At 43.2% G+C, this 115,343-nt stretch carries 86 protein-coding genes and 4 pseudogenes (1 of these 90 cut by a window edge); 66 read left to right on the forward strand and 24 right to left on the reverse strand.

Annotation, left to right across the window (positions count from 1 at the left end; genetic code table 11):
- Positions 1-437, reverse strand: partial view of an endospore germination permease gene (locus MKX75_RS15205; protein ID WP_076333939.1) — the start only. Its footprint begins 652 nt before the window's first position; only the first 437 of its 1,089 coding nucleotides appear in the window; its start codon is at positions 435-437; its stop codon lies beyond the left edge, outside the window.
- Positions 430-1,956 (reverse strand): spore germination protein, encoded by a 1,527-nt coding sequence (locus MKX75_RS15210; protein WP_339165882.1) that lies wholly within the window; start codon positions 1,954-1,956, stop codon positions 430-432. Before MKX75_RS15210 ends, MKX75_RS15205 begins: the two co-directional genes overlap by 8 nt.
- Positions 1,957-2,062: 106 nt before the next feature.
- On the opposite strand from MKX75_RS15210, the gene MKX75_RS15215 reads away from it, so the two are divergent.
- On the forward strand, positions 2,063-4,288 hold the full coding sequence (locus MKX75_RS15215; RefSeq protein ID WP_339165883.1) for a stalk domain-containing protein: 2,226 nt from the start codon (positions 2,063-2,065) through the stop codon (positions 4,286-4,288).
- Between the two features lie 200 nt (positions 4,289-4,488).
- On the opposite strand, the gene MKX75_RS15220 is transcribed toward MKX75_RS15215, so the two are convergent.
- The 3 genes from MKX75_RS15220 to MKX75_RS15230 all read right to left on the reverse strand — a co-directional run bounded on the left by MKX75_RS15220 (position 4,489) and on the right by MKX75_RS15230 (position 7,355).
- Positions 4,489-4,965 (reverse strand): ferritin-like domain-containing protein, encoded by a 477-nt coding sequence (locus tag MKX75_RS15220; RefSeq protein ID WP_339165884.1) that lies wholly within the window; start codon positions 4,963-4,965, stop codon positions 4,489-4,491.
- 107 nt (positions 4,966-5,072) lie between these two features.
- A complete protein-coding gene (locus MKX75_RS15225; protein ID WP_339165885.1) occupies positions 5,073-5,471 on the reverse strand; it encodes a CBO0543 family protein in 399 nt (132 codons plus the stop codon).
- A gap of 525 nt (positions 5,472-5,996) precedes the next feature.
- Positions 5,997-7,355, reverse strand: coding sequence for an alkaline phosphatase (locus tag MKX75_RS15230; RefSeq protein WP_339165886.1), 1,359 nt, complete (start codon positions 7,353-7,355; stop codon positions 5,997-5,999).
- Positions 7,356-7,619: 264 nt separating this feature from the next.
- On the opposite strand from MKX75_RS15230, the gene MKX75_RS15235 reads away from it, so the two are divergent.
- From MKX75_RS15235 to MKX75_RS15275, 9 genes are all read left to right on the forward strand, one after another.
- Positions 7,620-9,434: a family 43 glycosylhydrolase gene (locus MKX75_RS15235; RefSeq protein ID WP_339165887.1), complete on the forward strand. Its 1,815-nt coding sequence runs from the start codon at positions 7,620-7,622 to the stop codon at positions 9,432-9,434.
- A 240-nt stretch (positions 9,435-9,674) separates the two neighbouring features.
- Positions 9,675-9,989 carry a metalloregulator ArsR/SmtB family transcription factor gene (locus tag MKX75_RS15240; protein WP_036615511.1) on the forward strand — a complete coding sequence of 105 codons (315 nt, stop codon included), beginning with the start codon at positions 9,675-9,677 and terminating at the stop codon, positions 9,987-9,989.
- Positions 9,986-12,454 (forward strand): FAD-dependent oxidoreductase, encoded by a 2,469-nt coding sequence (locus MKX75_RS15245; RefSeq protein ID WP_339165888.1) that lies wholly within the window; start codon positions 9,986-9,988, stop codon positions 12,452-12,454. Before MKX75_RS15240 ends, MKX75_RS15245 begins: the two co-directional genes overlap by 4 nt.
- A 255-nt stretch (positions 12,455-12,709) precedes the next feature.
- Entirely contained in the window at positions 12,710-13,528 is an 819-nt protein-coding gene (locus tag MKX75_RS15250) for a MerR family transcriptional regulator (protein WP_339165889.1), read from the forward strand.
- Positions 13,529-13,552: 24 nt separating this feature from the next.
- The gene (locus MKX75_RS15255; RefSeq protein ID WP_339165890.1) at positions 13,553-14,725 is read left to right on the forward strand and encodes an MFS transporter; all 1,173 of its coding nucleotides are present in this window, start codon (positions 13,553-13,555) and stop codon (positions 14,723-14,725) included.
- A gap of 175 nt (positions 14,726-14,900) precedes the next feature.
- Positions 14,901-15,485: a TetR/AcrR family transcriptional regulator gene (locus MKX75_RS15260; protein WP_339165891.1), complete on the forward strand. Its 585-nt coding sequence runs from the start codon at positions 14,901-14,903 to the stop codon at positions 15,483-15,485.
- 159 nt (positions 15,486-15,644) lie between these two features.
- Positions 15,645-16,514 carry an NAD(P)-dependent oxidoreductase gene (locus MKX75_RS15265; protein WP_339165892.1) on the forward strand — a complete coding sequence of 290 codons (870 nt, stop codon included), beginning with the start codon at positions 15,645-15,647 and terminating at the stop codon, positions 16,512-16,514.
- Positions 16,515-16,542: 28 nt separating this feature from the next.
- Positions 16,543-17,595: an LLM class flavin-dependent oxidoreductase gene (locus tag MKX75_RS15270; RefSeq protein ID WP_339165893.1), complete on the forward strand. Its 1,053-nt coding sequence runs from the start codon at positions 16,543-16,545 to the stop codon at positions 17,593-17,595.
- A gap of 57 nt (positions 17,596-17,652) precedes the next feature.
- Positions 17,653-18,606 carry an alpha/beta hydrolase gene (locus tag MKX75_RS15275; protein ID WP_339165894.1) on the forward strand — a complete coding sequence of 318 codons (954 nt, stop codon included), beginning with the start codon at positions 17,653-17,655 and terminating at the stop codon, positions 18,604-18,606.
- A 133-nt stretch (positions 18,607-18,739) separates the two neighbouring features.
- Here MKX75_RS15275 and MKX75_RS15280 read toward each other — a convergent pair whose 3' ends face one another.
- Positions 18,740-19,540, reverse strand: coding sequence for an AraC family transcriptional regulator (locus MKX75_RS15280; protein WP_339165895.1), 801 nt, complete (start codon positions 19,538-19,540; stop codon positions 18,740-18,742).
- Between the two features lie 168 nt (positions 19,541-19,708).
- Between MKX75_RS15280 and MKX75_RS15285 the strand changes: the two genes are divergently transcribed.
- From MKX75_RS15285 to MKX75_RS15300, 4 genes are all read left to right on the forward strand, one after another.
- Positions 19,709-21,988 (forward strand): glycoside hydrolase family 2 TIM barrel-domain containing protein, encoded by a 2,280-nt coding sequence (locus MKX75_RS15285; protein WP_339165896.1) that lies wholly within the window; start codon positions 19,709-19,711, stop codon positions 21,986-21,988.
- Between the two features lie 221 nt (positions 21,989-22,209).
- Positions 22,210-23,433 (forward strand): sensor histidine kinase, encoded by a 1,224-nt coding sequence (locus MKX75_RS15290; RefSeq protein ID WP_339165897.1) that lies wholly within the window; start codon positions 22,210-22,212, stop codon positions 23,431-23,433.
- Positions 23,430-24,077: a response regulator transcription factor gene (locus MKX75_RS15295; protein WP_339165898.1), complete on the forward strand. Its 648-nt coding sequence runs from the start codon at positions 23,430-23,432 to the stop codon at positions 24,075-24,077. The genes MKX75_RS15290 and MKX75_RS15295 overlap by 4 nt, the downstream gene beginning before the upstream one ends.
- A gap of 112 nt (positions 24,078-24,189) precedes the next feature.
- Positions 24,190-25,455 carry a choline esterase gene (locus MKX75_RS15300; protein ID WP_339165899.1) on the forward strand — a complete coding sequence of 422 codons (1,266 nt, stop codon included), beginning with the start codon at positions 24,190-24,192 and terminating at the stop codon, positions 25,453-25,455.
- A gap of 171 nt (positions 25,456-25,626) precedes the next feature.
- On the opposite strand, the gene MKX75_RS15305 is transcribed toward MKX75_RS15300, so the two are convergent.
- Positions 25,627-25,983, reverse strand: a complete 357-nt coding sequence (locus MKX75_RS15305) for a DUF3221 domain-containing protein (RefSeq protein ID WP_339165900.1) — start codon at positions 25,981-25,983, stop codon at positions 25,627-25,629.
- A gap of 172 nt (positions 25,984-26,155) precedes the next feature.
- Between MKX75_RS15305 and MKX75_RS15310 the strand changes: the two genes are divergently transcribed.
- The 3 genes from MKX75_RS15310 to MKX75_RS15320 all read left to right on the forward strand — a co-directional run bounded on the left by MKX75_RS15310 (position 26,156) and on the right by MKX75_RS15320 (position 28,706).
- Entirely contained in the window at positions 26,156-26,458 is a 303-nt protein-coding gene (locus MKX75_RS15310) for an immunity 53 family protein (RefSeq protein ID WP_339165901.1), read from the forward strand.
- Between the two features lie 41 nt (positions 26,459-26,499).
- Positions 26,500-27,231, forward strand: a complete 732-nt coding sequence (locus tag MKX75_RS15315) for a hypothetical protein (RefSeq protein WP_339165902.1) — start codon at positions 26,500-26,502, stop codon at positions 27,229-27,231.
- Positions 27,232-27,848: 617 nt separating this feature from the next.
- On the forward strand, positions 27,849-28,706 hold the full coding sequence (locus tag MKX75_RS15320) for an RES family NAD+ phosphorylase (protein WP_339165903.1): 858 nt from the start codon (positions 27,849-27,851) through the stop codon (positions 28,704-28,706).
- A 133-nt stretch (positions 28,707-28,839) separates the two neighbouring features.
- Here MKX75_RS15320 and MKX75_RS15325 read toward each other — a convergent pair.
- Positions 28,840-29,685: pseudogene (locus MKX75_RS15325) on the reverse strand (hypothetical protein); the annotation flags it as partial.
- A gap of 2 nt (positions 29,686-29,687) precedes the next feature.
- Here MKX75_RS15325 and MKX75_RS15330 point away from each other — a divergent pair.
- Positions 29,688-30,021, forward strand: a pseudogene (locus MKX75_RS15330) (substrate-binding domain-containing protein); the annotation flags it as partial.
- 212 nt (positions 30,022-30,233) lie between these two features.
- On the opposite strand, the gene MKX75_RS15335 reads toward MKX75_RS15330, so the two are convergent.
- Entirely contained in the window at positions 30,234-30,848 is a 615-nt protein-coding gene (locus tag MKX75_RS15335) for a TetR/AcrR family transcriptional regulator (protein WP_062834648.1), read from the reverse strand.
- A 176-nt stretch (positions 30,849-31,024) separates the two neighbouring features.
- On the opposite strand from MKX75_RS15335, the gene MKX75_RS15340 reads away from it, so the two are divergent.
- On the forward strand, positions 31,025-31,762 hold the full coding sequence (locus MKX75_RS15340) for an SDR family NAD(P)-dependent oxidoreductase (protein ID WP_076333918.1): 738 nt from the start codon (positions 31,025-31,027) through the stop codon (positions 31,760-31,762).
- A 126-nt stretch (positions 31,763-31,888) separates the two neighbouring features.
- Here MKX75_RS15340 and MKX75_RS15345 read toward each other — a convergent pair whose 3' ends face one another.
- Positions 31,889-32,761 carry an AraC family transcriptional regulator gene (locus MKX75_RS15345; RefSeq protein WP_339165904.1) on the reverse strand — a complete coding sequence of 291 codons (873 nt, stop codon included), beginning with the start codon at positions 32,759-32,761 and terminating at the stop codon, positions 31,889-31,891.
- A 206-nt stretch (positions 32,762-32,967) separates the two neighbouring features.
- Here MKX75_RS15345 and MKX75_RS15350 point away from each other — a divergent pair, with 206 nt between their 5' ends.
- The 8 genes from MKX75_RS15350 (at position 32,968) to MKX75_RS15385 (ending at position 49,896) form a co-directional block, all read left to right on the forward strand.
- Positions 32,968-39,351: a GDSL-type esterase/lipase family protein gene (locus MKX75_RS15350; protein WP_339165905.1), complete on the forward strand. Its 6,384-nt coding sequence runs from the start codon at positions 32,968-32,970 to the stop codon at positions 39,349-39,351.
- 236 nt (positions 39,352-39,587) lie between these two features.
- Positions 39,588-41,300, forward strand: a complete 1,713-nt coding sequence (locus MKX75_RS15355; RefSeq protein ID WP_339165906.1) for a histidine kinase — start codon at positions 39,588-39,590, stop codon at positions 41,298-41,300.
- Positions 41,297-42,700, forward strand: a complete 1,404-nt coding sequence (locus tag MKX75_RS15360) for a response regulator (RefSeq protein WP_339165907.1) — start codon at positions 41,297-41,299, stop codon at positions 42,698-42,700. The genes MKX75_RS15355 and MKX75_RS15360 overlap by 4 nt, the downstream gene beginning before the upstream one ends.
- 252 nt (positions 42,701-42,952) lie before the next feature.
- Positions 42,953-44,689 carry a sugar ABC transporter substrate-binding protein gene (locus tag MKX75_RS15365; protein WP_339165908.1) on the forward strand — a complete coding sequence of 579 codons (1,737 nt, stop codon included), beginning with the start codon at positions 42,953-42,955 and terminating at the stop codon, positions 44,687-44,689.
- Positions 44,690-44,751: 62 nt separating this feature from the next.
- Positions 44,752-45,666, forward strand: a complete 915-nt coding sequence (locus MKX75_RS15370) for an ABC transporter permease subunit (protein WP_062834655.1) — start codon at positions 44,752-44,754, stop codon at positions 45,664-45,666.
- Between the two features lie 13 nt (positions 45,667-45,679).
- Positions 45,680-46,573 (forward strand): carbohydrate ABC transporter permease, encoded by an 894-nt coding sequence (locus tag MKX75_RS15375; RefSeq protein WP_076333912.1) that lies wholly within the window; start codon positions 45,680-45,682, stop codon positions 46,571-46,573.
- Positions 46,574-46,588: 15 nt separating this feature from the next.
- Entirely contained in the window at positions 46,589-48,169 is a 1,581-nt protein-coding gene (locus tag MKX75_RS15380) for an alpha-glucosidase (protein ID WP_339170485.1), read from the forward strand.
- A gap of 59 nt (positions 48,170-48,228) precedes the next feature.
- Positions 48,229-49,896: an alpha-glucosidase gene (locus tag MKX75_RS15385; RefSeq protein WP_339165909.1), complete on the forward strand. Its 1,668-nt coding sequence runs from the start codon at positions 48,229-48,231 to the stop codon at positions 49,894-49,896.
- Between the two features lie 106 nt (positions 49,897-50,002).
- Here the strand turns inward: MKX75_RS15385 and MKX75_RS15390 are convergent, their stop codons facing one another.
- Together MKX75_RS15390 and MKX75_RS15395 are read right to left on the reverse strand one after the other, a co-directional pair.
- Positions 50,003-50,284 carry a GNAT family N-acetyltransferase gene (locus MKX75_RS15390; RefSeq protein WP_339165910.1) on the reverse strand — a complete coding sequence of 94 codons (282 nt, stop codon included), beginning with the start codon at positions 50,282-50,284 and terminating at the stop codon, positions 50,003-50,005.
- A complete protein-coding gene (locus MKX75_RS15395) occupies positions 50,277-50,528 on the reverse strand; it encodes a (4Fe-4S)-binding protein (RefSeq protein ID WP_339165911.1) in 252 nt (83 codons plus the stop codon). The genes MKX75_RS15390 and MKX75_RS15395 overlap by 8 nt, the downstream gene beginning before the upstream one ends.
- A gap of 419 nt (positions 50,529-50,947) precedes the next feature.
- Here MKX75_RS15395 and MKX75_RS15400 point away from each other — a divergent pair, with 419 nt between their 5' ends.
- The 7 genes from MKX75_RS15400 (at position 50,948) to MKX75_RS15430 (ending at position 62,763) form a co-directional block, all read left to right on the forward strand.
- A complete protein-coding gene (locus tag MKX75_RS15400; protein ID WP_339165912.1) occupies positions 50,948-55,339 on the forward strand; it encodes a LuxR C-terminal-related transcriptional regulator in 4,392 nt (1,463 codons plus the stop codon).
- A 161-nt stretch (positions 55,340-55,500) separates the two neighbouring features.
- Positions 55,501-58,215, forward strand: coding sequence for an S-layer homology domain-containing protein (locus MKX75_RS15405; protein WP_339165913.1), 2,715 nt, complete (start codon positions 55,501-55,503; stop codon positions 58,213-58,215).
- 482 nt (positions 58,216-58,697) lie between these two features.
- On the forward strand, positions 58,698-58,874 hold the full coding sequence (locus MKX75_RS15410) for a DUF6440 family protein (protein WP_175623822.1): 177 nt from the start codon (positions 58,698-58,700) through the stop codon (positions 58,872-58,874).
- 18 nt (positions 58,875-58,892) lie between these two features.
- Positions 58,893-59,267 carry a GntR family transcriptional regulator gene (locus tag MKX75_RS15415; RefSeq protein WP_062834670.1) on the forward strand — a complete coding sequence of 125 codons (375 nt, stop codon included), beginning with the start codon at positions 58,893-58,895 and terminating at the stop codon, positions 59,265-59,267.
- Between the two features lie 5 nt (positions 59,268-59,272).
- Positions 59,273-60,133, forward strand: coding sequence for an ABC transporter ATP-binding protein (locus MKX75_RS15420; protein WP_339165914.1), 861 nt, complete (start codon positions 59,273-59,275; stop codon positions 60,131-60,133).
- Positions 60,130-60,756 carry an ABC-2 transporter permease gene (locus tag MKX75_RS15425; RefSeq protein ID WP_339165915.1) on the forward strand — a complete coding sequence of 209 codons (627 nt, stop codon included), beginning with the start codon at positions 60,130-60,132 and terminating at the stop codon, positions 60,754-60,756. Before MKX75_RS15420 ends, MKX75_RS15425 begins: the two co-directional genes overlap by 4 nt.
- A 267-nt stretch (positions 60,757-61,023) precedes the next feature.
- Positions 61,024-62,763, forward strand: a complete 1,740-nt coding sequence (locus MKX75_RS15430; RefSeq protein WP_339165916.1) for an ATP-binding cassette domain-containing protein — start codon at positions 61,024-61,026, stop codon at positions 62,761-62,763.
- A gap of 136 nt (positions 62,764-62,899) precedes the next feature.
- On the opposite strand, the gene MKX75_RS15435 is transcribed toward MKX75_RS15430, so the two are convergent.
- A complete protein-coding gene (locus tag MKX75_RS15435) occupies positions 62,900-63,664 on the reverse strand; it encodes an SDR family NAD(P)-dependent oxidoreductase (RefSeq protein ID WP_062834674.1) in 765 nt (254 codons plus the stop codon).
- A 132-nt stretch (positions 63,665-63,796) separates the two neighbouring features.
- Between MKX75_RS15435 and MKX75_RS15440 the strand changes: the two genes are divergently transcribed.
- A complete protein-coding gene (locus tag MKX75_RS15440; protein ID WP_145148105.1) occupies positions 63,797-64,369 on the forward strand; it encodes a TetR/AcrR family transcriptional regulator in 573 nt (190 codons plus the stop codon).
- Positions 64,370-64,631: 262 nt separating this feature from the next.
- On the opposite strand, the gene MKX75_RS15445 is transcribed toward MKX75_RS15440, so the two are convergent.
- Positions 64,632-65,006: a transporter gene (locus MKX75_RS15445; RefSeq protein ID WP_076333902.1), complete on the reverse strand. Its 375-nt coding sequence runs from the start codon at positions 65,004-65,006 to the stop codon at positions 64,632-64,634.
- 184 nt (positions 65,007-65,190) lie between these two features.
- Here MKX75_RS15445 and MKX75_RS15450 point away from each other — a divergent pair, with 184 nt between their 5' ends.
- The 4 genes from MKX75_RS15450 to MKX75_RS15465 all read left to right on the forward strand — a co-directional run bounded on the left by MKX75_RS15450 (position 65,191) and on the right by MKX75_RS15465 (position 68,734).
- Positions 65,191-65,328: a hypothetical protein gene (locus MKX75_RS15450; protein ID WP_083679730.1), complete on the forward strand. Its 138-nt coding sequence runs from the start codon at positions 65,191-65,193 to the stop codon at positions 65,326-65,328.
- Positions 65,329-65,716: 388 nt separating this feature from the next.
- Positions 65,717-65,866 carry a hypothetical protein gene (locus MKX75_RS15455; protein WP_167350828.1) on the forward strand — a complete coding sequence of 50 codons (150 nt, stop codon included), beginning with the start codon at positions 65,717-65,719 and terminating at the stop codon, positions 65,864-65,866.
- 442 nt (positions 65,867-66,308) lie between these two features.
- Positions 66,309-67,424, forward strand: coding sequence for a stalk domain-containing protein (locus tag MKX75_RS15460; protein WP_339165917.1), 1,116 nt, complete (start codon positions 66,309-66,311; stop codon positions 67,422-67,424).
- Between the two features lie 374 nt (positions 67,425-67,798).
- Complete coding sequence (locus tag MKX75_RS15465) at positions 67,799-68,734, forward strand: NADP-dependent oxidoreductase (RefSeq protein WP_339165918.1); 936 nt, start codon at positions 67,799-67,801, stop codon at positions 68,732-68,734.
- Positions 68,735-68,931: 197 nt separating this feature from the next.
- Here MKX75_RS15465 and MKX75_RS15470 read toward each other — a convergent pair whose 3' ends face one another.
- The 3 genes from MKX75_RS15470 to MKX75_RS15480 all read right to left on the reverse strand — a co-directional run bounded on the left by MKX75_RS15470 (position 68,932) and on the right by MKX75_RS15480 (position 72,086).
- On the reverse strand, positions 68,932-70,488 hold the full coding sequence (locus tag MKX75_RS15470) for a BCCT family transporter (RefSeq protein WP_076333899.1): 1,557 nt from the start codon (positions 70,486-70,488) through the stop codon (positions 68,932-68,934).
- Between the two features lie 400 nt (positions 70,489-70,888).
- Positions 70,889-71,314 (reverse strand): MarR family transcriptional regulator, encoded by a 426-nt coding sequence (locus MKX75_RS15475; RefSeq protein WP_062834682.1) that lies wholly within the window; start codon positions 71,312-71,314, stop codon positions 70,889-70,891.
- A gap of 133 nt (positions 71,315-71,447) precedes the next feature.
- Complete coding sequence (locus MKX75_RS15480; protein ID WP_339165919.1) at positions 71,448-72,086, reverse strand: nitroreductase family protein; 639 nt, start codon at positions 72,084-72,086, stop codon at positions 71,448-71,450.
- A gap of 402 nt (positions 72,087-72,488) precedes the next feature.
- Between MKX75_RS15480 and MKX75_RS15485 the strand changes: the two genes are divergently transcribed.
- Positions 72,489-73,289, forward strand: a complete 801-nt coding sequence (locus tag MKX75_RS15485) for a Cof-type HAD-IIB family hydrolase (RefSeq protein ID WP_339165920.1) — start codon at positions 72,489-72,491, stop codon at positions 73,287-73,289.
- An 83-nt stretch (positions 73,290-73,372) separates the two neighbouring features.
- Here MKX75_RS15485 and MKX75_RS15490 read toward each other — a convergent pair whose 3' ends face one another.
- The gene (locus MKX75_RS15490) at positions 73,373-74,263 is read right to left on the reverse strand and encodes an AraC family transcriptional regulator (RefSeq protein ID WP_062834685.1); all 891 of its coding nucleotides are present in this window, start codon (positions 74,261-74,263) and stop codon (positions 73,373-73,375) included.
- 135 nt (positions 74,264-74,398) lie between these two features.
- Between MKX75_RS15490 and MKX75_RS15495 the strand changes: the two genes are divergently transcribed.
- Together MKX75_RS15495 and MKX75_RS15500 are read left to right on the forward strand one after the other, a co-directional pair.
- Complete coding sequence (locus MKX75_RS15495; protein ID WP_339165921.1) at positions 74,399-75,769, forward strand: MATE family efflux transporter; 1,371 nt, start codon at positions 74,399-74,401, stop codon at positions 75,767-75,769.
- 64 nt (positions 75,770-75,833) lie between these two features.
- Positions 75,834-76,463, forward strand: coding sequence for a sugar O-acetyltransferase (locus MKX75_RS15500; RefSeq protein WP_339165922.1), 630 nt, complete (start codon positions 75,834-75,836; stop codon positions 76,461-76,463).
- 399 nt (positions 76,464-76,862) lie between these two features.
- Here the strand turns inward: MKX75_RS15500 and MKX75_RS15505 are convergent, their stop codons facing one another.
- On the reverse strand, positions 76,863-77,120 hold the full coding sequence (locus MKX75_RS15505) for a GlsB/YeaQ/YmgE family stress response membrane protein (protein ID WP_024630063.1): 258 nt from the start codon (positions 77,118-77,120) through the stop codon (positions 76,863-76,865).
- Positions 77,121-77,208: 88 nt separating this feature from the next.
- Here MKX75_RS15505 and MKX75_RS15510 point away from each other — a divergent pair, with 88 nt between their 5' ends.
- From MKX75_RS15510 to MKX75_RS15545, 8 genes are all read left to right on the forward strand, one after another.
- Entirely contained in the window at positions 77,209-77,985 is a 777-nt protein-coding gene (locus MKX75_RS15510; protein ID WP_339165923.1) for a response regulator transcription factor, read from the forward strand.
- A gap of 41 nt (positions 77,986-78,026) precedes the next feature.
- Complete coding sequence (locus MKX75_RS15515; RefSeq protein ID WP_339165924.1) at positions 78,027-79,409, forward strand: HAMP domain-containing sensor histidine kinase; 1,383 nt, start codon at positions 78,027-78,029, stop codon at positions 79,407-79,409.
- 125 nt (positions 79,410-79,534) lie between these two features.
- On the forward strand, positions 79,535-80,233 hold the full coding sequence (locus MKX75_RS15520) for a hypothetical protein (RefSeq protein WP_339165925.1): 699 nt from the start codon (positions 79,535-79,537) through the stop codon (positions 80,231-80,233).
- A gap of 230 nt (positions 80,234-80,463) precedes the next feature.
- Positions 80,464-81,447 carry a phosphotransferase gene (locus tag MKX75_RS15525; protein WP_339165926.1) on the forward strand — a complete coding sequence of 328 codons (984 nt, stop codon included), beginning with the start codon at positions 80,464-80,466 and terminating at the stop codon, positions 81,445-81,447.
- An 88-nt stretch (positions 81,448-81,535) separates the two neighbouring features.
- Positions 81,536-81,781 (forward strand): hypothetical protein, encoded by a 246-nt coding sequence (locus tag MKX75_RS15530; RefSeq protein ID WP_091021024.1) that lies wholly within the window; start codon positions 81,536-81,538, stop codon positions 81,779-81,781.
- A 290-nt stretch (positions 81,782-82,071) separates the two neighbouring features.
- Positions 82,072-82,635, forward strand: coding sequence for a GNAT family N-acetyltransferase (locus MKX75_RS15535; RefSeq protein WP_076333895.1), 564 nt, complete (start codon positions 82,072-82,074; stop codon positions 82,633-82,635).
- A gap of 124 nt (positions 82,636-82,759) precedes the next feature.
- Positions 82,760-83,335 carry a TetR/AcrR family transcriptional regulator gene (locus MKX75_RS15540; protein WP_076333894.1) on the forward strand — a complete coding sequence of 192 codons (576 nt, stop codon included), beginning with the start codon at positions 82,760-82,762 and terminating at the stop codon, positions 83,333-83,335.
- A gap of 205 nt (positions 83,336-83,540) precedes the next feature.
- Positions 83,541-84,581 carry an NADH:flavin oxidoreductase gene (locus tag MKX75_RS15545; RefSeq protein ID WP_186333623.1) on the forward strand — a complete coding sequence of 347 codons (1,041 nt, stop codon included), beginning with the start codon at positions 83,541-83,543 and terminating at the stop codon, positions 84,579-84,581.
- A gap of 319 nt (positions 84,582-84,900) precedes the next feature.
- Here MKX75_RS15545 and MKX75_RS15550 read toward each other — a convergent pair whose 3' ends face one another.
- On the reverse strand, positions 84,901-85,920 hold the full coding sequence (locus tag MKX75_RS15550; protein WP_339165927.1) for an alpha/beta fold hydrolase: 1,020 nt from the start codon (positions 85,918-85,920) through the stop codon (positions 84,901-84,903).
- A 144-nt stretch (positions 85,921-86,064) separates the two neighbouring features.
- Here MKX75_RS15550 and MKX75_RS15555 point away from each other — a divergent pair, with 144 nt between their 5' ends.
- The 5 genes from MKX75_RS15555 (at position 86,065) to MKX75_RS15575 (ending at position 91,044) form a co-directional block, all read left to right on the forward strand.
- Positions 86,065-86,973 carry a LysR family transcriptional regulator gene (locus MKX75_RS15555; protein ID WP_339165928.1) on the forward strand — a complete coding sequence of 303 codons (909 nt, stop codon included), beginning with the start codon at positions 86,065-86,067 and terminating at the stop codon, positions 86,971-86,973.
- Positions 86,974-86,980: 7 nt separating this feature from the next.
- Entirely contained in the window at positions 86,981-87,442 is a 462-nt protein-coding gene (locus MKX75_RS15560; RefSeq protein ID WP_339165929.1) for a class I SAM-dependent methyltransferase, read from the forward strand.
- Positions 87,436-87,756, forward strand: a complete 321-nt coding sequence (locus MKX75_RS15565; RefSeq protein WP_339165930.1) for a hypothetical protein — start codon at positions 87,436-87,438, stop codon at positions 87,754-87,756. Before MKX75_RS15560 ends, MKX75_RS15565 begins: the two co-directional genes overlap by 7 nt.
- 273 nt (positions 87,757-88,029) lie before the next feature.
- Entirely contained in the window at positions 88,030-89,961 is a 1,932-nt protein-coding gene (locus MKX75_RS15570; protein WP_339165931.1) for a fructose-1,6-bisphosphatase, read from the forward strand.
- A 192-nt stretch (positions 89,962-90,153) separates the two neighbouring features.
- Entirely contained in the window at positions 90,154-91,044 is an 891-nt protein-coding gene (locus MKX75_RS15575; protein WP_339165932.1) for a chromosome condensation regulator, read from the forward strand.
- A 148-nt stretch (positions 91,045-91,192) separates the two neighbouring features.
- On the opposite strand, the gene MKX75_RS15580 is transcribed toward MKX75_RS15575, so the two are convergent.
- Complete coding sequence (locus MKX75_RS15580; protein ID WP_339165933.1) at positions 91,193-92,275, reverse strand: GntR family transcriptional regulator; 1,083 nt, start codon at positions 92,273-92,275, stop codon at positions 91,193-91,195.
- Between the two features lie 244 nt (positions 92,276-92,519).
- On the opposite strand from MKX75_RS15580, the gene MKX75_RS15585 reads away from it, so the two are divergent.
- The 6 genes from MKX75_RS15585 (at position 92,520) to MKX75_RS15610 (ending at position 106,712) form a co-directional block, all read left to right on the forward strand.
- A complete protein-coding gene (locus MKX75_RS15585; protein WP_062834704.1) occupies positions 92,520-93,857 on the forward strand; it encodes an extracellular solute-binding protein in 1,338 nt (445 codons plus the stop codon).
- Positions 93,858-93,941: 84 nt separating this feature from the next.
- On the forward strand, positions 93,942-94,838 hold the full coding sequence (locus MKX75_RS15590; RefSeq protein ID WP_339165934.1) for a sugar ABC transporter permease: 897 nt from the start codon (positions 93,942-93,944) through the stop codon (positions 94,836-94,838).
- Position 94,839: 1 nt separating this feature from the next.
- Positions 94,840-95,688 (forward strand): carbohydrate ABC transporter permease, encoded by an 849-nt coding sequence (locus MKX75_RS15595; protein ID WP_076333887.1) that lies wholly within the window; start codon positions 94,840-94,842, stop codon positions 95,686-95,688.
- A gap of 28 nt (positions 95,689-95,716) precedes the next feature.
- Positions 95,717-96,700 (forward strand): family 43 glycosylhydrolase, encoded by a 984-nt coding sequence (locus MKX75_RS15600; RefSeq protein ID WP_076333886.1) that lies wholly within the window; start codon positions 95,717-95,719, stop codon positions 96,698-96,700.
- A gap of 372 nt (positions 96,701-97,072) precedes the next feature.
- Positions 97,073-99,058 carry a beta-L-arabinofuranosidase domain-containing protein gene (locus MKX75_RS15605; RefSeq protein WP_339165935.1) on the forward strand — a complete coding sequence of 662 codons (1,986 nt, stop codon included), beginning with the start codon at positions 97,073-97,075 and terminating at the stop codon, positions 99,056-99,058.
- A 337-nt stretch (positions 99,059-99,395) separates the two neighbouring features.
- Entirely contained in the window at positions 99,396-106,712 is a 7,317-nt protein-coding gene (locus MKX75_RS15610; protein WP_339165936.1) for a DUF5695 domain-containing protein, read from the forward strand.
- Between the two features lie 149 nt (positions 106,713-106,861).
- Here the strand turns inward: MKX75_RS15610 and MKX75_RS15615 are convergent, their stop codons facing one another.
- Entirely contained in the window at positions 106,862-108,070 is a 1,209-nt protein-coding gene (locus MKX75_RS15615; protein ID WP_339165937.1) for a sugar efflux transporter, read from the reverse strand.
- Between the two features lie 530 nt (positions 108,071-108,600).
- On the opposite strand from MKX75_RS15615, the gene MKX75_RS15620 reads away from it, so the two are divergent.
- Both MKX75_RS15620 and MKX75_RS15625 read left to right on the forward strand, forming a co-directional pair.
- Positions 108,601-109,437, forward strand: a complete 837-nt coding sequence (locus tag MKX75_RS15620) for an alpha/beta hydrolase (protein ID WP_339165938.1) — start codon at positions 108,601-108,603, stop codon at positions 109,435-109,437.
- A gap of 319 nt (positions 109,438-109,756) precedes the next feature.
- Positions 109,757-109,972: pseudogene (locus MKX75_RS15625) on the forward strand (MFS transporter); the annotation flags it as partial.
- 176 nt (positions 109,973-110,148) lie between these two features.
- Here MKX75_RS15625 and MKX75_RS15630 read toward each other — a convergent pair.
- The gene (locus MKX75_RS15630) at positions 110,149-111,033 is read right to left on the reverse strand and encodes an NmrA family NAD(P)-binding protein (protein ID WP_339165939.1); all 885 of its coding nucleotides are present in this window, start codon (positions 111,031-111,033) and stop codon (positions 110,149-110,151) included.
- A 144-nt stretch (positions 111,034-111,177) separates the two neighbouring features.
- On the opposite strand from MKX75_RS15630, the gene MKX75_RS15635 reads away from it, so the two are divergent.
- The 3 genes from MKX75_RS15635 to MKX75_RS15645 all read left to right on the forward strand — a co-directional run bounded on the left by MKX75_RS15635 (position 111,178) and on the right by MKX75_RS15645 (position 113,113).
- Positions 111,178-111,501 carry a helix-turn-helix domain-containing protein gene (locus MKX75_RS15635; protein WP_076333880.1) on the forward strand — a complete coding sequence of 108 codons (324 nt, stop codon included), beginning with the start codon at positions 111,178-111,180 and terminating at the stop codon, positions 111,499-111,501.
- A 28-nt stretch (positions 111,502-111,529) separates the two neighbouring features.
- The gene (locus tag MKX75_RS15640) at positions 111,530-111,745 is read left to right on the forward strand and encodes an ATP-binding cassette domain-containing protein (RefSeq protein ID WP_076333879.1); all 216 of its coding nucleotides are present in this window, start codon (positions 111,530-111,532) and stop codon (positions 111,743-111,745) included.
- Between the two features lie 192 nt (positions 111,746-111,937).
- The gene (locus tag MKX75_RS15645) at positions 111,938-113,113 is read left to right on the forward strand and encodes a serine hydrolase domain-containing protein (RefSeq protein ID WP_076333878.1); all 1,176 of its coding nucleotides are present in this window, start codon (positions 111,938-111,940) and stop codon (positions 113,111-113,113) included.
- Positions 113,114-113,473: 360 nt separating this feature from the next.
- On the opposite strand, the pseudogene MKX75_RS15650 reads toward MKX75_RS15645, so the two are convergent.
- Positions 113,474-114,636, reverse strand: a pseudogene (locus tag MKX75_RS15650) (IS3 family transposase).
- Positions 114,637-115,343 lie beyond the last annotated feature (707 nt).

A 115,343-nucleotide genomic window follows, 5' to 3' on the forward strand; every position in this document is an offset into this window, starting at 1 on the left:
ACAAGCACCCGGGCAATAATTCGCAATTTTTGACGAACCAAATAGATGCTGCTGAACAAAAAGAGGGCTAAAATAGCCCAGCGTGGAGTATCCTGCAGCATCCAGCGGTTAATTACACCGTAGGCGTTTACCAGGACAGAAGTGCCCATCAACAGGAAATATCCGACATAGGCAATAATCAGTATCTTCCCAATCCATTTACCCGTGATCAGCGTTACAATTTGATATATTGATGAACTCGGGAATCTTCGCATCAAAAGCCAGCACAGCAGGATGATAAGTTGAATCAGGAATCCTCCTAGAAAAACAGAGATCCACCCGCCGCCCTTGGACAGAAGGTGTATCCGGTAAGGGAGGGACAAAATATCTACACCGATTTCAAATTTCATAATGAGTAAGAACAATTGTCCCCGAGTGATTGTCGTTTCCTTATTCACGTTTTTTCCAACTCCTCGAGAACTTCTGCTGATTCAGCCGCTGCGGCCGGGCATCATGAGGACGCTCGCGAAGCGCCCAGATAGGAAATCGAATCCATACATCCTTCATGTCCTTTAATCGGAAAGGGGCGACTGGAGCAAAATAAGGCGATCCGAAGTTCTCCAGCTTACAGAGGTGAATGGTTAGAATCACCAGACCAAATGCGATGCCTATATATCCAAAAAGCGCCGCTCCAATCATCATCGGAAAGCGGAGAATACGCACTGCTGAACTCATCTCATGCGAAGGTACCAAGAACGACGAGATGGCGGTCAGTGATACCACAATAATCATCGTATAGGATACAAGCCCAGCACGAACGATCGCATCTCCGATAACCAAACCGCCGACGATGCCGATCGTCTGGCCCACGCGGCTGGGAAGTCGGACCCCGGCTTCTCTTAATACTTCAAAGATCAGTTCAAGCAACATGGCCTCTACCAGGGCAGGAAAGGGGATACTTTGCAGTGATTTCTTAATTGTATGTGCCAGCTCCAACGGTAAAATCGCGGAGTGAAAGGAGATGGTTGCAATATAAACGGCAGGTAATGTAAATGCAATGACGAAGCTCATCATACGAATTAAGCGTAAAAAAGAACTGACGATCCAGCGACCATGATAATCATCCGGACTTTGGTAAAATGCAAAAAACGTAACTGGCGCAATAAGAGCTGACGGGCTGCCTTCGGCAAGTATGGCAACGCGTCCCTCCATCAGATTGGCAATAACCCGGTCAGGTCGTTCTGTACTAAGCTGCTGAGGGAACAGAGAAAAGGGATTATCCTCAATAAACTCTTCAATAAACCCTGGAGCCAGCACCATATCAGAAGATATGGATGAGATTCGCTCTTTTACCTCTTCTACCAACGCTGGATTGGTCACATCCTGGAGGTATACAACTGCAATTTTGGTATGTGTCTTCTCGCCAACGTTAAAATATCGAACGATTAAGGACGGACTGATAATTTGTCTACGGATTAGATTCAAATTAACGGAAAGTTGCTCTATGAATCCATTGTGCGGTCCTCGAATAACACCTTCGTTTTCTGGTTCGGTTGTGTTGCGGACATACATTTTCTCGGTTGAAAGAATGTAAAACTCCGGGTTCCCGTCAAGTATGTAAAGACATTTCCCTTGAATGAGTGAGTCTATTCCGTTTTGCAGATCAGTATCTTTTTGACTTTCTAAAGTGGTGAACGATGGATAGATTTCCGAATGAGTCTGATCCTTTAGAGCTGTTATGACATGTGTTTGAATGATTTCCTGATCTACAAGTGAATCGATATAGAGAAGCACACTCTGCACACCATTGAATAAGAGCGAATGTTGTTTCAAATCGTCAGTATGATAAAGGGACTGCTCCACATAAGAAATATTCATTTTTAATTCAGAGCATGCATGATTGGTTGGGGCCATTGATCCACCTCGTTTCAAAATGCGACTTGGATTATTTTGTGCAAAATCAAGACGATTATTCAATAATTCACAATTCAATTAGAAACTTTTTCCTAAATCTAGCGTCTAATACTATGACTTTTTGAGGGGATACAAATTACTAGAGAGCAGAAGGAGCCAAAGACAAAGCATGAATATGAAGAAGAAATTGTCCATTTTTACCGCTTTAGCCGTTTTCCAAGCATTTGCAGTCGGTTCCGTGAGTGCGCAGTCAGTACCGCAAAGTGACACAGCGTCCGTAAACACGGCCAACGTAGAATCCGTTGAGGTGATAAAAGAAGTGCAACCGATTGCAGAGCGTGAAGTGAAGACGGAGAGCACTAACGCATCGATCGATACTCCAACCTCTGATGAAACGAAAACTGACGTGGAGAAACCCGCAGATTCTACCACTCAGGAAGGAAGCACGGAGGAGGTTGAAACACCAGCTACGCCTGCTCAAGTAGAGCAACCACCCGTTGATGGGAAGTCTCCAGTAGGTTCAGGTGGAAATCTGACGTTGTACATGAACAGCAACAAAATGGAGCAGGATGGAAAAACGTATCTTGCTGGCCAACCAATGGCTGTAAAAAACGGTGTATCCTATGTTGCAATTCGTGCGCTGGTTGACCGTGTGGGATATGGGGTTAAATACGATAACAAAACCAAGGAAACCATCATTATTAGTGGTGACGATGAACTCCGATTCAAGACCAACAGCAAAGACTACACTGTAAATGGAGAGACCAGAACGATGAAAGGCCCTGCTTATCAGCAAAAAAATACGTTCATGGTGCCGTTAACTTCCATTACTCAAGCTCTGAACATCACTTATAAAGTAAATCAGTCGGCGAAGACGGTTGTGTTGAATCTAAATACCAAACCTGTTGCGAGCTTTACCATTTCCCAAAAGGAAATCTTTGCGGGCGATAAAGTGGACTATGTGACTTCTTCCAGTTCTCCAAATGCACTGGATATCGTTGACGAACGCTGGACAGGTCGTCAAGAATCATTTGATCAAGCAGGTACATATACCATTTCATATGAGGTTCAGGATTCCAATGGCCAATGGAGCGATCCCTATTCCATGACGATTGAAGTTTTGACTCCTAATCTTCCTCCTGTAGCCATGTTCGCCACGGATAAAGAAGAATATAAAATGGGCGAAAAAATAACATATACAGACCAAAGCACTGATGATGAAGATAATATTGTTAAAGCAGTATGGGAGAACAATTCACTTGCTTTCTTTGAACCAGGTCCAAAAACGGTGACACTTACGGTTACTGACAATCACGGTGCTACGAACACGTACTCCAAAGTCATCACCATAACGAATGAGACCTTATATTCATTTACCGATTTCAATCTGCTCTTCACGCCAGTAGGACAGAAATTTACCTTTAACGGTGGCGAAGTGACTACGATGGAGAAAGTGCCTTATACGTACATGGATGAGCCTAGTTTGCTGATCCGCAGCAACAGCCCGGAAACCGTGAATACGGAAGGCATCGTATATAAAGAATCATCTTCGGGGCAGACCCGTTTCATGATTCACCACGTCAACAATACAGGCAAAAGAGTGAAAATGTATGTAATTGCAACCAATAACAACCCAAATCCGGCTGTATTCGAACAACAAAATATGGGCTTTGCAGGACCTACACCATACGCTACCGTAGCTGGGAAATTGTCTATTGATAAGTGGTTCAAGTCAATTCAGACTGGAGCGGATCAAAAGAAAGAATACCTTCAACCTGGCGAAAGTAAACTGATCTTGACTGAACTTAATAAAATTCCGATGAAAGAAGGACAAGTCATCTCCCTCTATTCGGACGCTTATAGTGATTACTCACTAGACTACAACGTTATCCTGGTCGAGGAAAACAAAGATCCGTTTGAGACTCTGCCACTGCTACCTGTGCTTGATCGTGACGGAGTGCACAACCGTGGTACGTATCCAAATGCAACACGTAACATAACGTACGATCAGCAAGTGGGAACAAAACCAGCGCGTCTGCCACTTGGTGACAATTCAAGCGATCCCAATCTGGTTGGAACAGATCCTATGGCTTACACAGACGCATCCAATGCGGGCAATTTCGGCGTATTGTACAAAATCACGCTGACCAATGTCGCTCCGCGTACGCTAATCTCCTTTAACCCTCGTGGAGGGAAGTACTCCGGAGTAGCTCTGGTGAACAATCAGTTGGTATCGATTGCCGAAGGCAACGTTGCGGTTACCAATTCAAGTGAGCAAAGCGTTCTGTACCGCACAGGATCATTTGGAGAGAGTGTAACGATTCTGTTCTCTGCTGCGCCAGGAAGTAACTTGCCGGTCAATCTGCTCTTTACACCACTCCCATCGGAGAAGTAAATGTATATGAGGTTTTATAACTAAATCAAAGGCAATCGAACAGGAATGATTCGGTTGCCTTTTTTTGCGTTGGAAGAAATCAGACTGTAGTTGGGAATGAATCATCTTTGTTTAGGAGAGGTTATTTTCCAATAACATTCCCACTTGCTTTCCCATAACTTGAGGTGAATAGGGCATGTGCATTTGATAGCAAGCGTATATTAAGAGAGACTCGGCAAATTGTAGGTAATCAGATTGTTATATTTATCCGCATGTTTCTGTTCGTCCAGGATGATTCCCCACACTGTGTCTTTATATATGCCATAAGGGAGGCCAAACCATATTTTTCTATACTTTTCCACAGCCGCCAATTCACCCTGAAAAGCCTTTTGCAATCCGGCAAGGTAAGAGGGGACCGTCTCAACTGGCTCAATGCTTACACCCGAAATCTCCTGGCCTGTCAGATCCTTGTACATTTGGCGGAACATTTGATTATGTCCGCGTTCATCATTACGGATGCTCGTGATGATGGCAGCCTGATTAGCATCGGGTGATAACTGAATCAGTGAATCATAGAACATCTCATCATTTTTTTCTCCTTGAACAGCCGTTTTGATTAATTCAAGTGCTTCGGCTGATGATGTTGCCCATACCGGAGTAAAAGTGTACCTGTAACCATACGGATATGTCACATACATTACGAATCCCTCCAAGACAAATATGAGTTAACATATGCACGTATGCCTATCAGCGTTAACCCATATACTCTGTCCCGTCTTATTAATCGAAAGCTTCAATGGAACTTTTACTTGGTACACCTCAATATCTTACTGTAACCATAAGCAAGAACAAATGGCAGGAGGTATGACAAAAAGGTCCAAAAAATATTCCATCCATTAAAATAAATGACATGCCCCATCATTTTGGCAACCCATTCTAATAATGTGAGAGACAAGGCTGCAACGAGAATCGCCACCCATGGCTTGGCATCTTTAACTATGATGACATACATCATCAAACATCCGGCAATTGGATAGATCCCCAGGTCCATAGGGAGAGCGGCAAAGGACTGGTTGCGAGTGTTGGGAAGTATATTCCAGAAATAATTAAATCCCACATTGTTGATGCAAGACGCAATAGCCACGCCGAGTGGATAATAGATAACAAGGATCTTCAAGTTCCGTCGTAAAATCCATACTGCCAATAGTATAGGGACGACCATACCCAAGAGTATATTCCCTAGCATGCATTTCCCTCCAAAGCTTGTTGTTTCTATTTTTCATGCTCCATTAATCGCTCCGCTGTTTGATCTCCAGAAGACGATCCATTTGCTCTGAGAGCGCATTTAATTTTTTATCATAATGCTTGTACGTATAGAATCCAATGACGGCTTTGATTGCAAAAAAGAGCACCGCAGCAATGATAATGAGAATATAATTGTGGGCAAGCTGCCTTAACCAATCGTTAACTGCATTTATCGGATTTCTCTCCCTTCAATGCAAGTGGTTTTGTATAAGGTAACCAACTCCATGGGATATAATGCATATTAGCCAAATTCGGAATAGGCATTTGCTTTACTCGAAGTGAATGAACAAGTTTCGGTCATGAAAAAAGCCAAATATAGAACGGCTACGGTTAAGGATGTTCATAAGGATTTTATGAAAAAAATCCCTTCTCTTCGGATGAAAAAAGAGAAGGGATGATCCTAAACTATTGAATTATCATCGAATTACTGGTGCTTGCTGAGAATATCAAATATGATCTTGGCATTATCTGTGTTGTCGATCAAACCGGCGAAGCGATGACTTGCCGGACCGTAGGCATAGACCGGAACATCTTCACCTGTATGTCCACCTGTTGTCCAGCCCGTAAACGAACGGTTATCAATAATCGCTTCAATGGCATTATCAATCTTCGTTACATCCGCAGTTTGGGCTGCTTCTTTCACCGATTGAATCTCTTCCGCCTTTAAATCCAGTTTCAGATAACTTTTTAGCGTTTCCTCAACCGAAGCACCTTTTGCAATTTGTGCTGCCATGAAGTCTGGCGTGCGAAGTGCAGCTTTGATAGGGTCTACGAAGAAGTTGTATTCCCCGTCTTTACCAAGGGTAAGTCCGCCCGTGGAGTGGTCGGCAGTAGCTACGACAAGTGTTTCGCCGTCTTTTTTGGCAAAATCAATAGCTGCCTGAAATGCTGCTGCGAAATCTTCCATTTCACTCATCGCGCCAACGATATCATTATCATGTCCTGCCCAGTCGATCTGGCTGCCTTCGACCATTAAAAAGAATCCTTTGTCGTTAGAACTGAGACGATCAATCGCTGTATTGGTCATCTCAGCCAATGATGGAGTTGCAGCAGTACGATCAATCAACTTGTCCAGACCTCCGTCCGCAAACAGTCCAAGAACTTGTTGATTCTTATCAGCAAGGAGAGAGGAACGATCCGTCACATAACTGAATCCGGCCTTCTGAAACTCCTTCGTCAAGTCACGACCGTCGCGTACAAAATTGGATTTCCCTCCACCCAGAAGTACATCCACCTTATGCTTGCCATTAATCAGCTCATCATAATAATCGTCCGCAATTGCATCCATGTTTTTTCGACTGATATCATGGGCACCAAATGCAGCTGGTGTTGCATGAGTGATCTCCGATGTAGCCACGAGTCCGGTGGACTTGCCGTTTTCTTTAGCCTGCTCAAGTACGGTTTTGACTTCCTTCTGCTCAGGGTCAACCGCAATGGCCGCATTGTAGGTTTTCACACCTGCCGACATGGCTGTTGCTGCCGAAGCGGAATCCGTCACATTTTGTTTATCATCATCCGGATAGGTCATTTGTGCCCCAACCAGATAAGGGTCAAATACGGTTTTGTCCATGCCCTTGGTTGAAGGATCATCTTTCATATAACGGTAGGCGGAAGTATAAGAGGTCCCCATGCCATCCCCAATGAGGAAGATGATGTTCTTGATTTGTTTTTTCTCCACACTTACAGCTTGAACTGCATTTGCTTGTCCGGCAGACAAGAGCGTAGAAGCCGATACAGCCAGAGTCAGCGCTACCGCTGGTAATACTCTTTTGGATAATTTCATAATGATTCCTCCTCGTTATATCTCAAACATGAATGCATGAATCTATATTCATTTGTTCAACAATATGAAGATTATCATTCATTTGTAAATGATAACCAGGATTTTTGTATACCTGAGGTAAAAACAAAATAAAGAGGTGGCTTCATTGTTATACAAAATATACCCATCCCCATGTTTTTGAAGTATGATAAAACAATAGAACGCTTTCATTATTTGTCTTACGACGACCATAACGTCAATTTCATTTTCAGGAGGCTCTTACCATTGTCCAAAACAACTCCAAATTATGCCGGGTATCTCTTTGTACATTTTATTGGCGAACAACCAGACGGAGAGCAGGTTTATTTCTCCTATAGCGAGGATGGTCTTCACTGGAAGGACCTTAATGGCGGATCACCTGTACTGTTTTCCGACCTTGGAGAACAGGGGGTACGGGACCCGTTTCTGGTTCGCTCAGTCAAGGAAAATAAATTTTATCTGATTGCTACGGATCTACGCATCGCAAGCGGCAAAGGATGGACTCATGCCGTTAATGCCGGGAGCCGTGACGTAATCGTATGGGAATCCAGCAATCTGGTGAACTGGTCATCCCCATGGAACGTCACACTAGGTGTTGAGGGAGCTGGATGTGTCTGGGCACCCGAAGCTGTGTATGATGAAGTGGAAGATGAGTTTCTTGTATTCTGGGCTTCTGCGACGCAGGAACCTCAGGAGCAAGAACGAAAACAAAAAATATACAGCGCTCGCACAAAAGACTTTCGTACGTTCTCGGCATCGGAAAAATACATTGAACGGGATAATCATATTATTGATACAACGATTCTTCCTTCGGCTGGCTCTTACTATCGATACTCCAAGGATGAAACAACCAAAAACATACGGGTAGAAAAAGGAGACTCTCTCGACAAAGGGGCATTTGTTACACTTCAAGCTCCGGTACTGGAGGCTATGGCAGGTGTGGAGGGACCTCAAATCTTTAAATTCAATGACCGGGAGGAATGGTGCCTGATTGTTGATCGATTTGCTGAAGGCAAGGGTTATCTTCCTCTGCTGACTACGGATCTGGGAAGTGGAGAATTCCGAATTGTCCCTGATGGTGAATTCGATATGGGATCAACTCAAAAGCGGCATGGAAGTGTCCTGCCAATCACAGCTGAGGAGTGCAGCCAGCTTCTCGCAGCTTTCGGGGGTGGTCATCAGGTGCTTCCCGGACAATATGCCGATCCTGATGTAGCCAAGTTTGAGGATCGTTACTATATGTATCCGACAACAGATGGCTTCGAGGGGTGGTCGGGGACACAGTTCAAAGTGTTTTCTTCTTCAGACCTGAAGCATTGGCAAGACGAAGGCGTGATCCTTGATCTGGGAACAGAGGATGTCGCCTGGGCAACCGGTAATGCCTGGGCACCGGCAATTGCCAGCCGAAACGGAAAGTTCTATTTTTATTTCTGCGGCAAAATGCGGAACGGCGAGAGTGCCATCGGCGTTGCTGTAGCAGATACACCGATTGGTCCATTCCTGGCCGAGTCGCAGCCTTTAATCACATTGGAGCAGTTGAAACGTCTGGGCATTACCATGGGACAAGCGATTGATCCCTCTATCTATGTCGAAGATAATGGAAAAGCGTATCTGCTATTTGGCAATGGACATGCTGCCATTGTGGAGCTCGGTGAAGACATGATAAGTGTAGTGGAGGACACAATGAGCAACCTGGCGGGCTTGCATGATTTTCGTGAGGCGGTAACCGTGTTAAAGCAGGGTGGATTATACCACTTTACATGGTCCTGTGATGACACAGGCAGTGAAGACTATCATGTGAATTACGGTACGTCAGAGCAATTATACGGGCCTATTACCTATCGATACCCAATTCTGAGCAAAAATGTGGAGAAAGGCATGCTGGGCACAGGTCATCACTGTATATTTAATGATTCCGAAACGGGTCAATACCAGATTGCCTATCACCGTTTTGTCACGCCACTATCCAGGTTTTCCTCCGGAAAGGGGTATCACCGCGAAATATGTATGGACCCCCTTCTGTTTGGTAAGGACGGACTGATTCAGCCTGTTATACTCTAATATAAGACGTTTCAATAAATCGCTATCTATAATGGCCTGATACAACATGAATGCCTGTCAAATGTCGCTTTTAGCGGTTTTGGCAGGCATTTTTATCATTTATATCTTCCACCTGGAACAAGCAAAAACCATAGGGTTGAACGGGTATGCGACTAATTGAATGCACTCAATCCAGAATACATTTGACATGCAAATCATTAAATCGTATTATTACGATATAACGATTTAGGAGGAATACTTGTGAACACTCCCGCTTTTGACAGCAATAACATTAAACAGTTCGATGAACCAGCTAATTTGCTGAAAGCTTTGTCTCACCCCATTCGTTTATGCATTGTGCGCGGACTGATGATGAAAAAAAAATGTAATGTTTCTTATATGCAGGAATGTCTGGATCTTCCCCAATCAACAGTCTCACAGCACCTCCAGAAGCTTCGTAGTGCAGGTATTGTTGCTACGGAGCGAAATGGTCTTGAAGTGAACTATGTGCTTGCCGATCAACGGGTTGAACAGATTATTAAAACTTTATTTGAAAAGGATGATTGTGAATCATGAGCAAAAAAGTACTCATTGTTGGCGGTGTAGCTGGAGGTGCATCTGCAGCTGCACGTCTTCGCCGTCTGGATGAACATGCTGATATTATTATCTTTGAGAAGGGACCCTATATCTCATTTGCGAATTGTGGTTTACCTTATTATATAGGTGGCTCAATCGATGATCGAGAGCGTCTGCTGGTGCAGACGCCAAAAGGGATGGCAGATCGCTTTCGTATCGATGTGCGTACAAGAAGTGAGGTTGTAGCTATCGATTCGCAGAAGCGAGTGGTTAAGATACAGTCCCAAGAGCGTGGTGCATATGAAGAAAGCTATGACGAGCTGATATTGTCACCAGGTGCAAAACCGATCATTCCTGATCTGCCGGGTAAGGACAATCCACTAATTTATACCGTACGAAGTATTCCGGATATTGATCGGATCAAAGACCAGATAAGTTCGTCTAACAACAATTCTTCAATCGTCATAGGTGGTGGATTTATTGGCGTGGAAATGGCTGAGAATTTAAAGGAAGCTGGTCTGGATGTAACGCTGATTGAGGGGAACGCACAAGTACTCACACCATATGATCCCGAGTTAGGAGCCGCATTGGCACAGGAAATGGAGAATCATGGTGTGAACCTGCTGTTTTCCAAGCGTGTTCAGGGATTCCATTCCCTAGAGCAGGGCATAGGAGTTGAACTTGCAGATGGTCATACGCTGACTGCTGACATGGTTATTCTTGCGATAGGCGTAACGCCGGACACCTATTTTTTGAAAGATAGCGGCGTTTCGCTGGGTGCACGTGGACATATTATCGTAAATGAAGCTTTAGAAAGCAGTGTGCCACATATCTATGCTGTTGGGGATGCTATCGAAGTAACGGAAACCATTCATGGTACGAAGGCAACGATACCACTTGCCGGACCTGCCAACAAACAAGGTCGTATTGTTGCCGACCGTATCGCAGGGCTTCCTTCTACCTATAAAGGAACACAAGGTACATCCATTATCAAAGTCTTTGGAATGACCGCAGCTACGACAGGCAGTAATGAAAAAACACTACAGCGTCTCGGCGTGGACTATCAAACCGTTATCGTACACCCTGCTTCTCATGCATCGTATTATCCGGGTTCAAGCGCAATTACTCTTAAACTGCTGTTTACTCCGCAAGGCAAAATTTTAGGCGCACAAGCAGTCGGTTATGATGGAGTGGATAAACGAATTGATGACATTGCTGTAGCCATTCATTTTGGAGGACATGTCCGGGATTTGACAGAGCTTGAACTGAGTTACGCGCCACCTTATTCCTCTGCCAAAGATCCCGTGAATATGGCTGGATATGCAGCAGAGAATATGATCACTGGACGTGTTCAGACGTTCACCTATAATCAACTGGCTGATCGTCAGCCGGGGCAGTCGATACTTCTGGATGTTCGCAGTGAAATCGAGCATCAAAATGGTCATATTCCGGATTCACTCTCTATTCCAGTCGATGAGCTTCGTCAACGTTTAGATGAATTAGATCCATCCAAAGAAATCTGGCTATACTGTCAAGTCGGCTTACGTGGTTACACTGCTTCGCAAATTTTGCGCCAGCATGGTTTCAGTGTAAAAAACTTGAGTGGTGGTTATAAAACATACCGTCAAGCCCAGTTTAAGCCTGCTCCATTTACTGCTGTAAAACAAGAGCAGCATGATCCTGCGGGGGACGTTAAGGAAAAAAAGTTTATTCCCACTGACTCAACACAGCCGCAACGTATTGATCATAACTTGAACGTATGCGGATTAAGTTGTCCTGGTCCGCTAATACAAGTGAAGCAGAAAATGGATCAACTCTCGAACGGGGAAACCCTTCGCGTGAAAGCTTCCGATCCAGGCTTCTATGAAGATGTCAAAGCATGGGCTACAATGTCGGGTTCCACAATCTTGCAGTTGGAAAGAATGAAAGGCGGTACCATTGAGTCCGTCATTGTTAAAAATACAGCACAACCCGTATCGGATTCCCCCATCAGCGATCCTGCCAGCACGATGGTTGTCTTCAGTGGCGATCTGGATAAGGCGATCGCCTCACTCATTATTGCAAATGGGGCAGCAGCCAGCGGACGGAAAGTAACCCTGTTTTTCACTTTTTGGGGATTGAGTATTATTCGTAAGCAGCAGCCGCAGAAGTTATCCAAAACCATGATCGGCCGTATGTTTTATATGATGTTACCTCGTGGAAGCCAGAAGCTTGGTATGTCCAAAATGAATATGCTCGGAGCAGGCCCGAAGATGATTCGTGGTTTGATGAAAAAACATCATGTACCTTCGTTGGAAGAATTGATTGAGAGCGCAATTGCTCAAGGAGTAGAGATCGTTGCCTGCCAAATGTCTATGGATTTAATGGGAATTCAGCGCGAAGAATTAATAGACCAAGTTAAAATTGGTGGAGTAGGTTACTATCTTGGACAAGCATCACAAGCCAATCATAATCTATTTATTTAAAAAAATTAGTAATACTGAGTAGAATAACTGAATGAGTACCGAGAGGATGCCACGATGAGTGGCATTTTTTTGTTCAGAAAAAATGAACGTTTCATTCAGAAACGGTTCTTTGACTTACCCATAACAGCAACATAGAGTGATGACAAGGACGGTATTTGATTTTAGCTAGGTAAATGAGAAGCATATATACCCTTGACTTTCCCCTGTACGGGAAACTATATACTCGCATTATGTTAATTGATTGGAGATGATATATTGTTCAAAATCAGTGCGTTTTCCAGGCTAAGCAGGGTCTCATTAAAAACACTGCGTTATTATGACCAGATTGGCATACTTAAGCCTAGAAAGGTAGATCACGATACGGGTTACCGTTACTATTCCGCAGATCAGCTTCTCGAGCTCAACCGAATCTTCATTTATAAAGAATTGGGGTTTACGTTGCCACAAATCACACAGCTGTTACAGGAACATATTACATTGGAGAATATTCAAGGCATGTTTAAGCTAAAAAGAAGCGAAATTCAGCAGATTATCGATACGGAACAAGCTAAACTCGTCCGGATTGAGGAACGCATGCAGCTTATAGAGGAAGAGGGGCACGTCGAAACTGGGCAAGAAATTCGAATCAAAGAGGAAGGTGCTCGGCAGTTTCTTTTTCAGACAGGGTGCGGGAGGGAAGAGGAGATCCCAAGTTTATTTCATCAGTTTGATCAGTCATTAACAAAAGAAATGCGTCAACTGATCCACGGACCACAGGTTGTTTTGTGGAAAGAAATCGCAGGACAAGAGGAAGAGTTCGAGTTGGAAATAGGTTACTTCTTAACCTGTGAGCTGCGATCACCTCCCGACCCATTTCAACTGCGGACTCTTTCTGCTGAACCCATGATGGCCACCATAGCTTATCGTTCCAATGTCACCTTTGCCTGTAAAGCCTGTGTTCATCTAGCTACATGGATTGAGAAGAATAATTATCAGATCAAGGAGAACGAAGCTGGTAGGGAACTTTATTTACCCTTATCCCAAGAACAAGCTGCACAATTCATAGAAATACAAATCCCAATACGAAATAAATAACTGAAAAAGACGGAGTGGAGTAAAGTGAAAAATAAATGGATCATATATATCTTGGCATTGGCTGTTTTTCTGATTGGAACCATTGAATACATTATTACAGGAGTCATTGAAATGATCGCCACAGACTTGAGCGTATCTACTTCTGAAGTGGGTTTGCTGGTAACTGTGTTTGCTCTAGCAGCGGCCATTATCGCCCCGATTCTCATTGCAATTACAATAAATATGGATCGCAAGAAGTTATTGTTGTCCACCCTCAGTGTGTTTATAGCCAGCAACGGACTTATGCTTTTAAACCTTTCTTATGAAACTTTACTATGGGTGCGAATTATTCAAGGGGCGAGCGGAGGGATCGCTACGGTTATAGCTATGGCCGTATCGACAAGACTGGTTGAAAAAGAGAAAAGGGGCAATGCCATCGGCATCATTTTGATGGGGCTAAGCAGTTCGCTAGTGCTCGGTGTCCCATTGGGCACATTTTTTAGTGAAATGTTTGGATGGAGAGTTCTATTTATATTCATTGGATTGTTAAGTGTTCTTCCATTACTTATTATCTACAATAAGGTTCCGGCAATCAAAGAGGAAGAAAAGATCACCCTCAGAATGCAGCTCTCCATTTTGAAAAATCCACTCATTCTGACTGCCTTGCTTATTACATTATTGTATATCGGCGGCTATTCGACACTGTTCACGTATATTACGCCTTTCTTGCAAGCTACATCCACTCTTACCATGACAGAGATAAGCGGTGTTCTGTTTCTCGCGGGAATTTGCAGCTTTGTCGGATCAAAAGTGGGCGGACAATTGGCAGATGCAAAGGGATCAAAGTTTACAATTTGTCTAGGCCTTCTGTTACAAGGTGTAACTCTTCTTTTGTTTGCTCTAGCTGGAGTTAATCTTATGATGTTAATCTTGGTTTTAATGATTTTTATGTTAGCAACGTGGAGCATATCTCCGGCCCAGCAATTATATCTGGTTACACTGGCACCTCGTAATCCCGACATTGCCCTTAGCGTAAATACGTCATTTATCCAATTTGGTTTTGCATTGGGATCTGGATTAGGTGGGATTGTGATCAGTCGTACATCTGTTCTGTATTTAAATTGGTTGGGGTTTGGAGCTGTAGGAATTGCTTTACTTCTTGCCATCTTACTATTTAAGAAATCGAGAAGCAGGACTGGAACGCCAGATCCAGTGTAATTTTAATGATGGGTAATTCTTTCTTTTCAGTGTGTAACACACTTAATCATTTGGGATTTATATATAAAATATGGATTATATATTCTTTAATGTATGATTTTAATATCGATTAACAATCGGCAAGATTCTTTTCTGGACTGATCAGTTCAGATATGTTATATTTCTGAAACGGGAGGTGTTACTTATCGCCAGGACTAAAGAATTTGACAAAAATCAAGCATTACACGAAGCAATGCTGTTGTTTTGGAAAAAAGGATACGAGGCTGCTAGCATACCGGATTTACTGGAAGTGATGGGCATTAGCCGATCCAGCCTTTATGATACGTTTTCCGACAAGCAAACCTTGTACAGAGATGCCCTGGAGCATTATAAAAAAGGGAGTTCCAATAAGCAGACCATTCTTGAACAAGCATCCAACGTAAGAGAAGGAATTCTTCAATTTTTTGAGTATCATATTGCTTCAGCATACGATACCAGCCTACCGGGCGGATGTTTTGTAACGAATACAGCTACAACATTGGAGTCACCCGATGAACAGATAAATGTCTTGATACAGACTAGTTTTTCGGAGTTGGAACAAGCATTTTGTGAGCTTTTGGAGAAGGGCCAACAATCGGGAGAGATAGATAAAAAAACAGATATCAAAACAGTGTCTTATTTATTGCTGAATTTGCATCAAAGCATAAATATTATGGCCAAAACAGGTCAAAATCCAGAACGTGCCAAAGAGATGATTAGCTTTGTAATTGCAGGGATATAATTTTTTTTAGTAATATTGGAATGATTGTTCCGTTATTATATTCTTCATATTTTGAAGTTGCCATTTGAAGAGTATCTGTAAGACCAAATTTTTTTGATCATTCTGGAACATTCATTCCGTTATGGAAACAATCCATTTAACAATAAGGAGATGCAACCAATGAAGGTATCGTTTATTGGACTTGGAAATATGGGCCTTCCAATGGCACAAAACCTGTTGAAAGCGGGTTATGACGTAGTCATCTTTAATCGGACCCCTGAAAAAGCTGAACCATTAATAAAACAGGGAGCACGGTATGTCCAAACACCACTAGAGGCAGCGAAAGAAAGCAATCTTGTAATTACCATGTTATCTGATGATGATGCTTTGAGAGAGATTGTTGAGGGACCAACTGGCGTTCTGAACGGATTATCTGAAAATGGAATTCACGTATCTGCCAGTACGATCAGCGTAGATCTGGCTCGGAAATTATCCGCTTTGCATGCGGAGAGACACCAGCACTTTGTGTCTGCCACCGTAATGGGGCGCCCGGATGCCGCTAAAGCAGCTACATTGCGCATTATTTTAGCTGGTCCGGAACATGCAAGACAACGGGTACTTCCCATGTTAACAGCGTTAAGTCAAGAGATATTTGAGATTGGGGATCATGGCGAAGAAGGTAACATTGTCAAAATAGGCGTTAACTTTCTAATTGCTTCAATGCTGGAAGCTTTGTCGGAAGCGCAGCTCATGGTTGAAAAGCACGGCATTAAGCCGTCCCGATATATGGATGTTGTGAATGCTCTTTTTCAATCGCCGGTATATCAGAACTATGGCGCGATCATGACTGAACAGCGCTTTGAACCAGCCGGTTTTAAAATGAAGCTCGGGTTAAAGGATGTTTCATTAGCTATCGAGGCAGCCAAGTCAGTTCAAGCTCCACTTCCTTTAGGTCAGCTTATTCATCAACACCTCTCGGAAGGAATTGCCCATGGTTATGGTGAGTTGGATTGGACGGCTTTAATCCGTTGTCTTGGACATTCCTCTTAAGGAAAGAAAATATAAGGAGAGATTAATTATGGAAATAGGTGTTACTTCATTCGTAGAAACAAAGCCTGATACGAAGACCGGAGTTGTGATGAGCCACGCTCAGCGATTGCGAGAAGTCGTGGAAGAAATCGTCCTTGCAGATCAGGTAGGACTTGATGTGTTTGGCATAGGTGAGCATCATCGTGATGATTATGCGGCATCTTCACCAGCCATGGTGTTGTCCGCTGCGGCGCCCCTCACAAAACGGATTCGATTGACAAGTGCTGTGACGGTCCTATCTTCAGCAGATCCTGTCCGTGTGTTTCAGGATTTTGCAACGCTTGACGGTCTCTCCAATGGACGTGCCGAGATTATAGCGGGTCGGGGTTCTTTCATTGAGTCCTTTCCACTGTTCGGTTATAACCTGAATGACTACGAGGATTTATTTAATGAAAACATTGAACTGCTTCTTAAATTACGGGAATCCGAGAAAGTAACTTGGAATGGAGGCCATCGTCCAGCGATACATAATCTGGGGGTATACCCGCGTCCTGTTCAGAATTCTATTCCTGTATGGATCGGTAGCGGAGGTACTCAGGAGTCAGCCATACGTGCGGGAATTCTAGGTCTGCCACTAGTTCTGGCAATTATCGGTGGAAATCCAACGAAATTTGCGCCACTTGTAGAACTGTATAAAAAGGCGGCAACTCATGCTGGTCATGATGTATCACAGCTTCGGGTAGGTTCACATTCAATCGGATTTGTTGCAGAAGATACGGAAAAAGCCGCAGACCTCTTTTTCCCGTCCACTCAGTACGGCATGAATAAACTCGGCAAAGAGCGGGGGTGGGCATATTACGACCGTTCCAGCTATGACGCTGCCCGCAGTTCTGATGGTGCGTTGTATGTAGGGGACCCAGAAACAGTTGCTCAAAAAATTATTCATCTGCGCAAGCATGTAGGAATTACACGTTTCATGATGTATGTTCCCTTAAGCACGATGCCACATGAGTTGGTAATGCGGGCTATAGAACTGCTCGGTAAAGAGGTTGCACCGCGAGTCCGAGAGGAAATTTCCAAGTGGGAAGCTGAAATGAGATAAGAATTAACTGAAAAGACGTAGACAATCGAATTCATTATTATATTTGGAGGAATTATCATGAGCATTGAGACACGTATACTACCAGAATTAAGAGAGGTATATTCACAATTTCCAGGGTTTGCATTGGAGAAAAATTTAGAGTGGAGCAGAAACTTAGTATCGGCTGCATCGGTGAAAAAATCAGAGCATGTAAACACAACCAGTCGGAAAATTCCGAGGGACGGAAGTGAGATGCTGGTCAAAATATACGAACCTGCCGATCGAACGAATGATTTACTACCAGCCATGTTATGGATTCACGGAGGCGGGTACGTGTTAGGACATCCCGATATGGATGACAAATTGTGCGAGCGTTTTGTTCAGACAGCAGAATGTATTGTCGTATCAGTGGATTATAGGCTCGCTCCTGAGCATCCATATCCTGCGGCGATTGAAGATTGTTATGCTGGATTGGTATGGATGACGGAGGAGGCAGCACTACTTGGCATTGATGTGAATCGGGTTGCAATTGCCGGTGCTAGCGGTGGTGGAGGGCTGACAGCAGCACTCGCGCTGATGGCACGTGATAAAGGAGGTCCGTCTATTATCTTCCAAATGCCATTGTACCCGATGTTAGATAATCGTAACATCACGCCATCTAGTCATGAGATTACAGAAGTGGGTTCAATCTGGAACCGAACGGACAACTTGGCTGCTTGGAATATGTACCTTGGTGAGAAGAAAGATGTCAGTGGAGGATCTACTTATGCAGTACCATCGAGTGCGGAGAACTTGGCAGGATTGCCGCCGGTCTATACTTGTGTAGGTCAGCTCGATCTATTCCGGGACGAGACGATGGAGTATGTGGCAAGACTAGCAAAAGCAGGTGTGGATGTTGAATTTCACCTCTATCCAGGTTGCTTCCACCTTTTCGAAATTCTTGCTCCAGAAACAGAAGTGAGTCAGCGTGCTGTTCAGGGTTATATGGATGCAATGGCTCGTGCACTTCATCCCAATAGGGTCGTTGATTGATAATGATCTTCGTCGATTTGGCATTGAGAAGAAGTACTTATCAGAATCAGATCAAGATGTATTATCTCAACAGTTGAATCTGTATTTCAATTGGAAACAATGACACACTGCTTAAATCGCTTACGTCAATTTATTAACGGATCTTCCTAAACTGGTTCGGACTGATCTGTTCCAGCTTTTTAAACACCGTACTGAAATAATTTGCATCTTCGAAGCCTGCCAGATAGGCAATTTCCTTAACCGGCATACTGAGATTTTGCAGTAAAAGCTCTTTGCTCTTCTTAATTCTAACTGAATTAATGTATTGGAAAATTCTTAGATTGGTTGCTTTTCTAAATAAAGTACAAAGGTGCTGAGGGGTCATACCTGCAATCTCAGCGAGAACTCCCAAGGTCAGTGGTTTGTTGTAATTATGCTCAATATATTCAAATAGAGGTTCAAGCTTTAAATGCAAATTGGTAGCGATCTGATTGGGATTAGGCGAAGCAAATTGCATAATGGCTGTCATCATGGAATAAATGATGCTTGAGCATTGTATGCTTGCCATCGTCCCATTGGATTGCTCCAACTCAAGTAGTTGTTGAATTTTGGCTCTGAAAATATCTGGCCTGGATACATACAATACGCTTTGGCTTGAAATTGCGGCTGTATCTTGCAAAAAGGTGCCAACTTGGTGGCCGTCAAAGACGACCCAATCCACAATCCAGGTCGGACTAATTGCATAATACTCATGAGGCACCCCTTTGAAAAGCAGCATGGCTGAGCCTTCTTTAACCCGGTAAGTCTTGCCGTCCGTTATTAATTTTCCTTCGCCTTGAACACATTGTATCCACTGAAATAAATAGCCCTGAGGGCGTACAATATGTTCTTGGTTCCAATTGCTCCCTACATCCACAAGATAATACGGAAGGTTCTTATCGGTTTCTGTAATCATTGAGATACGCCGTTTATACATAGGACCACCTTAATATTTTAATGTAACTCGTAATATCCTTAGATTGTTAGTAAAAATCATACATTTTATAATCTGAATATAACAAAGTCATTGCCGACAGGCAACGAAAGGATGGAATTCAGTATGTGCCGAATAGAGACTACACTGATGAATGGTTGGAAATTTACGTTAAAACAGCCGGAAGACCACCATTTCAAACCTGTTCAATTACCTCACGATTGGGCAATTCATCAACCGATCAACCAAACGATGAGTCAAGCGGAAGCTCAGGGATTCAGAGACCGATCAGGAATTGGATGGTATCGGAAAATATTAAACATGAAAGAGTTGAAAGATGGACGGATCTATCAGCTCGAATTTGACGGTGTATATGAAAATAGTACGGTATGGGTGAACGGTATAGATGTAGGCGGGCATAAATATGGCTATTCAAGATTTACTTTAGATATCACGTCTGCTCTTCAAGTAGGTGTTAATGTGATTCAGGTCAAGGTAGATAATACGTCTTTACCATCCGACAGATGGTATTCCGGCGCGGGAATCTACCGAACAGTTAAGCTGCTTAACCTGCCAACAAATCATCTAAGACCCGAAGAAATACAAGTGAAGACTTGTCTTAAAGGTGAGAAGGGCCTCATTAGTATAAAAACAGGGGTTTCCTCCTTAGTTAAAGCATACATTTCTGACGGTAACGTGAATTTTACTGGCGAATCAGCTAATGGAATGATTCAACTGGAAATACCAAATGTGAAGTTATGGAGCCCTGAACAACCACAACTGTATCAATTGAAGTTATCCCTCTATGAGGGTGATCAAATCGCAGATACTTATGCACTGCGAGTGGGTGTAAGAGATATTCGAATGATGGCTGGTAAAGGGATGTACATTAACGGCAAAATGACAAAAATTAAGGGACTATGTATACATCAAGACGCGGGCAGTTTGGGAGTTGCTGTCCCTCCTGAGATCTGGAAAGACAGACTCTTGCGCTTCAAAGCGATGGGTTGCAATGCGATTCGAACAGCTCACCACATGCCTGCCTCAGAGATTCTTGATATCTGTGATGAACTGGGAATACTTGTGTATGAAGAACCGTTTGATAAATGGACGGGAGGTTCGTATCGAAGATATTTCGAAACAGAATGGCAACGCGACTTGGAATGTATGGTGAGAAGGGATCGCAACCACCCATGTATCTTTATGTGGGGCGTTGGTAACGAGGTTGAGCATCAGGGACAGACGTCCATGCTTGCGATTTTAAAAATGCTTAAAGAGCATCTCCTAACGTTGGACGATACTCGACCGGTATCCTATGCCATGAATCCTCACTTCAAATATGAGAGCGTCGTGGATCTTTCCCAAGTTAAGGATATTCAACAGTTTGTTGATGAAGTCAGTGACACGGAAATATTAGATCAGAATGAAAGAGTGGAGCGTATCCGCAGAATTGCCGAGATTGTCGATGTCATCAGCTGTAATTATCAAGAGCAATGGTATCCTGCCATCCATGATGCGGTTCCAGATAAATTAATCTTGGGATCAGAGACGTATCAATTTTTCAGGGGTCATGCTGAGCAAATGCAAAATTTCAGTGATGAAGTCCCTTGGATGGATGTGGAGAAACATGCGTATGTCATCGGTGGCATGATATGGACAGGTATTGATTATCTGGGTGAATCGATGGGATATCCGGCCAAAGGGTGGGCAGGTTCACTGTTTAGGACCAACAATGAGCGCAAGCCGCTTTCCTACCTTTATGAAAGTTATTGGTCTGATGCGCCGATGGTGAATATGGCTGTATTGGATTACTCTTTGCAGGATGAAGGTATTAAGGAGCATTGGGATGCCCCAAGATATGCGAATCATTGGGATTTTCCGCAGTTTAACAGGACTGTAATTCCATATATGATTGCTACTAATTGTGAAGAAGTAAGACTCAAGTTAAATGGGAAAGCCATATTGGTTAATCCTCCGACTTCCTATCCAAACAAAATGATTACAGGCTACATTCCATACTCGCCCGGAACCTTAGAGGTAAAAGGCTACATTAACGGACAAGAGGTATGTACCTATACCTTAAAAACAGCAGGACCCGCTGTAAAGCTTGAATTTGATTCGGAGATGATCACGCTCGAAGGTAAAGAGGGGTTCCATAAATTATTTACAGTTCGAGCTAAGGACAAAGAGGGAGTATCCGCTTTCCGCGAAAGTTCAAAAGTCAATTTTACTCTTACTGGACCTGCTGAAATTATATCTTTGGATAATGGAGATCTCTGTTCAAACGAGTCCTATCATGGTCACGGGATGCACTTGTACCGGGGGTGCGTCAGTACAATCATTCGGCTAACAGGTGAAAAAGAACGTGTGGTATTATCTGCACATTCTGAGGGAATGGGCTCAGCTCATCTTGTTATAGATATAATTTAATAAGTAAATGTTACATTGAAGCATATCTGTAAATGTCTCGGGACAAGAACAATGTGTCATTTCCAATTAGATTTTCATCTAAATACTAACTGGGGCTGGACTTCAAGACACAACGTACATTAACATAGTTTGAGTGAGTCAATGATCGGTACAATAATGTACCGATTTTTTGTGTCCAAGGAGACTGTTTTATAAATAGTACCTGATAGAGGTGATCAAGCATGAGTGATTATTCGATAAACCAACCGTATACAAGCTCCCGATCTGATATTCAAAATGTTCTGCGTGATTCTCGTCTGCCTGCTTTGATCTGGGGCATACTGATTTATTTTTCTGCATTGTACTCCCAGCTACCGATGTGGCCAACATGGTTTGAATTTATGATGTTTACAGCTCTCATTCTGGTTCACATTCTGCTGCATTGGTATGCCGGATACGTTGTCGATCGAAGACCCTGGATTTATTTTGTGACACAAGGATGTATTGTCTGGGCGTGTGCGTTATTCATGCCTAATGCTCATTCTCTCATCTTTGTAAGTTTATTGACGGCTTTGGCGGGTCAGAGTATTGGCGTATACGCTCAACGTGTGAAGGTGCTTCTGGTATGCATCTTTTACTGCACCTTGTTTTCTGTCTCCCTGGTTTGGCTAGGAACTACCGAGGATTTGCCATCTACAGTACCATCGCTCTTCTTCATCATGTTTTTCGTCATCGGCTATGCTTCTTTGTTCTATAAACAAGTTCGTGCCAAATTGCGGACCCAGTCGTTTTTACGTGAATTGGAACGAGCGCACAGGAAAGTGGAGGAGCTAACGATTGCCAATGAACGTCAAAGGATGGCCCGTGATTTACATGATACTTTGGCACAAGGGCTGGCAGGTCTTATCATGCAGCTTGATGCCGTGGATGCGCATTTAGAAAATGATAATAACCATCGTGCCCACGAGATTGTTCAGTTGTCAAAAGCCCAAGCAAAGCGCACGCTTTCAGAAGCGAGAAGTGCAATTGACGACTTGCGTTCGTATTCTGCCGAGGTCACAGATATTTCTAAAGCGGTGAAGGAAGAGGCTGAACACTTCTCACATATAACAGGGATTCGTATTGTCACTCAATTATCGATGCCCCATCTGGTGGTGCCGAAGTTGATCTTCGAACATAGCTTACATATCATCCGAGAATGCTTGGCCAATACAGCTAAATATGCTCATGCGACGAACGTAGAAGTCGTTGTTGCTGCACGCGAAAACGTAATCGAGCTACGCATTACGGATGACGGAAGAGGGTTCGATGCCAACCTCATCGAGAAACAATCCGGTAGTTATGGCTTAATTGGCTTATATGAACGAACCCGAATTATGGGCGGGAAGATCGAAATTGAAAGCGGAAAGCAAGGAACCCAAGTTTCTGTTCGCATTCCATTACAACTGGAGGACACCAACGTATGACAATCAAGATTCTTATCGTGGACGACCATTTCGTCGTTCGAGAGGGACTTAAGCTGATCCTGGAAACTAATCAAAGGTACGAGGTAGTTGCAGAAGCATCTAACGGTATGGAAGCGGTTCGACGGGTGGATACTTACAAACCGGACATTATTCTATTGGATTTAAACATGCCTGAAATGGGCGGCCTGGATACCATGACAGCGCTTAGAGCTAAAGGAATGGATATACCGATCATTATTTTGACTACATATAACGAGGATGAGATGATGATACGTGGACTCGCATTGGGTGCAAAAGGTTATTTGCTGAAGGACACGGGAAGAGAGATGATATTTCGTTCAATTGATGCCGCGATGCGGGGGGAAACGTTGCTACTTCCAGAGATCAGCGAGAAAGTATTTGCTCACAAGGTATCAGGAAAGGCGAAAGAGTCACCTTCATCGAAAATATCACTTACAAACAAAGAGCTGATCGTACTTCAAGCGATTGCCCGTGGCTCTCGAAGTAAAGAGATCGGCTTGGATATGGGCATATCCGAACGGACTGTAAAGACTCATTTAACGAGTATCTATAATAAATTGAGTGTGGATTCGAGACCGCAGGCCGTCGCCGTTGCGGTGGAGCGTGGAATATTGCATTTATAATCGAACATTTCATAGATTTGCCCGATCGTACACTGGGGTCTTGCCCTTTTGTACGATTTTTTATTTTTCTCCTCCGTTTATGATAGATGCATGAATACAAATTGGAGGAAAAATGATGAAAAAAAGACTGACAACGATTCTGGCGACTGTTCTCTCACTAACCATGCTCTCTGCCTGCAGCAGCACTAATAGCGGGACTTCCATACAGGAGGAAATTCCGAAACCTGAAAATAGCGTTGCTTCCGCACAGAATGAGTTTCCAAAACCGATGGGAAGTTATACGGTCGGGCGTACACAGATGGACTTCAAGTACACAGCATCCAACCACTCAGAAAGAGAACTGACGGCATTATTTTTCTATCCGTCCGACAGCAATGAGGGCAAGCCGACGGCAGAGTATGCCTTTCCGGAGTTTCATTCACTGAGAGATGAGCTTTTGGTTAGATTAGGGGGCACAGCGGGTGGTGAGCAGCTGTTTGATTCCAATTTCAAGACATGGTCTTACGACGATCTGGCCTTATCTGAAAAGGAAAAACAATATCCGGTTTTATTCTTTGTTCATGGCGCAGGCGCTTACCCACAGCAAGGCACTTTGTTTGCTCAAGACCTGGCAAGCGCCGGCTATATTGTGGTATCTATCGGCCATGCCGAAAGTGGTGTGTACAAACTTAAAGATGGACGAACAGTTGGATTGTCTGAGAATTTTATGGACGAAGTAACAAAATACGGAATGGAAGCAGCCACCCTAACTCCACCTGAAATTGTGACTGAGAAGCTTGAGGAAGAAGAAGCTATTGAGATTGCTCGCAAATTAACTTCCGCGCCTGAAGCAGTCAAGTTTGCGAAATATGCCGTTTTACAGAGCGAGGATATTCGATATGTTGCAGATAACTTGTACAAAATGAATACAGGTGACAGAGATTCCATGTTTAAAGGCAGATTGCAGCTTGATCTCGGAATGGGTGTGTTCGGACATTCTTTTGGAGGAACGACAGCGGCAATTGTTAGCCGTGACGATGACCGATTTGTCGGCGCTGTGAATCTAGACGGTAATATGTTAGGTGCCCTGGATAGCGATTTTAAGAAACCCTTCATGCAGCTCAGCACCGTGCTTGCCTATAATACAAATGCATTTCTGCTTGAATCCAACAGCAAGGACACCTATTTTGCCATTATTGATAATGTAGTCCACGGTGACTTCTCCGATTCCTTGTTTACAACTACGGATAAAGCATCCAGAGGAACCCGAGACGCGATGGAACAGCGTAACATTATCATTTCTTATACAAAGGCATTCTTTGATAAGTATATGTTGAAGAAAGAAACGGACATTGACAGCCTTACCTTTGACGGCGTAGAGATGATTAAAAAACCTTAAAAGCCTTAGCATTGATTTGAATGAATTTCGGGAGGGCTAATGAGAGGAGAGGCCGGTCGGATTTAACCGTACGAGATTTAACTCCGAACTCTTAAAAACAAAATGATAAAAGACCTTACGTTTGCTTTGAAACGTTAAGGTCTTTTTATCTTTTGGGCAATCGAAGAATTCTTAGCCTATTTTTTCAATACTCACAACCGTTCTAATGGGTGGCGAGGGCTCTAGTTGGTCAAAGCCAGCAGTGATTCTTACTCTTTGCCCTACTTCAATTGTTTCATATGTTTCTCTATTGACCAAATAATACGAAGCTTCCTGGTCTTGTGCTAGTTCTATAAAATCCTCAAGATTTCCATTCTCCAGATCTTCCTTACTTATATTTTGTAGTACAAGAAATTTGTACTTGTCATTTTCATCTGTTTTAAATACTACAGTACCCTCGAAAACTGGATAATTTTCTTTCTCATCCTTGTTAGAACAGCCGGCAAGTATAATCATACTAATGAAGATAAACAATATTATTTTTCTCATAATGACCTCCTTGATTTGAAATAAAGCTTTCCCCTTGCTTTTAAGTATAACCTACATAAAAAAAGCAAATTATTACTAAAAGGTAATTCATACGAAAAAAGTATGAAACATGGTATGAGGATTCCTTTAAATAATAAGTTCCTAGAGTAGAAAAAACTAAAAAGAGGTCACGATGATGGATACCCTAAAATGGATTCAAAGCTGGTATTATGAAAACTGTGACGGCGATTGGGAACATTCATACGGTGTGCGAATTGATACTGTAGATAATCCTGGTTGGTCTGTTGAAATCGACTTGATGGATACATATTTAGAAGATGTGCCATTTGATTCAATTGAAGAAGAGAGAAATGAACAAGATTGGTTCTACTGTATCGTGAGAGATGGCGTGTTTCACAGTGCAGGGGGAGCAAAAAATTTAGAAGAGATGCTTAATTGCTTCAAAAATTGGGCTTCAAGTTTGGATAGAAGTTAATAATGCACTAACCATCGGGAGTAATCTAAGGAGAGAACCAGATGTATCTAAAAGAATTCAATTTGGATTTACCGTATATTGCAGATGATGAAAATATTGAATCTATAATGAAAAAACAAAATTGTGAGTACAACGAAGCAACAAAATTAGATTATGCGTTGAATTGGAAATGGAAAAGACGCTCTTTTAGTTGGGAAACTCGCTGTATTACAGCATTGTATGAACGTCTATTTGGGAAATACAAAACGAAAGATTGTTGGAAAGTCCTAATAGAATGTGTAGAAAACATTTCGGATGAACGGATTGTTAACGATTCTGGTGTGTGTTCGGTACCAATCCAATTTAGTTTGAATGAGTTTAGTGAAAAAAATGAGTTGGAGAAAAAAAAGACTACGCTTCGACTGCTAATGGAAGGCATAGAGAAACTTGCTCTACGTAATAATTGGGATATTGATCCATTTAGGGAGATAGCTTTGCAAATAGAGGAGTTAGATTATGTAAATGAATGGACTTGGAAAAAGGATGTAAAGAGCCCTAATAAGAAGTACAATGCTAGAGTCATATGCCATCATAATGTAGATAGCATGGATATTTTCCTATGTATTTTTCAACGAGATGGTACGCAAGTACTTTTAGAGAAGGTCATATCAGAACAACCAGATGAATTCGCCTATGCTAAACATCTAGGTGAACTTACATGGGTTTCTGATTTTGAAGTTGCTTTAATTAATGAAACAGGCACTGAAAAATTTTCTGCAACCCTAGAACATTAATTATTTGGCCGCTAGTACTTCCACTTTGAAAACTATGTCAAATAAAAAGAAATAGTAAGGGAAAAAATAATGAAAAAAAGAGTTTCGGTGAAGATAGGAGATGTCTTCTCAATAAGACTTAATCAGGATTGGAATTGTTATGGACAAGTTGTTTCTGAAGGAAGAATATCAGATTGTATATGGTAAGGATCTGACTGTATAATGAAAAAAGCGTAGGGGATCTTACAGTAGATCTAAATAGTTTAGCAGATATAAGAAAAACATGCTTTGTAATTCAAAGCTAATGAAATAATCCTTACTCAACCTTTAATGTCAATTTTGTACGCGTATATAAAGAAGTTGAACCTAAGAAATACGTGCCATATGTAGATATTCTGATTAGTGGTTCGTCTGAGTCATAGACTACAAAATTATATCCCTAGAGGTGACCCATGTTTTGTTGTGAAAATTGTTTTGATAACATTTATATCAAGAAAATATTCGAGAATGAAGAAATTGGAAGATGCGATTACTGCCTAAGTCACAATGTACGGATCTTAGATATACAGCATGATGAATTACGAACAAAAATTTTCCGTTGTATTTCTCCATTTACAGAAAATAGGAAAGGGCATCCTTTGAGTAAATGGTTGACAACGCAATTTAACTTATTCAATGTGTCATTAGGTCCTCAAAACATTAATAAATTGCTTTCTGACATGACCCATGGCTCTTTGGATATCACAGAAAACTATACCTTTACGTTAAATGGCTCAGGAATAGACAGTGAACTCCTTGGTTTATGGAGTAAATTTAAAGAAGATCTTAAACATAGAAGTAGGTTTGCATTCACATTTAATGAGAAGTTGCAGAAAGCCTTAATTGAAATAATGGAAATCAATATAGAGGAGATTGGGGAGAATTTTACGTCCTATAGAGCTAGGAATGGAACTTCTTCACATGTTCGCGCATATAGCGGAGACGAGATCATGTGTCCTCCAAAAAACTTGGTTGGTAATGGACGGATTAATTCCAAAGGAATTCCCTACTTATACACAGCATCCGATCCAGATACTGCAATTGCTGAAATCAGGCCTTCAAAAGCTGTGCCTGTTTCGGTAGCAAAACTTGCAACTACAAAACCCCACCGTTTTGTTAAACTCGAAAAATCTAAATTCAATAACAGTCTTCCTCTATATCAGCAGTACGAGTTATACCGATTAGCAAATACTATTACGTTAGAATTATCTAAACCTATTGATTCTTCAACAAGTGACTTTGGCTACTTAGCTACCCAGTTTATAGCAGAACTTGCAGATAGCAAAAATTTTGATGGCATAGCGTTCAGAAGTTCGTTAGCAGAAGGTACTAATTATGTATTCTTCCGTGAAGACAATATTCAATTTGTAGACAGTGAAATTGTAGATGTTATTGGAATTGAATATGTTACGGAGCCAAGAGACAGATCTTTGTCTGATGAAGATTTTAAATTTTAATACCTTTAATCGTTTGACAAGAACTTTGACTCATTCAAAACTGTTAATAAAAAGGAACATTGTCCCATTGAAAGTCGCCATTAAAATTAATTTATCAATAGAAGTTCTTGGCCTAAGACATGGACAAGAACTTCTACCAATTCTGAATAGATAAAATACGAACATCCAATGTCAATGATGATCTACCCCTTTGTATGAGCCCCAACAAGTGTTTTAGATTGTCATCAATATATTGATTATCGGCAATATTAATTCAACGACCGGCAAAATGACCCCAGATCGGTTGTATCGGTTTAAACATGGCATTAGGTATGGAGTTTAGCTTCAAATTCATTATCATCCGCTGTGCAGAATAGATCCGTGCTACCTGGCATGATACAGGCAAGGGCTTTAATGCTCTTAAGGGCGTGGTCGAAGTCTCCGTTATAGGAAGGTATCTGCGTGTTGGCCTGTCCACAACATAGCGAGTACATTATGCGGGTCCATATTCATAAAGCTACTTTCCCATACACCAGCCAAAAAATCTTCCAAAGATTCAATCCCATCTCACGATACAGCTCTTCTCTATAAAATGCATGCGATAGTCCCCAACCTGCATAGACTAGGCCAACAGCGCGCATGTCTTCAGACGTCAGTTGGTCTAGTCTGCTAGAATCAAAGCCAACCACAGACAATAGTGGAGCTTTTACACCATCCATAACTACAGATGTGTGAGGCCAAGTCTCGGCAATTCCCGCGATCGCTGCAATTCGTTCCACCATCTCCGGATAACTCGCCCCCCATTGAAATGCCTGAATGCCTCCCGTGGATCAAACAACTACGAGAGTTATTTTTTGAATCCCAAACTTCTCGTTCACCAGCGATGCTGTAATCTAACGTTATCATAGTTAGTTTTATCATAGTTAGTTACCTACGGAAAATAAGCACGTTCGAACGGGGGAGGTGTGTTCGTGGGAGATGTAGATAAGCCATTGCCCAGTGGAAGTGTTCCTGACAAATGAAAAGGGTTGTCCCCTATCGAACTATGTTTGACCGTTCATTTGAGAAAGAGGGCAATGACAGCATTACATATTTAGAGTTTCAAAGTGCTGAAGCCATTAAGCAATGCAATTTCGGGTATCGGTATTTCCTTTTCTTCCTGATCTTGTCACGGAAGCCAAAGTTGAACGTGGAGAACTTATTGTCCTGCCATGGCAAGTTCCAGACTTGCATGTATATACATAGATGTTGTGGCATAAGGATAAGTGGTTGTCACCGATTATATTATCTTTAAACCACAAGGGAAGTTTATGCTTCACAGGAGGAGAATAAGTAGAAGAAACCTTAAAGAAAAGATCGAGGATCAATATTTTTGCTTTCAAAAGAATACATACCAACATTTCTACTTCGGAATATTGGTATGTATTCTTTTACTTTGCGTGCGCAGGATCCAAAAGATTGTATTCCCGTTGTGATTAGAGCTACGTGTAGAAGTCGTTTATGTAGCGACTTATATATATGCATCTAATTTAATCAACTTACTCAAGCTCATGAATCAAACGTGTTACCCACATAATGAAAAGAGTGAATATGCGTTTTGGTGAGTTCAATCACGTTTTTGATAAATGACTCTCGCGACTCACGATATCCGCTTAATATCCAATTGTTCAACAGTCCAAAAAAACCGTAGGCGGTATAATACTTGAAATAATCCATGTTAACTGGGGAGTTGTTGATTGTCTCGAAGACAAACTGCTCCTGATAGATTTTGAGTATGGTTTGTGGAAAGCCTGTATGCAGACCAGGTAACGTATCATCGTACTGAATTAGTTCGAAGAAGTCACGATGTTCGTAGATATAATCCACGATTTGAAAAGATTCGACATTAAGCTTGTTTGTTAAGACCTTTTGACCATGCCAATAGGGTTTACCTACGGCGCACCTCAATCCTCCGAGTGTCATACTCAGCAATTCTTCGGCGAGAATGTATTTATCCTGGTAGTGTAAGTAAAATGTACTGCGATTATAGCCCGCCTGATCCACGATGTCTTTGACAGAAACACCATGGAAGCCTTTTTTCTTAATGAGCTGAATGAGAGCAGTTTTTAGATGCTCCTTGGTTCGATTACGATGTTGAGATGTCACAATAAGTTCATCATTCATTCAAAAAAACTCCTATAAATATAGACATAGTTTTATAAAGTGTCTACGAGGTAGACACTTGGTCATATCTTAATGATTGGATTGTTACAATTTTAAGCATAGAATTAGTTTTGTAAACATCATATAGCACTATTTGTATAGGCGCTATTCAAAATATTATACTGGGGGATTTATTCATGGGCAAACTTCAAGATAAAGTTGCAGTCATCACAGGAGGAGCATCCGGGATTGGTGCAGCGACAGCTCGCTTATTCGTTTCCGAAGGAGCTAAAGTGGTCTTGGTGGATCTGAATGAAGAAAAAGGCAAGGCGTTTGAGCAGGAACTGAAAGCGCTTAAAGCAGAAGCTCTCTTCATTAAAGCAAACATAACAAGTGAAGAAGAGGTTACTGAGATTTTCAAACAAACCGTAGAAGCATTTGGTCAAGTGGATATCGTATTCAACAATGCGGGAATCGGACGTGTTCATCCGACGCATGAGCTTGACTATGCAGAATGGCGCAATACGGTCAATGTTGATCTGGACGGCGTATTCTTGGTCGCTCGTGAATCGATCCGCGAAATGCTGAAAATTGGCGGAGGCACAATCGTCAACACGGCGTCCATGTACGGATGGGTTGGATCGCCTGGTTCAGCAGCCTACAATGCAGCTAAAGGCGGAGTAGTGAACCTGACTCGTTCGCTCGCGCTGGAGTATGCTGAGCAAAATATTCGGGTGAACTCCCTTTGCCCAGGCTTCATCGACACACCGATTATCCCGGAAGAGAGCAAGCAAGCACTTTCTGCGGCAACACCAATGAAACGTCTGGGTCAAGCAGATGAAATGGCGAAAGCTGTTCTGTTCCTAGCTAGCGACGATTCTTCATACATGACAGGAAATAGTCTGATCGTAGACGGAGGATACACCGCTCAATAAGAGTAGCGTTATCGAAGTACAAGAACATAGTCCCATTGAAAGTCGCTATTATTATAGCGGCTTTTTTTATTTTATCAGAAAAAGTATATCTCCCGAGCCAAAGACAACTAGCAAACAGCGGTTTGGCTATTCATAATAGATGGCCTCGTAAGGAAACTCTAACTTATTCATGCGATATTCTTTGGGGGACATGGACATATATTGACGAAAAACTTTGCCGAAGTAGCTGGGACTCTCAAAGCCGCATTGTTGGCCAATCTGTGAAATCGGAAGTTCGGTCGTGCGAAGCAGTCGGATTGCAACTTCAATGCGCCTGTCTTTGAGATAGGCTAGCGGTGATGTTTTCTCGGATTTCTGAAATAACCTGCACAAGTAGTGTTTATTGATATCACAATGGCTGGCTAGAAGATCCAACGTCAATGGGGATGCATAATTCTCTCGGATGAACTTTTTACATTTCTCAATCGTTGTTATGGAAAGGGCACCGATATCCTTCTCCGCATCCCGACTCGTCTGCACCAAGATGAGCAACCACCGATAGACTTGCATGGACAAGCGATACTTGTCCGTAACTTTATCCTGATGAATCAAATGGATGATTTGCCATAACTCTTGAATCAGGGGAGAATCCGCGTTTCGTAGAATGACATGCCCCTCATTATCATGGATCATATCCCAAATTCGGTTGGCTTCATCCCCACGAATGTTTATCCATATAAATTCCCATGGTTCATTATTCTCTTGCTTATAGTAATAGCAGTGTTCTCCTGCGATTTTAACAAATAATGCATGTCCCTTCGGTAAAGGGAGCGTTTGATTGTCAATATCAAGATAACCCTGGCCATTAAGCGTATATTGAAAAACAACGTGCCCCGGGTCCGGTCTATTGTCACTCGGACAACGATATTCCTCGCTTGAGACGATCTGCCATCCAATAGAGTCCAGTGTCATAATCGATGTATCGTCATTACGAAAAGCATAAGAGACCGTATGAACCATCTTTCATCCCCTTCCTAAAAAAGTCAATTATATTATATAATACGTCACATTTTTTAGATTGTCTGTCTTTTTTTAGACCTGTAAGATAAATGTAAGCGGTAACATATGAAGGGGGTGACTGTAGTTTGTGTTCATTTGACAATAAGCAGGGCAGATCGAACTGATGATTCTAAAAAATTATTTTTAGATAAGGAGGACTTAATCCAATGAACCGAAGAAAGGGTTCCATCCAGAAATCGATATTTGTATCTTTATTAGCGCTCCTTATGGTCATTTCACTGGTCATCCCCCCGGCGCCAGCACGTGCAGAGTCATCAAGCAGCCTGCCGGGTCGCCAAGGAGAATATCTTAACCGAGGTCTGGTTGCGGTTCTTGTAGACAACGGCGTTTTTTTAAGCTGGAGGTATTTGAACAATGATCCGGATAATATCGCTTTCAATATATATAAAAATGGAACCAAAGTGAACGCTTCGCCCATAAGCGATGTGACAAACTATGTAGACACCACTGGTTTCGACAGTTCACAATATCAGATCTCCACCGTTATTGCGGGCAAGGAGCAAATGCAGCCGGAGGTTGCATCGGTCTGGCATAACGATTATTTGCCTATTCCGCTGGATAAACCAGCCGACGGACGGACCAAAGATGGTGGAACCTATACGTACTATGCAGGTGACGCTTCCGTAGCTGACTTGGACGGCGATGGCGAATATGAAATTGTCTTCCTGTGGAGTCCGAGCAATTCCAAGGACAACTCGCAGGCAGGTTATACCGGCAATGTGTATATCGATGCCATCAAACTGGACGGCACCAAGCTGTGGAGGATTGACCTGGGAGTCAACATCCGCGCCGGAGCGCATTATACGCAGTTAATGGTGTATGATCTCGATGGCAACGGAAAAGCCGAGGTGGTTGTGAAGACGGCGGACGGCACGAAGGACGGCCAAGGTACAGTCATTGGTGACGGGACGAAGGATTATCGCAACGAGGGCGGATACATACTGTCAGGGCCGGAATATCTCACCCTGTTTGATGGTGAGACCGGAGCGGCCGTATCCACCGTGGACTACGATCCACCAAGAGGCAACGTCAGCGATTGGGGTGACGGCTACGGTAACCGGGTAGACCGGTTCCTTGGCGCAATTGCTTATCTGGATGGCACAAAGCCAAGTGTCGTGATGAGCCGAGGTTATTATACCCGCACAGTACTTGTTGCTTATGATTATGTTGGCGGGGAACTCGTCAAACGCTGGACTTTCGACACGAACGAAGCTGGATCACAATACCAATCACAGGGTAACCATAATCTAAGTGTGCTGGATGCCGATAATGACGGCAAGGACGAAATCATGTTTGGTGCCTTGGCCATTGACGATGATGGCAGCTTGCTTTACAGCACCGGACTCGGCCACGGCGACGCCATGCACGCCGGTCAGCTCGATCCGAACCGGGAGGGCTACCAGGTCGTAAGCGTGCACGAGCATTCGGATGCGGCATATGGACTGGAGATGCGCGATGCGGCAACAGGTGAAATTCTCTGGGGTGAGAAAACAGGCTTTGACACGGGTCGCGGCATGTCAGCGGATATTGATCCGAACTATCCAGGATACGAATCATGGGCCACAACCATTACCAACGGGCAAAGTGTTCCTGTAACCAATACCTACTCAGCAGCCGGAGAAGCTATCTACACTGCGGAAGAAGGACCAAAAACCGCAAACTTTGCGATCTGGTGGGATGGAGATCTTCAGCGGGAGCTGTTTGACCATGAGTGGGATAACAATACCGCGAAAGGAATTCCACTCATTTATAAGTGGGATTACGAAAACAAAAAGCTGGATGAAATCTTCCGAGCAACTGGTACATTAACGAACAACCACACCAAAGGAAATCCGGCGCTTCAGGCGGATATTCTGGGTGACTGGCGTGAGGAACTTCTGCTGCGGAGCGAAGATAGTTCAGAATATCGTCTCTATACGACGACCATCCCTACAGACTATCGCATCCCTACGCTGATGCAGGACCCTGTTTATCGACTTGGCGTAGCTTGGCAAAATGTAGCCTACAACCAGCCGCCTCATACTGGCTTTTATCTTGGAGCGGAAGCTACAGCATTCCCTAAAGCCGATCTCGCGCTGACTCGCGAAGCAGAAATGCCGGAGCAGGTTTACCGCTTTGATTTCGGTACAGAGACAGCGTCAGGAAATACAGCTATACAAGACACCTTATACACACAAGAGACGGGATACGGCTTCAAGGATACAAGCGGTGTTACCGTAGGAGTAAACGAGGTTTCGGTTGCGACAGGTACAACATTTGCTGTTGACCTGCCCAATGGCAACTATAAGGTGACGCTACGATTAGGCAATGATGCACATGACTCGAACGTCGGGGTCAAATCCGAATTCGTTCAGAAGCTCGCTGTAACGAATGTGACAGCGGGAACACCGCTGGAGTATTCCTATGATGTTGCATTGGTGGATGGACAGCTCGATCTTCTCTTCACGGGTACAGCCATAGACATCCAAGACGTCCTCATCGAGAAATATCCAGAGAAAGCGGCTGGTGCGGCAACGACGATCTATATGGCCGGTGATTCAACCATGCAATCGTACAGTGTAATGCAAGCTCCTCAAGAGGGATGGGGGCAACAGTTCGGACGTTATTTCTCCAATGGGGCAGTGATCGTGAACGATGCGATCGGTGGTCGAAGCAGCAAATCGTTTATGGTAGACGGTCGTCTCGATACGATCCTGCAACGAATTAAGCCGGGGGACTTCTTCTTCATTTCCTTTGGTCATAACGACGCGAGTGCAGGGATACCGGACCGGTATGCATCCCCTGAGGATTATAAGATCTACTTAGCTCGTTATGTAAACGGTGCCAAACAGCGCGGCGCCACACCGGTATTGCTCACTCCGGTTGGACGCAGAGATTTCAACACGGTGACTCAAGAATTCAACGTCAGCTTCCCGGCATACGTGCAGGCAGCCAAAGAAGTGGCGGAGGAGCTTGATGTGCCGCTGATTGATCTCAGCAAGCTAAGTATTGCGTACTATGACAAAATTGGTAATACAGCTACGGAGAAAGTGTTCCTTTATGCTAATCCGGGTGAATATCCAAAATACCCGAATGGGATCAACGATAATACGCATTTCAGCAGCTATGGTGCGCAGAAAATTGCCGGACTCGTTGCCGGTGCGGTCAAAGACTTGGAGCTGAGCATTTCATCGCTGGTCATCGACCCGGATATTACCGAACCTGAGCCAGAGCCGGAAATCCAGCTCTATGAGGAGGATTTTGAAGGCGATGCTACCAACTACCAGTATGCCATGGTCAATGCCACGGGTATTGCAGGAACCATGACCGGAACGGTGGTTGAACAATCCGGAAATAAGGTATTGTCCGTCGCAGGTTCCGGATCGGGCAATCGGGCCAAGGTGTTCCGTCTGTTCGATGCCGTAAACGGCGATCAGGTGAACGTGAACTTTGACTGGCAATCCGGTAATGTGAGTGCCTATCCATCAGAAGGTCATCTCACGGTCCAGGATTCGAACGAAAATGCCCTGTTCACGCTGTTTACGAAAACTGGAAGCACCAAAATTCATTATTTTGTCGGTGCATATAATCCGGATTACGGCACAGGGGATACAGCCATACCTGAAGGGGGAACGGCTACAGATATTTCCAAGAACCAGTGGGTCAATGTGGATGCTACCGTTAATTTTGCCGAGAAAACACTTGATCTTACATTAACGAACATTGCGGATCCGACAGTTACCCAAACGATTGCAGATATCTCACTAAGTTCCGCCGCATATGCGGACAATGTCAGATCCATGCGGTTCCTGGGAACGAGAAAAGGCGGTGGAGGCACGTTAAACTGGACTACCCAGATCGACAACGTGCGAATTGAAGGAACGCAGCTCTCTTCGGAGGGTGGCGATCAGACTGCATTGATCGCTCTGTATGATGAGATCAAAGCACTAGATCTGTCGGATTATACAGATGCATCGAAGGCCGTAGTGAACCGGGCTTTGGCAGCTGCGGAAGCCATTTTCAATACGGAAGCTACCCAAGCTCAAGTTGACCATGCGCTTAACATGTTAACTGTCGCGAAGGATTCATTGACAAGTGAACCGGGCGAAGAGATTAACGAATACAAATTCGACTTTGGTTCTGGTGGCGCAGCCGACGGATACATCAAAGTCGATGCCAAAAGAGCGTACATCGAAGGTAACGGGTACGGATTTGCCGATACTGCGCTGATCAAAGATGAGAACCGGGAAACCGGAGATTCGCTCAAGGAAGATTTCACACGAGTAAACGGTACCTCCTTCCTGGTGGAAATGGAGCCGGCTAATTACCGGGTAACGATGACCATCGGGGATACTCAAGAATCGACCAGCGCGAATGTTGTTGTAGAGCAGATGACCAAGCTGCCGCTTACAAGCATTGCCAAGGGTGAATTCAAAGAAATCACGTATGACATTGCCCTGATTGATGGAGTCTTTAACTTCAATTTCACCGGAAATGCACCGAAGATCAATGCGCTGAAGCTGGAGCGACTGCCAGATCACAGTGCAAGCGATAAACCTGTTATTTATTTGGCCAGCGATTCCACTGTGGCCAATTACGCGGAAAACTATCGTCCGCAAGCAGGCTGGGGAGAAACATTGGGTGGATATTTTGATGCAAATGAAGTCAGTATTGATAACCGGGCAGTTGGAGGTTTGAGCAGCAAAACCTTCTTGGTCGGTGGATATCTCAACGATATTTTACTCGACATTCATGAAGGCGATTATCTGTTCATGCAATGGTCTCATAACGATTCCACACCTTCACGTCCAGAGCGTTATCTTACGCCCGAACAGTTTAAGGTATATCTGAAAGAATACATTGATGGCGCTCTGCAAAGAGGTGCGATTCCGGTTCTGGTCACGCCAGTAAACCGTCGTGATTTTACCGGAGAGGTGCTGAACAAGAGCTTCCCGGAATACGTACAGGCGATGAAAGAAACAGCTCAGGAAACAGACACACTCATCATTGATCTGAACCAAGCCAGTTGGGAACATTTCCAAGAACTTGGCACAGAAGGAACCAAATCGATATTCATGTGGGTAGGTACAACCGAAGACAATACACACCTGCAAATGAACGGTGCAATCAAGGTGTCTGAACTCGTGGCACGTCTTGTGAAGGAATTGAATATAACGCTGTCTGACTTTGTTACGCTGGAAGGGGAATCTCCGGAGCAGGAAGCCCCGCATACCACGGCAACTGTAGAAGGAGAATCGCAGAACGGCTGGTATACTTCTCCAGTCCAAGTAACCTTTGCAGCAACTGATAAAGATTCCGAGATCGAAGGAACCTATTATCAAATTAATGGTGGGGAAACAGTGAGTGGCACACAGTTGACTCTAACTGAAGAAGGAACGCATACCATCACCTACTGGAGCGTCGATGTTGACGGTAACAAAGAGAGTGAACAGTCTTTGTCCATATCCATTGATCTCGTACCTCCAACCATTGAAATTCAAGGTCAAACCGAGTACACCATTGATCAGCACGTGGAAATTGGCTATACAGCCTCCGATACGGGTTCTGGTGTGGCAGAACCGGAGGGTGTGCTTCTGGACACTCCGGCATATACACTGGAGCCCGGCCTAAACCACGTTACGGCAACCGTCTCCGATTTGGCTGGGTGGGAACAGACGGTAGAATATAGTTTTGCAGTTATTGCTACATTCGACAGCCTGATCAATCTGACCAACGCCTTTGCAGATGAATCGATCGATCCTAATGCCGGCGCTCTTGCTGATCAGCTTGCGAACACGTTACAACAGGCCGAACAGGCAGCAAACGATCGTGAAGGAGCAAAAGCGCGTCAACTTCTTGCATCCTACGGTAATGACGTTCAAGCAGCTCGAGGAACCGTATTCTCGGATGAGCAGGCAGATGTGCTGCTTAAGTGGGAGGAATGGCTCCATCAGGGAACGCCACTAGCGAACGGAGCGCCTGGCACTCCGGTGTTATCTGATAACAATGGTTACGACACGGGGCTCAAAGACGGAGACTATACGGTCACGATGAATCTGTGGTGGGGAAATAACGGCAATCAGTTCAAGCTGTATGAGAATGGTGAATTGATTAAGGAAATTTCTCTGGTCGATCAATCCCCGTCCGCCCAATCTGTTCAAGTTGATATTACTGGAAAGAAAAATGGTACCTATATCTATACTGGAGAATTAATTAATGCACTGGGTAAAACCATGAGCGTTCCGCTGACAGTCATCGTCACGGATGCTTCCCCGGGGCAAGCCGTTCTGTCGAACGACAACTGGGACGGTGACGGCAACTTTAATGTCACCATGAATCTGTGGTGGGGAACAAACGCAACCGAATACGAACTTTACGAAAATGGTGTTTTGATTGACACACAATCGCTGCACTCACACTCTCCTGGTGCACAGTCTGCGGTTACTGCAATCTCTGGAAAGGCACCTGGAATCTACGAGTATGAAGCTGTACTTCGTAATTCTTCAGGGGAAACCAGATCACACAAATTAAATGTGACTGTAAGAGAGTAAGGTACGCATATAAAAAGTGCTATTCCTCATCATTTTGAGGAGTAGCACTTTTTTATATGCACTCAGCATGAAAGCGTTTGACTTATTTGAATATCAATCTATAATGATGAAAGGAAATTGGACTTGGACGAGGCCTATGGAGAAAACGATAACCGGCATAGCTGTATGTATATTCACAGCAAGCTTCCATACGCAGGAGGCTTGCTGTTTCATTTTCAGAAGGAGAATCGGTCCCCATGACACTCAAAAAAAGAATCTTTTTATTGTTCTTTCTCAGTGCGTTTATCCCCTTCATCAGCATATTTGCGATCTCTTACTATACCATTGACTCCATTTTCGCAAATAAGATCGATGATGGCATTCGCAGCAATTTACAGCAGGTGACATCTTCATTGGAGAATTCCATCACCAATCTGAATCACGTTACGCAGCAATTATCTTACGGTGGTACTGTAGGCAAAAGGTTGGATGAATTTTTGAATCCGTCCTCCGATATTTTCGAATTAATCGAGGCCAGGGACGAATTAAAGAGCGAGTTAAGTGTGGTCACGTTTACCAATCCGAATATCGGATTGACCTTATATTATTTCCAGAAAGAAGACACTACGCAGTTCGGCAACTTTCCGATTAAGGATCATTTTTCTCCTGAGTCTTTGCCGGTGCTCTTCCAAACTTATGGCATTAAGTATTATGGTCCCCATATCAGCATGAACCGATTTGATGACCAACTTGTTCTCTCTGCTGTGCGAAAAGTACAACTGCCCAAAAGGGACGACGTGTACATATACGTAGAATCCGGCTTTCGCCTTACACAGGATATCTTAGGTTACAATCAATACAACGGTGCATTATCTCATCTCATTCTGGATGGTACAGGAAACATTGTGTACAGTGAAATACCGGAGGCCATGAAGGTCGGAGAGAATTTCTCCAGCTTAACGGTCGATCCTGCCAAGGACGGAATATCTCGAGGGTATCACTGGTTCAAGGAGGATTCCTCACAGAAATGGAGCGTCGTATCGGTCATTTCGCAGGCTCAATATCAACAGGAGAAAAACCAGTGGTTGCTTCAAATTTTGCTGGTCGCTTTATTTTTCCTCGGCTTTACCGTGTTTCTTGCTTGGCTTCTGTGGAAGATGGTTTACAAACCACTTGGCCTGTTCCATTCGGAAATCAACGGGATGTCCAAAAATCCACAACGAACAGTGAGCCGAGCTCGCACTCAGATTCCCGAATTTGATTTTCTACTCAGTGAATTTTCGAATATGCAGCATCAAATTGGTGACCTCTTCACGGAAGTGCAGCAGAAAGAGAAGATTCGTGCAGACCTGGAAGTGGAAAAGCTGCTCTATCAGATCAACCCGCACTTTCTGATGAATACGCTGGATACAGTGCACTGGCTGGCGGTCATGAACGGACAAGGGGAGATCGACAAGCTGGTGCAATCATTGAACAAGTTACTCTATTACAACCTGGGCAAATTAGGGCAAGTATCCACCATGGAAGAGGAGATCGATGCGCTAAGGCAGTATCTGATTTTGCAGCAAATTCGCTATGACTTTGAATTTGACGTCCGCATTACTGCAGATGAGCAAGTGCTTCAAATTCCTGTGCCTCGCTTTATTCTGCAACCGCTGGTTGAAAATTCGCTATATCATGGATTGAGTGACGAAGGGTTTATTCAAATTGAAGTGACATGCACTGCAACACTAAATATTATGATCCAAGATAATGGAGCAGGTATGACCGAGGAAACCATTCATAATCTGCTGAACAATCGTGTAGCTGAACATCAAAAAGTAGGAATGGGTATCGGACTCAATTACGTTCACCGCATGTTGAAGGCACAGTACGGGGATCAAGCACAACTGGTAATCGAGAGTAAATTGGGTACCGGGACAAGCATACTGCTTGTATTGCCTATTAAAGGAGAAGATATCTCGTCATGATTAAGGTATTGATTGTAGATGATGATAAGCTGGTACGCAAAGGCATTAGCTCTGCGATGCCATGGAACGAGTTCAACATGGAGGTTGTAGGAGAGGCCAGCAACGGAGCGAAAGCACTAGATTTCCTGAAATCCCAGCCGGTCGATCTGATGTTGACGGATCTTGCGATGCCGGTCATGTCGGGGATTGAACTGATGCGAGCTGCGAGGCAGCTCTATCCGGAACTTCATATCGTTGTGTTAACACTGCATCAGGATTTCGATTATATCCAGGAAGCGCTCAGGCTGGGAGCCATCGACTATATAGCCAAAGTACAACTGGAGAAAGAGCAATTCGAACATGTTCTGGATCGAATACATACCCGAATTAGCGGGTTGACGAACACGATAAGAAAGATGCCTACACTGAATGAGATTAATATCCATTATTCCAATGTGTATGCACTTGTTTCCCAGGATCGCAAATTGGAACATAAGTGGCCAATGGAGCTAACTTCACTTGAAGATGAGGTTAAGTGGGAGATTGAGCGTAATAGCTGCATGTGGGCTGCACCCCCGTCAGAAGAGGATCAACTATTTCATCAATTGAAGGATTCCCTGGATCAAATCCCACAAAGTACGTTATTGGTTCTGACGGATGTACAAGATCGCACGTGGTCGCAAATTAAAAGCTGGATTATGAATTATACAGAGACGTCTTTATTCTATGCGTACAACCCCAATAACCAAGTTATTACTGTTTCGATGAATGAGGCGGATACATTTTCAAAAGAACCGCAGGATGAAGACATTGACCGGATTAAGCAAAGTTGGTTCCAAACACCTTGGACCCACCATGACAGCTACTACAACCAACTTGTTGACCAGTTCAAATCATTACGATTACATAAAGGTCATTTGATGGGATTGCTGTATTCGATCGTGATGGAGTGGAACCATCTTTTTGCCCAAACTACCCTTGGAAGAATCTCGATGATCCATTCCTTCGAGTCTTGGTATGAGCTTGAAGAATGGATCAAGCAGACAGCTGCTGGCATTCGAAAGGCCGATGAACAGACTTCATATTCACAGGAAATTATCGATGCCGTGAAAAAAGCAGTGATGATCGTGCAGCAGGATTTGGAGCAGGCCCATACGGCCTCCGGTCTCTCGCAACAACTCAATATCAGCCGAAGCTACTTCAGTCAATGTTTCAAAGATCTGATGGGAAAAACCTTTAATGAGTACTCCCGATTCATCCGGGTAGAGAAGTCTAAAGAGTATTTACTCAATACCAACAACACAATTTTCTGGATTGCTGAGCGAGTGGGGTATACGGATGAGAAATATTTCAGTCGGATTTTTCGCGAACTGACAGGCCTTCTCCCAAGCGAGTATCGGCAGCAAGGCCGAGGGAATTAGCAGCCGACAGCTTCCTGTTTTAGGAGCTGCCGGCTTTTGTTTTTAATCAAAAATAAGCGTAGTTAGACGAATGTAGTTCAGTAGGTAGGGTAAATGCTCACAAACTAAACCGTGCTTTATAATACCGACTGAAACTGTAACCATTTCTCTATCCAAACGGACGTGTAATCCCTATCTCGATGGACCTTCACTCCATTTTATAATGAAAGCGTAAACATAATTGATATTTAGAATAAAGGGGAATCGAACTAGATGAGAACAAAATGGTCTATGAAAAGCAAGCTGATGACGAAGCGTCTGGCCGTGCTGTCCATGTCTGCCTTGATGGTGGCAACCCTCGCGGCATGCGGGAGCTCTTCCAATCCTCCTACTGCAGAGGAAGCAGGCAAATATGAGGTAACGCCAGGAGATCCATTCAGTGCCTATAAAGATGAGATTACCGTAACCATGGGACGGGTAACCACAGCCAACCCGAAACTGCCAGCTGGTGATACTTATGAGAACAACGCATATACGAGGCTGGTCAAAGACACGTTTAACGCTCAGATTACAGATCAATTTGAAGCCAATGGCGAAGATTATAGCCGTCAGGTTTCGCTTGCCATCGCATCCGGGGAATTGCCCGACATGATGCGTGTTGATTCCAAAGATGAACTGAAAGAGCTGGTGGATAACGACCTGATTGAGGATCTGACGTCCATTTACGATCAATATGCCACGGATAATATCAAGCAGATGTACGATTCCTATGATGGACGTGCATTAGACAATGCAACGATTGATGGACGTTTGATGGGCCTTCCGGCGACTTCCCTGGATTCCGCACCAACGATGGTTTGGGTCCGTCAAGATTGGCTCGATCTGCTGGGGATTCAACTGGATGCAGACGGAGACGGCGCCCTTTCACTGGATGAAGTGGAAAAGACAACGCTGGAATTCCTGAAAAGAGATCCTGGCCAATCCGGGAACCCGGTAGGTATTCCTTTTGTGAACACGATGAACACAACAGATTATAATGGCTCTGCTTATACGATGCTGGGTGTGGCCTCAACCGAGGGAGCCTTTCCGCAATATTGGATGAATGGTGAAGACGGCAAAATTGTGTATGGTTCCACGACAGAAGAAACGAAGAAGATGCTGGGCACCATGGCGGATTGGTTCAAGAATGGTATCATTGACCCACAATTTGGAACCCGCACGTTTGATGATATTACCGCACTCTACGCCAACGGTCAAAGCGGTATCGCCTTTGGACCGTGGCATATTCCTGACTGGGGACTGATCAGCGCGAAGCAGATGGATAAAAATGCGAAATTCTCGGCTTACACACTGGAGGATGCAAACGGCAAGGTCAACGTGGCTCATGCCAATCCATCCAATCAGTTTATCGTGGTGAGAAAGGGATATGAACATCCTGAACTGGCCGTTAAGATTCTTAACCTGTTCTACGATAAACTGGCCAATGATAAAAATGTCGCAACAACCATGCCGGAAGCTGCCAAGTATCAGGAGACCGGGGTAGACGGTTCCACAAGACCGTTTAATATCGAAGTCAATTCGGCTACATCGCTGCTCGATGATTACTCGGACGTTGTTCGCGGGATTAAAGGAGAAATTTCCCTGGATGAAGTTCGCACAACCGAATCGAAGAACAATATCGGAAGCATCAAAACCTATTTGAGTGACATGGATATGGATGATGTGACTGCTTGGTCGAAATATCATTCACGGATCAACGGAGTTGGACTGATCGACAAACTGACACAGGAAAACAAATTCGTCTGGATGACACCTGCGTTCTCTGGCACTACACCAAGTATGAAACAGACGTGGGCTAATCTGACGAAGTTGGAGCAGGAATCGTTTATCAAAATTGTCACGGGTTCAGAACCGCTCGAGTACTTCGATACATTCGTCAGCAATTGGAAGAAACAAGGTGGTGATCAAGTCATTCAAGAAATTGAAGACGAGATCGCATCGAAACAATAGACATCCATGAACAGTAGCAGGGCTGCGATACGCAGCCTTTCTTCAACGAAAGGGGTTCATCCATGAAACAGGGAAATTCGAAAATAAGGGGCCGGCTTGGCCCAGGCGCCATGTACCATATGATGATGTTGCCAGGCATTTTGTTTTTGCTTGTATTCAGTTATGTTCCAATGGTCGGCATCATTACGGCATTTCAGGACTATATACCGGCCAAGGGCATGTTCGGCTCCGAATTTGTAGGCTTGAAGCATTTTATGTATATGTTCAAGCTGCCGGATATTGCGCAGGTCGTCAGCAATACGTTGGTCATTGCGATTGGCAAGATTCTGCTTGGAACGATGATGGCCATCATTTTTTCCGTTTTATTAAATGAAATTCGTATCAAATACGTCAAAAAATCCGTGCAGACGATTGTTTATCTGCCACACTTTCTATCCTGGGTTGTACTTGCATCCGTCGTTGTCAACATGTTCAGTTTGGATGGCATTGTGAATCAAATGTTGGCGTTCTTTGGTCTGGAAAATATTAATTTCCTTGGTAGCAACACTTGGTTCCAGCCACTGATTATAGGTACAGACGTATGGAAAGAGTTTGGTTATAGCTCTATCGTCTATTTGGCAGCAATTACGTCCATTGATCCCGGTCTGTATGAAGCGGCAGGCATGGATGGAGCCAGTTGGTGGAGAAAAGTATGGCATATTACATTGCCAGGCATGCTGCCTATCATTCTGCTCATGGGTGTAATGAGCCTGACCAACATTTTGAGCGCCGGTTTCGATCAAGTCTATAATCTGTATAACCCGATTGTCTATGAGTCAGGCGACATTCTGGATACCTATGTTTATCGGATCGGTCTCGTTGGGCGACAGTATAGCTTCGGTACAGCTGTTGGTTTGTTCAAATCCGTAATCGGCATTGTTTTGCTCTTGTCTGCCAACCAGTTGGCCAAAAAATATACGGATCGAAAAATATTCTAAGGAGGCCAAATCTGTGTCCTATTCTGCAAACTTCAAAGAACGAATTGGCCGGTTTGTCATCTATGCCATCGTTATTATGCTGGCATTGGTCTGCCTTCTTCCGCTATGGAATATCGTTGCCATATCATTCAGCAGCAGCGAGGCTGTATCAGCAAATGCTGTAGGTCTCGTTCCGGTCAATTTTACAACCGCAGCGTATAGCAAAATTATTGATGATGCACAGTTCTGGCGTTCCTTTGGCATCTCCATTTTACGTGTCGCGCTTACCCTTGCGCTTAATATGATTCTGATTATTTTGATGGCTTATCCATTATCCAAATCAAAAAGGGATTTTAAAGGCAGAAACATTTATATGAATATCATGATTTTTGCCATGTTGTTCAGTGGAGGCATGATCCCGAGTTATCTGCTGATCAAAAACCTGGACATGCTGAATACGATTTGGGCACTGGTTCTGCCAGGCGCTGTCCCGATATTCAGTGTCATCCTCGTGATGAATTTCTTCTCCGCTGTACCTAAGGCGCTTGAAGAAGCAGCGTTCATCGATGGGGCGAATCCGCTTCAGGTCTTGTTCAAAGTGTATGTCCCTGTGTCCATTCCTGCATTGGCAACTGTCGCCTTATTCAGTATCGTGGGGACATGGAATGACTTCTTCAACGGTTTGATTTATATGACTAAAGTCAGCAATTATCCGCTAATGACCTATATTCAGTCCCTTAACGTAAATATTGCCGATTTGCTTCAAGCCGGCACAAATTCCAGTGAACTCAGCAACCTGACTGAAATCTCGAACAAAAACCTGAACGCAGCCAAAATTGTAGTCGCTGTTATCCCGCTATTGCTGATTTATCCGCTGCTGCAAAAATACTTTGTGACTGGCATTGTCGTAGGATCGGTCAAAGAATAACCTTAGAGAGGTTGAATACGCAGTTTTCAAGATCGAAACGGAGATGGCATCGGCGACTTGCAGGGCATTGTGTCCCGATTGGATTATTTGCAGGAACTGGGCATTGGTGCGATCTGGTTATCACCTGTTTGCAAGTCCCCTCAAGATGATTACGGATATGATATTTCAGATTATCAGGATATCGATCCGATGTTCGGGTCTTTGGAAGATATGGAAATATTAATTCATGAAGCCGGGATACGAGACATTCGGATCATCATGGATTTGGTGTTGAACCATACGTCGGATGAACACCCCTGGTTTCTAGAAGCCAAAAAAGGCAAAGACAATCCGTACCATGACTACTACGTTTGGAGAGATGGTGTTGAAGAAACACCTCCGAACGACTTGGGGTCCACCTTCGGTGGTTCAGCCTGGGAATGGGTGCCTGAGATTGGGCAATATTATTTGCATCTCTTTTCCGTAAAACAGCCCGATCTCAACTGGGAAAACCCAAAAGTCCGGCAGGAAATATACAACATGATCAATTGGTGGATCGACAAGGGTGTTGGTGGTTTTCGACTTGACGTGATCGACTTAATCGGTAAAGAACCGGATTTGAAGATTACGGGAAACGGGCCTAATTTGCATCAATATATCAGGGAACTGAGCAAGGAGACGTTTCAAAAAGCGGAAGACCTGCTTACGGTTGGAGAAACATGGGGCGCCACCCCGGAGATCGCCAAACTGTACAGCAACCCGGACGGAAGTGAGTTTTCAATGGTCTTCCAATTTGAACACATCAGCCTGGATGAACAGGAAGGCAGAGGAAAGTGGGATCTTAAACCTTTGGATGTGATGGGATTAAAAAAAGTACTGTCAAAGTGGCAGACGGAGCTCAAGGGCGATGCCTGGAACAGTTTGTTCTGGAACAACCACGATTTACCTCGAATTGTATCCCGTTGGGGAAATGACGGAGAATTCAGAGTTGAATCGGCTAAAATGTTGGCTACCCTTCTTCATGGCATGCAAGGTACGCCTTACATTTATCAGGGTGAAGAGCTAGGTATGACGAATGTTCAATATGCGATCGAGGATTATCGGGATATTGAATTGCTCAACTTTTATAAGGAAAGAATGGGGAAGGGTTGTCCTGAACAAAGCGTGATGGAGTCGATCTACGCCAAGGGCCGTGATAACGCACGAACACCTATGCAATGGGATACTTCCGATAACGCAGGTTTTACACAAGGGGAACCTTGGATTAAGGTGAATCCAAATTATAAGCAGATCCATGCCGAGGAAAGTTTGAAAAACCCCGAATCCATATTTCATTATTACCGGAAGTTGATTCAACTTAGAAAAGATTATGAAGTCATTGTATATGGTGATTATGAGCTGATCTTTCCAGAGAACCCAGACGTGTTTGCTTATAACCGCACGTTGAATGGTACTACGATTCTGGTGGTATGCAATTTCCAGGGATATACGACCGAACTGCCGCTTCAGGAGCAATTAACAGAGTCCAATCAGCTTTTGATATCCAATTATACAAGTGAACTCTCGGACAGCAAATTACGTCCATATGAAGCAAGAATGTACCTTATTCATCATTAAAGCATATTACGTAATATGTTATATCATGTTCAGTTCTCAAGAAAGAAGGATTATATTCAATGAAAAGAGTATGGTGGAAAGAAGCAGTAGCCTATCAAATCTATCCGAGAAGTTTCATGGATTCCAACGGTGATGGGGTTGGTGACATCAAGGGGATCCTATCTAAACTGGATTATATTCAAGATCTCGGTATTGATCTGATATGGATCTGCCCAATGTATAAGTCACCCAACGATGATAATGGTTATGACATCAGTGATTACTGTTCCATTATGGATGAATTCGGTACGATGGCGGACTTTGATCAATTACTGCATGAAGTGCATCACCGCGGCATGAAACTTATTATGGACTTGGTGATCAATCATACAAGTGACGAACACCCGTGGTTTATTGAATCCAGAGCTTCGCTGGATAACCCCAAACGGGATTGGTACATCTGGAGAGATGGGAAGAATGGAGACGAACCGAATAACTGGGAGAGCATCTTTGGCGGTTCTGCTTGGGAATATGATGAAGTCTCCGGACAGTACTATCTCCATCTTTTCTCCAAGAAACAACCAGACTTGAATTGGGCAAATAAAGAGGTTCGAAATTCCATATATGAAATGATGAATTGGTGGCTGGATAAAGGGATTGATGGTTTCCGTGTTGATGCCATCAGCCATATTCACAAAGAAGAGGGTCTCTTGGACATGCCAATCAGAGAAGGCGTCAAATACGTCTCTTCTTTTGAAAAGCATATGAATGTGAAAGGAATCCAGAGTTATCTGCAAGAAATGAAAGAGAACACATTATCCAGATATGACGTCGTGACTGTTGGGGAAGCGAATGGAGTTAAGGTAGAGGACCAAGAAGATCTGCTGGATTGGATCTGTGAAGTCAGAGGGAAATTTAATATGGTCTTCCAATTCGAACACCTGGACCTTTGGAAAAACAGTACAGACAGGCAACTCGATGTTCCCAAATTGAAAAACGTCTTGACCAAGTGGCAAAAATCGCTGGAAGGCGTCGGTTGGAATGCTTTGTTTATTGAAAATCACGATCAGCCTCGTAAAGTTTCAACTTGGGGAAATGATACAGAGTATTGGTATGAAAGTGCCACAGCACTTGGAGCCATGTACTTTTTCATGCAAGGAACGCCATTCATATACCAAGGGCAAGAGATAGGCATGACAAACGTGGCTTACCCTTCCATAGAAGATTATAACGACATAGCCGATCGGAATTTATATCAGATCAAACGTGAAGAGGGGATGTCACATGAGGAGATCATGAACATCATCTGGGCTTCAAGTCGTGATAACTCCAGAACGCCGATGCAGTGGTCTTCGACCAAACAGGCCGGGTTTAGCACCGGTACACCATGGTTAAAGGTGAATGACAATTACGTCAATATTAATGTAGAGAAACAACTCCAGGAACCACGTTCCATCCTGCAGTTCTACAAACAAATGATTCAGCTGCGAAAAAAACACGATACATTGACTTATGGGATCTATGAGCTTCTTATGCCGGATCATCCGAGTGTATACGCATATACACGTACACTGGCAGATCAACAGGTGCTGGTAGTCATCAATCTTACTGAACACATGGTGGAGCTTGAGGAAGATGAGCTTGGCCTCAACTTCTCAGAGATCTGGCTTACCAATTATGAAAATGGCATGCTGCCACTTGTGTTGCGACCGTTTGAAACCATTGTTGGATTAAGCGATAAAGTATAAGTAGGATACGTAAAAAAAGGAAAAAGGCGTCTATATCATTTTCTGAATGATATAGACGCCTTTTATTGTTGTGTAGCCACAAGAAAATTAGCTGCGAATATTCGCTTTATTGATGGAGAACATCCGCGTATTCGGAGATACGTTCGAAACGTCCCTTGGCAAACGGACATAAAGGTAAAATTTTAATATCCTTTTCCCGCGCGTATTCCACCATCGCTTTGATAAGTTCATCGCCAAGCCCTTGTCCTCGGTATGCATTTTCGACCAATGTGTGATCAATTATGTATAGCTCTGGACTTGAAATTACATACGTCATCACCGCAGCAGTGTCACCGTTATCTTGAATAAGAAATCTTTTATTGGAAGGTTCATGTTCTACTTTATGCATGTTCATCCTCTTTCTTTGTTGAATATTTACCGTCCAGAAGCTTATACGTCAATGCTCCGCTTGGACATGTGTCAATATGCCGGGCAATGGCATCCGAAGTGTCACCATCAGGATCAACCCAAGGACGCTTACTCAAATCAAACACAGCAGGGAGGCCCTTTACGCAAATACCGGAATGAATGCAGACATCTGAATTAAACATGACCTCGATATCTTTACCATAGTATAACTTTTGTTTACTCACAATTCCTCACATCTTTCACTGTTGAGTTTTGTTTATAGGTCCATATTCCAGGCTTTCATGGGAAGCAGACTCTGCTTGACTCTTAATGTCCGAATTATAAATGAGAAATCGTGAATAAGTCAACGTGACCAATCTCCTAATTCGTTAGTGGAAGCAAGAGAATAATGGGCTTGGAGAGAACAGGGTGGGGCAAAAACTTGACCCTTTTATTATTTAAAATCTAACCATTCATACCTATTTAAAAGCGTAACGTCTGCTTCCTCTTCCTGCATTACGCAGGCTAGACTCTACATGCATCATAGATTAAAATTTATTTAAGTAATTATCTTAATAAATTCTTTTCATCAAAACGAAATTTTATTATTCAATTCTGATATATATCCATTTCCCGAAACGAAATATAACTTAGATAGGTGTGCATGAACATCGAGATTTTAAGAGACTACATCGCAGATCCCCCAATAGAGCCTACTATGTTCATTGAACTGTCTATTATGCTGGCAGAAATGGTGCAGCGTGAACACGAGCAGAATAGGATCATTGGATACCTTAGCCCAGACCATATCAGCGTGCAGTGGCAGGGAAAAACGGCGCATATAACCTGGCATACGGAAAGTCATGCTGCTTATCATTCTCCAGAGCAATTTGCACGACTCAATCTCGTGCCAAGTGAACGCAGTGATCTCTACGCATTAGGTATTATTCTCTACGAGTTGTTGACCGGGCAATTGCCTTTTCATGCTGACAATGATGACAACTGGGATACCGTACACACCCGTAAGGTTCCTCATCCTTTATCGGATATTCGACCGGAGTTAGACGAAACACTGCAAGCGATACTGATGAAATTACTTGCCAAATCACAGGTGGAGCGTTATCAGAGTACATATGGGGTGCTTGAAGATCTGAAGTTGTATCAGAACATGATGGATAACGATGGAGTGTTTACGCCATTGGAAGTGGGACGTTTCGATAAAATCCGGACGCTCTCCCTATCCGATTCGTGGTATGGACGTCGTGCGGAAGTAATGCAAATGGAGACCGGATTGGACCAGACTTTTCAAGGAAAGAATACATTTCGTTGGGTGATAGGCAAAGAGGGAACGGGTAAAACGACGCTTGTCCTTAGAATCCAACAAAACGTTATTCGGTATGGTGGCCGGATGATCGTTATGAAAGCGGAACCTTTTCAACCAAACATGCGGTGTGGTCCGATCCTTCAGGGGATGCGGGAATGGGTCTATCAACTGTGGAGTGAGCCGGTTGAACTCATTACACGTCTGAAATCCAAACTTCAAGCCGAGTTCGGACCAGAAATGCAGGTAATCGTCTCATGCTGGCCCGAGGCCAAGCTGTTGTTCGACAATGCTGTGAAGGTATCGCATAGCTCGGACGCTGCGAAGGTCTGGGACCGGTTTGAAGAATTACTGCCCGACTTGATCTGTTGTATGGCTGAATGTAAACCACCGCTTGTTCTGTTTATGGACAATCTACAGTGGGCCGACAAAGGTACACAAGACGTCATTCGTGAACTTGCATTATCACAAAAAACACATGGATTATTCCTAATTGGGGCTTATCGTACAGAAGAGGTGATCACTTCCGCTGAGGATGAAACGAATACTGATCAAGAGGAATTTCTAGCTTGGCTAAGCCAAAGATGCCTTGCGAATCCACAGGAACAAGTGACTCTGCCGCAACTGGCTTACGAGGATGTGAGGCAGCTGATCTCGGATGTTCTATATGAAAAATCCGCTCGCATTCAACTGCTGGCACGGTCTGTCTACGATCAGACAGGTGGTAATCCCGGCTCGGTTCGTCTCTTGCTGGAGGGATGGTTAGCAGAGAACAGACTATGCTTTGATGAGGAACGACGTCAGTGGGTATGGGACTCAGAAATAACCCGGCAACGAAGCAGGTCGGAAGAACATCTGCGTCTGCTAGAGATAGACTTCTCCAAACTTGAGGAAGATCGTAAGGAGTTCTTGGCTATGGCGGCCACAATAGGTCCTTTATTTCCGTTAACACTCTTGGCCGAAGTGTGTGGCATAGCAGTAGATAGGGTATTCCGTAATCTTCAAGAGGCGGAGGCGGAAGGGTTGATTTATCGGGAAGACGAACCAGGGCAAGAACATGGACAAGATTTAACTTATGGGTTTGCCCATGAGTTCATTCACCGAATGGCATATGCATTCGATTCTGGACGCAATATCCACCGACACCGAGCAATTGGACGTTTACTATTGGAACGCACGCCGGAGTCGGGTGATGACCTGTCAGGAACAGCGATTGATCATCTGAACTTGGCAGCTTCCGTATTATCAGATCAAGAAATGAAGCAATTAATCGAGCACAATCTTCAAGCGGGGCAAGAGGCGTTGGCATCCGCCCATTATGCGAAAGGGAAGCATTATGCGGAAAATGGGCTTCAACTGCTGGCAACATGCAAGGTGGATATACCAGATTCACTAGATGTCGGATTGCAGCTTTTATTAGCATGGACGGAATATATGGGTGGCAATAGCGCACGTGGGAAAGAACTGCTGGTGGACTTGAACCAAGACAGCGATCGACTGAGCCGATCAGAGCGGCTCAAAATCTGGGCACCTTTAATCCGATTCCATGCACTCGCGGACAATGAGACTGCGATTCAATTTGGAATCGAGGCACTAGGATCCTATGGTTGGAAGCTTCGGAAGAAAAGTTCACTGTTGTCTATAGGAAAGGAAGTGACTCAAACCGCGATCCTTTTACATCGAAAACGGGAGAAGCATCTTCTGCTGTCCGACCCACGCGATGAGGATTATGAAGAATTATGCCATGTCATGGAGCTGTTGTTTCTTCCATTGCTTGCACACGATGCGCGATCGCTTCTGGAATTGTATGCCCGATTTATTCGTTATGGATTGCATAAAGGGGTGAATGAGTCCCTAGCCGCCATGATTGGAGCATATGAACTGATTGTGCAAAGGTCATTTCCGGGCTTCGTTCGAGCGACTCCGATTGCTGAGCAGGTGTTTCTGCAAATCGCCAACACCTCTACATTCAGGAAAAAGCATGTATTTACATTTCTGAGCGGAATGATCAAGCAAATGGACAGTCCTTTGGAATCTTCTGTTGTCCTGTTCATTGCGATGCGTCAAGCGATGGAAGCCGGTGATCATGACTTTGCTAATCCTGCCTTAATTTTCAGTGTTATGTGTAATCATGGGAATGTATATGCCCTGAATGATTTGCTCCAATACTTTGAGGAGAACATGCGGCAGGTTGCCGACGACAAGATACTGGACATGATGCGGCTGACGAGCAGTTACGCAGCAGTGCTGCAAGACGATTCTTTGATCGACAGTTTTGTCGCTATTCCACAAGTGCCAGCTGACAGCGAGTTGGAGCAACGGGACGAGGACAATTATAGCTGTGGTCGCCGGCTTGAGGTGGCGTATCTGTCGGGCAGGTACAAGGAAGCGCAATATTGGTCGCAGCGAGGAAGGGTAAACGAATTGCATCTGGATTGGATGCAAATTCGTAAACACCGCGTTTACGAGGCTTTGGCATTAGCTGGATTATATTTCGAAACGAATAGAGAAGAACGTAAGCGGATCCGCAAGGCGATACGCGCGCAATTGCGCTTGATGAAGAGTTGGCGAGGATTCTTGGACAGTACGTCCTCCGCATACTTGCTAATCAAAGCAGAGGGTGAACGGATCTCAGGGAATTCGGTGGGCGCCATGCAACAATATACGGCTGCAATCAAGCTGGCGAGAACAGAGAAATACGTATTGCTGGAAGCCATTGCTTGTGAACGGCTTGCGGTATGTTATCAAGATGATCTGCTCAGCCGATCCGGAGCGGCAATTACGATGATGGATGCATGTGCGGCATACGCCGAATGGGGAATAACCTTCAAAGTAACTCAGATTAGAAGCAGAGATGCTAAATTGCTGGACCCGATATACAAACGTTATGAAGGTCCTGTATTACAGGATCGTATCCAAATGACTAAAACCGGCACATCGTTACCTCACCAGAACGGCTCCAAGACGGGTGAAGGCTTGAAGAGTGAAGAGGAACTCGAGATTGTGCAACGACTCATCCATGGGTTAACACAGACGAATCCGGCCGACTGGAAGTTACATCTCTTGGAAACGGCTTTACGACAAACTGGAGCAGAGCGTGGTCTGTTGTTGAAGCGTCAAAATAATGAATTCGTTATTGAAGCTAACCGTTCTGAATGGATTGATCAGGAAAAAGGAGCCGGCTTGTATGCGGAGAGCGTCTTACGTCATACAACAATGACGGGCAAACCGCTAATTTTGTATGACGCGCTTCAGAGTTTTTGGGTGAAGGATGCTTATATCGCAACAAGAAAGCAGAGGTCGCTTCTGTGCATGTCCATTGATGTTCCGGGAGAACAAACCTCTTATCTACTCTACTTGGAAAATAAACAGATGCCGGGTGTGTTCACAAAGAGGGATGTTCAGATGTTGGAGCTTATTGCAACACGGATCATTTATCTCAAGCTGCTGCAAGACGAAGCTGCGAATACAACAATCCCGAGTGCTTTCGAAAGTAACGCCTCGTCTGTGGTTCCTAGTCCCAGTCAACCAGGGCTGACGGAACCGCTGACGGAACGAGAAACGGAAATTATAACAGCAATTGCAAAAGGCTTGTCGAACAGAGAAATTGCCGATCTCTTTGGCATCGCAGAGACGACGGTCAAGACACATACATCTAGAATATACGGCAAGTTGGGTGTAAAACGGCGGGGGCAAGCTGTCGTCCGTGCCAGAGAGTTACAATTGATAGAGTGACTAACAAGGAAGCGAGCCTAAAAGGGCCGCTTCCTTGTTTTTTTGTGTAGTACTACTTTCGTAGGACTTAAATATCCTATGACGAGACTATGATGTTGAGATGGAGTCAAATGAAAAGAGGTCATTCTGAACAATAAGGAATGGTATGAAAGGAAGTGTACATGGTGAGAAAGAGAGTTGTCTCGATTGCAAGTATGCTCGTTGTAATCGTGTGTATGACATGCATCGTAATTTTTAATAATCAAAGTTTAGCTTCTGCCAATGTAGTTTCGTCACCTATTTATGCAGCAGAGGATACAACTATCATTTATGAGTCTGGAATGATTTATGAGGATGGAAACCTCGGGTATCTGGATGTGGGCTATCAAGGAACATTTGGTGTTCCCTTAGAGGCTCAGGTATTACTAAAGTTTAATTTGCCAACAATCCCTGCAGGGTATGAAGTTGAAACTGCGAATTTGTATCTGCCTGTAACAGGTGGTACTTTTCAGGCAACAACTAATTTTTCGCTAAAAGTTTCAACAAGTACAAATCATAACTGGGCACAGGATAGTGGAATAACATCGCCACCAGCTCCAACGTCAGGTTCTGCACAATCAAGATTATTATCCAATAATGTCCCCCAACTTAAACCTACATTAGCCCCGTTTAATTTTACTAGCTATATATCAAGGGAATCCGCGGAACCTGATCCTAGAGCAACCTTCATACTATCGGGTATGACGGCTCAAGAAGCAGCTGAAGCAGGAATAACACATGCTGATCATTTTATACAAATGACCGAAAATCATGCACATGGCGGCAGTCTGGGGCCATATTTAATTATTACGTATTCTGAAATTGCGAATATTGAAATAACTGGAGTCGCAGATGGAGGTCTATACAATACAAATGTAACGCCAATATTCAACACTGGTACAGCAACTTTGAATGGAAGTCCATTTACAAGTGGAACACGGCTTACTGCTGAAGGCTCGTACACGTTAACGGTTACGGCAGGCAGTCAATTAGAAACGATTCAATTTCGAATAGATAAGACCCCTCCAACAGGGACGATTATTGTAAATCTAGGCAACGAATACACGAATGGTTCGGCTGTACTTATTTCAATAAATCCAGATCCTGGAGTAACTGATATTACGCATATCCAATATTCGCTTAACGGAAGCCCCTATACACAGATGCCTTATGTACCAAGCTTTATGCTATCAATAGGAATTACTGATGGAGATAAAGTTTTGAGATTTAAACTAGTTGATCGTGCAGGGAACCAATCAATTGAATATCAAAAAACCATAACACGGGATACCGAAGTGCCAACAGGCTCTATTATTATTAATAATGGCAACGTGTATACAACTAATCGTGACATAATGCTTAATCTATCATTAGGCAACGGTGTAACAGATGTGGTAGCGGTACAATTTTCTAATAACAATAGTTCTTGGTCGGGAGTTGAAGCCTTTAGTTCCATAAAAAGCTACACATTACCCACTGGAGATGGAAATAAAACGGTGTATGTACGTTTAATTGATCGAGCAGGAAATATAGGCTCGGCCCAAGCAAGTATTACATTAGACACTACAGCTCCGATCGTTACAGGTGTAACAGATGGAGAGAGCTATAATTCCTCCCGAACCATTACCTTTAATGAAGGTACAGCAACATTAAACGGGCAAAACTTTATAAGTGGCACACCTGTAGACGCTGAAGGTTCCTATGTACTTGTTGTTACAGATGCCGCAGGTAATTCGATTACCCTTACATTCACCATTATCAATTATAGTGTAGGCTATGACGGGAATGGAGCTACTGGAGGAGAGGTACCCCTAGATAGTCAAACCTATGAAGCGGGGAGCAGTGTAACCGTCGCTGATAATGTTGGAAGTCTAGTGAAGACTGGATTTACGTTGATTGGTTGGAATACGGAAGCAGATGGAAGTGGGAAAAGCTATGTAGCGAATGATACTTTCCATATAAACGAAGCTGATGTCCTGTTGTATGCGGCGTGGGAAATTAATCACTATACCTTGTCTTTTGAGTCAAATGGAGGAAGTCTGGTAGCGCTTCAGAATAAACCTTACAATGAACAGGCAACTGAACCGAGCACACCAACGAGACCAGGTTATACATTTGGTGGTTGGTTTAAAGAGGCAGCTCTCACTAACCAGTGGAACTTTACGAAAGATGTCATTACAGCGGATAAGACGTTGTATGCGAAGTGGAGTATAAACAATTCTTCTAACAATAATGCAGGAGGAAATAATCCAACGCCTCCTCAAAATTCAATACCGATACCAACACCCAATCCGCAACCTACCCCAGAAGAACCCAAACCGGAACCTGAACCACCCGTCGTTACTTTTGACGACCTTTCAGGACATTGGGCAAAAGGAATGATTGAGGAACTAGCAAGTCAAGGGATAATAGCAGGGTATCCCGACGGTTCTTTTCACCCGAATGAACACATCAAGCGCCATCATATGGCTCTAATATTCACACGTGCTTTCGAGTTTAATCCCATACGTGAGGCAGTTTCGTTTTCTGACGTATCACCAAGCCATCCTTACTATGAAGCCATCATGTCACTGCAACAAGCAGGAATAGTCGATGGAGCTAATGGGAATTTTAATCCAAACCATTCGCTGACCCGTGCAGAGATGGCCAAAATTTTGACGCTCGCCTTTGAGATAAAACCAGGTGGAACAGTTGCTTTCCAAGATGTTCCTACAACGCATTGGAGTTATGATTACATCGCTGCATTGGCAGCACTCAAGATTGTACTCGGGGATAACGGAAAATTTAAGCCGGATGAACCCGTGACGCGTGCACAGTTTGTGGCGATGATGTATCGAGCATTGCATGTTATACAATAAACTTCTAATTACATTAATTAGCAACGTATTCGGAAAGTGCAAACCATAGTTACGGTAAATACAAAAACACGAGGATCTGCTTTCACGCCTCGTGTTTTTTTATGTATCATCCTAACTCACGGATGTTTATTGTAGAAACGGTCGATATAATCGGAACATTGCCCAGGTTCATCTTCCAATAACGAAGATGAACCTGTATGGGGTGCCAGATATGCATTAGTGTATCACCTTTCGTAAGACTTTTATTATAGACTGCCTACAGACTGCAATAGGATTGAGCTAACGAGAAACGATAATGCGGGGAGAGATCTCAGTAGCCGTTTATAGCATTGATGGGGAAGTACTAAAGACTTTATAAGTATAATTGACAATTGTACTCCTGTGTACTATATTGTACTTGTGTGATAAGTACAATGTAGTACAGGTTGCAGCGCCGAATTTTTAACAGAACGGTGTTTAAACGCAAAGTGAGGAGGAGAACGATGAAAAATGAACCTCGATTTGGAGTGGAGCATACTCAAGCGGAAAGTGCAGTAATGACACAAGTCATCACTGACAATGAAACTGGAGTGCAATATCTACTTGCTATTTTCCCTAATGTTGGATCAGGACTTACCGTTTTACTGGATAAAGAGGGTAAACCTTTACTAAAAAAATAATTTAATCGGAGTATGTATATGGAGATTATCATAAGCAGCAATACAAGTAAGCCCATCTACGAACAGATAACATCACAGATCAAAGCGATGATTATGAGTGGGGAATTAAAGACTGGCGACCCCATTCCATCGATGCGCTCTATGGCAAAATCCATTCATGTCAGTGTGATCACTGTTCAAAAAGCCTATGAGGATTTGCAGAGAGACGGTTTTATAGAGACTACCGTAGGCCGGGGAAGTTTTGTATCCGCGCAGAACAAAAATTTCTATCAAGAAGAAATCCAGCGCAAAGCTGAGGGACTTTTGCAGGAAGCCGCAGATATTGGGCGCACAAATGGTATTCCTGTCGAAAAACTCATCGAGTTATTAAAGCTGTTCTATGAGGAGGAGTAATGATCATGAATCATGCTTTGACTGTAAATGGACTGACAAAGGCGTATCACGACTTTGTTCTGGACAATGTATCATTTCATGTGCCGCTTGGGTCGATTGTGGGATTGATTGGCCAAAACGGGGCAGGAAAAAGTACAACGATCAATTCAATTCTTGGTTTGAAAAACAAGGATTCCGGCACGGTGACGATTTTGGGCAAGCAGGATCAGGAAATTGACAATGCTGTTCGCAATCAGATTGGTGTTGTGTTGGACGGCAGTAATTTCCCGGAAGGATTATCACCTAAAAAGCTAAACCGTGTCTTCCAAAATATCTTTGCAGCTTGGGACGAAGAGAAATACTATTCTTTGCTGAATGAACTATCCTTACCTGCAGACAAAAAGATCAAAGAGTTTTCTAAAGGGATGAAAATGAAGCTGTCTATCGCTGTGGCACTTTCTCATGGTTCCAAACTTCTAATATTGGATGAAGCGACGAGCGGACTTGATCCTGTTGTTCGTGATGATATTCTGGATCTATTTTTGGAATTTGTGCAGGACGAAAGTAACTCTATTCTGGTATCCTCACATATCACAAGTGATTTGGAAAAAGTCGCTGATTATATCGTATTCATTCATAACGGCAAGGTAATTTTCAACAAACCAAAAGATGAATTGCGATATAAGTACGGGATCATTAAATGTGGTGCAGCACAGTTTGATGCTCTCGAAGAACAAGATATAATCTCTTACCGAAAGCAGGATTATGCTTGGGAAGTATTAGTTGCTGATAAAGATTTGGCACAAAAGAAATACCCGAATGCAGTGATTGATCCTGCCACCATTGATGATATTATGCTGTTGTATATAAAGGGGGAGAGAACATGAGAGGACTTATGCTGAAAGATTTCTATGCTATTAAGGATGCGTTACTTATCCCCCTATTATTAATGGTCGTCATTGGAGTCGTTTTGTCCGTCGTAAGCTCTCCTTGGCTTTTGATTGTAATCGCAGGAACCTCATTTGGAATGATGGCAGTAATGAGCATTCAAAATGACAAAACAGCGCAGTGGGATAAATTTTGTGCTACTCTCCCTGTCTCAAGGATTCAAAGTGCTTCAAGCAAATATGGTTTGTATGTGCTCCTTAGTCTTTTTGGAATTTTGGTTGCTACGATCATTTGTGTGATTGCTTCAATGATATTATCGAGCTTTGAGATATCTGCTGTATATGTGAATGTATCCTTTGCGCTGATTCTTGCATTTCTTCCAGCCAGTGTGAATATCCCTAGTTCTTTTTTACTCGATGGAGAAAAAAGTATTGCCGGAATAATCCTTTCTTATGTAGTTACTGCCCTTGCCATTGCAGGATTAAGAACATTGCTAGGCTACTATATGAACATCGAAGAAAATTTGCTTTTAGTATATGGAATCGTAGCTGCCTTTAGTATAGTCGTATATATACTCTCATGGATCTTATGCCCCAGATGGCTAAGTCGTAAAGAATTATGATGCATAAACAGGTAACTTTAATCAATGTAGTACAATCGAATGATCTGTTATCTCAGAGCCAGACGCTAAAGCGCAGAGCCGATGATTTCGAGCAGAATCGCAGTTATCGGCTCTCTTTGCATTCATTCATAACGTTCGATGCTCATTTCTACACTGGAGGGCTAAAAATCGATTGTACTTGGTGGTAAACAGTGTTACTCTAAAAGTCTGTGTTCGACAATATATTCAATAATAGCCACCAATTTAGTTATAAAGAAAGGTAACACTATGATAAAAGTTGAAAACTTATCCTTCTCATTTCCACAAAAGGAACTATATAGAAACATTTCATTTACGTTTGAAGAGGCACAACATTGTGCTTTTATTGGAACAAGCGGCAGTGGGAAAAGTACACTGATCGATATCCTGATGGATCCGGAACGATATTTGTTCGAGGGTAAGTTAGAGATAGATCCCGATTGCAGAATCGGGTATGTGAGTCAGTTTTTGCAAGTAGACAAAACAAAAGATATGACTGTTTTTGAATATATCGCAGAAGAATTCATCAAGATACAAGATGAAATTACAGCCATTTATGCTGAAATGGAAACCACATCGGATATGGATTCCCTGATGGAAAAACTCCAATTGGCTTTGGATGCCTTCGAAGCGATGGATGGGGATAATTACGAAAAAAACATCAATAAGCAGTTAAACCTGGCCAACCTCATGAAGCTCAAAGATCTTAGTATATCCGCCATAAGCGGCGGGGAATTCAAACTTATTCAAGTGATGAAGGAAATGCTGAATCGTCCAGATTTCATGATTATGGACGAACCTGATGTATTTTTAGACTTTGAAAACCTGAACGCGCTTAAAAAATTGATTAACACCCACAAGGGAATGCTGCTGGTCGTTACGCACAACCGATATCTGTTGAACCATTGTTTCAACAAAATCATACACCTGGAAAACACAGAGCTGCAAGAGTTTGACGGGCGCTATATTGATTATAACTTCTCGCTGCTTCAGACGAAGATCGAGCTGCAAGAAATCGCGGTTGCTGAAGCTGAAGAAATTGAGAGATACGATCACATCATCGACAATCTTAGAGAGATTGCCACATATAATTCGGAAGCCTCCAGAGGTAGAGCGTTAAAAGCCAGAGTCAAGTTTCAAGAGAGATTGGAAGCACGTCGAATCAAAGAGCCATTTGTCGATATCAAGCAGCCGAATATCCGTTTTGGTATCGAAAAGGAAATCGAAGACACCGTTGTGGTTAACGTCAATAATTATAGCGTTGCCTTTGACGAGTTGCTTTTGGAAAATGTGAACTTTGAGATCAAATCGACAGATAAAGTAGCCCTGATCGGTCCAAACGGTACCGGGAAAACGACTTTACTGCGAGAAATCTTTAAAAACAATCAGGATTCCATTGAAATCAATGCGGATGTTAACGTCGCTTATTTATCTCAGGTGCAAGGCGAAATGCTAAAAGATTCGAATACCATACTAAATGAATTCATTGATTCAGGGTTTCAAACGTATGACGAGATTAGATCGTATCTTCCAAACTATGGCTTTGAAGGAGAAATCCTTGATCAAAAGATTGAATCTTTATCTGGCGGAGAAAAAAACATGCTTCAATTGGCTAAAGTTTCTGCCAGTCAAGCCAACGTATTGCTCCTAGATGAACCGACAAGCCATTTAGACATCTATACACAAATCGCATTGGAGAAAGCCATTGAAGACTATAAAGGTGCGATTATCATGATTTCTCATGATTTCTATTCTGTTGTCAATGGTATGGATTATGTTCTAATTATTGAGGACAAGACGATTAGTAAAATGAGTATAGAAGAATTTAGACAGATGATTTATACGAGTCATTTTGATGAAAACTATCTAGAGAATGAACAAAAGAAAAAGTCTGTTGAAATGAAAATTGAATTGGCTTTAAAAGATACTAATTTTGAACTTGCAAAAAGTTTGGTTGATGAGCTAGAAGAGCTGATTAAGTTGCTTTAAGTTACGACGCTATGATTGAAATGATAGACCCGAAAAAAAGTCGCTATTTTAGCGACTTTTTTTGTTTAGCAGGCCAATGGAAGGCCAATCATGTTTATGCGTAATGCATCGTAACCGTATCTAATAAGAATCAGAATCACATGGCTTGATCTGTTGGACGAACCAAAATCTCGTTTACCGCAACGCGACGTGGGCGAGTTACAATAAATTCAATTGTTTCTGCAATATCTTCTGCTTCAAGAACTTCAATATGGCTCAGAATATTGGAAAGTTGCTCACGCACGTCGTCACGTAAGTGATTACCTAGTTCCGTTCCCACTGCACCTGGCTCTAAAACAGCCACACGAACGTTAAGCCCGGCAGTCTCTTGCCGCAGTGCTTCAGTAAACGCTGCAACACCCGATTTCGTGAGACTATATACCGCTTGCCCTGCCGATGGTTTGCGTCCAGATACTGAACTAATATTAATTAAATCAGTAACTTTTCGGTCGGAAGTCAAGGCTGATTGGATTAGATACGGTAATGCAGCATGGGATATGTATAACAACCCATTTATATTTACGGATATCATTCGTTCCCATTCGATTGAGGGCGCCTCTGCCACACCCCCGATTAACATGAGTCCCGCATTATTTATAACGGTGTCCAAACGTCCATATTTATCGATAACCTGCTGAACTGCATGTTCCGCTTGCTTCTTATCTGTTATATCTGTTTCTATTACAAGAACTTCACCTCCAAGGTTCTTCAGCTCGGAAGCCAAATTCTCCAATCGATCTCTACGACGTGCGACAAGGACAACGGTTGCTCCTTGAGCAGCGAGCCTTCTGGCAGTTGCTTCACCGATCCCACTACTTGCTCCAGTTACCAATGCCACCGTATCTTGCAATTTTTTAAACATGTTATATTCCTCCTCAGATTTTATTCGCTAAGATGTTACTGTTGTAACGTCTCGTTGAGCTCAGTATAATGTGTATAACATAAAGATATCAATGCGTTTCAAGGTAAGTGTGACATAAAAGGAGATGTTGTAATGTCAAACCCATCTAATCAAGTCAGAAGTGCACTGACGAAAGAATGGATCTTCAATGCACTCATGATATTAATGCAAACCAAAAATCTCAATAACATATCTATTACCGAGGTGTGTACAAAAGCTGGTGTTTCACGCATGGGGTTCTATAGAAATTACAACATCATTGAGGATGTAATCGTGGAACGCATTGATCAAGTGTTTGCTGACTTTTTTGATCAGGCATTGGCAGGGGAGAACTTTGATAATTATTATTCAACCCTATTATTTTTCAAATGTTTCAGGAATGAGAAAATCTTAGTAGAGAATCTGGTAAAATCCAACGTTAGTTACTTATTACTGGCCAAGTGTAATGAATACCTGCACAAATTAGCCACAAGAATTGTAGTTAAAACCTACGACGATTCTTTCAAAGAAAACTATATTGCTCAGTTTTATGTAGGTGGATTTTATTGCGTTTTAATTGAATGGGCGTTAAATGGTATGAAAGAAAGTGATACGTACATGGCTGATATTTTGTATGAGTTCTGTGGGGTCACTATTCCGAAGGGAAATGCTGAAAAAATAGTGTAATTTAAGGTGGAGAACACCCTCTGGTGAAGTTCCTAATAATCCACTTTGGGTTTATTTATTGATTCCTCTTGGCGCTATTGTAATTACGTCTCTTTTTCATTATGTGTTCAAGCTCGATTTCTTCAAAAACAAGTAGTAAAAGGGTGAAAATATATGCCTATTTTTGATCCTCAATGGTTGAGTAGCTAACGTCTATTTATTCTTATAAGATACATGTAAAATACCCTGTATGCGGATTGATCCGCATACAGGGTATTTAATTCTAGAAACAGCTAAACGAGCTGATTCGCTGCAGATCAATGCCGCTGTACATCCAGAAGAAGCCATTCCAGCGGAAGCCCGCCACCGAATTTCTGCCGACAAATACCGGGAACATCCAGAAACCTGGACCACGATCCGGCCAAATATATGTGTAGCGAAACAGACAGCCGGATATGGCTCTTGGATCTACCGCAAATAGCGAAGCGGGTTGCTGTGGAATGAATGATGGTGGCGGCCCGGTAGGTGGCTGTATGCCTTGTGGTCCGCCGCCTCCACCCCCGGGGAACGATGGAGGACCTGGCATTCCACCGGGTCCTCCGGGACCCCCAGGTCCGCCAAACCCTCCACCAGGTCCAAAAGGTGGTAAAAATGTCATACAACATCACTCCTGTTCATTAGTCTAGTGTATTGTATGTAGGCAATTGAGCAGGGGAATGGATAGGAGCCTATAGAAGGCCGCAAATTTGGTCATAATCCTGTCAGGCGTTAAGGAATGGTTTGGTGGAACGTTTAATTCTAATTGATCCAGATAAATTTTTGGTGCAGGTGTCATCGGGAGCATGTACGCAATTAAGTTTATTGAAGCAGGGTTTGAGATTACCTTGTTTGCACATTCGAACAGATTTAAATCATTAAGAGAAAATGGCCTGCAATATTTAGAAAAAGGTACAGTTAGATCGATACAATATCATGGATAAGCTCGCGAAAGATTTTGTATACGATTTTATTTTCGTTACTGTTCGTTGCAAACGTATTTAAAACATTGCCATGTTGAGCTTTTTGCATTCTAAGAATAAGATCATTGACCACAAAATACCTATTCCAACCCCTAACACACCAACTGTAATTAATTTTAGGGATTTGGTTCTCATCAGAATATCCTCCTAATGTTGAATCATTGGAGTTTTAGAACGGCAAACACGATGGTAATCCCCAGATCCGTAAACCTCAGTCGAATCTATTTAAGAGGCAACCGTGGGAAGGAAAAAAATCCTTTTACAATCATTGTCAGTACGCTATAATACAATCACCAGATGGATTACCCAAAAAAGTGAAATATTGTAATTTTAAATTGGAGGTATGGTTATGATCAAGAAGAAAAAAATGTCCACAGTCCTCAGCGCAGCTTTAGTCGTTTCTATGTTGGCTACTGGCTTGATAGTCGCTATTCAAGGTAATACAACGTTAGAGGTAGCGAAGTCAGCAGGGGACAAAAAGGTTGAAGTTATTAAGTAAAGAAGATAGGTGCGATTCTAGTAGTCCCAAAAATTAGGGGTATGCGAAGCACCTAATGCGGAATCTAAAGACTCTAAAACAGTGGTAGGTACAAATTTATTACCTCAGCTCGGTTAACCCAGCTGAGGTTTTTTCATTTCCTCGTTAATTCATTAAGCTAACCGAGCAGGTAGCAAAAAAAGATATCTGCACTTCAGAGAGTTCTAAAAGGGAAAAGGCTCTGTTATTTTATTTGATCGAGGCTAGATGAACACTTCATGTTTCCAAAACAATAATACTACTTTCGTATGACTACAACTCCCTATCATTTTGTCTACAATGTCTACGTAGAGAATGATAGGGTCCTTTTGTTGCGGCTTTAGTTGAAATCGCAGGGCTCGAATTCTATAGATAATCGCAACCGGGATTAAGGAATCAAAATTCATTATTGGGGGAAAGTTAAGTGATAAAAAGATTGAAATTATCCATGGTATTTTTGCTTGTAATGACGTTTTTTGTGGTTTCTGCTGCTCAGGCGGCTCCAATTGGCCAACTAGACGAGATCTCTATTATTGTTAATGATAGTGTAGTCCCGAGTGACGTCAAACCCGTTGTTCATAAAGGAACCACACTTATACCTTTAAGGGTTCTTGAAGAATCGCTCGGTGTGTCTCTTAACTGGAACAGTTCTACACAAACCATAACGGTTATTAAAGGAGATACATCGGGTATTCTAATTATTGGCAAACCGACTGCCAGCGTTAATATCGGTGATGTAGAGGAGGAGGTCGCACTCGATCAACCTGCTAAGATCATTCAGAATCGGGTTATGGTACCCGTACGTTTTATTGCAGAATTATTCGGAGCAAAAGTAGTATGGAATTCCACCATCAAAACCATCATCATCAGTACTTTGCCATCAGTTGTCGAAGAATCGCAGAATTCTACAAGCGATGTAGCCAAGGGAGATAAAGGCGATACCGGAGCAACTGGACCAGTTGGAGCACAAGGACCAGCAGGCTCCACGGGAGCACAAGGAGCTTCGGGGCCAGTTGGAGCACAAGGACCAGCAGGCCCGGCGGGGGCGCAGGGAGATCCAGGCCAACCGGGGACTTCTTTTACCTCGGAAGGATTTTCTGTTACCAGTACGACATACTCAATCAATAGTAGCACGCTATTTTCAAATTGGAGCGAGGCGTCTCCATATTACGGAAGCCCTACATTTAATCCTTCTACAGGGATATTTACGGCACCGGACAGTGGTAGATATGCCATACATGCAACTGTTAATTATAAGATTGACACACCAATCAATGTAAGCATAGGAAGAGGCATTGATCCGGTTTTTACTGTAAAGAAGAATGACAATATTGATTTAATAAATGGTTATATGCCTTTCCTTGACGTTAATATACCGTTAGTTTTAACGATGAGAACTGTACTAGGTAGTGCGACGGTGACGTTAACCGGTGATGTAGAGCTGGAGGCAGGTGATCAAGTCGGGTTATATTACGAAGCTGATGGTCTATCCATTGGATTCAGTACGGATATAGTATGGTCAATTCATCGGCTATCCTAATACAAGGTTACCTGAGGTACAGTTGAACTTTGGTAATAGAAATTCTTCTAACAATTATAGAGTCGGGCCTTTCTCAATGGGGGAATGTCTGGCTCTATTTTTTGCGGCTTTCGTATGATCAGGTTAGCCAGTGGGAGCCGCACTAGCGGCCGGCCTTATGCACCCGACCATTACAGCGTTGCTTCAAGAGGGTAATCAGTAAATACATAGTCGAAGGCAAAGGTGCTTTGACAACCATTTAGTTAATTTTTTTGCATAATTTTATCCCAGTTGTTAAAAAATAAGTAAGGATAATATTCATTTACGCAGTGACTAGATCTAAATAATAGGGAATAGCACGTAAAAGGCTATTCGCTTAAAGGAGTGTTACAAAAATGAGAGCAGTTGTGATTAATCAATATGGGAGTAAAGAAGAGCTAGTTGAGCAGGAAGTGAATAAACCAAGTGCAAAAGCTAATCAAGTGGTTGTAAAACTAGAGGCTACATCCATTAATCCAATCGATTGGAAATTAAGAGAGGGCTACTTAAAAGAAATGTTTGATTGGGAATTTCCTATTATCTTAGGGTGGGATGCAGCTGGAGTCATAAGTGAAATTGGTTCAAACGTTACGAAGTGGAACGTTGGAGACCGCGTATTCAGTCGCCCTGAAACAACTCGTTTCGGTACGTATGCTGAGTATACAGCAGTTGATGAGCACCTACTGGCAAAACTACCTGATTCAATCTCATATGAGGAGGCTGCGGCTGTACCTTTAGCGGGTTTAACAGCATGGCAGGCATTGTTTACTCATGGCCATTTAAAAGAAGGTGAAACTGTACTTATTCACGCTGGCGCTGGTGGTGTAGGTATTTATGCCATTCAATTAGCAAAGTATGCCGGCGCTCATGTTGTTACAACTGCAAGTGAAAAAAATCATGAACTTCTTTATTCATTAGGTGCTGATCAAGTTATTGATTACAAAAAGGAAAACTTTGAAGACATTCTAAAAGATATAGATTTGGTGTTCGACACGATGGGTGGAGAAGTAGCTGAGAAAAGCTATACGGTACTTAAACAAAATACCGGAAGATTGATTACCATTGTTGGTGAACCCAATCATGATACGGCTAAGTCTCACAATGTATCAGCAAAGGGGATTTGGCTACAGCCAGATGGTGATCAATTGCAGAGAATGGCTGATCTGATGGAAGAGAAAAAAATCAAGTCGATTGTAGGGGCAACATTCCCGTTTAGTAGACAGGGTATTTATGATGCACATGCTTTGAGTGAAACTCACCACGCTGTTGGTAAAATTGTCATTACATTTTAAACAAGGAGATTGAAAAAACGATAAACACATATTCCCATTGAAGTCGCTATTTTTGCGGCTTTTTTTATTTTATCGGTACAAATTCTTGTCTAAGCCCAGAACAAGAATTTGTACCGATTGCCGGAATGGACAAGACCATAATCCGATTGCCTGGAGGCAGGCACCATTTTTTCTACAGAGATCAAATCAAGTATACATTACCTACCAGATATCTCATTCAGCGAGATTTCTTGTTCCTCCAGCAGTCGTTTCAGCTTTTGGCGCTGCCGTTTTTCCTTCTGACGGCGCTCTCTGTCTTCGGCCTGCAGAGCCTTGAGTAGGGAGACACACATACCGATAAGGACAACAGCGAACGGCAATGCGGCCACAATGGCGGCCGTCTGTAGGCCGTTCAACCCCCCGCTAATCAGCAGTACTACCGCGATGGAGGACTGTAAGATTCCCCAGGTTAATTTCACTCTTGTACTCGGGTCCAGCTTGCCATCCGACGTCAGCATGCCCAGCACAAAGGTAGCCGAATCAGCCGATGTAATAAAGAAGATCATAATCAGGAGTGTAGCGATGAATGCAACGATCGTGCTCAAAGGCAGATGCTCCAGCATAAGGAATAGAGCGGTTGTCGCATCTTCTTTGACGGCCTCCGCCAAATGAGCGGCATTGAACAACTCCATATGAATTCCTGTTCCGCCGAAGACTGAGAACCAGATAAATCCGAAAAGACTTGGAATAACCATGACGTATATTACAAATTCCTTTATGGTTCTTCCTCTGGATACCCTTGCGATAAAAGTACCGACAAAGGGAGCCCACGAGATCCACCATGCCCAGTAAAATAATGTCCATGTTCCAATCCAGGTTTCTCTTGAGAACGGCGTCAGTCTCAAACTCATGTTAATAATATTCTGCATGTAACTGCCCAAAGTTGTCGTGAATGTATCAAATATAAAAGAAGTCGGTCCAGTCACCAATACAAATAGCATTAACAGCACAGCTATAACGAGGTTGGTGTTGCTAAGAATCTTAATACCTTTATCCAGACCGGAGGTTGCCGAGATTAAAAACAGTACGGTTACAATGATGATAATGACAACCTGGGACATGGTCGAGTTAGGAATACCGAATAAGTAATTCAGACCCCCACCAATCTGTAGTGCTCCCAAACCAAGCGAGGTTGCAACACCGAAGATGGTGGAAATGACTGCCAGAATATCAATGAACTTGCCTAGCCACCCTGCAGCAAGACGCTCACCGATCAGAGGAATAAAGGTGGAACTGATTAGCCCTTTGTAGCCTTTCCGGAACTGGAAGTAAGCAAGTGCTAAGCCGATGACGGTATAGATTGCCCAAGGATGCAGTCCCCAGTGGAAAAAGGCATAACGCATTGACAGTCTTGCTGCTTGCGTTGTTTCGGGTACCGCCCCTTCCGGTGCAGATAAATAGTGGGACAGCGGTTCAGCAACTCCCCAGAACACCAGCCCAATGCCCATTCCAGCACTAAACAGCATGGACAGCCAGGAAACCGTCGAATATTCCGGTTCATCATCGTCATCCCCCAGCCTAATACCGCCAAATCGGCTGAACGCCAGATAAAAAGCAAAGATCAGGAAGAACAGTGTCGCTAGCAGATAAAACCAGCCAAAATTCTGGATAGAGAAGTTGTAGGCAACGTTAGCCACATCCGCCAGCTGATCAGGAGCGACCGCTCCCCATATTGCGAACAGTACAACGATGATAATTGTGATTGTAAATACCATGATGAGACCTCCGTTATGTAAGCTTCAGCCAACTGTTTCTTAGTATGTGCTAGTCCATCTAGTAATATTTCGGAAAGCCAGCTGTTGTAAAATAAAACAAACCGCCGTGTAATGAAACACCCGTCGGTTTGTTTTGATCTTGCCTGAATAATATATAGTGCCTATAAACGTATGAATTGAACAGGTGCGTTAAGGAACAGTGGTTTCGATTTGTGTCTATAATTGCAGTTTTGGAAGGGAAGGATAGATTAATGAATGTGTTGTATTAGATAATAATGAGGAAGGATATCGCTATCATTAAATGGATCGGGGCAATGTACTAGCTACTGCGCGTCACCTGAAAAAGATTCTGATCTAGAATAGGTTGGCTTCCAAAAAATTGTTGACTGTAATCATAAATTTACAGATCCTTCAGATTAACTTGCATGCGTTTGAGCATGTCGGTCATCATTGCAACTTCTTCTTCACTGAAATCCAGTATCATCTGATGAAGAAACTGGTTTCGATCCTGCTTGAAATTGGCGATATGCGTTAGCCCTTGTTCTGTTAACCGGACGAAAGTTTCCCGATGATCATCGGGGTTTCTTCTTCGTGACACCAAACCGTCTGCTTCCAGTTGCTTCAAATGGCGTGTAATAGCAGCACTGTCGATATGAATGGCCTTCTGCAAATGGCTTTGTGTAACTTCTTGATGAAGATAGAGATGATACAACAGAACGTATCGTGAGGAACTGATCCCCGTACTACGTTCAAATTTAGGTTTCAGCTGATTGCTTATATTTTTAAGTAATATTAATAAGGTTTCTTGTTCCAGCGAACAATTCATGTTTGCCCCTCCTTGAATGGTACCGAATGTCTTGGAAAGCTTCATATTAAAAATGTCAGATTCCTTCCACGACATTCGGCAGCTAAAGGCAACTATATCATAATGTGGAGACTACTCGCACTATCGCTTTAAATCATGCCCAAAACGTAGTCTCTTCGGCTGGCATACGGTAGGAGGTGTATCCCTCGCTTGCAGCTTTTCCAATTGTAAGTAGCATGACTGGTACATAGCGTTCTTTATCCAAGCCAAACACTTCGGCAATTTGATCTTTTTCATAACCGCCGATTGGATTGGTGTCATACCCATGTGCACGGGCAACCAGCATCAATTGCATGGAAACCAGACCGGCGTCAAGCATAATGACATCGTTCATTTCAGCATCGGACATGTTGTTATAGATCGGTTTGAATGCGTTCAACTGAAAGTCCTTAACATCTTGTGGCATTAAGCCATGCTCAACAGCTTTTCCATAGATGTTTTCTGCATAATCGAAATTGTTTTTGTCCGCAAACACGGCAATGACAGCTGAAGCTTGAGCGACTTTTTCTTTGTTGAAGCGGGACAATGGGACGAGTTTTTCTTTTCCCTCTGGAGTATCCACCACAAGGAAGCGCCAAGGCTGCATGTTGATGGAGGAAGGGGCGGTGCTAGCTTCATTGATGATTTGAGTCATTTCTTCCCTGCTGATTTTTACGGATGAATCGTATGTCTTAATGGAGCGGCGTCCATAAATAATCTCGTTAAAATCGTTTGTTTGTTGGTATGGTTTCATAATAATTATCTCCCTTTATATTTTGTTGAGGCATCAATGTTTGACTAGTCAATTGTTGATAAGTCAAATATAATCAAAATCCGAGTCCATTTCAATAGTTTTTTAACGCCAAAATATTACAATAATCACTTATTATTTGTCATTGCCCACTTGCACAGTTAAACAAAATAGGGCTGGAGTTTAACAACAATTTCAAAGGGATAATAAAAGGATTGACATGAAACCAGTTACATATTTTAATCTTGTTTTGTAGCGAGAGATCACGCAATCATACAGGTAGACATGTTATGATGAACCTTTTTCGGATACTTATTAAATATTCATTATAAAGTGTTTGAATAAAGGGAGATCATCTCAATCAAAAAGACAAACAGGACATACTAAAAAATGGAGGTCATAACAATGATTAAACTTGTAGTTACTGATTTAGATGGAACGTTTCTGAACAATAAAGGTTCGTACGATGTCGAGCTCTTCAAAAAAGTGTATGCAGAGATGCAGCAAAAAGGAGTCACTTTTGTCGCATGTACCGGGAAACAATGTGAACGTGTGGAGAAATTGTTTGATGAGTATGGCAAAGGTGTTTGGATCCTGGGTGATAGTGCTGCACGAATTAAAAAAGATGGTGAAGTCGTTAAAGAGTTCAGCATGGATAAGGATCTCGCCTTGAAGGCGATTGCTCGAATCCAGGACTTTGACAACACAATGACTCTTATCGTATGTGCAAGCGATGCTGCTTACATTCGTTCTTCCATTTCAGAAGATATGTACAACGTAGTTAAAAGCTCCTATGAGCGTGTCATTAAAACAGATTCCTTTGAAACGATCGAGAGTCGCTTTATCAAAATTACGGTCTTCGATACAGAAGGACGTAGTACAGCATTAAAAGCGCATGTTGAGGAAACGTTAAGTGGACAAATTTACATTGTTGACTCGGAGGCAAAATGGCTGGATATCACGGCATTACACACCCACAAAGGAGAGACCGTTAAAAAACTGCAAGAAATGTTGGGTGTAACATACGACGAATCGATGTCATTTGGTGACGGCGAGAATGATGTAGAGCTCATGGCCATCGCCAAATATAGTTTTGCAGTTAGTAATGCTTGTGATAATACGAAAAAAGCAGCAAACTTTATTACGAAATCAAACGAAGAGAATGGCGTTCTTCTAACCATTCAAAAAATACTGGATTTGCAGTAATACTCGTCTGTCAACAGGCGACGCATGTTCGAAATGAGAGGGGCAATCATATGATTGCCCTATTTTTCATGGGATAAGAAACGTTACAAAGAGTCGATGTTCGTAACTTGTTTGCGATAATGCTGTGGAACTACACCCATCTGTTTACGGAAAATGGACGAAAAATAACTAGAACTTTGAAAACCACAGGCAAGAGCAATTTCACTTATGGATCTCCGTGTTTCTTTTAACATTTCACAGCTTTTCTGAAGTCGATATTGGGTGACATAGTTGTTTGGCGACTGCCCCACATATCGGTTAAACAATTGGCAACAACGGCTTCTGCAGACAGCTCCGGCAGATGCGATCTCCTCAAGTGTTATCTTCTGATCATAGTTCTGATGAATGAAATGAGTCATTTCCTGAACATGCGTTAACACGCCGGGTTGGCCGGAAACAGGTTTTAACTGATCGCCTATTGTAGCACATAACGATAACGCATGGGATACCAACCGTAGTGGATTGGGATGTTTATGCTCCGTGTGCATCTCCCGATATAGTTCTTGAATGGACAGTAATACGTCTTCCTGCCAGTCTACCTGATCCGTGAGGACAACAAAATCAGCCATTTTGGAACTAAATTTCTCCTCCCAGTACGTCTGAATATAAGAAGTTTTCTCACCAAGAATGGAGGGGTGAATAACAACTACAAGAAACGAACAATCGTCGTGATCCGCAACAGCGTATCCATGATGCAAACGTTGGCTATTAACAAAGAGCCCACTTCCCTGATGCAATCGAGTGATACTTCCATTAACAGAGAAATCCATCAATCCTTTTAATACGTAGATAAACTCCAGATCTACATGCCAATGTGCAACTGCTGCATAATTGTTAAATTGATGAAGACTGCCCCTGCGGACATAAAGGGGTAAGTCAGGAAGATTATAATCCAACCGTTCTGATAGATCAGAGAACACCTCTAAATCTGTCATCGAGAATCCCTTCTTTACACAAATGTATACGATATTAATAAAAGTATAGCCAATATTGATGGAAACAACAATAATTATGTCCTATTCTTATATTGTGGAAAATAACAGAGAGGACAGATATAGGTGAGAAAACGCATGCCACTTCAAGATTTCGGCAAACCAGACTTTAATCGAGAGTTAATATCGCTTGTAATCCCCATTGCTTTACAAAACCTAATATCAGCAACGGTGATATCTGTTGATGTAATTATGTTGGGTATGATTAGTCAATCGGCAATGGCAGCCGTATCACTCGCAGGACAAATCACGTTTACATTAACATTGTTTTACATGGGGTTGTCAGCGGGGGCGAGTATCCTCACGGCTCAGTACTGGGGGAAGAAGGATACACCAACCATACAGCGAGTTCTTAGTATTGCCTGCGTGTTCTCCTTAGTTATATCAATTCTGTTTTTCTTGTCTTCCTTCTTGATTCCCCACGCACTGATGCACTTATTCACCAATGATCCTGAATTGATTCAATACGGGTCAAGGTTTTTACAGTTTAATTCTTTTTCTTACCTTGTGATGGGCTTATCGCAGATGTATCTCAGTGTGATTCGAAGTATGGAAAATGCCAAACTTAGTGCGTGGATTAGTTCTTTATGCTTGGTCTTAAACATTATATTTAATACCATTTGCATTTTTTTACTATTCCCATCCAATCCGGAACTTGCGATTGCGGCTGTAGCTCTTGCCACGGTATTGGCACGTATGATTGAACTAGCATGTTGTGTGATTCATTCCTTAACGAAGGGACCTATTCGCTTTCGTTTACCAGTACGTGACCGTATTCAGCGTAATCTATTAAAAGATTTTATGAAATATACGCTACCAGTACAGGGGAATTATATCGTATGGGGAGGAGCGCTTACTGCTACGGCTGCCATTATAGGACATGTGAACTCCGATATGGTAGCAGCGAACTCCATTGCATCCGTAGTCAAAAATCTAGCGGTCGTTTTCTGTGGGGGCATAGCTACTGGAGGATCTGTACTTATTGGAAAGTATCTGGGACAGGGTGAAATGGACAAAGCAAAGTATGCGGGTAACTACATGTGTTATTACGCTTTAATTTTTGGAGTTATTGCAGGCTGCACGATTCTACTAATTAAACCTTTAGTGTACTCTATCGTTAATTTGAACCCCGTTGCTCAAGGTTATCTAGATGGCATGTTATACATTAGTGCGTATTATTGCATTGCAAAATCGTTTAACTCCACAACCATAGCGGGCATATTCCCTGCTGGTGGAGATTCCAAATTTGGATTATGGTGTGACACAGTTGTTATGTGGCTTATTATTATACCACTTAGTTACCTATGTGCATTTGTATGGCATGTGTCTCCCATTTATATATATATCGTCATCAGCTTAGATGAATTGATTAAATTGCCTATTGCTTTCACCCGTTATCGTCAATTTAAATGGCTGAACAACTTAACTAGAAACTTTACACAAACCTGAACTTCACAAGGGATTATGTAAATTACTCTAATAAATATTAGCTTTCTATAAAGGAGAAGATAGTATGAATATTCAAGAACGTATGGCAAACAAACAACTATTTACAGATGATGATGCCAATTACCCGGAAGAGGCTACAGAGTTAGCCAAAGCACGCCAGCGAGGTAAGGCACTATGCTATGAAATCAATAATCTGCATCCGGATGATGTTGAAACGCGGAAGAAATTAATGAAACAATTATTTGGTAGCATAGGCGAAAATGTATGGATGGAACCGCCACTGCGCATGTCATACGGCTCCAATACAACCGTGGGAAATAACGTATATATTAATTTCAACCTAACCGTAGTTGATGACTACAAAGTTACAATTGGGAATGATGTGATGTTTGGCCCAAATGTAACGATTGCTGTAACCAGTCACCCTGTACACCCCGAGAAGCGCAAAGAAGGCGGAATGTTTGCGTTACCCGTCGTTATTGAAGATAAGGCGTGGATTGGGAGCGGAGCAATTATTCTACTAGGCGTCACGATTGGTAAAGGTAGTGTCGTTGGTGCGGGTAGTGTCGTAACGAAGGATGTCCCTGCAAATGTAATTGCTGTAGGGAATCCATGCAGAGTTCTTCGTGAGATTACTAAACAGGATCGAGAGTTCTACTATAAAGACATGCGTTTTGATCAGGTTGAATGGTAAAGGAAGTGAAATCTACCCTCTAGAGAGGAGTTTGTTCATGGATATCATTTATTCTATTATTATATTGATACTTTTGTTTTTTATCATTAGAGCCATTGTTCAATCCCGCCGAACCCATTTGGAAGCAAGTAAAATGAAACAAAATTTTGAACATTATTATAATGAAGATAACTATCATAATGATTAGCGTCTTGCCAGGAAGTGATTCAAAATAATAGGAAACTGTAACTCTTAAAATATAGAATGGATGAAATAAGTACAAAAATAAAAAAAGGACCGTAAGAGTTCTTCTTCCATCGATGAATGCTTTCGGTCCTTCTATGTTTATCCTGTACCTTTATGCCCTGGCAGAACCCTTATAAGAATATCTACGATGGTATCGGTTTCCACCACACTTGGTTAACGTCTTCGGAAGGCTCCGCCGCGTGCCAGAGCGAAGAAGATGAGTAAGGCAATAATCGAGCCAACGATGGCTGGAATAATATGAAATCCGCCAATCACCGGCCCCCTTGGTCCCAGCAATTCCGTTCCTAACCAGGAACCGATAAAACCCGCAATAATGTTCCCAAGTACACCGCCCGGTACGTCCCGCCCAATCAAGTTGCCGCTTAACCAGCCAATAAGTCCACCAACAATGAGTACCCAGAGCAGATCCATGGATTGTTCTCCTTTCTTCGGGTTTATTACAAGTTATGTTGGGCTGAGTGGAATATACCTCACCTTCCAGTTGGTGGAGGAATCTAAAGTGTCTGTGCTAAGATGGGTTAATAATGGATTGAAGCTGGTGAAAACAAGACTAGATAGGGGTGTACAGTTGAAGAAAATCCTAGTCATTGATGATGAAATCGCAATTCGAGATTTAATTGAGCTGGTGCTGAGGCGAGAGAACTACGATGTGCAGACCGCAGAGGACGGCAAAACGGGCATGCATCTGCTCGACTCTTTTCAACCCGATATAGTGGTACTTGATCTGATGCTGCCAGACTGCTCCGGATATGACCTGTGCAAGGAAATTACCGGAAAACGTGCCATTCCAGTGATCATGCTTTCTGCGAAAAATGAGGTAATCGACAAGGTGTTGGGACTAGAGCTAGGGGCCGAAGATTACATGACCAAACCCTTTGACAATCGTGAATTGCTCGCTCGGATCAAGGTGATTCTGAGAAGAAACGAGAGCAGGGAGGACTCAAGTGAAGGGACAGAAGTACAATCGACACGTATCCTTCATGAAGAGCTGACTTTTGACTTAGAGAGCCGAAGAGTGCTGAAAAACGGTATACCCGTGTCTTTAACGGCCAAAGAGTTTAAAATTCTGGAAACGTTACTCAAAAGGCCCGACAAAATCTTTACCCGGGATGAACTGCTGCAGATCGGATGGGGATATGACTTTATGGGAGACAGTCGCAGTGTGGATATGACCATCATGCGATTACGGAAGAAGCTGGAGGATAACGCCGACGAACCGAAGTATGTCAGGACGATCTATGGATTTGGCTATCAGCTTGGAGGTGGCGAGGCCTGAAGTATGCAACCCGGTTACTGCTGAATTATTTATTTTTCTCCGTGCTGTCCTTTGGCATCATCATTTTTGCGGTAAATAAAGCCATCGATTACTACAGCTTCATTACCATTGAGAAACAGATGATGGAGAAGGCAGATCTGTCGGAGTTGTCCTTCCGTGAAGTGTTGGCACGGCATAGGTCATCGTCAGGTGAGCCCCAGACGGAGGAAATTGTCAGACTTGCTCTGGAGAAGCTGAAAGCTTCAGGCAAAGAGGTACGTATCTATGACAGCTCCAAGCAATTGCTGGGCCTGGCTGTGGATGGCATCATCATTAATGATGGCAAACCGCTTATTTTTGACAAAAATATTGAGAAAGCACTGAGTGGCAGTTATGCTTACACCGTGACGGAAAATCATCTGCTTTATTTCGCGACGCCCATTCAGGATCAATTCTACGAAAACGCTTATGTGTATGAGTTCGTGGAGGATATCTCCTACTTTTATGCGATTATGGATCAGATCCGTTATATCCTGTTTGTCGGCGCAGGCGGATTTATTATACTGATTACGTTATCCAGTCTGTGGATTGCCCGCAACACAACCAAGCCGATTAAACTGTTGCTTGGCGCTGCGCAAAGTTTCGCTAGACAGGAGTTTCGGAGAGTTCATCTAAACCGGAAAGATGAGCTGGGCATGCTGGCAGATGGGCTGGATTCCATGGGGCGGCAGCTTCATGATTACATTCAGTACCAGAAACAATTTGTCTCCAACGTATCTCACGAGTTAAAAACACCCTTGGCAGCCATTCGTGGTTTCTCTCAATACTTGGTTGAAGGGGAGACGGAGAACGAGGAGTTGCAAAAAATCTATGCTCATCTGCTGCAGGAATCGGATCGGCTGACGCGCTTGATTAATGAACTGTTGTTGTTATCCCAATTCGACAAAGCTGGTTCTAACGAACTCGAAGCCCGGAAGACGGAAATGAATAAACTGATTCAGCAAGTTGCAATGAATATGGAAGCGAAGGCCAAGGATAAAGGGATCGAGATCAGCGTCAGTCAAGTGAAGGAAGAACCGGATGATGAGGGTACGACAAGAGTTTACGCCAACGTAAATCCAATGCTGATGTCCCATGCAATCGCCAATCTTGTGGATAATGCCATCAAATATTCAGGCAGTCCATCGCTAATTGAATTGAAGTTGGAACATACGCCAAGCGAGGTAGTTATACGTATACGTGATCAAGGGATCGGTATAGCGGGCGATGAGCTGGAGCAAGTGCAGGAACGTTTTTACCGCGCAAAAAATGCAAGTACAGCGAACGGTTCAGGTCTTGGACTTTCCATTTGTAAAGAGATTGTAGAGCGGTTTAATGGATATATCGACATGGAAAGTCAAATCGGGGAAGGTACGACCGTTACGATTGTTTTGCCTCGTGCGTAGACCTGCATCTAAACCCAAGCCTGAATAGGTACCGTTACAAGATTGGTACATTTCTGTTATGAGACTAACAAATGTTTTATTTATAATCACTTCATAAGAACAAATCACACATTTATGGAGGGATCATGATGAACTTAACAAAAAAAGCTGCAGGTTTTATCGTACTAGGTGCTTTACTAACGGTGGCATTGACGGGCTGTCAGTCCAGTGATGCTACGCCCCCAACAACCGGACAGAACACAGCGAATGAACAGAGCAAAGGCGAAGGAGCAACAAATGCGAATGCTTCCGAAAGTTCTGAAGAAAAGGGTACTGAAGCTATTAAGGAAGGTTCAATGGAGAAGGAAGGCAATGTGGTGCTGAAGGAGCTTGCCTTTGTCTATAATGAGCACACCATCGCGATTTCGGATACAGCGAATGAAGAGCAGATGGAACAGATGCTGGGTAAACCGGATAACCTGAAATCCCATACGTACAGTGCTGATGATGGAACAAACATGGATACGTTAATCGGTTTTACAGAAAAGGTTTATACGTATCCTGGTCTGGAGATTAAAACAATCAGTATACCAGAGGGAAAACAAGACTCCATTTTTCATATCGAAATCACAGATCCTAAGTACACGACAGTGCGAAACATTAAAGCAGGAGACAGTCTGGATACACTCAAAAACGCCTACCCTGAGGGGAAACTGCTTGGTGATGGAGCTTCTAATGAGGAGGATGACTTCCGTTACGAGCCATCCAATTATGTGGATGTGATGTCGTTTCATATCAAGGATGCCAAGGTGGAGAGCATTCAGATCTACAGCCTTCTGGACTAATATTTAGTGATCGATGTTGGTAAGCCATTCAATTAGCAAAGTATGCCGGCGCTCATCTTGTTACAACAGCAAGATCAAGTTATTGATTACAAAAAGGAGGCCGCCGATCAAAAGGATCGGCGGCCTTATTCGATTACTGAGCAGTAAAGTTCAGTTATAATCAACTTTTATCATCAGAAAATAATTTCTACTTGGTAAAATTGTGAAGTAAAAAAATCACATTAACTGGAGTGAATACTGTGCTTTCTGAAGAAGATTATGCGAAAGTGGCGAAAGAAGCTCTACATCAATACCCAATCTATTTGGAAAAACTTGTGTATCTCGGAAAGAGTGATAATGTTACATTTCAAGTTCAGACCAACAATGATAATCAAAAATTTCTTATCAAAATCCATATCTCAACGATTTCCATTCAATCAAAAGGTAATATCGCATCAGAACTTATTTGGCTTGAAGCTTTGGTTAAAGATACAAATCTCGTCGTACCTGTACCTGTTAGAAATCTTCAAGGTGATCTGGTAACAGAAATCTCAACTGATCTTAGCGAAAATACAATCATGGTGACTATTCATCATTGGATTCATGGAAGCGTACTTCAAAGAGAGCCAACAAGTAATGAAACTGAAAATTTAGCTCTCTTAATGGCGGCTTTACATAACCATTCTATGCAGTGGAATGCACCTGAAGGCTTTAATAGACCAATATACAATTCTGATCATTTATATTCATCACTTCATCAATTAAAACGGTTAGTAAATTTAGAGCTTATCTCAAGTGAAGTGTTTGTTCATGTGGAAGAGTCAGCACATAAAATAGCAAATGTGATACAACATCATAAACGTTTGCCAAGTAACTGGGGAGTTATTCATTCTGACCTTCATGAGAGTAACTATGTTTTTTATGAGGATACTCCTCAACCTATAGATTTTTCGAATTGTGGCTATGGTTTTTATTTATTTGATATGGCTGAAACATTTTTGCATCTTTCATCAGATAATAGGAAAGTATTTATTTCATCGTATAGCAAAGTAAATCAACTGGAAGAGAATTATGTCGAGTTATTAGAAGCATTTTTTATTTGGTCAATCATTAGGACTTTCGCATTCCATTCTCTAAATCCAAATAAACAACAATCCTTAGCGGCAAATTTTCCATCAGTTATTGAAAACTATTTTAGGAAATATCTTAAAGGAGAAATTTTTTTGTTAAACTAAGGGGCAGATTAGTGTAATTTCCCGTTTTAGATAACGTTATAATATAAACATAGTTCAAGATATGAATACAATAAATGGAGGGGGAGGCTTGAACAAGTATGTGTTACATATAGTTGCAAGTGTAATTTGCATATTGTTACCTGCTGTTGGTCTCTTATATGTTTTGTGGGATAGCCACCAACCCAAAATAGGACCTGTAGGAGACGGAAAACCGAATTATCCTTCAATATCTCAATGGATATCTATTGGCTCTTCTTTTATTCTTGGAGTAGTTAATTTACCTCTTTCCATAATTCGATATAGACAAAAGGCTAAAGAAGATATTAAAAGTTAATGCTTTATTACGATAACGTAGAAACTATAATTGAATAAACGACGAGAATGAAGCTGCCTGTGTCGGCAGCTTTCATTACAATAACGAGTAGGGTAGATGAATTTTGTGAATATACTTCAGGTATGCGAACAATAAAAACATAAACTTTTAAGGTTAAAGACATGCTACAGTCTTCAGAATCACAGAATTCGTCAAAGGAAGTATAAAAGAACTAGGCAGTAGAGTGTCTATCGTCAGGCAAGAGAAGGGTAATCACGATAAATCTGAATTAAAAGCTGGAGGCGATTGAGATGCTGGAATTAGAGTTTACGACTATAGAGGAGTGGGATGAAGCATTGTGGGCGCGGATGGAGCGAATATATCACGAGGCTTTTCAAAGCGGCGCTAAGACAAAAGCGATTCTGCGCAGCATGCTGGACCGGAAAATTGGTTATTTACACACGGGCGTGCATCATGGTGAAGTGGTTGCGATGGCTGTTACTGGACTGGAGGGGAAGGCTGCGGACCGCATCCTGATCATCGATTACCTCGCGGTTGAACAGAAGCAGCGCGGGTTGGGCATAGGGACCTGGATGCTGGAACAGCTCAGAGCCTGGGCGTTAAGGGAACACCTGATCAAAGGCATGATTATCGAGGCGGAGTTCGGGACAACGGAGGCTCATCAGGAACGCATTCAGTTCTGGCAACGCAACGGGTTCATCCTAACCTCCTATGTCCATCAATATAGAATGGTACCAGAGCCGTATCAGGCAATGATGCTGCCAATGGATATAAATACCCATGTGCCTGATGATGGTGAAGCACTGTTTCGTTATATCAATGCTTTTCACAAGGTTGCTTACCGGAAGAGTTAGACCGCATTCAATGGTAGTGCAGGACATTACCGTTTATGTTTATCCATTGTGACTATCCTCTTTCAAATAGGATGTTAAATGATCAGTTCTTGACTGCATGGTCAATAACTGATACATTAATCCCATGAGCAGACCAAGAGAATTTGATGTCGATCGTGTATTACACCAGTCTATGGAAGTGTTCTGGAATCAAGGTTTCAAAGCAACTTCTTATGAGGACCTTACGCGTACTACAGGAGTCAAAAAGCAAAGTTTGTACTGTGTTTTTAAAGACAAGCGATCGTTGTTCCTGAAGGCACTGGCACTTTACCGTGAACAGGTTATAGCGAAACTGAAAGAGATTGAAGCCATGGATTCGTCTCCCGTTGATAAACTGGATACCTTACGATATTCTCTTTTAGACGATGAAACTAGCTGCCAAGGGTGTCTAATTGTGAATGCATCACTCGAATTCGGAACAGATGACGAGCAGGTCACACGCGAAGCTGAGCTCATGGGAGAAGAGATTCAACTGGTATTAGAGAAGATCATAAGTAGTGGCCAGAAACAACAGTTAATGTCCAATCGATATACGAGTATAGAGCTTGCATCTTATCTAAATAACACCATTCTTGGTGTGAGAGTTATGGAGAAATCAGGTTCATCCCGTGAACAGATCGAGACGGTTCTGCGTACTTCATTTGGCATGATCATGTCTTGATCTTTTTTTTGTGAAATTCTTGACTACGAAGTCAAAAATAATTAAAGGCGGATTAATACACCACGAAACCTTGAAGGAGGTGGGGCTTTTCGATAAAAATTGTGTATTGATTCATTTGGAAATAACGTCTAGCTGTTAACCAGGCTGGTTGCTGTTTAACATCTCCTAGGTCAATTTATATAAAACGAAATAAGTGGAGGTTATTATGAATTATTCTCAATCCGTAGAAGCATTGTTCCAACCTATAGAGTTAGGCCACTTGAAGTTATCCAATCGGATCGTGATGGCGCCGATGACACGTCAATTTTCTCCGGACGGTATCCCGGGTTCGAATGTTGCGGGCTATTACCGCCGTAGAGCAGAGAACGCAGTGGGACTTATTGTGACAGAAGGGACAATAATTAATCATCCGGATGCATCCAATCAAGCCAATGTGCCGCACTTTTATGGCGAAGCTGCAATGAATGGTTGGGCACATGTTGTATCTGAAGTACATGAAGCTGGCGGTCGAATTATTCCACAGATCTGGCATATGGGAGCCAAAGGTCATGTTAATGATTATTCGGAAGCTGAGATTGCTACAATCGTTCAGGAATTCGCAAAAGCAGCCTCAGAAGCGAAACGCGTTGGGTTCGATGGTGTTGAAATCCATGGAGCACACGGCTATCTGATCGACCAATTCCTGTATGAGAAAACCAATTCTCGTACGGATCGTTATGGTGGAGATATGATGGCTCGCACACGTTTTGCAGTTGAAGTGATTGAGGCTTGCCGTAAAGTAGTGGGATCGGAATTCCCTATTGTACTGCGTTTATCTCAGTGGAAGACAGATGATTATCAGGCTAAATTGGCTGAAACACCGGAATTACTGGAGCAGCTTCTCGCACCGTTGGTTCAAGCTGGAGTCGATATCTTCCACTGTTCCACACGCCGTTTCTGGGAGCCGGAATTCGAAGGATCTGATCTGAATTTTGCTGGATGGACAAAAAAACTGACTGGTAAACCGACAATCACCGTTGGATCGATTGGTCTTGATGGTGACTTTACAAGTCTGTTCACAGAAGGTAAAGGCGCAAGTAACGCCAGTATCGAAGGATTGGTACAACGACTTCAGAATGATGAGTTTGATCTGGTTGCTGTAGGCCGTGCTCTTCTAGTCGACCCTGAATGGGTTAAGAAAATTCAAGAAGGACGTACTGATGATCTGGTTCCATTCACAAGAGAGGCGATGACTGTACTTACTTAATTGTAGTTATAATCTAGGAATATGTATTAATCAAACACACCTTCAAGAGAATGAAACCTTGTCGTAAGATAGGGAGATCATCTTGGAGGTGTGTTTGTAATGGCAACCAGAGTGAGTTATCCGGTGGAATTAAAGATGAAAGACATAGAAATGAGACTGGCAGAGGATGCAAAAGAAACATGGGAATAAGGCCCTCAACTTCATTATTGCTGGTTCCTTATTTTCTACATCATCACTCAACAACACCACTGCTTGGGGGGAGCTCTCCCTCCGAAAGATCAACGCTTCTCTTCACTGAGTTCCCAATGCAAGTGACGATCTATTCATTAGTGCTAAGTGACAACAAGTGTTTTAGATTGTCATCAATAAATTGATTATCGGCATTGTTGATTCCACGACCCGCAAAATGGCCCCAGATCGATTGGATTGGTTTCAAGACAGCATTAGGTATGCGCTTAGCTTCGTATTCATTATCCTCCGCTGTGCAGAAGAGATCTGTGCTTCCAGGCATGATACAGGCATAAGCTTTTATGCTCTGAAGTGCTTTATCAAAGTCTCCGTTATAGGAGGGGTTTGCACTGATATCTGCATGTTGTCCTGTCCATAACATGGCCAGAACATTATGCGGATCCATATTCATAAAGCTATTTTCCCAGACACCAGCTACAAAATCCTCCAATGTGTCAAATCCCATTTCACGGTAAAGCTCTTCTCTATAAAATGCATGTGATAGTCCCCATCCCGCATACACCCGACCAACGGCACGCATGTCTGTCGAACTTAGTTGGTTTAATTTACTTGAGTCGAAGCCGACTGCAGATAGCAGTGAAGCTTTCACGCCTTCCAGGACCACAAATGTGTGAGGCCAAGGTTTGGCAATGCCTCCGAAAGGTGCGATTCGTTCAACCATCTCCGGGTAACTTGCCCCCCATTGAAATGCCTGAATGCCGCCCATCGACCACCCGACGACGAGAGCAATCTTTTGAATACCGAATTTTTCGGTCAGCAGTTGGTGCTGGAATCGAACGTTGTCATAGATGGTTACCTGTGGAAAGTTAGCCCGATCGAATGGAGGAGGCGTGTTACTGGGAGAGGAAGAGAGTCCATTGCCCAGCAAGTTGGGAACGATAATAAAATATTTCTCTGGATCCAGTGCCATCCCGCTGCCAATGAGCCATTCATTCTGAACATGCTGATCTCCAAAAGCCGTTGGATAGACAATAACATTATCTTTCTGTTCATTTAATTTTCCGTATGTTTTATAAGCAAGAAAAGCATTTGGTAACGTCACTCCTGATTGTAAGAGTACCTCACCCAAATTAAAAATTTCATAGTCCATCGTATAGTCGCTCCCTTCAAAATGAAAACCACATGTTCACTGTGATCTCTTGTGCTCACTATAACGCTGTGATACTCTCAATAAAAGTGAATAGAATTCAATATAGCATTCAGTAAAATTGAAAGATGAAGGGAGGATCATCAGATGGAATTGCGTCAACTGAATACGTTTTGTACAGTTGCAACAACTTTGAATTTCACGCGGGCAGCAGAAGCGCTGAGCTACGTTCCTTCCAACGTCACGATGCAAATTAAAGCATTGGAAGATGAGCTAGGTGTTCGCCTCTTTGATCGGTTGGGTAAGCAACTCGCACTCACAACTGCGGGTAAACGCTTTTTAACACACGCCCAAGGTGTTCTTGAAAAAATGGACGAAGCTCGTAGTGCTGTCCATGATAATGAAATACTAAGTGGCACCTTAACGATAAGTGCGAATGAGGTTATTTGCTCCTATCGGCTTCCACCTGTCTTCCAACGGTTTCGTTCGCAGCATCCGGGGGTTCGTCTAATCTTCCGCTCAGTGCCGAACCAAGAACTCAAGCAAACGCTCTTTGAGGGAACCACGGATATTGTTTATATGTTGGATGAACCCATTCGTTCGAGTGGACTTTCCGTGGAACCTTTGCTGGAAGAACATTTCCGATTGTTAGCTGCTCCAGATCACTCACTCGCCAATCGAACTGTGCTGCAATTGGAAGATTTTCATGATGAAGTGTTCCTGACCAATGAGAAGGGGTGTCCATATCGAACGATGTTTGATCGGTCATTTGAGAAAGAGGGCATTGATAACATTACATATTTAGAGTTTCAAAGTGCTGAAGCCATTAAACAATGTGCAATTTCAGGAATCGGTATTGCCTTTCTTCCTGAGATCGTCGCGGAATCTGAAGTTGAACGCGGAGAACTTGTTGTCCTCCCATGGCAAATTCCGGACTTGCAGGTATATACACAGATGTTGTGGCACAAAGACAAGTGGCTTTCACCAATCATGTTATCTTTTATAGAAGCAACCAGGGAAATTTTTGGTTCACAGAATGAGAATAAAACCGAATAGCTTATGTATGAGACATCAAACTGTGGAGCACAGTAAAACGCTGTTGAAAGTGAGTAGACAATATATGATTCCATTAGTATACGACCAGATTAACCATTGGGGAAAAGACGATGAATTTTTCCTTGCATTGTTAAAGAGATTACAAGTAGAATCTATAGCTGACCTGGGCTGTGGAACAGGAAGATGGACTACTCATCTTGTTCCGTGCGGTTATAAAATTACCGCTATAGATCCCAATGAAGAAGCGATTGAAATGGCCCGAAGTAAAGATAATTCTGGGAATGTGGATTGGATTGTAGGTGATAGTGCGGATTTACAAACCAATACCTATGATGCGGTAATCATGACAGCCAATGTTGCACAGGTATTTCTTACAGATGACAGTTGGAAGCGAGTAATCTCAGACGTATTCCGATCCCTAAAAAGGGGGGGGGGCACTTTATTTTTGATACAAGAAACCCTTTGGTAAAAGTATGGGAAGAATGGGAGAAGGACAACACTCCTGACTTAGCTAAAGATAGACTAAGCGGAGATCCTTTAGAAATTTATACAGAATATGAAGGGTTTGAGGGAGATATTTACACTTTCTATGAAATTGTAAAAAATACTAAAACTGACAAAGTATTAGTTCATGAAAAAATGCAGCTGAGGTTTCGAAATCAAGCAGAATTCAATGAGTCGCTGAAACAAATCGGTTTTTCAAAAATTAAAACATATGGGGATTGGGAATTTAAACAAGCAAATTCTGAGAATAGATCGTTTATTTTTCATTGTGTAAAATAGCAGTTAGTAAAAAATGTCGAGGGACCAGAACATCGTCCCATTGAAAGTCGCTATTATAGCGACTTTTTTATTTTATAACTACAACACATTATTTCGTTCAAAATCCATTCATTGAAATTTGTCCATATATGATGAACTGGAGTATGATGAGGGAAGGCGATGCTGATAATTACCATATAATCAATACCAAGTTTAGAGCAGAAATTTATATAGGTCTAAAGCTTTTGGACCCGGCTATACAACACCATACTACCTTGAAGGGGGACATCTGTTTTGGATGAGCAGTTTCTAGATTTATTGGCCGAGAAATATGATACGGAAGAAAAAATTATAACAGAGATCATCAACCTTGAAGCGATCTCCAATCTCCCGAAGGGAACCGAGCATTTTGTCAGTGATTTGCATGGGGAGTTCCAGGCTTTTCAGCATGTACTACGAAACGGTTCGGGTACCGTCAAAGAGAAAATCAAAGAATTATTCCGGAAGGTTTGGACGGATCAAGAAATCAATGATTTTGCGGCGTTGGTTTATTACCCGGAAGAAAAAATACAGCTGGTTATAGGGGAAATGAGCAATAAACAGGCTTTGAACCAGTGGTACAGACTAACAATTGAACACATGCTTAAGCTTATTTCTTATGCCTCTTCCAAATATACACGCTCAAAATTGCGTAAAGCTCTGCCGGAGCAATATGTATATATTGTGGAAGAGCTTCTATACAAGACGGATTCGACCAACAATAAGGATCCTTATTACGAAGAAATATATCGGCAAATTATATCCTTGGGCCAGGCGGACAATCTCATTATCGGCCTTGCTTATACGACACAGCGCCTGGTGGTTGACCATCTTCATGTGGTTGGAGATATCTATGACCGGGGGCCGTACCCCGATAAAATTATGGATACGCTGATCAACTACCATTCTGTAGACATACAGTGGGGGAACCATGATGTCCTCTGGATCGGAGCCTATGCAGGTTCTCTGGTCTGCCTTGCGAATATTATTCGGATCTGCGCCAGATACGACAATCTGGACATCATTGAAGATGTATACGGAATCAATTTGCGCCCACTGCTAAACCTGGCGGAGAAATATTATGAAGACAATCCGTCCTTCAGACCTAAGTTACAGGCTGACCATAATGTATCGGAGCAGGAAATTCTGCAGATCACCAAAATTCACCAAGCCATTGCCATGATTCAGTTTAAACTTGAAATCCCGATTATCAAGAGACGCCCATACTTTAATATGTCTGAAAGACTTTTGCTGGAGCAGATTGATTACGACAAAAATGAAATCAACATCGGCGGTAAAACGTACCTGCTGGAAAACACCTGTTTTGCAACCATAAATCCGCAGAAGCCTGAACAATTGCTGGAGGAGGAACGCCAGGTGATGGAAAAGCTGCTGTTTTCCGTTCAGCATTCCGAAAAGATGGCCAGACATATGAATTTTCTCATGAAAAAGGGTAGCCTTTATTTAAAATACAACGGGAATTTGTTAATCCACGGCTGTATTCCTTTGGATGAAGAAGGAAATATGGAAGAAATGCAGATTGAAGACAAGACATATGCAGGCCGTCAATTGCTCGATGTTTTTGAAGATCACTTACGTTACGCCTTTGCGCATCCGGAAGAGACAGAAGATCTGGCGACAGATATGGTATGGTACATCTGGACAGGGGAATGTTCCTCGCTCTTTGGAAAGAGAGAAATGACCACTTTTGAACGGTACTTTATCCAAGATAAAGATGCACATAAGGAGAGAAAGAACCCTTACTACCATTTACGTGAAAATGAAGAGATCTGTCGAAAAATCTTGCAGGAGTTTGAATTGAATCCAGATCATGGACATGTCATTAACGGCCACACACCAGTCAAAGAAAGTCGTGGAGAGAGTCCTGTTAAAGCAAACGGAAAAATGATCGTTATTGACGGCGGCTTTTCCAAAGCCTATCAATCCACAACGGGAATTGCTGGATATACCTTGTTATACAATTCCTTTGGCATGCAGCTTGTCGCCCATCAGAAATTTAATTCAAAAGAAGATGTGTTATGTAACGGAACGGACGTGTTATCTCTAAAAAGATTGGTGGACAAAGAACTGGCGCGGAAGCTGGTGAGAGAAACCAATGTAGGCGAAAAGCTGCTGTGGAAAATCTCAAATCTGAAGGATCTATTAGACTATCGCCACATGAAATGAAACGATTGCTAAAAGTACACACCCGGATCAGCAATTTGAGTGCAATTTGTCGTAGACGCTCGTATTGGGCAGGGAAGTAATAATATCCTGTCTGTGCGAGCCTTTATTTTGCAACAGTACGATGTAACAGCAAACTTTATGACTTACAGTTGAACTAAACGAGGATTTTCAATTGGTGTAGAGGAGGAAGATATGGGCTACAATTCACGGAAGGAAACAGTGTTTGAAATGAAACGGTTCCGTAACTGTACCATAGCGGCAGGTCGTCGTCATACCGTTGCTCTTAAATCTGACGGAACAGTAACAGCTGTGGGTGACAATAAATACGGTCAATGTAAGGTAAGCGATTGGTGCCATATCGTCGCAGTTGCGGCTAGTAATGTTCATATGGCTACGAACACCGGTAATGCACATACCGTTGGTCTTAAATCCGATGGTACGGTAACTGCTATCGGTTGGAATAAGCATGACCAATGCAATGTAAGCGAATGGCGCGATATCGTAACCGTTTCGGCAGGTTGGTGCCGTACTGTCGGGGTTAGATCAGATGGCACCGTGGTTGCGGTGGGGCGAAATAATGAAGGGGAATGCAACGTGAGCAGCTGGCATGATATTGTATCGGTCACGACGGGTGACTGGCATACAGTCGGTCTAAAATTAGACGGAACGGTAACAGCCGTTGGTAACAATAAGTATAACCAATGTAGCGTAAACGACTGGGGCGACATATTAGCTGTTTCGGCGGGGTATCTTCATACTGTTGGGCTTAGATCGGATGGCACGGTAGTGGCTGTGGGTAGAAATAATGAAGGGGAATGCGACGTAAGCCAATGGCGCGATATTGTAGCAGTTGCAGCGGGGAGTTATCATACTGTTGGTCTTAAGTCCGACGGAACGATGGTTGCTGTGGGTTCGAATAAACATCACCAATGCGATCTAAGTGGCTGGCACGAAATTAGATCTGTTTCGGCGGGGTGTGCCCATACAATTGGACTGAAATCGGATGGTACGATGGTTGCTGTGGGTGATAATGATTATGGACAATGTGATGTAAGCAGATGGGGTAGCATCCAACAATATTAATTGTCGAGGACAAGAACGTATTCCCATTGAAGTCGCTAAGTTAGCGGCTTTTTTGTTTTAAGGAACCAAGTCTTGTCCCAAGCTGAGGATAAAAACATTGTGTCATTATGCCCAGTTTATCTATCGCCTGGCTGCAACCTTTGTCGTGTCAAGGGAAGATGAGTTGCACGGGAATGACGGCGTTCTTAGGAGAATAAATATCTTCCATCTGTTCACATAACAGCTTGACGGCTGTTCGTGCCATTTCCTGTTCATCCTGCTGCACATAAGCTACGCCTGAAAGATGTGGATTATCGAAAGATAGTAAATCGATATTTGAGTGTTCGTTCAGAAGACTGATCGCGGCGGATGTGAGGCGTGCTGTTTCTTCAGTCAAGGAGAAGGCTGCCGAAATTCCACTGTGGTTCTGCAAGAAGTTGCTTACATAGTCCAATGCTTGCTCGCTGCGTAGAATGTCGAGAGGAATGTGACACCACAAGCGCTTGTCAATCGAGATGCCTTGATCTGTGTACGCCTGCTCGAAGCCGAGCGTGCGGTCCTCGACGGCTGTATTGGCATTTTCAGGTGAGATGAGCGCAATCTGCTGATGACTCTTGGATAGCAAATGAGATACAGCCTTATACGCACCGCCGTAATTGTCGGATGTAATGGTGTACGTCTCAATGTTGCGCAGATAGCGGTCGATGAACACACACGGGAATTTATCGAGCGACAGACGCAGTAATGATTCGTTGTACTTCTCATCTTCTGTTGGAAAAACGATCAGCCCCTTCACACCGAGCTCCGTTAGTGTACGAATGACGTTTGATTCGATAGAGGAGGACTCGCGCGTGATACTTAGTACCATGCTGAGGCCGGCTTCTTGCAAGAAGTGTTCCGTGTAGTCAACGAGCTTCTGAATGACACGGGTTCTCATCGTCGGAATGATGAAGCCAATGAGCGGCATCGAGGACGCGCGGCATGGGGATGGTGAGAAATTGATGCTAGAAACAACAAGACTAGAAGAGACGAATGAGCCTTTGCCTTGTACGCGTATAATTAATCCTTCGTCAGCTAGTAGGGTTAGGGCGTTCTTGACTGTTATTTTACTTACTCTGAATTCGTCCATTAGTTCTTGCTCAGAAGGAATGCGATCCGTTGGCCGAAGCTGCCCTGATTTAATTTTTTGCATAATATTTTCTCGAATTTGTTTGTAGAGCGCCAGCTTTTTCAAATAGTAGCATCTCCCCATAAACTTTATGATTTTATAATCAATTGGTTATATAAAGCTTATTTCATATATATTATAATACGGCGTGTAAAGCGCTTACAATACGGAATCTGAGAAATTGTTGCGAAGGGGTCTTTTCTTTGAAAGGTTAGAATTATGTTAAGGATGGTGGTGCCAAGGTGTATCAAAACCGCTTAAATTAACAGAACTAACTAGTCAGCCGACTTTTCAAATGCATAACAAAAAAAGAGAGGATGACGAACAAATGAAAAAACGCAGTGCTTTAATCTCCATCGTTACACTCCTTATTATGTCACTTGTTTTTACTGCATGTGGTAATCCTTCCGGTTCAAAAACGGAAACGCAGCAATTAGGCGCTAATGCCGGCGAGAATGCAACAGAATTATCATTTTGGACATTCGTAGATTTGCACGGCAAGCATTTGGATAAAATGCTGGGGTTATGGAACCAACAGAACCCAGACAAACAGATTAAGTTAAATGTAACGGTTATGCCTTATGATGATATGCACAACAAGCTCTTGTTGGCAGTTACCAGTGGAAAAGGTGCTCCTGATATCGCGGATATTGAGCTTGGTCAATTCCCTAAATTCTTGGAAGGTGACAACGTTCCACTGGAATCTTTGAATGATGTATTTGCACCATACAAAGACGTGGTTGTTCCTTCACGTGTCGAGATTTATTCCAAAGCCGAACAGGTTTATGGATTCGATTATCACGTAGGTGCAACGCTTGCTTTCTACAATACTGAAATTCTCGAGCAAGCAGGTGTTGACTACAAGACAATCAAAACGTGGGAAGATTACAAACAAGCAGGTATCAAGGTTTATGAAAAGACTGGCAAGTACTTAGGTACTGCTGATACATCAGCTACGTGGCAAGCATCGCTGCTGCTAGCTCAGCAAAACGCTGATTTTACAGATGAAAATGGTAATCCAAAAGTGAACTCGCCTGAAATGATTAAAGCGTATGAAATGTTAGTCGATCTGCAGAAGAACAATGTTATTCATACGATCCCTGGCGGACAACCCGACACAGAAGAAGCAAAAGGCGAATACAACAAAGGCAACTACGCAAGTGCATTGATGCCTGAGTGGTATATGTCCCGCTTTGTAAACGAAATGAAAGACCTTAAAGGTAAGTATGCAATAGCTCCATTGCCTGTATTTGAAGAAGGTAATCCTCGTTCCGTTGGCTTAGGCGGTACTGGCACAGTTGTTACTAAGAATGGTAAAGACGTTCAGTTGGCAAAAGAATTTGTAGCCTTTGCTAAGCTTTCAAAAGAAGCTACTACTGAAATCTGGAATACACTTGGATTTGACCCAATCAACATGGAAGTATGGAAAGATGATGCAGTTACGAAAAACCCTGATAATGAATACGTCCAATACTTTAAAACAAATGCATTTGATACTTTGAATGAAATCAAGGACGAAATTAGAGCGATTAAGTCCGTTAAAGCCTCACCAACCATCGGCAATATCTTCAATACGGTAACTTTGAATGCTATCTTTGAAGATGGCCAAGACGTGAAGGAAGCTTTGGATGAAGCACAAGCAGCAATTGAACAAGAATTGAAATAAATATAATAAGTAAATGATTTGATTAAACCTGTCGGCAGGTATAGTGGTCGGCAGGTTTAACCTTAGTCAGGGGAGATTGAGAATATGATAAAGAAATTTGTATACTCTCAAAAAGTTGCGCCTTATGTTTTTGTACTGCCATTTATACTTATATTTTTGATATTCTGGTTTTTTCCACTTGTAAATTCATTCGTAATGAGCTTTCAAGATAGAATGTTAGGACAGGATCCTAAATGGATTGGTGAAGCGAATTATTCGAAATTACTTACTGATAAAGTGTTTTTGACATCTATTAAAAATAGCGTTGTGTACATGTTAGGAACCTTAGTGCTGTTAATTCCTTTTCCCATGTTATTCGCCGTTATGATCAACAGTAAGTTAATGAAGGGAAGAGAGTTTTTTAAATCTTCGTTCTTTCTCCCTGCATTGACTTCTGTCGCAGTTGCGGGTACCATTTTCCGCCTTACATTCGGTGAAATGGAAGGTTCATTAATGAATACTTTCCTGGGTCTATTTGGTATAGAGCCTATTAAATTTTTGAAAGACGGAAATTGGAGTATGGCAGCGCTGTTAATCCTCGCATGTTGGAGATGGACAGGTGTTAATATGCTTTACTATCTATCCGGTTTGAAAAGCATTGACAATGAATATTATGAGGCTGCTTCAATTGACGGGGCATCTGCTTGTCAGAAGTTTAGAACGATCACAATGCCATTATTGAAGCCGACCACGGTATATGTTACGACAATTAGTGTTTATGCAGGTTTAGCCATGTTTACCGAGAGCCTGATGATGTTTAACGGTAACAATTCACCCAAAAATATTGGCTTAACCATTGTTGGATACCTGTATAGACAAGGGATTGAGCAGAATAAGCTGGGTTACGCAGCTGCAGTTGGTATCGTTCTGTTAGTCATTGCTATGGTTATCAATTTAACGCAGTTGAAATTTAGTGGAATGTTCAAAAAGGAGGAGGATTAAAGTGGGCAGAAGTCAGACGAGGAGTGATTTCATCTCTAGAATAGTAATTATTTGTTTATTCATTATACTATTCGTTATAATTATGATCCCATTCTACGCAGTGGCCCTATCTTCCTTTAAACCCGGTGAATCATTAGTTAGATATGGTCTTAACCTAAGTTTGGATTTTGAAATCATGAGTTTTGATAATTTCATCTATCTGTTTACTGGACAACATGATTATTTTGTGTGGTTTTGGAACAGTATGATTTTAACAATCGTTCAAGTGGTTTTAACACTTTTTGTAAGCGCATTTGTTGCATATGGTTTTGCAGCATATCATTTTAAAGGTAAGAACTTCCTCTTTATATGTGTTTTGCTCATTATGATGGTGCCTTTCGAAATACTGCTGGTTCCCTTGTACAGCCTAATTAATGATTTGGGAATGGTGAATAGCTATTCGGCAATCATTTTGCCCGGTATAGCCAATGCCGCGACAATATTTTTCTTCAGGCAGTATCTACGAAGCATACCCAAAGAGATTATTCAATCTGGGCGGGTTGATGGCGCAAACGAGTATGCGATTTATTTCAGACTAATTATGCCGATTATGAAGCCATCCTTTGCAGCAATGGCCATTCTGAATGGTATGAATAGCTGGAATAATCTATTATGGCCATTCATGGTGCTCGGAGATCAGAGTAAATATACACTTCCAATCGGTTTGAAAACGTTGTTAACTCCTTATGGCAATAACTATGACTTATTGATCGTAGGATCCTTCTTCTCCATCATTCCAATTTTCATACTGTTCATTGCTTTTCAGAAATATTTCATAGACGGTATGACTGCAGGCGCTGTCAAAGGGTAGTGTAAATTATGATGAAACAGGTGATACGATGGAAATCCAACAACGAGCGTTACACGACATTCAACCATTGATTGAGCAAAGAGCTGATCCTTTTATTTACCGACATTCGGACGGTTATTATTACTTCGTAGCATCCGTTCCGGAGTATGATCGGATTGAAATCCGTAGAGCCCAGAACCTTGAGGGGCTTGTTACATCAACTCCTGTAGTGATCTGGAGAAAGCGCGAGACCGGTATCCTTAGTGCTAATATTTGGGCACCCGAACTGCATTTTATTGATGACAAATGGTACGTGTATTTCGCTGCCGCACACACGACGGAAACGAATGAAGGCTTGTTCGACCATCGGATGTACGTGCTAGAGAATGAAAATGCCAATCCGCTCGAAGGCATTTGGACGGAAAGAGGGCAAGTTCGTACCGAGTGGGAAAGCTTCGCCCTCGATGCCACTACCTTTGAGCATAATGGAAGCCGTTATTACGTATGGGCACAAAAGGATCCGAATATTGAAGGTAACTCTAATCTGTATATATCTAAAATGAGCAATCCGTGGACGTTGACTGGGCCGCAAACGATGATTTCGCTGCCGGAGTATGACTGGGAAATCATTGGTTATAAAGTGAACGAAGGTGCGGCATTTCTTCGCAAGGGTAATCGGGTATTCCTCTCTTACTCGGCTAGCGCCACCGATTTCAATTATTGCATGGGCCTACTTGAAGCCGATGCGGATGCTGATTTGCTCGATGCCACCTCATGGCGCAAGTCGCAAGCAGCGGTTTTCTCGACAGATGAGAGCATCTCAATGTATGGTCCCGGTCATAATTCCTTCACGGTGTCAGAAGACGGCGAAGAGACGCTATTTGTGTTCCACGCAAGAACGTACAAGAACATTATAGGAGATCCGCTGTACGATCCGAATCGCCATACATTTGTGACGGAGCTTTTGTGGACGGCTGACGGCAAACCCGATTTCCGCGGCTCTGTTGCAGCACTTGCACGTTCTGTACAGTGAACGAGTGTCCCAACAAGGTTGATTGATGGATTGGAGTTCGTTTATCCAACTTGCCAAAGAGAGACAGTTAGAACATCGAAGGCACCCTACTGGGTGCCTTCGACTTCGCTCAACAGATAATGCGTCGAACCGAATTACCCGAGAGCGTTATGAAATATCTATAGTTGTAGGTTGTCTTCAGCTTACGATTATTCCTGGCATATTCCTATTGAAAGTCGCTAATTCAAATCTTAACAGGCAGCCTAAATTTTGCACAGTTTTCAAATTTATTATAGGTTGTAATTATGTAAATTTCAGTTGGAAATGATGATTTCAGCTTGATGTAATGATTTGTAAAATAAGGTTATCAGAAAAGAACAAGGAGAGGTTCCCATGACAAAGCCAGACGTCACGCACCATCCACAGACATTAGGGTATAGCCATAAAATCAATGATCCATTCTGGTCGCATTATATTGAACTGGTCCGCAACGTAGTTGTTCCTTATCAATGGGAAGCGCTCAATGACCGTATCGAAGGAGCTGAACCAAGCCGGGCCATACGCAATTTCCGCATTGCTGCAGGGGATGAAGAGGGCGTTCATTATGGCATGGTTTTTCAGGATAGTGATGTTGCGAAATGGATTGAAGCAGCATCGTACCTGCTCGCCGCGAAACCCGATCCGGAACTTGAAGCCCTCGTGGATTCTGTTATTGAGACCATAGCTCGGGCACAGCAAGCCGATGGTTATTTGAACACGTACTTCACCCTGCGTGAACCTGGGGCGCGCTGGACGAACCTCGCCGAGTGTCATGAACTTTATTGTGCAGGACATATGATTGAGGCTGGTGTGGCGTACTATCATGCCACGGGCAAGCGCACGCTGCTGGATGTGGTTATTCGCCTGGCCGATCATATAGGCACCGTGTTTGGTACAAAGCCGGGACAATTGCCAGGTTATGATGGGCATCAGGAGATTGAACTTGCACTCTTCAAATTGTATGAGACGACAAAAGAAGAGAAATATCTGGAACTGAGCCGTTATTTTCTGGATCAGCGGGGAGCGAGTCCGCATTTTTTTGTAGAGGAATGGGAGCAAAGAGGCCGTACCATACATTTTGGCGAGTTGGATATGGTTCACCGGCACACGTACTCGCAGTCCCATCTGCCTATTAGGGAGCAGTCGACAGCAGAAGGCCATTCGGTTCGACTGGTTTACATGTGCGCGGCTATGGCAGATGTAGCTGCGAAGACGGAGGATACATCGCTGAAAGAAGCCTGTGAACGGTTGTGGAGCAACATCGTAAGCAAGCGAATGTACATTACGGGAAGCATTGGTTCATCAGCCAAAGAAGAAGCATTTACAGGCGATTATGATCTGCCTGGAGATACCGCCTACGCAGAGACCTGTGCCTCAATTGGCCTGATTTTTTGGGCGAAGCGCATGCTGCAGATGGAGCAGGATAGCCGGTACGCAGATGTTATGGAGCGAGCCCTGTACAACACGGTGATTAGTGGAATGTCTCTGGATGGTCAACGTTTCTTCTATGTGAATCCGCTTGAAGTCGATCCGAAGATGCAACGTGTAAATCCTAATTATGCCCACGTGCGAACACGCCGGCAAGGGTGGTTTGGTTGTGCTTGCTGTCCGCCGAACATTGCGCGATTACTTGCCTCATTGGATCAATATGTATATACCCCGGCTGTGGAACAGGCTACGTTGTATGTACAATTGTACATCGGAGGGGAAGGGGAATTCACACTTGAGGGTAGGAGAGCAGCCTTAACCATGGACTCTGACTATACCTCCACTGGAGATGTGAAGCTGATCGTTCGGCCTGATTCCCCAGAGGGAATGCAATTTACGATAGCTCTGAGAAAGCCGGACTGGTGCAAGATTCCCGAGCTATGGATTAACGGGGAAAAGAGCGAACAGGATGGTTTTACTTTTGAATACGGTTACATAAAAGTGACCCGATCGTGGAATGCCGGTGATGAGATTAAACTTCACTTCCCTATGGAGTTGCTGCGGATGAAAGGGCATGATCACATCAAAGCCACTTTCGGAAAAGTAGCCATCCAGCGGGGACCGTTTATGTACTGTCTCGAAGAAGTCGACAATGGCCGCGGATTGCATCGCATTCAGTTGCCCCGGGATGCCGAGTTTCATATCGGTAGCGGGGAACAGATACCTCTAGGGGTTCCGGCTCTTACAACCATTGGGCAGAGAATCGTATCCCAAGAAGACTGGGGAATACATCTGTATCGCAGTGATGTTCACTGGGATACACAGCCTGCCGAGCTTCGGTTCATTCCTTACTTCACTTGGGCCAATCGGGATGAAGGAGAAATGAGCGTTTGGATTCGCGAAAGCGAATAAGTAGAAGTCTACTAGTGCTGCTGTAATAAGGTATGCAAAAGGAAAGCTCCCGACAGACCCACAATACGCGCTGTAGGATAACGCGATCTTTGATGAGCGGACAAATGGGCGGGGGGATGAAATGAAGGATGGGCGAGTCCAATCCGGCACCTCAGTGGAGTAACGGTTATAGGATTCGATTATCTTAACAATCGACTTAGAGATTCTACTTTAGACGAAAGAATGAACGTCATTTTCGCTGGATCGGTCAAAGGTATTTCGTAAAAGAAACTATACTTACCGGTTTAAGAGAATTAAACCCCTAATGGATATGATCACATATATACAGGAGGTTATAATGACAATGATTTCGAAGAAGTGGAAGCCGCTCATGATTGCGCTGCTCCTGGCATTTTCAAGTCTGCCGCTGCAGGTTAGTGCTTTGCCTGGGGCCGCGACGGCTGCGGTAAAGACTGGTATCTCCAATGCCAGCCTGTCGGCCAAAGTCGGCGACTTAGGTCAGATTGAAGAGCTCTATATCAACAACAATCCTACCAATAAACAGGGGAAGCCAATCAATTTCGTCCTGCCTAACACTACATCGCCGCAGAATGGTACCCAGCACCAATGGATGGGGGAACTGATCTTCTCTTACCGTACGGGTGCCAATGGACAATTCCCTGATAACAGGGACGGCTTTGTAGAAGTTGATACCAATAAAACATTGGCTGCCGGGGGATCTACACAAGTCTCGACCATTAATCCGGATAACCCCTATATGAACAAGACCGCATCAGCAGACGGCAAGAAGGTAGAAGTCAACTTTATTGGACAGAACCTGAATTCTACAGACCAGCGGGTAATGAAGGGCTTCGATGTGAAATCCGTTTTTGATATGGAAACCGATGATGGTTCAATGCTTTGGGAAATTACGGTGAAGAACAAAAGCAATCAGTATATCGAATTCGGGGATATCGGCTTGCCGATGCCTTGGAATAATAAATATCAGACCTTATCCGATACCTATGATGACCGTGTGACGGTTCATAATTTCGCAGGTGCTGACAGTGGGTATTCTTATGCCATCCGCACCAGTGGTGAGGGGAACTTCATGCTCTTCACTCCGGTGCCGGAGAGCGGCGCTCGAATCGAGTATGTGGATTATTGGATGCATGAAGCAGGAGAGCGACGTGCTGCAGATACCTTTAAGAACTGGACAGGAGACAGTGGCGGCTGGTATCCAGGGCTGAACGTGCTCTATATTCACTCCAAAGAAATCCAGAAAACGGGACGCGGATACTTCACTGATGCTTCCAGCCTCGTCCTAGGACCGGATGAGTCCAAGACGTATAAGTTCAAATTCTCAGCAGTCCGTGGAGGAGACAACACGCCACAGGAAAGTGCCCAAAGCCCAAATAACAGTTCGACCTCGATGGAAGACCGTGAAGCCAATCTGCGGTCCATCCTATATAAATCAGGCATGATTGATGCCGTAGCGGTGCCGGGCTTCCAGACTGCAATCAATATGCCTGTCAAGCTAGACCTGCACTATGACGACAATATCGTTGATGTACAATCCATCGATATTCAAAATGTGGCAGAGAATGATCCGTTTGATGAAGCGCATATTCCGGATATCAAGCCTGGGAAGAGCAGAAAGGAAATGGTTGACAACTCGCGGGCCGGACGTGGACTGTCTGACGGGAACCCTGGCTACAACGAGTCGGTTGAGTTTGTGGAGACCAAGATCGTAAATGGTGAACAGCATCACATCTATTCGCTTCAGTTTGATTCGATCGGCAATAACAGCGTGCGTATCGAATATAAGCTGAAGGACGGCAACGAATGGGTGGATAAATTCACTCAATTTGAATTTAATGTTCTAGCCGAGCTGGATGCAATCTCGGATGCCCATTCCGAATTCATGGTCCAGCAAACACAGGATAAGAACCCGGAAAGTCCGACTTATGGTAACTATTTCGACTGGTATCTTACAAGTGGCATCGATCTCAATACAAGCCATTGGGGGGATGACTGGAGCCATGATAACATCAACTTCATGACGATGAAGAACTATCTGGCTCCAAGTCCCGATGAAATTCGCTCTATCGAGACATACCTGATTGATTTCATGTGGGAACGATACATGAAGAATACGCAGGATAGCTACATCGTTGCGAACTGGCTGAAAGATTCTGGAGCGTACACCGACAAAGATAAGCCTTATACACGTACGTTCTCCGAAATCATGGAAGCTACCGGATTTTTCAACATGTACCGGATTCAGAAGGCTTATCCTAATCTGATCGAGTACCGGGAATCGCCTCAGTTTTATCTGGAGAAAGCTTATAACATCTACTATAAGCGTGTTTCCACCGGGGCCATCGGATTCTATGGCGAGCAGCAAATCCCGCATATGATTGAAGCACTGAAGGAAGAGGGGATGCAGACCGAGTCAGCCAATCTGCAGAAAAAGTTCGCCCTCGACAAGGGACGGAATATGACTAGAGCCACTTATCCTTACGGGTCGGAATTTGAATATGACAATACTGGCGAAGAAGGGGCTTATGCAGCAGCGAAAGCACTGCGCACGTACTATCCAGCAGACGCACTTACAGGTGCAGCAGAGAAAAGTATGGAAATGGCCGATTGGAAAACACGTGCCATGCGCGGGATTCAGCCTACCTGGTTCCATTATTCCGTGCCCGTTTTCCGCGGCGGTGAAGGCTGGTGGAATTTCCAATATACTGCGTCTTTGGCAGGATACATTATGGATGACTGGTTAAGGTATGAGAATGATGGCAGATCGGTGGAGCAGAAGGCCATTGCACAGCAGCGAAATTATGCCGCGAAGATTTCGAATTTCAATGCCGTCAATATGGGACAGATTTCGGCTAATTCAGTTGGCAGTACCTCTTGGAGATATTCGATGTATAAAGGAGGTACAGGTACGAAGGACGTATACGATGGCGGCTCACGCGTCATGAGTAACGGCTGGAATGATTTTTCGGGTGAATCTGAAGAAGGCCTCTATGGTTCCCTTCTCAGCATCAGCTCTGATATTGTTACAGATCCGATATTCGGGTTGTTTGGTTATGGAGCGCTGGTGAGTGACGAAGGAGACAGCTACAACATTACGCCGAAAGACGGTTTCGGCAAACGGATCAATCTGATCGATGAGAAAATCTATTTGGAGCTGGAAAGTGATAAAGTAGAAAGCGCGCAAATTCAAAAAGATGGTAAGGGTTTTACACTTCAGCTCCTGAATCCATCAGGGAAAGAGCATACTTCACGGATTTTGTTTGATGGAGTGGGGATGGAGAATGGCTACTATACCATGAAGCTGGATGGTGCAGCTGCCGGACAGTTCTATGTTCAGAACAATGAAGGCGTTGCCATGTTTCAGATGGGTAGCGTGCAGCGTGCTGAATTGATCATTGAAAAGTCAGCCGGCGGCGAAAATGAAGCTCCGCAAATTACTGTAGAGCTGGCGACACAACATCCACAGGCGTTAATTCCATTTATGCTGAATGGGATTGTAACCGATGATGGCGCGCCTAAAGGGACTCTATCTTATCAATGGGAAGTGGTCAGCGCTCCGGAAGGCGGCAAGCTAACCTTTACTCATCCGAAAGCAAGCATTACACAGGCTACGGGTACCAAAGCAGGTTCGTATACGGTTAAGCTTAGTGCAAGTGATGGACAACTGATTGGCTCCAGCCAAATCATCATCGAGCTGGCTTCACCGCCGGATAAACAGCCTCCAGCAATTGGCCAAGTGACTGCGGTTCAGGATGTTTCCAATAACAGTATCGTAGTATTGTCAGGGGAGGCCATTCCTGACCCTGTGCATAGCGAGGCAGAAGAACCCCAGTTGAAGTACACTTGGGCCGTCAAGCAAAAGCCTGAAGGTTCAGCGGACATTTCATTTGTGGATGGTGACAAAGCAGCAGCCTATGCGCGTGTAAGTACGGCAGGCACCTACACGTTTACCTTCAGTGCGGCAGACGGAGATAAGAAGGCCAGCAAGGATATAACGATAGAGATCAAGGAAGATACCGTTGACGTTTACCGGGCATTAAGCGTAGTGACCAAGAAGGATATTGAACCAGAACTTCCTAGACAAATCTATATTTTGTCAGAGGAAGGGTATCTAGAGCAGGAAATCACTTGGGATGCTATTGATCCAAGCAGCTATGCTAGTGTAGGCCAATTAGAAGCCAGAGGAACGGTCAATGGAAGTGCTTTGGAGGTATGGGCTACCGTACATGTCGTGAATACTGAGCTGCAAAATGCGGCGCTGACAGCCAAGGCTTCCGCTAGCTTCTCTGGTGGCGACGGATATCCGGAAGCGATGAATAACGGCATTGAACCTAAAAGCTCGGCAGATTTCTCTCCGAACCGAGGTGCCCCCAACAGTGCTTGGCATAACTGGGGTAGAGAAGGAGATCCAGCATGGGTGACGTATGAATGGGATCAGCCATTCCTGGCCTCATCCATGGATGTATATGTATTTCAAGACGGCGGCGGGAACTTCCGTCCGAAGGATATGCAGCTTATGCTTCGCGGCGAAGATGGGAAATGGTATACCCCGCGGGACATAAAGGGATTGGGCAATGAACTTAATAAATACAATACAACGACCTTTGAGCCAGCCTATATTACAGGTGTTCGTATGGACATGAAGCCTTCCGTTAATGGCAGTGGCATTCTGGAATGGAAGGTATACGGCTATACCGGAGCGGTAGATAAGACAGAACTGATCAAGGTCTATAACTATGTAAATACATTAAATGCTTCAAACCTTGCAGATCCAGGTCTTGCGCCAATCGAAGTGGCGAAGACAGAAGCATCTGCTGTGATCAAGAATATGAATGCCACAGACGAGGAAATTGCCCTGGCGCTCGAGAAGTTGCTGACGGATTTACGACTGCTGAGTCCGAATGACGGCAATATGGCTTTCCTCGCGAATGCTTCTTCCAGCTACACCTCACCTTGGGAGAGTCTGGCGGCAGTGAACGATGGAAGGAAGGATAGCAACAACATTTCGCATTGGGGAACCTGGGGTCATGAAGGCGCAGAGGAGTGGGTGCAATATGAATGGCCGCAGGGTACATCTATCCGGAGTTCGAATTTGGTGCTGTGGTCAGATGGCGGCGGAATCAAGCCGCCTACCCAAATTGTATATTCCTACATCCCGGCGGATAGCGCAACTGATGAATGGGTAACAGCGGGTAAGGTTACGGAGGGAATCAAAGTGGTTGAACATACTCCAGCGGAATCCTCCAATCCTTACACGTTTGACTCGGTGCTGAATGTAAAGGCAGTGCGGGTTACCCTGACCAAACAATCGCGGGCAGGCGATAACGGTGTAGGCCTATGGGAATGGGAAGTTCACCAGGCCATACCCAGTCCTGATCGTGAGGCTCCAGTAACACCGGCCGGTGTGGCACCGTCCATTCCTGATGGAGATGACGGCAAACTGATCGGTGTGACAACAGAAATGGAGTATAGGAAGGAAGGCGAAGAAGAATATATTGCAATTGCAGGAATTGAGGTCACAGGTCTCACCGCCGGTAAATATTATGTCCGGTATATGAAGAACGGTTCGCTGAGCGCCAGCCTGGATAAAGAAGTCGTTATTCCGGAAGGGCAGACTCAGGAGCAGGCTTCACCCGATGCGAGTGGGTGGGTGATCTCACACGCCAATTCGGATACCGGCTTAAAAGGCATAATTGAGGGCTTGGATGATACGATGGAACACCGGAAGCTGGGCGAAGAGGACTACACGCCTGTTACAGGTTCAAGTATCAACGATCTGGAGCCTGGCAGCTATCAGATCCGGTATGCAGCCACAGAGAGCCTAAAGGCAAGTCCGCCGGTAACCGTGGACATTCGCAATGAAACCAAGGCAGATAGAGAGGCACCAACAGCGGAAGGACTCGTCATTACACCGCCTACAGCGGCAGGCTGGAATGATGGCAGAATTGAAAATGTGACTGTCGATATGGAGTACCGAAAAGCGGATCAAGGTGGTTACATGCCGGTTAGTGGAACCAGCATTGAAGGCCTAGAGGCCGGCAGCTACGAGCTCCGGTACGCCGGGACGGATATGAGCAATCCAAGTCCTGCTATCCTGATCGTCGTACCTGACGGAACCAAGCAGGAGCAAAGTCCGCCGTCCAGTGCAGAGGTCAAGGCTGTAAATGTCCGTGCAGCCGGGGCCAAGGATGGTAAGATCACTGGTGTAAGTCCTGTAATGGAATATCGGCAAGTAGGAGTGAACGCTGGCAGCTGGAATGCCATCACAGGCACAGAGGTTACAGGTCTTGGTAACGGAATCTACGAAGTAAGATATAAAGAAACGGCAACTCAATATGCGAGCCAATCCCTTACTGTCGTTATCAGTAATCCAGTAATCAATCCGAAGCCTACGGAAACACCGCCGTCAACGGATGCTCCTGTGTCAGTGACCACACCTTCACCGGCTCCTGAAAACATCAAAGTCGAAGGAAATTGGATTAAGATTGTGGCACCGAAGACGGATACCAAAACCGGTAAAGCTAAAGGAGCACCCATCCGTCAGGAAGATCTTAATAAGGCTCTGGAGCATGTAAAGGCGAGTAGCAGTAATATTAAAACAATCATGGTGGGCATTCCGAAAGCAGAGGGTGCCAATTCCTATGCGGTTGATCTTCCTGCAGCTGCACTAACCGCAGCGCATACCAACATCAAGATTGAGATTAATACGGAATTTGGAACCGTTGCAGTACCTTCTAATTTGCTGAAGTATGTATCAGGTGCCAAAAATGTGGAACTGTCACTGAGCCGGCTAGATACTGTAAAGCTTCATTCAGATGTAAAATCAGTGATAGCCAGCAGACCTGTTATTGCATTCGCTGTGCAATTAGATGGAGAAGAAATGGCAACCTTGAATGCACCGGTTGAAATCAGACTGCCTTATACTCCTGATGTTGAAGAATTGGCCAATTCCAAATACCTTACAGTTTCGTACGTGGCTGCAAACAGTACATTTGTTCAGTTGCTGAATGGCAAATACGACAGTGCTCTACAAGCCATGGTTTTTCCAGCGGCAAACACAGGTCAATATGCCGTTGTTTATACGAAGAAGTTCTTCAATGATGTCATCAAGGATTCGTGGTACACACCAGCGGTTGAAACAATGGCGTCCAAAGGAATCATCGACGGGACATCAGCAACAAGCTTTAGTCCCGGGCAAAAGGTCACAAGAGGTGAGTATCTAGCTTGGTTGGTAAGGACACTGGATCTCAAAGCAGAGTTAAACACCACCTTCAGTGATATGAAGCGAACAGACCTCTATTATGAGGAAATCGGAATCGCCAAAGCACTCGGGATCGCCCTGGGTTCAAACGGCAGCTTCTATCCGGAAACGGAAATTGCTAGACAAGATTTGGCTGTGCTGACCATGCGGGCTTTGCGGGCAGTGGGCAAAACCGAGCAGACCCCTTCAGCTGAGGATCTCAAGAAATTTACAGATGCGGCAAATGTAGCAAAGTACGCAGTTGATGACATGGCTGCAATGGTTAGAATGGGGTTCATAAACGGGCGAAGCAATGTCACCCTGAGTCCTGGCGGAACGACAACCAGAGCAGAAGCTGCTCAGGTTCTGTATAAGATTTTCTTGCAGCTGTAATTAAAGAAACCGACCTTGATCCTGTTTTATACAGGACCAAGGTCGGTTTCCGTTTAAGGGAATGTTTCAAGCATGATGCTATGCCAATGTTAATTACCCCATACCTAAAAAAGCTCAATAACCTAAATTATTCTGTTAAATCGGCGTAGTTAAGTTGAAATTTGCGGTTCATCTACAGGCTGTCGTCCACTTACAACAAGCATAATTACAGCAACAATGATAAGTATGAAGCAGAAGATAAATGAGTATCGGTAACCCACAATGCTGGCTACTCCACCACCAACAAGACTACCAATCAGCCTGCCGATAGTGGATGAATTCGAATAGAGTGTGGAAGCATATCCCGGCATACTAGGCAGCAGGTCCTGAATGTAGCTAATTCCAATCGCAGAAATGACTGCGACAAAAACAGCGAGCAAAATTTGTGCTGCAAGCATTTGCCACATCTCGTTCGAGATAAGGATAACGAAATAATAAGCTCCTCCAAAAATAGCCCCGCAAAACACCAAGATTCGGTTACTATACTTTGCACTAAGTAGACCGAGTACAATCATAAAGGGAATTTCCAACGCAGCACATATACTGCTGACTAAACCGACATGACTTGTCGTTCCCCCAAGATTGTTTGTAATAAAGAGAGCCGTGTTTATGCTGCTCATCCAATGAGCCGTATACATGAGTACCATAATGAGAAAAGGAATTAGAATATCCCGGTTTTGAGCCAGTCTGAAACTTTTTATATTCGCTTCAGCATTACTGCTCTTCATTTCTGTGTTTGATTTGAGAAACAGGAAAACAAGCAGAGCCACGAGCAGGAAAGCTCCGATCGTCCCCAAAAAAATCCCCTTAAATCCAATAGCAGAGAGTAATAAAGTGCCGATTAAAGGACCTGTAATAAAGCCGAGAGAGAAAGCAGAACGCAAGGTAGAATTAGCAAACGCACGCTCCGTAAAATGACTCTTTATCACTGCTTCTCTAGAAATAGCGAACAACTGGGGCATCCCTGGTGCACCAAGGGCAGTAAACACAGTCATGTAAATGAACAACATCGGAAAATCTTGAATGAACAAGTATCCACTAAAGGCCAGGACATTAGAGAGAGTAGAGAAAAGATAAACGCTCTTCCGATTCAAGCCGAGGTCAGAACGTCTCCCGATTAGCGCACTGATCCATATTCCTGCAATTAGTGTAACAGCTAGATAAAGACCAAACATTCCAATAGATACGCCAAGCTGTTCCGTGAAATAAATAGATAAAAAGGGGGTGCTGAGTGAAATCCCCATTCCCTGTAATGCCATACACATAAAGAGTAAAGCATATGAAGGAATAGAAAATAAGCTGATGAATCGATTGATCATAGTATAAAATTACTCCTCAGAATTTGTTGTTGTGTAACCACCATACATGGCTGAATAGAATCAATCGTACATCTTTATTATGTACTAAATGACAACACAAACAATATAACATTCGTGCCAAATGCTTGCCTAAACCTACCATAGACTCGTGTGAGTATACAGTAAATTAAAGGCAGGATCACACCTTTGAAGTTCTATATACGATTCTAAACAAGAGATCTGATTTTCTAGATCTCTTGTTTTTTGCTAATGAGTCCGGCATGGACGATGAGTTCGCGGTGATGTCCGTTGCGAGGCGAAATCAGAAGATAATCCAATTTAGCATATTAAACCATATAAAATGAAAGATAATACGGGTACTATAATTTATAATAGACACATTTATCCATACAAAGAATCAAAGTAATTCATCCGATTTCCGATTAGATGTATACCTCTTAATTCTTGGGTACGATTGACAATCGTAGATTGCATATGTAGCATTTGAATAGTAACAATTAAACGATCATAACTAAACGGAGGGATTTTCCATGGCTAAAGTAAACGTAGGCGAAGAGAACGCACAACCAATTGAACTGTATTACGAAGATCATGGCGAGGGGAAACCCATCATCCTTATTCATGGCTGGCCTTTGAGTGGACGATCCTGGGAGAAGCAAGTACCTACCCTGATTGAAGCGGGCTACCGTGTTATCACGTATGATCGTCGTGGTTTTGGTCAGTCTTCCCAACCTTGGGATGGTTATGACTACGATAGTTTTGCATCTGATTTACATAAATTGATTATGCACCTCGATCTGCGCGATGCTACACTGGTTGGGTTCTCCATGGGAGGCGGCGAAGTAGCTCGCTATATCGGAACATATGGAACGGAACGGGTTTCCAAAGCTGTATTTGCAGGCGCTGTTCCTCCTTACCTGTATAAGTCCGAGGACAATCCACAGGGAGGATTGGACGATGCAACGATTGCTGAATTCCAAAATGGGGTTAAGGGTGATCGTCTAGCCTTCTTGGATGGATTTACAAATAACTTTTTCGCTGCAGGAGATCGTACAGACCTTGTGAGCGAACCGTTCCGTCTATATAACCGGGATATTGCTGCTCTGGCATCCCCTAAGGGTACCCTGGATTGCATTGCTGCCTTTGCTCTTACCGATTTCCGTCAGGACCTGGAGAAATTCAATATTCCGACCCTGGTTATTCATGGCGATTCCGATGCCATTGTGCCGCTTGAAGTCAGTGGACAACGTACACATGAATCTATCCCTGGCAGCCGGCTTGTTGTTGTAGAAGGTGGACCACATGGCTTTAATGCAACACATCCTGAAGCATTTAATGCAGCGTTGATCGAATTTCTGAAGAGCTAAGCTTTGATTAAAACTGGTTAGAAAAACATACGAAATAAAAAAAGAGCAGGACACCCTTTTGAAGTAGGGGTGTCCTGCTCTTTCAACGATTACAGAAATAGAGGGCTTCGCTATTTATCTGTTTCATTAAGCTAATGGGGGCAGGTTAGTTGAAAATCAATCAAGCTAAACATTACTATAATATGGAGGAAATTATTTAGCTGTTGGGATAATGTCAACTTACAAGTGATTCTAATAGATTCTAATAGAAGAGATACATAAAAGAGGGGTTTCAGGTGAGTGTTCGACGCATGTTAGTCGCATGGAAAGAAAGTGCTTTACCTTCTTATCTAAAACTGCTGGTAAACAGCAAGGTTTTGTGGCAGGTATGAACTCCACTTACACTAGCTTGGGGAATTTTTTTGGCCCAGCATTGGGTGGTATTCTATTTGATATTAATATTCACTACCCTTACCTTTTTGCAGGAATAGTTCTGATCATTGGTTTAGGACTTACAGTATTATGGAAAGGTAAATCAAATCAAATCTCACTCTGATAAGAAGTGTTTTTAAGGTGGACACGCCAAGTGGAAGAGCGGTGGGGTATAGCATTGAGACACATAAAATAGGGTAACTGACAAAATAATCTCTCAGGGAATGTACTATAGCACATTCCTTGAGAGATTAAAGTATTATTGCAAAGCATACTAGAGCGATATTACTGGATCTATTCTTAAGAACCAAAAATTGTTTTTACATGCGATTGTTGCAACCAATCCTTCAGCGAAGTCAGTTGGAGATCAGGGACAACCACGCGATCTTTCACGTCATAATAGTTCAGGGAATCAATATTGGCTCCGATCCAACGATAAAAGCCTGCAATACCAGCTGCTTGATCTGCCCCCATTACTGGAGAAAGAGCTGCTTCAAAATTATCATAGTTCAGGAAATTAAAGGTTATATCTTGTCCCAACGCTTGTGTAAAACGTTCGCCGAGTTCTGCACCAGTAAGTGCTTCCGGACCTGGAGCTAACAACACTTGTCCTGCCAGCTCAGGGTGGGTTAACGCATAATAATGATATTGCGCTGCGTCTTCGGAGCTAATCCATGGGATCGGTTTATCTGCTGGTACAGGGTAGAAGAGCATTCCATTATTGATCAGACCCGGAATCAAGAAGTTTTCCATATAAAGTGTGGGTTTTACCAAAATGGTTGGAATACCGCTTTGTTGTACGTACTCAATTAATTCTCGTTTAACATCCAACGTCTTGGTGTCGGTTGGATGTACTGGTAAAAAACCATTTGAATTGACAACGATCAATTTAACGTGCGCTTGTCGCGCAGCTTCAACGGCATTCGTAATTTGCTGCTTCATTAATGCTGTGTCATACTCAATTGGCATATTCAAGAAGACTTTATCAACACCGCTGTTAACATCTTTCAACGTTTCGGATACAGACAGATCACCTACAAATGCCTCTATACCTTGCTCTTTTAAAGCAGCTACGTTTTTGTCATGACGTGTAATGGTGCGGACAGTTACCCCTTTGGAAGTTAACAATCTCGCTACGGCTCCACCTTGTACCCCTGACGCTCCATAAACTAATATCGTTTCCATATATACAACAGCTCCTTATAGTTACATTCATTTGTTCAGTAGCGAACTAAATGTTATATTCATAATAACTAACGCACAAACTTTATGTAAGTACGCACATTCGGGATATCAGGTATCTCTTGTGATACTATTGGAGGTAAACTTATGCAGATCGAACCATTGGAAAATTGCAGTACTTGCCCGGTTGAATTTGCAGTCAACGCAATCGGCGGCAAGTGGAAAATTCTGATTTTGTACCATTTATTAAATAAAGATATTATACGGTTTAACGAACTACAAAAATCGCTCTCCACGGTGACGCATCGCACACTTACGCGTCAATTGCGTGAGCTTGAAGAAGGTGGGCTAGTGAACCGCGTTGCTTATGCTGAAATGCCTCCTCGCGTCGAATACTCACTAACAGATAAAGGACATAGTCTCACCCCGATTTTGTTACAATTGCAAAACTGGGGTCTACAGCATATGTAATTCAAAAAATGCCCCCTAGCTGCTGACTATGATGGAGCTGCCAGATCATCTCCTGCATCAGTACCCCCATGAGCTCAGTGGAGGACAGAAGCAGCGTGTCGCTATTGCCAGAGCAATAAGCAGTGAGCCGCCCCTAATCATCATGGACGAGCCTACCTCCAGTCTGGATATGATTACGCAGGCCCAGATCATCGAGGTGTTTATGACTTCGCAAAAAAATATCGGATTTGTCTGTTTAACATGATCTGGCTACAATCCAGCGTATATCAAATTATTGTGATACAGGAGGGAAGAATCATCGACCATTTTGCTAAAGAAGATATATTTATCAATATTGGTTCTATTTTATTATATTGATTTTCCTTATCATCACAATTACCATGAAAAGATATTTACATATATCATATTCAAGCTTAACGAAGGGGATACGTAACATATGTTGGATTCATATATTGCGAGTCAATTAAAGAAAACATTAGAAGCTAGTGTTAATAATCACGAAATTGCAGGAGCTAACTTCATGGTCATTAAAGATGGCAAAGAAGTTTTTTACCACGATTATGGATGGGCAGACCTCGAGTCTAAACACCCTCTAAAAAGAGATTCTATATTTCGTTTATATTCAATGACTAAACCAATTACTGCCACTGCTGTTATGATTCTGTTAGAAAGAGGCGATATTGACCTTTTTGATCCTGTAAGCTGCTATATTCCAGGTTTCAAGAACCAACGTGTAGAAAAAAACGGCCAGTTGGTGCCTGTTAATCGTGAAGTTAACATACATGATTTATTAAATATGACTTCGGGATTATTATATGATGGAGCTGGAGCAACCGGACAACAATCATATAAGTTATTTCAAGAACTGGATAGTCGGTTGTTTAGCGAAAATCCAATGAGCACTATGGAGTTTGCGAATCGTCAGGGCATGGGGCCACTTTCATTCGAACCGGGAACGAACTGGCAGTATGGTACGTCAGCAGATATTTTAGGTGCTGTCGTGGAAGCCGTTAGCGGTATGCGTTATGGGCAATTTTTGAGAAAAGAGCTTTTTGATCCACTCGAAATGAATGATACCGGATTTTGGATTCCAAAAGAAAAAAGAAACCGACTTGCAAAAACTTATCAGGATGATGGTGAAGGTAAGTTGAAGTTGTATGACGGTAATCATCTTGGTATTAATCATCAAATGGATTGTGAACCAGCATTTGAGTCAGGTGGAGCGGGAATCGCATCTACAATTGATGATGCTGCCAAGTTCACGACAATGTTGTTGAATCAAGGTATCCATAATGGAATTCGATTATTAAAACAAAAAACCATCCAGTATCTAACATCTGCTTCATTAACAAACGGGCAACAAAAAGGCTTTGATACATGGCATACATTGCTTGGCCATACCTACGGTAACCAAATGCGTATTATGACTGATCCGGGAAAAGCCGGATTCATCGGTAGTTTGGGTGAATACGGTTGGGACGGTTGGCTTGGAGCATACTTTACAAACAGCCCTCATGACGGTCTAACCGTATTGTTTATGGTGCAGAAAAAAGATGCTGGCACACTACCGATTACACGCAAACTGCGGAATATCATATTTAGTTCCTCATAAGAATAGATTGGAATGAACCCACTTGTTAGAATCGATGAGGTGGAGGCTTAATGCGAATTTTTATTCCCAGATTCTAAAAAATGGTCCTTCAGTTTCAGTAAAAACTTTTTTTGGTTAGAAATCGCAGGGAATAGTCAATTAACAAGAGTTTTGTCGCTTTAACAATTGTCTATGGACAAGAACATTGAAGTGAAGTCGCTATTATAAGCGACTTTTTTAATTTATCGGTACATGTGCCAAGGACAAGAACTTGTACCGATTAGATATGCAATTAATGTCGAGGGACAAGAACATATTCCCATTGAAGTCGCTAAATTGGTCATAACCCTGTCAAGTAGACAATACAAAAAAAGACAAGATTTAAGCTGCGGCCGTTTCCCGGTATTCTACTGGGGAACGGTCGTTTAGTTTTTTCTGAAATCGGTTTTGGTTGTAAAACAATATGTATTCGCTTACTTGCTGTTCAACCTCCGCTTTGTTTGCCGCTGTATTCAAATAAATTTTCTCAGTCTTCAAATGAGAAAAGAACGACTCGATACAGGCATTATCTAAACAATTCCCACGCCTGGAGTGACTGCCTAGGATGCCGAGTTGTTTCAGTTTACGGTTAAATGGCTTCGAGGTATATTGAAATCCTTGGTCCGAGTGCAGAATTACGCCACTCAGATCCACATGCTGACAGAGTCTATCCAACGTGTTATGGACCAAAGCGAGGTCATTTCGTTCAGAAAGATGCCACGCTACAATTTCGTTATTGTATAAATCCTGGACGACAGAGAGGTACACAAAATGTTCTCCAGCACGAATATAGGTAATGTCGGTAACCAGCTTCGTTCGTGGCGTATCCGCCTGAAACTGGCGCTCTAGCCGATTCGGGTTCACCACAGAAACTTGTTTTCCAAAGAATCGACGTTTCTTTCGAATGACAGAGCAGATGCCTAATTGTTTCATTAATCGGTACACCTTTTTGTGGTTGACCCGAAGGCCTTCTCTCCGTAAAGCTACCGTCATTCGAAGGTAACCAAAGTAGGGATGAACGCGATGGATGGCAAGCAGATGCGATTCCAATTCATGATCCTTTTGTCTACGTTCGCTTGTCGCCTGTCTGCTTTTTCTCCACTTGTAATAGCCCGAACGGGAAACCGCAGCTAACTTCAAGAGCCAAACCAGGCGATGGTGTGCTCGTAGGTCCTCTATAATTTGAAATCTGGCATCTTTACTCGTCACTCCTTGTGTAGATTTGGATACTGCTTTTTTAAGTATTCAATCTCCGCCCGCAAGTAGGCCATCTCTTCTTCCATACTAGAAAACTTGGTTCTAAGGCGTCCCCGTTTGGATGGAGCAGGTTCTAGACTCATTCCCTGTTTCGCTTTTGCTGCCCACACTTGTACCTGAGATTTATTTTGAATATTTAAACGTGTTGCTACTTCACGTATGCTCATATGTTCCTCGTTGACCAGCCGGGCCGCCTCCAATTTCAATTCCAAGGAGTACCGCCGGAAAGTTTGTCCTTTTTTAGCCATGAAAAAAATCCCCTTCGTTTGACAAGATTAAGTCCATCTTAACAGATGTCTTTTTTCTCTTGTCTACTAAAAGGGGATAATACCATTTTAGCGGCTTTTTTATTTTATCGGTACAAGTTCTTGTCCCAAGCTAAGGACAAGAACTTGTACCGATTACCGAAATGGACAAGAACTTGATCCGATTGCCGATTAGGTGAATATCTAAATACGGAGCGCATGTAAGTTTGTGCAGATAAATGCAATAATACAGGACATTTTTTCGTCTTAATGGAACCACTGCCTTAAGGAGAGGTAACCAGCAGCTAATAGTTACTCAAAAAAACGGAATTTAGTAACTGGAAAAAGCTGAGGAGGGACAAGAACTTGTACCGATTGCCGGAATGGACAAGAACATAGTCCGATTACCGATCAGATGTATATCTAAACATTGATAACATGCACTTAAAGCTTTATTAAGTACCATAATACATGAAAATGTTCACAATGTTATGTGACAACTGACAAGATGAGAGGTTAAACACGGTTGCTAGGTATAAAAAAGGCGAAATATCGGGCTGAAAAAAAGCTGCTGAGGACAAGAACATGTTCCTATTGCCGATTAGTCATAAATATAATTATTAAACCTTTAAATTCATTAAAATAACGGGCAACTTTGTTTAATGACAGTTTAGCATCTTAGTCAATCTAAAAAGGGTTTTACCTGATGG

The sequence above is a fragment of the Paenibacillus sp. FSL R5-0341 genome (assembly GCF_037975235.1).
Lineage (GTDB): Bacteria > Bacillota > Bacilli > Paenibacillales > Paenibacillaceae > Paenibacillus > Paenibacillus amylolyticus_A.

What these genes read in the sequence shown, in the direction of transcription:
- MKX75_RS15600 (WP_076333886.1), top strand. Translation starts at nt 95,717, where the DNA reads ATGGAAATCCAACAACGAGCGTTACACGACATTCAACCATTGATTGAG.
- MKX75_RS15640 (WP_076333879.1), top strand. Translation starts at nt 111,530, where the DNA reads ATGATGGAGCTGCCAGATCATCTCCTGCATCAGTACCCCCATGAGCTC.
- MKX75_RS15435 (WP_062834674.1), bottom strand. Translation starts at nt 63,664, where the DNA reads ATGTTTAAAAAATTGCAAGATACGGTGGCATTGGTAACTGGAGCAAGT.
- MKX75_RS15350 (WP_339165905.1), top strand. Translation starts at nt 32,968, where the DNA reads ATGAACCGAAGAAAGGGTTCCATCCAGAAATCGATATTTGTATCTTTA.
- MKX75_RS15605 (WP_339165935.1), top strand. Translation starts at nt 97,073, where the DNA reads ATGACAAAGCCAGACGTCACGCACCATCCACAGACATTAGGGTATAGC.
- MKX75_RS15520 (WP_339165925.1), top strand. Translation starts at nt 79,535, where the DNA reads ATGATGAACTTAACAAAAAAAGCTGCAGGTTTTATCGTACTAGGTGCT.
- MKX75_RS15340 (WP_076333918.1), top strand. Translation starts at nt 31,025, where the DNA reads ATGGGCAAACTTCAAGATAAAGTTGCAGTCATCACAGGAGGAGCATCC.
- MKX75_RS15220 (WP_339165884.1), bottom strand. Translation starts at nt 4,965, where the DNA reads ATGTATGTGACATATCCGTATGGTTACAGGTACACTTTTACTCCGGTA.
- MKX75_RS15305 (WP_339165900.1), bottom strand. Translation starts at nt 25,983, where the DNA reads ATGAGAAAAATAATATTGTTTATCTTCATTAGTATGATTATACTTGCC.
- MKX75_RS15485 (WP_339165920.1), top strand. Translation starts at nt 72,489, where the DNA reads ATGATTAAACTTGTAGTTACTGATTTAGATGGAACGTTTCTGAACAAT.
- MKX75_RS15390 (WP_339165910.1), bottom strand. Translation starts at nt 50,284, where the DNA reads ATGCATAAAGTAGAACATGAACCTTCCAATAAAAGATTTCTTATTCAA.
- MKX75_RS15385 (WP_339165909.1), top strand. Translation starts at nt 48,229, where the DNA reads ATGAAAAGAGTATGGTGGAAAGAAGCAGTAGCCTATCAAATCTATCCG.
- MKX75_RS15420 (WP_339165914.1), top strand. Translation starts at nt 59,273, where the DNA reads ATGAATCATGCTTTGACTGTAAATGGACTGACAAAGGCGTATCACGAC.
- MKX75_RS15440 (WP_145148105.1), top strand. Translation starts at nt 63,797, where the DNA reads ATGTCAAACCCATCTAATCAAGTCAGAAGTGCACTGACGAAAGAATGG.
- MKX75_RS15400 (WP_339165912.1), top strand. Translation starts at nt 50,948, where the DNA reads ATGAACATCGAGATTTTAAGAGACTACATCGCAGATCCCCCAATAGAG.
- MKX75_RS15315 (WP_339165902.1), top strand. Translation starts at nt 26,500, where the DNA reads ATGTATCTAAAAGAATTCAATTTGGATTTACCGTATATTGCAGATGAT.
- MKX75_RS15500 (WP_339165922.1), top strand. Translation starts at nt 75,834, where the DNA reads ATGAATATTCAAGAACGTATGGCAAACAAACAACTATTTACAGATGAT.
- MKX75_RS15610 (WP_339165936.1), top strand. Translation starts at nt 99,396, where the DNA reads ATGACAATGATTTCGAAGAAGTGGAAGCCGCTCATGATTGCGCTGCTC.
- MKX75_RS15410 (WP_175623822.1), top strand. Translation starts at nt 58,698, where the DNA reads ATGAAAAATGAACCTCGATTTGGAGTGGAGCATACTCAAGCGGAAAGT.
- MKX75_RS15490 (WP_062834685.1), bottom strand. Translation starts at nt 74,263, where the DNA reads ATGACAGATTTAGAGGTGTTCTCTGATCTATCAGAACGGTTGGATTAT.
- MKX75_RS15540 (WP_076333894.1), top strand. Translation starts at nt 82,760, where the DNA reads ATGAGCAGACCAAGAGAATTTGATGTCGATCGTGTATTACACCAGTCT.
- MKX75_RS15635 (WP_076333880.1), top strand. Translation starts at nt 111,178, where the DNA reads ATGCAGATCGAACCATTGGAAAATTGCAGTACTTGCCCGGTTGAATTT.
- MKX75_RS15555 (WP_339165928.1), top strand. Translation starts at nt 86,065, where the DNA reads ATGGAATTGCGTCAACTGAATACGTTTTGTACAGTTGCAACAACTTTG.
- MKX75_RS15535 (WP_076333895.1), top strand. Translation starts at nt 82,072, where the DNA reads ATGCTGGAATTAGAGTTTACGACTATAGAGGAGTGGGATGAAGCATTG.
- MKX75_RS15355 (WP_339165906.1), top strand. Translation starts at nt 39,588, where the DNA reads ATGACACTCAAAAAAAGAATCTTTTTATTGTTCTTTCTCAGTGCGTTT.
- MKX75_RS15505 (WP_024630063.1), bottom strand. Translation starts at nt 77,120, where the DNA reads ATGGATCTGCTCTGGGTACTCATTGTTGGTGGACTTATTGGCTGGTTA.
- MKX75_RS15265 (WP_339165892.1), top strand. Translation starts at nt 15,645, where the DNA reads ATGAAGGTATCGTTTATTGGACTTGGAAATATGGGCCTTCCAATGGCA.
- MKX75_RS15495 (WP_339165921.1), top strand. Translation starts at nt 74,399, where the DNA reads ATGCCACTTCAAGATTTCGGCAAACCAGACTTTAATCGAGAGTTAATA.
- MKX75_RS15370 (WP_062834655.1), top strand. Translation starts at nt 44,752, where the DNA reads ATGAAACAGGGAAATTCGAAAATAAGGGGCCGGCTTGGCCCAGGCGCC.
- MKX75_RS15360 (WP_339165907.1), top strand. Translation starts at nt 41,297, where the DNA reads ATGATTAAGGTATTGATTGTAGATGATGATAAGCTGGTACGCAAAGGC.
- MKX75_RS15245 (WP_339165888.1), top strand. Translation starts at nt 9,986, where the DNA reads ATGAGCAAAAAAGTACTCATTGTTGGCGGTGTAGCTGGAGGTGCATCT.
- MKX75_RS15405 (WP_339165913.1), top strand. Translation starts at nt 55,501, where the DNA reads ATGGTGAGAAAGAGAGTTGTCTCGATTGCAAGTATGCTCGTTGTAATC.
- MKX75_RS15425 (WP_339165915.1), top strand. Translation starts at nt 60,130, where the DNA reads ATGAGAGGACTTATGCTGAAAGATTTCTATGCTATTAAGGATGCGTTA.
- MKX75_RS15415 (WP_062834670.1), top strand. Translation starts at nt 58,893, where the DNA reads ATGGAGATTATCATAAGCAGCAATACAAGTAAGCCCATCTACGAACAG.
- MKX75_RS15455 (WP_167350828.1), top strand. Translation starts at nt 65,717, where the DNA reads ATGATCAAGAAGAAAAAAATGTCCACAGTCCTCAGCGCAGCTTTAGTC.
- MKX75_RS15560 (WP_339165929.1), top strand. Translation starts at nt 86,981, where the DNA reads ATGAGACATCAAACTGTGGAGCACAGTAAAACGCTGTTGAAAGTGAGT.
- MKX75_RS15470 (WP_076333899.1), bottom strand. Translation starts at nt 70,488, where the DNA reads ATGGTATTTACAATCACAATTATCATCGTTGTACTGTTCGCAATATGG.
- MKX75_RS15285 (WP_339165896.1), top strand. Translation starts at nt 19,709, where the DNA reads ATGAATGGTTGGAAATTTACGTTAAAACAGCCGGAAGACCACCATTTC.
- MKX75_RS15580 (WP_339165933.1), bottom strand. Translation starts at nt 92,275, where the DNA reads ATGGGGAGATGCTACTATTTGAAAAAGCTGGCGCTCTACAAACAAATT.
- MKX75_RS15645 (WP_076333878.1), top strand. Translation starts at nt 111,938, where the DNA reads ATGTTGGATTCATATATTGCGAGTCAATTAAAGAAAACATTAGAAGCT.
- MKX75_RS15465 (WP_339165918.1), top strand. Translation starts at nt 67,799, where the DNA reads ATGAGAGCAGTTGTGATTAATCAATATGGGAGTAAAGAAGAGCTAGTT.
- MKX75_RS15590 (WP_339165934.1), top strand. Translation starts at nt 93,942, where the DNA reads ATGATAAAGAAATTTGTATACTCTCAAAAAGTTGCGCCTTATGTTTTT.
- MKX75_RS15585 (WP_062834704.1), top strand. Translation starts at nt 92,520, where the DNA reads ATGAAAAAACGCAGTGCTTTAATCTCCATCGTTACACTCCTTATTATG.
- MKX75_RS15575 (WP_339165932.1), top strand. Translation starts at nt 90,154, where the DNA reads ATGGGCTACAATTCACGGAAGGAAACAGTGTTTGAAATGAAACGGTTC.
- MKX75_RS15280 (WP_339165895.1), bottom strand. Translation starts at nt 19,540, where the DNA reads ATGATTACAGAAACCGATAAGAACCTTCCGTATTATCTTGTGGATGTA.
- MKX75_RS15430 (WP_339165916.1), top strand. Translation starts at nt 61,024, where the DNA reads ATGATAAAAGTTGAAAACTTATCCTTCTCATTTCCACAAAAGGAACTA.
- MKX75_RS15295 (WP_339165898.1), top strand. Translation starts at nt 23,430, where the DNA reads ATGACAATCAAGATTCTTATCGTGGACGACCATTTCGTCGTTCGAGAG.
- MKX75_RS15620 (WP_339165938.1), top strand. Translation starts at nt 108,601, where the DNA reads ATGGCTAAAGTAAACGTAGGCGAAGAGAACGCACAACCAATTGAACTG.
- MKX75_RS15300 (WP_339165899.1), top strand. Translation starts at nt 24,190, where the DNA reads ATGATGAAAAAAAGACTGACAACGATTCTGGCGACTGTTCTCTCACTA.
- MKX75_RS15215 (WP_339165883.1), top strand. Translation starts at nt 2,063, where the DNA reads ATGAATATGAAGAAGAAATTGTCCATTTTTACCGCTTTAGCCGTTTTC.
- MKX75_RS15345 (WP_339165904.1), bottom strand. Translation starts at nt 32,761, where the DNA reads ATGGTTCATACGGTCTCTTATGCTTTTCGTAATGACGATACATCGATT.
- MKX75_RS15365 (WP_339165908.1), top strand. Translation starts at nt 42,953, where the DNA reads ATGAGAACAAAATGGTCTATGAAAAGCAAGCTGATGACGAAGCGTCTG.
- MKX75_RS15310 (WP_339165901.1), top strand. Translation starts at nt 26,156, where the DNA reads ATGATGGATACCCTAAAATGGATTCAAAGCTGGTATTATGAAAACTGT.
- MKX75_RS15615 (WP_339165937.1), bottom strand. Translation starts at nt 108,070, where the DNA reads ATGATCAATCGATTCATCAGCTTATTTTCTATTCCTTCATATGCTTTA.
- MKX75_RS15630 (WP_339165939.1), bottom strand. Translation starts at nt 111,033, where the DNA reads ATGGAAACGATATTAGTTTATGGAGCGTCAGGGGTACAAGGTGGAGCC.
- MKX75_RS15550 (WP_339165927.1), bottom strand. Translation starts at nt 85,920, where the DNA reads ATGGACTATGAAATTTTTAATTTGGGTGAGGTACTCTTACAATCAGGA.
- MKX75_RS15230 (WP_339165886.1), bottom strand. Translation starts at nt 7,355, where the DNA reads ATGAAATTATCCAAAAGAGTATTACCAGCGGTAGCGCTGACTCTGGCT.
- MKX75_RS15545 (WP_186333623.1), top strand. Translation starts at nt 83,541, where the DNA reads ATGAATTATTCTCAATCCGTAGAAGCATTGTTCCAACCTATAGAGTTA.
- MKX75_RS15445 (WP_076333902.1), bottom strand. Translation starts at nt 65,006, where the DNA reads ATGACATTTTTACCACCTTTTGGACCTGGTGGAGGGTTTGGCGGACCT.
- MKX75_RS15270 (WP_339165893.1), top strand. Translation starts at nt 16,543, where the DNA reads ATGGAAATAGGTGTTACTTCATTCGTAGAAACAAAGCCTGATACGAAG.
- MKX75_RS15480 (WP_339165919.1), bottom strand. Translation starts at nt 72,086, where the DNA reads ATGAAACCATACCAACAAACAAACGATTTTAACGAGATTATTTATGGA.
- MKX75_RS15290 (WP_339165897.1), top strand. Translation starts at nt 22,210, where the DNA reads ATGAGTGATTATTCGATAAACCAACCGTATACAAGCTCCCGATCTGAT.
- MKX75_RS15450 (WP_083679730.1), top strand. Translation starts at nt 65,191, where the DNA reads ATGTACGCAATTAAGTTTATTGAAGCAGGGTTTGAGATTACCTTGTTT.
- MKX75_RS15335 (WP_062834648.1), bottom strand. Translation starts at nt 30,848, where the DNA reads ATGAATGATGAACTTATTGTGACATCTCAACATCGTAATCGAACCAAG.
- MKX75_RS15475 (WP_062834682.1), bottom strand. Translation starts at nt 71,314, where the DNA reads ATGAATTGTTCGCTGGAACAAGAAACCTTATTAATATTACTTAAAAAT.
- MKX75_RS15275 (WP_339165894.1), top strand. Translation starts at nt 17,653, where the DNA reads ATGAGCATTGAGACACGTATACTACCAGAATTAAGAGAGGTATATTCA.